Origin of the sequence: Delftia sp. PE138 (assembly GCF_018320755.1) — a bacterium.
Taxonomy (GTDB): Bacteria; Pseudomonadota; Gammaproteobacteria; order Burkholderiales; family Burkholderiaceae_C; genus Comamonas; species Comamonas tsuruhatensis.
The window spans coordinates 1-92,464 of record NZ_JABEPN010000014.1 but is presented as its reverse complement, the minus strand read 5'-3'; the positions used below and the strand labels follow the sequence as shown (position 1 = coordinate 92,464).

The window sequence follows — 92,464 nt, the reverse complement described above, 5'->3', positions numbered from 1 at the left end:
ACCTCTACAACGGGGAGATCGTGGCCTACGAGATGCAGGAGCGCCCTGTGTACTCGCTCGTAGGGAACATGCTCAGGAAGGCGTTGCGCAAGCTGAAGACCCGCGGCGATGCGCCACTCTTGCACTCCGACCAGGGGTGGCAGTACCAAATGTCCCACTATCGAGAGCAGCTCCACGAGCACGGCTTGACGCAAAGCATGTCCCGCAAAGGCAACTGCCTGGACAACGCGGCCATGGAAAGCTTCTTCGGTACGCTGAAATCGGAATTCTTCTACCTGAACAAGTTCGCAAGCGTTCAGAGTTGCAGCGCGGCCTGCGCCGCTACATTCATTACTACAACCACCAACGCATCAAGCTCAAACTAAAAGGCCTGAGCCCGGTGCAGTACCGAACTCAGGCCTTGAGCCGCTAGCTTCCAACCGTCCAACTTCTTGGGGTCAGTTCAGCATGCCGGGCGTTTTCTTTGGTCAGCACGCGGATAACGCGGCAGTCAACGCAGTTGCGCGATGGCCCGTGCGGCCTCTAATACCAGGCAGGGGCCCCGATAGATCAGGCCGCTGTAGATCTGGACCACATCGGCGCCCGCCCGGATCTTGCTGACCGCATCTTCGCCGCTGAGAATGCCTCCCACGCCGATGATGGGGTAGCGGCTTCCCAGCGCAGAGCGCAGTTGGCGGATGACCTGGTTGCTGGCCTCCAGCACCGGCGCGCCGGAAAGGCCGCCCGTTTCTTCGGCGTGGAGCAGGCCCTTGACGGCATCCCGGCTGATCGTGGTGTTGGTGGCAATCACGCCGTCCATGCCGTGGCGCTGCAGCGTGGTGGCGATGACGCCGACCTGCTCCTCATCCAGGTCGGGTGCGATCTTCACGAACACCGGCGCCCGCTTGCCGTGCTGCGTGGCCAGTCGCTCGCGCCGCTCGGCAATCGCTCCCAGCAAGGCATCCAGCGCTTCGTCGCTTTGCAGGGCACGCAGATTCTTGGTGTTGGGCGAGCTGATGTTCACCGTCACGTAGTCGGCATGCGGGTAGACGCCATCGAGCGCCTTGAGGTAGTCGCTGGTGGCTTCTTCGATGGGCGTGCTGGCGTTCTTGCCGATGTTCAGCCCCAGCAGCATGGGCTTGCCCATGGCGCGGGCCTGTGAGCGCTTGACGTTGCTCAGGAAGGCATCGAGGCCTTCGTTGTTGAAGCCCAGTCGGTTGATCAGTGCATTGCGTTCGGGGATGCGGAACATGCGCGGCTTGGGGTTGCCGGGCTGCGCGCGCGGAGTCACGGTGCCCACCTCGACGAAGCCGAAGCCCATGGCGGCCAGTGCATCGATACAGCGTGCGTTCTTGTCCAGGCCTGCAGCCATGCCGACGCGATTGGGGAACCTGAGCCCGGCAAGCTCGACGGGATCACTCACCATGGGTTGGGCCCAGGCCTGCTGCAGGAGCGTGTTCTGCCCCTTTGCCATCAGGTTCATCGTGAGATCGTGGGCGGATTCGGGGTCCATGCCGAAGAGAAAGGGACGGGTCAGGGCGTAGGGGATCAAAGACATGGGGATAATCGAAGGATTACCTGGATTTTCCCTCATGACGACATCTGCTGCCTCTTTTTCCCAAGATGAACTCAAAGCCCTGGTCGGGCAAGCCGCTCTGGCCTACGTAGTGCCCGGCGAAATCATCGGCGTCGGCACGGGCTCGACGGTCAACAAGTTCATCGATGCGCTGGCCACCATCAAGGACCAGATTCCTGGGGCCGTGTCCAGCTCCGTGGCCAGCACCGAGCGCCTGAAGGCGCTGGGCATCAAGGTGCTGGATGCCAACGAGGTGGACCGCCTGTCGGTATACATCGATGGCGCCGACGAGATCGACGGTCGGGGCTACATGGTCAAGGGCGGGGGCGCGGCACTGACGCGCGAGAAAATCGTTGCGGCGCTGGCCGAGCGCTTTGTCTGCATCGCCGATGCCTCCAAGCGCGTCGAGGTGCTGGGAGACTTTCCGCTGCCGGTGGAGGTGATTCCCATGGCTGCTGCCCAGATTGCCCGGCGTTTCGAGGCCAGGGGTGGCCGGGCCGAGATCCGCATGAAGGGCGGCGCTCCTTTGGTGACGGACAACGGCCAGCACATTCTTGATGTGCGCGGCCTGAAGATTGCTGAGCCGCTGGCCTTTGAGTCCGAGGTCAACCAGTGGCCCGGCGTGGTCACCGTGGGCGTTTTTGCGCACCAGAAGGCATCGGTCTGCCTGCTGGGCACGCCTGAAGGCGTGCAGACGCTCGACTACTGAGGCAGGAAGCCGGTCCTGGCCTCTCGGCTGCTAGCCGATGCTCTCGAACACCGCAGCGCCTGCGGTCCAGACGAGCAGGGCCATGCCACCGAGACACAGCGCGCGCAATGAAGCTTGCGTGCGCTGTTTTTTGATGCGCTGAATGAGCCAGGTGACGGCCGCCAGCCCGGCGTAGATGGCAAAGAAGCCAGCCGTCGTCATGTAGTAGGCCAGGCGGTTGAGACCGTTGCCCAGGCCTCCGTCATGCATGAACCACAGTGTGATCAGGCAGGGCACCAGCACCAGGCAGGTTAGCCGCAACGGCTCTCGCCACGAAGGCCTTGCCACCAGTACCCACCCGATGAGCGCAGGCAGGCCCACAAGAATGCCCAGCCTGGCCAAGGTCCAGGCCACGTCGGACAGCATGGAATCCACGGCCGGGCTCCTGACGGCGGCAGTGTCTGCCTAGAAGCTCAGACCTGCGGGGTTGTCGCTGGTGCGTGCACCAGGCGCGGGGGCGGGTATGGGGGCGCGCCTGTTTGCCTGCTCCTCGGCGGTGGGTGCTGCGGCTGGCGCTGATGCGGCCGGTGCGGCAGGCTTGGGTGTGGTCAGGGGCTGCGCGGGTGGCCGCTTGTACTGGGCTGGCAGCTGGGAGCTTGCGGGGTAGCCTGCGGCATCCAGGTACTGCGTCCATTCGCTGGAGGAGAAGCCGGTCAGAAACTGCTTGCCGATGGTGGCAAACGGCAGTCCGGTCTGCCCGCTGAGCTTGTTCAGGGCTGCCGCGTCCGCTTCGGTCTGCACCAGGCGCTCGGCATAGGGGATGCCCCGGGACTGCAGCAACTGACGAGCGCTATCGCAGGGCGTGCAATCGGACGAGGAGTACAGCGTCACTGGAAAGCGGCTCGCAATCTGGCGCAGCGCATAGGGCAGGCCTGCGTTGCTGTCCGAGGCGCCCGCCACTGCCTGGGCGGCGGGCGCTGCCTGCTGCTGTGCGCTTTGGGCGGGGCGGTCCGAGAAGGTGACTTTTCCATCCGGCCCGACGATACGGTAGACCTGCTGTGCGGCGGCTGGCAGCGCGGCGGCAAGGCAGGCGAGGGCGAGGCATGGCATCAGGTGGCGCAGGGCGCCGTGGCCAAGGCTGGGAGAAGACTGCATGGACGATCTCGGTTTCGGAAGAAGGGTTTCGTGCCGGGGCGGCGACCACTCGCCGGATGGATGCCCGCACAGGAGTGCCTGCAAGCATAGCGTGCCATTCATCCTGGGCCATCTTCTGGAGTCGCAGGATGTGGCTGCGCGCATCCGGTGGAGTTGCCGGGCCAGGAAAAAGCGCCCCATCGGGGCGCTGCAGACCGGGTTGCCAGGCTCAGGCCTCGGCCATGCCCTGGTGGCGCAATAGCGCGTCCAGCTGGGGTTCGCGGCCACGGAAGGCCTTGAACGACTCCATCGCCGGGCGGGATCCGCCGGCTTCAAGAATGGCCTCGCGGTAGCGGCGGCCTGTCTCGGGGTTGGGGGTTCCATCGGCCAGCATGGTTTCCTCGAAGGCCGCATAGGCATCCGCCGAGAGGACTTCGGCCCACTTGTAGCTGTAGTAGCCCGCTGCGTAGCCGCCTGCAAAGATGTGGCTGAAGGTATGGGCCGAGCGGCTGTAGGCGGGCGAGGGCAGCACGGCCACTTCGGCGCGAACCTGGGCCAGCAGCGGCATGATGTCGGCCTTCGGATCGTGCTCGGTGTGCAGCAGCATGTCGAACAGCGAGAACTCGATCTGGCGCAGCGTCTGCATGCCCGACTGAAAGTTCTTGGCCGCGATCATCTTGTCGTACAGTGCGCGCGGCAGTGGCTCGCCCGTGTCCACGTGGGCGGTCATGTGCTTGAGCACTTCCCACTCCCAGCAGAAGTTTTCCATGAACTGGCTCGGCAGTTCCACCGCGTCCCATTCCACGCCCGCGATGCCCGAGACATCGCGCTCGTTGACCTGGGTCAGCATGTGGTGCAGGCCATGGCCTGTCTCGTGGAACAGCGTGATCACGTCATCGTGCGTGAGCAGGGCCGGCTTGCCGTCAACGCCGGTGGCAAAGTTGCAGACCAGGTGCGCGACCGGCGTCTGCAGCTTGTGGCTGTCGGGGCGCAGCCAGCGGGTGCGTACATCGTCCATCCAGGCGCCGCCGCGCTTGCCCGAACGTGCGGGCTGGTCCAGGTAGAACTGGCCGACCAGTTGGGGGCCTTGCGGCGTGCTGCGCTCGATGCGATAGAACTCGACAGCGGGATGCCACACCGGCGCTACGTCGCGGCGGATGGCCACGTCGAACAGCGTCTCCACGATCTTGAACAGTCCGGCCAGTACCTTGGGGGCGGGGAAGTATTGCTTGACCTCTTGCTCGCTGAAGGCATAGCGCGCTTCCTTGAGCTTTTCGGAGATATAGGCCCAGTCCCAGGGCTGGGGATCGGCCAGGCCCAGTTCCTTGCGTGCGAAGCTGCGCAGGTCGGCGACATCCTTTTCGGCATAGGGGCGGGCGCGGTGCGCGAGGTCACGCAGGAAGTCGATCACCTGCTGCGGAGAATGCGCCATCTTGGGAACCAGCGAGATCTCGCCGAAGTTGCGGTAGCCCAGCAGCTGCGCCTCTTCCTTGCGCAGGGCAAGTATTTCGGAAATGTTGGCCGTGTTGTCGAAGCGGCGGGCATCGCCCTCTGCCTGGTCGGAGGCGCGTGTCACATAGGCGCGGTAGAGCTTCTCGCGCAGCGCGCTGCTGGTGGCGAACTGCATCAAGGGCAGGTAGCAGGGCATCTTCAACGTGAGCTTGAAGCCTTGCTTGCCTTCGGCTTCGGCGGCGGCACGGGCTGCCTGGCACACGTCCTGGGGCACACCGTCCAACTCATCGGCCGTGGCGTAGTAGGCAAAGGCATCGGTGGCATCCAGCGCGTTCTCGCTGAACTTCTGCGTGAGTTCGGCCGAGCGTTCCTGAATCTTGGCAAAGCGCAGCTTGGCTTCACCCTGCAGCTCCGCGCCAGACAGCACGAAATTGCGCATGGCATGGTCCCAGGCGGCGCGCTGCTCCACGTTGAGCGTGGCAGGGTCGATGGCCTTGTACTTGGCGTACAGCCGCTCGTCGGCGCCCAGGCGCGTCCAGAACTCGGTGACCTTGGGCAGGGATTCGTTGTAGGCAGCGCGCAGCTCGGGTGTATCGGCCACGCTGTTGAGGTGGCTGACGGCGCCCCAGGCGGTCCCCAGCTTCTCGGTGGCGACATCGAGCACGGCGGAGATCGAATCCCAGCGCGCGGGGAAGTCAGGTGCCGTGACGGTCTCCAGGGCCTCGCAGGCCCCGGTCAGAAGATGGTCGATGGCCGGGCCGACGTCGGCGGGGCGGATGCGATCGAACAGGGGCAGGTCGGAGGATTCGAGGAGGGGATTGCTCATGCGTGTCAGATGCCGTCGGGTGCATTGAAATCAAGCGGCTCCCCGGGGAGCCGCCCGATGCTTGTCAGCTCCTGGTCAGCCGGCGGCGCGCTCGGCCGCCTCCATGGTGTTGACCAGCAGCATGGTAATCGTCATGGGGCCGACGCCGCCCGGCACGGGGGTGATGAAGCCGGCCACTTCCTTGACGCCGTCAAAGTCCACGTCGCCGCAGAGCTTGCCTTCGTCGTTGCGGTTCATGCCCACGTCGATGACCACGGCGCCAGGCTTGCACATGTCTGCGGTCAGCACATTGCGCTTGCCCACGGCGGCGACCACGATGTCGGCCTGGCGCGTCATGGCGGCCAGGTCCGCCGTGCCGCTGTGGCAGATGGTGACGGTGGCATTGGCGGCCAGCAGCATCATGGCCATGGGCTTGCCGACGATGTTGGAGCGGCCGATGACCACGGCGTGCTTGCCGCGCAGGTCCTTCATGCCGATGGATTCGAGCATCTTCATGCAGCCATAGGGCGTGCAGGCCTTGAAGCCGACTTCACCCACCATCAGCGCGCCGGCGCTGGCCACGTGAAAGCCATCCACATCCTTGAGCGGCGAGATGGTCTCGATGACCTTGTGGTCGTCGATATGGGCGGGCAGCGGCAGCTGGACCAGGATGCCGTGGATGCGGGGGTCGTTGTTCAGCGCCTCGACGCGGGCCAGCAGTTCGGCTTCTGTCATCGAGGCGTCGTACTTCTCCAGCACGGAATGAAAGCCTGCGTCCTCGCAGGCCTTGACCTTGTTGCGCACATAGACCTGGGAGGCAGGGTTGTCGCCGACCAGGACCACGGCCAGGCCGGGCGTGGTCCCTCGGGCCTTCAGGGCAGTGGCGCGCTGTGCGACTTCGGCACGCAGTTGGCGGGAGAGGGCGTTGCCGTCGATGAGTTGGGCTGTCATTGCAGTGGATACCAAAATAAAAATGCTGCTAGGGCTTGTTGGTCAAGCGCTAGCAGCCCTTTGAAAAAAGCAGGGGAGGCGTCGGTGCTTATCCTGCGACGGCCGCCTTGGCCGCCGCAGCGGTCTGGCCCTGGCCCAGGGCGATCTTGAGCAGGTCGGCCACGGTGTTGGCGTTGAGCTTTTCCATGATGTTGGCGCGGTGCGCCTCCACGGTCTTGATGCTGATGCCCAGATCGTCGGCGATCTGCTTGTTCAGGCGGCCGGCGACGATGCGCTCGAGCACCTGGGCTTCGCGGCTGGTCAGCTTGGCCAGCAGGGCGTCGCGGCTGGCGGCCTGCTGGTGGCCGGCAAAGGCTTCGCGGGCATGGTCCAGCATGCGCTCGACCAGGTTCAGCAGTTCTTCCTCGTTGAACGGCTTCTGGATGAAGTCCAGTGCGCCCTTCTTCATGGTGTTCACCGCCATGGGCACGTCGCCGTGGCCGGTGATGAAGACGATGGGCAGGGGAGACTTGCGTTCGATCAGTCGGTCCTGCAGTTCCAGGCCGGTCATGCCGCCCATGCGGATGTCGACTATGAGGCAGGCGATTTCGCGTGGGTCGTAGCGCGAGAGGAAGGTCTCGGCCGAGTCGAAGCAGCGCACACGATAGTCCTTGCCCTCCAACAACCATTGCAGCGAATCACGAACCGCTTCGTCGTCATCAACTACGTACACAGTGCCTTTTTTGGGGATCAAGCTCATGCAATCGTCCTTGTTGTGGGTTCAATGGTCGCTGCCGGCGTTGTCGCGTCGCCCGGCGGGGCCAGCGGCAGCCAGAATGAAAATCGGCAGCCGACAACCTCGGAACCATTGTAGAGGTTCTCGGCACGCATACGGCCCTGGTGGGACTCGACAATGCTGCGGCACAGATTCAGGCCCATACCCATGCCTTCGCTCTTGGTGGTGAAGAAGGCCTCGAAGAGGCGCTCCAGCACCTCGGGCGGCAAGCCCTTGCCGGTGTCCTGCACGTTGAATTCGATGACGCGCTGGTCCTCGATGGTGCGCGGCACCACGCGCAGTTCCACGTTGCGCTGGTGGCTGGGTCGGCCCGATTGCTCGATGGATTCGGCGCCGTTCTTCATGAGGTTGACCAGCACCTGCTCGATGAGGATGGTGTCGGCCATGATGGCCGGCATGCGCTCGGCCACGTGATAGGTCAGCTGTACATTGCGGCGGCGCAGCTCGATGCCGGCCAGCTCCACCGCCTCGCTGACCATGTCGGTGACCTGGGCCAGGGTGCGGTTGGGTTCGCTGCGCTTGACGAAGGAGCGTATGCGCAAAATGATCTGGCCCGCGCGCTGCGCCTGGTGGGCGGTCTTCTCCAGCGCGAACTTCATCTGCTCCTCGGTCAGCGTGCCTTTTTCGAGGCGCGTGAGCATGCCGCTGCAGTAGTTGCTGATGGCGGTCAGCGGCTGGTTGAGTTCGTGGGCCACGCTGGAGGCCATCTCGCCCATGGTGATCAGGCGGCTGACGGACTGGGCGTGCTCGGCCTGTCGATCGGCCTGCTCCTCGGCCAGGCGGCGCGGCGTGATGTCGGTGGCGATCACCATCTGCGCCAGGCGTCCGTCCACCCAGCTCAGGTAGCGCGAGCGCACTTCCAGCCACTTGCCCAGTTCGGGCAGATAGATCTCGGCGTTCTCGCTGCGTGCGCTGGTCAGCGAGTCGGTGGGCAGGCCCATCAGGCCATCCTCATCGTCCATGCCCTGCGGCTGAGAGCGCACGGGCAGCACGCCGGCCTGGGCGACGAGCTGCAGATGGCCATCGGTCTGCGAGCCGAACCATTGCCGGTACAGCTTGTTGGCGAACAGCAGCTCGGCGCTGCCAAGCGGGGCGACGGACACCGAGGCGTCCAGCGCCTCCAGCACGATGGTGAAGCGCTCGTAGGAGGCCGACAACTGCTCGCGGATGCGGTTGGGCTCGGTGATGTCGGTCATGGACGACATCCAGCCCGTGTGCTGGCCGTGGGCGTCGATCAGCGGCGAGACATACAGGCGCGCGTCGAACTGCGTGCCGTTCTTGCGCTGCACGCGCACCTGAAAGCCCCCGACGATGGTCTTGCCCGACAGCTCCTCGCGCAGCTTGGAGTGCAGGTTGTCGTAGTCGTTGTCGGGCCAGTAGGAATAGGGCGGCATCTGGCCGACGAGTTCGGATTCGCTCCATCCCGTCATCTGGCAGAAGGCGGCGTTCACGTAGGTGATGCGGCCTTGCAGGTCCAGCGCGCGCATGCCGGTGAGCACCGAGTTCTCCATGGCGCGGCGGAAATTGGTTTCGGCAACCAGGGCTTCCTGCGCGCGCTGGCGGCGTCGCGTGTGGCGCCAGGTGGCCAGCAGCAGCCATGCCGTCATCGCGCTGAGCGTGCCCACCAGCCAGAACAGGCCGCTGCCCACCACGCCCAGCGAGGTGCGGTAGGCCTGTGCGCGCAGCACCAGACTGTTGCCCACGGGGGCGACCGGAGCCTCGTCCTCATTGGCCACCGTGCGCCAGCGCAGCAGGTCGGTGGCATTTTGCTTGCGCGGCGTCAGCGGTGTGCCGGCCAGAACCTGGCCCCGGCTGTCGAGCATGGTCATGGCATAGCGGGCCATGATTTCGGTGGGCGTGCCGTAGCGCAGCAGGCTGTCCACGGAATACTCGCCCAGCAGCTCGCCGATGTAGCGGCCGTCCTGCGCCAGCGGCACATGCAGCTGCAGCAGCGGCGCGGCCTCGCCCTTGTGGGCCAGGCCTTGCACATAGATGGGCTGCTGCATCTCGCGCGCGAGCTGGTAGGCCTCCAGGGCGTCACCGGCGCGCAGTACCTCGCGGGGGATACGCAACTGGTCGCTGCTCACGGTGGGGGCGGACTGGCTGGCCAGAATGCGGCGTTGGGAGTCGATCCAGGTGATGGACTGCAGTTCGGGATACTGGCTGATGAGCGCTTCCGCGCGGCTGGCGAAATCGGACTCGGCCAGATCGTGGTTGCTGATGTCGCGCGCCATGCGCATCAGTTGCTCCTGGCGCTCCAGCAGGCGCAGGCGCACGCGCTGCTGGGCATATTCCACGTCGCGGTGCAACGCTTCCTTCTCGCGGTCGATCTCCTCCATGCGCAGATACCAGAACGACGCGACGATGGCGGCCATGAACATCAGTACGGCGGCCAGCGGGGCGAGTGCCGCAAAGCGGTCCTGGCGCGTGGGGGAAAGACTGCGCCACCAGCTGCGCCACCAGCGCACTGGCGCGGCCACGCCTGCCATGGGGGCAGGGCTGTGCGTGCCGTGCTCGGAAGGGGAGGATTGCATGCGCCCAGTGTAGGGGAGAGTCTGACTGTTTTTAAGGAGTATTGGAGTCGCCACGCAGGCGCTTCGGCGACGTTCTTTGGGGTCTTCACTGTATGTGCGTTTGCAGCAAAATTTCAAATTATGAAATCAAAAAGCACCATTTGAAATTCGAAAAAAGTATGCGACACTCGCCGAGCATTGAGGCAGTGAATCGGTATCTTCAAGTTCGCCAGACAGGGTCTGTGCCGCGCAAGGCGTGGTGAACTACCCGCCTGCGATGGCGCGCTGCGCCGCTCACTGGTTCGACCCCAAGACGCTACCTTCTGCAAGGAGACATTCCCATGACAGCTCAGACTGACCCGCAAGGCAATGCAGGCGTTCCCGCCGGCCTGGACCAACAAGAATCGCGCGAATGGATGGACGCACTGTCGGCCGTCATCGATCGTGAAGGCGCCGAATATGCGCACAAGCTGATCGAGGACCTGCTCGAACATGCACGCCAGAACAGCGTGGACATGCCCTTCTCGGCCAACACCGGCTACGTGAACACCATCGAGGCCTCGCAGGAAGCGCGCTGTCCCGGCAACCTGGAAATCGAAGGCCGCCTGCGCGCCTACATGCGCTGGAACGCCATGGCCATGGTGGTCAAGGCCAACCGCCTGCACCCACCCGAAGGCGGTGACCTGGGTGGCCACATCGGCTCCTTCGCTTCGCTGGCCAACATGTTTGCGGCCGGCTTCAACCATTTCTGGCACGCCGAAAACGAAAACCACGGTGGCGATTGCCTGTACATCCAGGGCCACGTCTCGCCCGGCATCTATGCCCGCGCCTATCTGGAAGGCCGCATCTCCGAAGAGCAGCTGCTGAACTTCCGCCAGGAAGTGGACGGCAAGGGCCTGTCCAGCTACCCGCACCCCAAGCTGATGCCCGAGTTCTGGCAGTTCCCCACGGTGTCCATGGGCCTGGGCCCGCTGATGGCCATCTACCAGGCGCGCTTCCTCAAGTACCTGCACGCCCGCGGCATTGCCGACACCGAAAACCGCAAGGTCTGGGTCTTCTGCGGCGACGGGGAAATGGACGAGGTCGAGTCGCTGGGCGCAATCTCCCTGGCCGCCCGCGAAAAGCTGGACAACCTGATCTTCGTGATCAACTGCAACCTGCAGCGCCTGGACGGTCCGGTGCGCGGCAACGGCAAGATCATCCAGGAACTCGAGGGCGAGTTCCGCGGCTCTGGCTGGAACGTCATCAAGCTGCTGTGGGGCAAGGGCTGGGACGAGCTGCTGGCCAAGGACAAGGACGGCGTGCTCAAGAAGATCATGGCCGAGTGCAACGACGGCGACTACCAGTCGTTCAAGGCCAATGACGGCGCCTACGTGCGCAAGAACTTCTTCGGCCGCGATCCGCGCGCGCTGAAGATGGTCGAGCACATGAGCGACGACGAGATCTGGAACCTGCGCCGCGGCGGCCACGATTCGCAGAAGGTCTATGCGGCCTTCCATGCGGCCAACTCGCACAAGGGCCAGCCCACCGTGCTGCTGGTCAAGACCGTCAAGGGCTTCGGCATGGGCAAGATCGGTGAAGGCAAGAACACCGTTCACCAGACCAAGAAGCTGGGCGACGAGGACATCAAGGCCTTCCGCGACCGCTTCAACATCCCGATTCCCGACAGCCAGATCGCCGACCTGCCTTTCTACAAGCCGGCCGACGACACGCCGGAAATGCGCTACCTGCACGAGCGCCGCAAGGCCCTGGGCGGCTACCTGCCGCACCGCCGCGTCAAGGCCAGCGAGCAGTTCACGGCGCCTGCGCTGGACACCTTCAAGGCCATCCTCGAAGCCACGCCCGAAGGCCGTGAGATCTCGACCACGCAGGCCTATGTGCGTTTCCTGACGCAGCTGCTGCGCGACAAGGAAATCGGCCCGCGTGTCGTGCCCATCCTGGTGGACGAGGCACGTACCTTCGGCATGGAAGGCCTGTTCCGCCAGATCGGCATCTACAACCCCGCTGGCCAGCAGTACACCCCGGTCGACAAGGACCAGGTGATGTACTACCGCGAGGACAAGGCCGGCCAGATCCTGCAGGAAGGCATCAACGAAGCCGGCGGCATGAGCAGCTGGATCGCGGCAGCCACGAGCTACAGCACGAGCAACCGGATCATGATCCCGTTCTACGTGTACTACTCGATGTTCGGCTTCCAGCGCATTGGTGACCTGGCCTGGGCGGCCGGCGACATGCAGGCGCGCGGTTTCCTGCTGGGCGGCACCTCGGGCCGCACCACGCTGAACGGCGAAGGACTGCAGCACGAAGACGGCCACAGCCACATCCTGGCCAACACCATTCCCAACTGCGTGAGCTACGACCCGACCTTCGCCCACGAAGTCGCCGTGATCATGCAGGACGGCCTGCGCCGCATGGTGCAGGAGCAGGAAAACGTCTTCTACTACATCACGCTGCTCAACGAGAACTACGCCATGCCCGGCCTCACGCCCGGCACCGAGCAGCAGATCATCAAGGGCATGTACCTGTGCAAGCCCGGCCAGAAGGTGCCGGAAAGCGGCCTGCGCGTGCAGCTGCTGGGATCGGGCACCATCCTGCGCGAATCCTTCTTCGCCCAGGAACTGCTGCTGGCCGACTGGGGCATTGCCGCCGACGTGTGGAGCTGCCCCAGCTTCAACGAACTGACCCGCGACGGCCAGGAAGCCGACCGCTGGAACCTGCTGCATCCGCTGGAAACGCAGAAGGTGCCCTTCGTCACGCAGCAGCTGCAGTCGCACAATGGCCCGGTGATCGCATCCACCGACTACATGAAGGCCTACGCCGAGCAGATCCGCCCCTACATGCCCAAGGGCCGCACCTACAAGGTGCTGGGCACCGACGGCTTCGGCCGTTCGGACTTCCGCCGCAAGCTGCGCGAGCACTTCGAGGTGGACCGCCACTACATCGTGGTCGCCGCACTGCGCGCGCTGGCCGAAGAAGGCAAGATCAACGCCACCACCGTGGCCGAGGCGATCGCCAAGTACGGCATCAAGGCCGACAAGATCAACCCGCTGCACGCCTGAGTAAGAACGGGAGACACCTATGGCATTGGTAGACATTCAAGTTCCGGACATCGGCGATTTCGATGAAGTCGGTGTGATCGAAGTGCTGGTCAAGGCCGGCGACCAGATCAAGGCCGAGCAATCGCTGATCACCGTTGAGTCCGACAAGGCATCGATGGAGATTCCGTCCAGCCACGCCGGCGTGCTCAAGGAGCTGCGCGTGAACCTGGGCGACAAGGTCAAGCAAGGCAGCATCATTGCCGTGATCGAGACCGCAGACGCTGCGGCACCGGCACCGGCACCCGCAGCTGCTGCCCCGACTCCCGCGGCTGCACCTGCATCTGCTGCGCCTGCGCCGGCCCCTGCTCCCGCTGCCGCACCTGCGGCCTCGGGCGCCGCCACGCAGATCGACATCAAGATTCCCGACATCGGCGACTTCAAGGACGTGGCCGTGATCGAGATGCTGGTCAAGGTCGGCGACACCGTGACGGCAGAGCAATCGCTGTTCACCGTCGAATCCGACAAGGCCTCGATGGAAATCCCCTCGCCCGCAGCGGGCACCATCACGGCGCTGACGCTCAAGATCGGCGACACGGTCAATGTGGGCGACGTGGTCGGCCAGATGAGCGTGCAGGGCGCTGCCGCGCCTGCAGCCCAGGCTGCGGCCCCGGCACCTGCTGCTGCAGCCTCTGCACCGGCAACTGCTGCCCCGGCCGCTGCAGCTCCGGTGGCTGCCGCTGCAGCATCGGCTCCTGCCGCTGCACCTGCACACAACCCCACCGTGGCGCCCACGGGCAAGCTGCCCCATGCATCGCCCTCGGTACGCAAGTTCGCCCGCGAACTGGGTGTGCCGCTGGACGAGGTCAAGGGCTCGGGCAACAAGGGCCGCATCACGGCCGACGACATCCAGGCTTTCACCAAGTCCGTCATGGCCGGTGCCGTGCAGACCAAGGCCCAGGCTGCGGCGGCTCCCAAGGGCGGCTCCGGCGGCGGCGCCGGCCTGGACCTGCTGCCCTGGCCCAAGGTGGACTTCGCCAAGTTCGGCCCGGTCGAGCGCAAGGACCTGTCGCGCATCAAGAAGATCAGCGGCGCCAACCTGTCGCGCAACTGGGTCATGATCCCCCACGTCACCAACAACGACGAGGCCGACATCACCGACCTGGAAGCTTTCCGCGTCTCCACCAACAAGGAGAACGAGAAGAGCGGCGTCAAGGTGACCATGCTGGCCTTCGTGATCAAGGCGGTGGTCGCGGCGCTCAAGAAGTTCCCGGAGTTCAACGCCTCGCTGGACGGCGACACCCTTGTCTACAAGCAGTACTTCCACATCGGCTTCGCGGCAGACACGCCCAATGGCCTGGTGGTGCCCGTGCTGCGCGATGCCGACAAGAAGGGCATCCTGCAGATCAGCCAGGAAATGGGCGAGCTGGCCAAGAAGGCCCGCGATGGCAAGCTTGGCGCTGCCGACATGCAGGGCGGCTGCTTCTCGATCTCGTCGCTGGGCGGCATCGGCGGCACGAACTTCACCCCCATCATCAACGCCCCGGAAGTGGCCATCCTCGGCCTGTCCAAGGGCCAGATGAAGCCCGTGTGGGACGGCAAGCAGTTCGTGCCGCGCCTGACGCTGCCGCTGTCGCTGTCCTATGACCATCGCGTCATCGACGGTGCCTCGGCCGCGCGCTTCAACGCCTACCTGGGTCAGGTGCTGGCGGACTACCGCCGCATCCTGCTGTAAACGGAGGCCCGACACATGGCAATCATCGACATCAAGGTGCCCGACATCGGCGACTTCGCCGAAGTGGGCGTGATCGAACTGCTGGTCCAGCCCGGTGACACCGTGGCCAAGGACCAGTCCCTGATCACCGTGGAGTCCGACAAGGCCTCCATGGAGATCCCCTCCAGCCATGCCGGCGTGGTCAAGGAACTCAAGGTCAAGATCGGCGACAAGGTCGCCGAGGGCTCCGTGGTCCTGACGCTGGAGGCTGCCGGCGAGGCGGCCACTGCGCCCCAGGCTGCCGCTGCGGCTCCTGCAGCCGCCAGCGCCGCGGCACCTGCCGTGCCGGCTCCAGCGGCCCCGGTCCCCGCTCCTGCGGCAGCAAGCTACGCTGGTGGCGCGGCCGACTATGACTGCGACGTGGTCGTGCTCGGCGGTGGCCCTGGCGGCTACTCTGCCGCCTTCCGCGCAGCCGACCTGGGCCTGAACGTGGTCATCGTCGAGCGCTACAAGACCCTCGGCGGCGTCTGCCTGAACGTGGGCTGCATTCCCTCGAAGGCGCTGCTGCACGTGGCGGCCGTCGTGGACGAGGTCAAGCATCTGGAAGTGGCAGGCGTCAAGTTCGGCGCGCCCGAGGTCAACATCGACCAGCTGCGCGGCCACAAGGACAAGGTCATCGGCAAGCTGACCGGCGGCCTGGGCCAGATGGCCAAGATGCGCAAGGTCACCGTGGTGCGCGGCTACGGCAATTTCGTCGGCGCCAACCACCTGGAAGTGGAAGAGACCACGGGCGATGGCCAGGAAAAGACCGGCAGCAAGAAGATCGTGCAGTTCAAGCGCGCCATCATTGCCGCCGGCAGCCAGGCCGTGCACCTGCCCTTCATGCCCAAGGACCCGCGCGTGGTGGACTCCACCGGCGCGCTGGACCTGGCCAGCGTGCCCAAACGCATGCTGATCCTGGGTGGCGGCATCATCGGCCTGGAAATGGGCACCGTCTACTCCACGCTGGGCGCACGCCTGGACGTGGTGGAGATGATGGACGGCCTCATGCAGGGCGCCGACCGCGACCTGGTCAAGGTCTGGCAGAAGATGAACGCGCCGCGCTTCGACAACATCATGGTCAACACCAAGACCGTGGGTGCCGAAGCCACGCCCGAAGGCATCAAGGTCAGCTTCGCGCCCGCCAAGGACGGCATCACCGTGCCCGAGCCTCAGGTCTACGACCTGGTGCTGCAGGCCGTGGGCCGCACGCCCAACGGCAAGAAGATCGCCGCCGAGAAGGCCGGCGTGGCCGTCACGGACCGCGGTTTCATCGAAGTCGACATCCAGATGCGCACCAACGTGCCCCACATCTTCGCCATCGGCGACGTGGTGGGCCAGCCCATGCTGGCGCACAAGGCCGTGCACGAGGCCCATGTGGCCGCCGAAGTCATCGCCGGTGAACTGCAGGGCAACAAGGAGCTGGCCGCCAGCGCCTTCAATGCCCGCGTGATCCCCAGCGTGGCCTACACCGACCCGGAAGTGGCGTGGGTGGGCCTGACCGAGGACCAGGCCAAGGCCCAGGGCATCAAGGTCAAGAAGGGGGTCTTCCCCTGGACGGCATCGGGCCGCGCCATTGCCAATGGCCGCGACGAAGGCGTCACCAAGCTGCTGTTCGACGACAGCCCCGAGGCGCATGGCCATGGCCGCATCCTGGGCGGTGGCATCGTCGGCACGCATGCGGGCGACATGATCGGCGAGATCGCGCTGGCCATTGAAATGGGTGCCGACGCCGTGGACATCGGCAAGACCATCCATCCTCACCCCACGCTGGGCGAGAGCCTGGGCATGGCGGCCGAGGTGGCGCACGGCTCCTGCACGGACCTGCCGCCGCAGCGCAAGTAAGCGCAACGCCCGGCCTTCGGAACGGGCAAGGACACAAAGGCAGCTTCGGCTGCCTTTGTGCTTTGGGGGGTAGTACGGGTCGCAGGCCGGCTCAGGCCTGGGAGCGCAGCCACTGCAGTAACTGCGCGTGCACGCCATTCGGTGCAGGCGGGGCAGGGGACAGCAGGCAATAGCGCGATCCATCCTCCACAAAGCCCATGGGCGCCGCCAGCACGCCGCTGGCAATGTCGTCGCGCACCAGTTGCCAGGGGCCTATGGCCACGCCCATTCCGGCCACGGCAGCCTGGAGCGTGAAATAGAAATGTTCGAACTGCAGCTGCGGTCCCGAGGGCTGGGGCTGGCCGCTGCACTCGGCCCAGGTGGCCCAGGCGCCAGGGCGCGTGCGGCTTTGCAGCAAGGGCGCATCGGCGCGCAGCCTGGGCGTGTGCTCTTGCGCGGGGCGGTCGCACCATTGCGCCAGGCGATCTGGCCGGCAGACCGGGCCTATGCGCTCTGCGAACAGCGTTTCGGCATGGCAGCCTGCGGGCAGGGCGAAATCGTCGCGCCGTATGGCCAGGTCGATCCCGTCCGCAAACGAGAACGGGCCGCCGCCGGCCACCAGGTGCAGTTGCAGCTCGGGATGCATTTGCTGGAACTGTGGCCAGCGTGGAATCAGCCAGCGCATCAGCAAGGTGGGTTCGCAGGACAGCACCCAGCGGCGCGCATGCCGCGCGCGTGCGCGCAACTCCTGCGTCGCCTGGCGCATGCGCTCCAGGCCTTCATGCACGGCCTGTGCGAGATGGCGCCCAGCGTCGGTCAGGAAGACGCGGCGGCTGCGGCGGTCAAACAGGGTCACGCCCAGATCGTCTTCCAGCAGGCGCACGGCCCGGCTGATGGCGCCGTGGGTCAGATGCAACTCTTCAGCCGCCTTGCTGAAGTTCTCCCGTCGGGCGGCTGCTTCGAAGCAGCGCAGGGCCTGCAACGACGGCAGCCGCTTGCTGGGAGTCTGTGAATTGAGTTCACTAACTGTGTCAGAAAACATCGTTATGTATTTTCATGGAAGGCCAATACTATCCCGCGTTGCACTGAGTCGAACGGAGAATGCATGACCGAATGGATAGCTGTAGTCACCATTACCTTGCTGGCCGTGATCAGCCCCGGGGCGGATTTCGCCATGGTCACGCGCAACAGCCTGCTGCGCTCGCGCCGCGCGGGCATGCTCACGGCGCTGGGCATAGGCCTGGGCGTGCTGGTCCATGTCAGCTATACCTTGCTTGGTGTGGGGTTGCTGATGCAGCAGGCCACCTGGCTGTTCGATGTGGTCAAGCTGCTGGGTGCAGCCTATCTGATCTATCTGGGCGTGACCATGCTGCGCAGCCGGCCGGACGGAGAAATGGCCAGCCAGCCGGCTGCCGTACTGTCCGACATGGCGGCGCTGCGCACGGGCTTTCTGACGAATGCGCTCAATCCCAAGACCACGGTGTTTGTGGTGAGCCTGTTCCTGCAGATCGTGGGGCAGGACACATCTCTGGCCACGCAACTGGCGTACGGCGGGTTCATCTCGCTGGCCCATGTGGGTTGGTTTTGCATCGTGGCGCTGTGCTTTTCCGCGCAGCGGGTTCGTGCCCGGCTGCTGGCCTTACGGCACTGGATAGACCGGGCCTTTGGCGGCATGTTGGTGGGCTTCGGTGTGTTGCTGGCCAGTGCCAAGCTGAGGCTGTGATGCCATGAAGGCCTGACAGGAATCGGTGGGGGAGGACGGGCAAAAGGCCGCAGCGCATGCGGCCGCTGCCCGGCATGCAAGGCCTGCGAGGTGCCATGGGGTGCCTCGCAGGCCAAGCTGTTTTTGGGGCAGCGGAAATGCCTGGCCGCGCAGCTGGAGCGCCTCACCTGGGCGTTCCAGTGCCACGGGCTATGTCGAATGCGCTGCCGATGCCCGCTGCCGCAAGCCGGTTGGTGGGCAGATGCCAGGGGCGCTGCTTGCGGGCGCCGCTTGGCCTATGCTTTCGATACTTCACACATCACCCACAGGGCGCACGGCATGTGCCCCCAGGAAACCGCATCCAATGGAAACAACAAGGCAGGGGGTGCATCCCTCATGGATCGTCGTGATGGCCGGCGTCAGCGCGGCCCTGCATGTAGGCAAGCTGCCGCCGGCCGTGCCGGTGCTGCAGCAGCAGCTGGGCGTGTCCCTGCTGCAGGCCGGCTTTCTGCTTTCCACCGTGCAGGTGGCCGGCATGCTGCTGGGCTTGGTGGTGGGCCTGGGGGCTGATCGCTGGGGACTGCGGCGCAGCATGCTGGCGGGCCTGCTGTTGATGGCGGGTGCCAGCGCCCTGGGCGCCATCGCCACGGGTTTTGCACCGTTGCTGGCCCTGCGCGCCGTGGAAGGACTGGGCTTTCTGCTGGTCGCCATGCCGGGGCCAGGGCTGATTCGCCGCTGCGTGGCGCCGCACGATCTGAGCGCGCGCATGGGCTGGTGGGGCACCTACATGCCGCTGGGCAGTGCCATCGGCTTGCTGCTGGGTCCCTGGGTGATGGCCTGGGCTTCCTGGCCGCTGTGGTGGCTGCTTCTGGGGCTGGTCTCTGCCCTGGCTTGCGCCGCCGTGTGGTACGGCGTGCCGGCAGACGGCCCGAAGGCACCCGTTGGCACGTCGGCGGCTGGCGGGGGGTGGCGTCCGCGCCTGGCGCTGACTTTGCGCAGCCCTGGCCCCTGGTGCGTGGCGCTGGGCTTTGCCGTGTATTCGGGACAGTGGATGGCCGTCATCGGCTTTCTTCCCACGGTCTATGCCGAGGCGGGCCTGGGAGCGGCGTTGTCGGGCACGCTGACGGCCGTGGTGGCGCTGGCCAACATGGTGGGCAATGTGGCATCGGGCCGTCTGCTGCAAGGCGGCTGGAGCGCATCGCGGGCGCTGCGCCTGGGCTTCGGCTGCATGGCTTTGTGCGCGCTGCTGGCCTATGTGCAATGGCAAGGCCAGCCGTTGGCACCTTTGTGGCTGCGCTTTGCTGCGGTAGTTGTGTTCTCGGCAGCGGGGGGACTGATTCCGGGCACGCTGTTTTCCATGGCCGTGCGGCTTGCCCCCGATGAGTCCACTGTTTCGACCACGGTGGGCTTCATGCAGCAATGGTCCAGCGTGGGCCAGTTTGCAGGGCCGCCTCTGGTGGCGGCCGTGGCAGTGCAGGCGGGCGGATGGCAGTGGACCTGGGTGGTGACGGCGGCCATGTGCGCCATCGGCTGGTGGCTGGCCGGCGCCATTGCCCGCATCAGCGCGGCGCCTGCAAGGCAGCGCGAACGCGCTGCCGCCTGATCACGCGTCGCGCGAACCTGTGAGCGCCTTCAGGGCCTCTTCCATCTGTCGTGCGTGGTCCAGCGCGGGCAGCCAGGCCTCAGGCAGCGGTTGGGTGGGCGCCTGGGGGGCCGAGGCGGCCAACCTGGCCAGGGCGTCGTCGGGCTGCAGGGCCACCGCGTTGCCATTGGCGGCCAGTTGCCGGCAGGCTTCGATCAGCCATTCACAGTGCAGGACGATGGCGCGCGGCATGAGGCCGCTGTCATGCGACATTCCGCGCACCAGGCTTTCGCCCAGCAGCAGCGCGCTGGCGTACAGGCGCACGGCATGGCGGTCGTAGCGCGCCGTGACGGTCTGCAGTGCCGCGCCACCCAGGCGTCCGCGCACGGACCAGCGGCTGGCGCTTTGCGCCTCCGCCATGGCGGTGCGCAGCGCGCTCAGCGCATCGCTGCTGCGCGTGAGCTGGCCCAGTGCCACGGTGGCGTCGGGTGTGTCGTGGGTGGCGGTGGCACGCAGCGTGGCGTCCAGCCCGTCGGCCAGCTGGCCCAGCAACGCGCTTGCCGAACGTGATACGGCACGCAGCGGATTGGCCGTGAAGATGACCTGGCTGAACATCAGGCCCACGCCTGCGCCGACCAGCACGTCGACCAGCCGGGTTTCGCCCGCCGCGCTGGGCCCCATGCTGAGGACCAGCACCACGGAAACGCCGGCCTGTATCGGAACCACAGGCGGCTGCCCCAGCATGGCGGCCAGCGACAGCGCGACCAGCGAGGCCAGGCTCAGCCGCAGCAGGGGAATGGTGTCGGGCAGCAGCCAGGCCAGTTCGCCGACGATGATGCCGATGGCGCAGCCCAGCACCAGGCCCCAGGTTTGCTTGAGATGGCTGGGCAGGCCGGGCGCCAGGCAGACCAGGGCGGTGACGGCGGCAAAGACGGGTCTGGGGTGGCCCAGCAGGTAGTGGGACAGTTCCCAGGCCAGCATGGCGCCCAGCGAGGCGGCGATGGCATCGCGCAGCGCCAGCCGCAGGCGGCCTGGCGCCGCGGCCATGCCGCTCTTGAGTGGTCCAGTGGTTGTTTTTGCTTTTGATTTTCGCCAGCGCACGAAGATGGTCCCTCCAGCTTGCGAAATCCAGGTTCGCAAATGCCCAAAAGCATAGCGGCCGATGCAGGGCAGGAGTGCAGGAAAGAGGCTTCTTGCTTGTAAGAAAGCAGCCCGTGCGAGGCGTGTTCAGCCGTGCCTGAGCAGGCCTTCGATGAAGCTCCATTCTTCGGGCGTGACCGGCGTGATCGACAGCCGATTGCCCTTTTGCAGCACACGCATCTGCGCCAGTTCAGGATGCGCGCGCAGCTCGGCAATCTGCAGCGTGCGTGTCTTGCGCAGCGCCTGCACGTCCAGCGTGAGCCAGCGCGGCTTGTCGGGAGAAGACTTGGGGTCGTAGTACGGGCTGGCCGGGTCGAACTGCGAGGCGTCGGTGCGCAGATTGCCGGCAATGCGGGCGATGCCGTAGATGCCGGGCTCGGCGCAGCTGGAATGCCAGTACAGCACCCCGTCGCCGACCTGCATGGCATCACGCATGAAGTTGCGCGCCTGGTAGTTGCGCACCCCGTCCCAGGCAATGGTGGCCTGCGGCGCGGCCAGCGCATGGTCTATGGAGTATTCGTCGGGCTCGTTCTTCATGAGCCAGAACTGGCGGGCGGAGGGTGTGGGGGCTGCAGTCATGCAACGATTGTGGCAAATCCCCGGACGCCGTGGCGGCGTTCTGCGCGCGGCGGCAGGAGTGTGTCAGGGGCTGGACAATGGCCTTCAGCCGGGCGCCTTTCCCATGCCCGCGAACCACAGGAATCCTGCATGTCCGACCGCTCCACCTATGTCCCGCCCGCCGTATGGCAGCCTGCGCCCTCGGGCGGCACCTTCGCCAACATCAACCGCCCGGTCGCCGGGCCGACCCACGACAAGACACTGCCGGTGGGGCAGCAGCCTCTGCAGCTGTATTCGCTGGCCACGCCCAACGGCGTGAAGGTCACCATCATGCTGGAGGAGCTGCTGGCGCTGGGCCATGGCGGCGCCGAGTACGACGCCTGGCTGATCCGCATCAGCGATGGCGACCAGTTCTCCAGCGGCTTTGTCGAGGTCAACCCCAATTCCAAGATTCCCGCGCTGGTGGACCGCAGCGTGGAGCCGCCGGTGCGCGTGTTCGAGTCGGGCTCCATCCTGCTGTACCTGGCCGAGAAGTTTGGCGCGCTGCTGCCTGCCGAGCCCGCTGCACGCACCGAGACGCTGAACTGGCTGTTCTGGCAGATGGGATCGGCGCCTTACCTGGGCGGCGGCTTCGGTCATTTCTATGCCTATGCTCCCGAAAAGTTCGAGTACCCGATCAACCGGTTCACCATGGAAACCAAGCGCCAGCTGGACGTGCTCAATCGCCAGCTGGCCGAGCACGCCTTCATTGCGGGAGAGCACTACAGCATTGCCGACATCGCCATCTGGCCCTGGTATGGCGCACTGGTGCTCAACGAGGTGTACGGCGCGGCCGAGTTCCTGGCGGCCCATGAGTACACGCATGTGATGCGCTGGGCCCGCGAGATTGCCCAACGGCCGGCGGTGGTGCGCGGCCGCCGCGTCAATCGCACCTGGGGAGACGAGGCCACCCAGGTGCCGGAGCGCCACCGCGCCTCGGACCTGGGCTGATCGCCATTTACTGGGAGCGGCCCCAGGGGCCGCGGTCCGGCTGGCGCCAAAAGCGCGGGCGCTTGCCGGATGGCTCGGCCCCGGGCTCGCCCTCGCCCTTGCCTTTGCCGTGCTCATGCAATTGCTTGCCGGCCTGCTCGACCTTGCGGGCCGTGCGTTCCAGCTGCGTGGGCAGATGCGAGGGAATGTCGAGCTCCGCCTGCTCGACCACGCGAATGCAGTCCTGGATGTGGCGCTCTCCCAGGTAGCGCAGCGTGGCGTAACCCAGCGCGGCCGCTGCAGCCTGGCCGGCCAGCGGCACGTACTTTGCCGCTTGGGTCGCCGTCATGCGCATGCCGGCAGCGCGTGCCAGGCGCACCACCATGTCGCGCGTGATCAGCTTGCCGATCAGTACCGAGCCGACCATGGCCACGGCCTTTTGCACCTGCTCGCGCTTGCCGGGGTCCAGCCTGTCCAGCTGTTCGGGCGTGAGGCCGAACTCACGGTTGATGCGCGGCAGCAGGCGCGCCAGCAGGGCTGCGTCAACCAGCCAGTCCAGCCCCGGGATGGGCAGGCTGCTGGCTGCGGCTCCCACCAGCGCACGCCGGTGCAGCAGCTTGCGCGCGCTCTCTGCGGCCTGCGCCACATCGTGGCGCGGTGGTGGAGGGGGAGGGGTCTTGTCCGATGTGCGAAAGATCATGCGTGCCAGTGGGTCCGGGGCAGATGTCGATCAGGAGAATGCGCCAGCCGGAGGAGGCGGCTGGCGCCGGTGCGGTCAGCGTGCGCTCTTGCTGCGCACCAGGCTGTAGATGAAGAGGATGACGATGGCGCCAACGATGGAGGCGATCCAGCCAGCGGGCTGCCCGGCTTCATACCAGCCCATGGCGACACCGACATAGCTGGCAAGAAACGATCCTGCCACACCAAGCAGGATGGTCATGATCCAGCCAAGGCTGTCGTCGCCGGGTTTGAGTGCGCGCGCCAGCAGGCCAACGACCAGGCCAACGATGAGGGTGCCAATCAAGGACATCATGCTTTTCTCCGAACTGAAGCTTCCATGCCGCGACTCTAGGGCCCGGCGCATGCCGGCCCTGTCGGACAGCGTCTCAACCTGGGACGAAGGCAGTGCAGTGCCCTGAAAAACAAAACGCCTGCATCTGCAGGCGTCTGGACTGGGGGAGGGCAGACAGCCCGCCGTGGTTACTGCAGCTGGCTTGCCTGCATCTGCATGGCCAAGGCAGCCTTGCTGGCATCCAGGCCCAGGCCGTCGGAGTCCTGCACGCGACGGGCGCCATCGAAGCGGCGGGCCCAGTAGGCGCTTTGCATGCTTTCCACGCGCACCTGTGCACCGGTGCGGGGGGCATGAATGAAGTTGCCGTCGCCGACATAGATGCCGACGTGGCTGAAGGCGCGGCGCATGGTGTTGAAGAACACCAGATCGCCGGGCTTGAGTTCGTTCTTGTCGATTTTTTCCGTGGCCTGTGCCTGCTGGTCAGCGCGACGCGGCAGGACCTTGCCCAGGGTCTCGGAGTAGATGGCACGGACAAAGCCGCTGCAGTCGAAGCCGGTCTCGGCACTGTTGCCGCCGCGACGGTAGGGAACGCCGATGAAGCCCATGGCGGTCACGACTAGGTCGGAGGTCTTTTCGGCGACGCTCTGTCGTGCTTCCTTGACGAAGTCGGAAGTGCGCTCCGCCATGTGGTGGCGGGCTTCGCGCAGCTGCGAGATGAGGCTGCGGTTGACCAGCAGCTGGTTCATATCGTCGTCACGCAGCTCGGGCGGAGCCGCGTGTGCAGTGGCGCTGACGAACAGGAGTGCGATAAGCCATCGGGACATGGGGCGCGAGATTACCACGCAAAAACGTAGGACAAATTCGATAAGACCCCCGAAGGCCCGGGTTTTTGAGCCACCTCAGGAATCGCCGGCGCCCGGCGGTGATGGCCCCCAAGCTGCGACAATAGCGGGCTGTCCTGTTTTCCGATAAGAAGGGCGGCCCGCGCCGCCTCGTATTCCAAGAAAGATCCGCCATGCTGCTTGAAGCCTCCGACTCCCAGCTTGTACTCGTCGATTACCAGGAGCGCCTGATGCCGGCCATCTTCGAGGGCCCGGCAGTCCTGGCCAATGCCGTGAAACTGGCTCGTCTGGCGCATCTGGTGGAAGTGCCGGTGTTCGGCACCGAACAGAACCCCTCGCGCCTGGGTGCCAACGATGCCCAACTGCGCGCGCTGTGCGACAGGACACTGTCCAAGATGCATTTCAGCGCCGTGTCCGAAGGACTGGGCGAGTGGCTGCGTCCGCCTGCACGTCCCCAGGGCGGCAATGCGCGCAGCCTGCCCAAGCACCTGCAAAAGCCCCAGCAGCAGGCGCCCGAGCGCAGCATGGTGGTGATTGCCGGCTGCGAAGCCCATGTCTGCCTGCTGCAGACGGCGCTGGAACTGCTGGAGGACGAGTTCGACGTCTGGGTCGTCACCGATGCCTGCAGCTCGCGCACCGAGCGCAACCGCGATGCTGCCTTCGATCGCCTGGCCGGCGCGGGTGCCGAACTGGTGACCACGGAGATGGTGGCCTTCGAGTGGCTGCGCAGCTGCGAGCACCCGGCCTTCAAAGATCTGCTGGCCCTGGTCAAGTAAGCCACTGAAGCGATGGTTTTCGTCGAGGCGCCTGCACGGCGCCTTTTTTTACGCCCGTCGCAAGGCGGGGCCATGAAAGACGAATGGGACGGAGGGGGCCGGCCCGGGTCGCTGTGCAGGATTTGTCAGCTTTGGGCAAGCGCATTATGAATAATTATGAATTCAGAAGCCGCCAATCCATGACAACGACAGGAGACAGACAATGGCCCCGCGTTTCGACGATTTCCACCGCCGCTCCATCCAGGAGCGCGATGCCTTCTGGGCCGAGCAGGCCGGCCGCATCGACTGGCATGTGCCGCCCCAGCGCATCTGCGACTATGACAACCCGCCGTTCGCCAGGTGGTTCGTGGGCGGCCAGACCAATCTTTGCCACAACGCCGTGGACCGGCACCTGGCCGAGCGCGCCGACCAGAATGCGCTGATCGCCATCTCCACCGAGACCGGCACCGAGAAGGTCTATACCTACCGCGAACTGCATGCCGAGGTGCAGCGCATGGCCGCCGCGCTGCAGTCGCTGGGCGTGCAAAAGGGCGACCGCGTCCAGATCTACATGCCCATGATTGCCGAGGCGGCCTTTGCCATGCTGGCCTGTGCGCGGCTGGGTGCCATCCATTCGGTGGTGTTCGGCGGCTTTGCGTCGGCGGCGCTGGCCTCGCGCATCGACGATGCCGAGCCCAAGGTCATCATCAGTGCCGACGCGGGCTCGCGCGGCGGGCGCGTCGTGGCCTACAAGCCTTTGCTGGACGAGGCCCTGCAACTGGCCAGCCACAAGCCAGCGGCCGTGCTCATCGTGGACCGTGGCCTGGCGCCTGCGCCCATGCGCGCCGGCCGCGACCACGACTGGACCAGCCTGCGTGCGCTGCACGCCGACGCCCAGGTCGCCTGCACCTGGGTGGAATCCACCGACCCCAGCTACACGCTCTACACCAGCGGCACCACGGGGCGCCCCAAGGGCGTGCAGCGCGACACGGGCGGCTACACGGTGGCGCTGGCCGCCAGCATGCCGCTGATCTTCGGGGCCGAGGCGGGCCAGACCTTTTTCTGCACCAGCGACATCGGCTGGGTCGTGGGGCACAGCTACATCATCTATGGGCCCCTGATCGCGGGCATGGCCACCGTGCTCTACGAGGGCCTGCCCATACGCCCCGACGCGGGCATCTGGTGGAGCATCGTGGAGAAGTACCGGGTCACCCACATGTTCTCGGCGCCCACGGCCATCCGCGTGCTCAAGAAGCACGATGCCGAGTACCTGCACCGCCACGATATCTCCAGCCTCAAGGCGCTGTGGCTGGCCGGCGAGCCGCTGGACGAGCCCACGGCGCAGTGGATCAGCCAGGCCCTGGGCAAGCCCATCATCGACAACTACTGGCAGACCGAGACCGGCTGGCCCATCCTCACGCTGTGCAACGGCGTGGAGCAGCAGACCACGCGCTTCGGCAGTCCCGGCAAGGCCGTCTATGGCTATGACGTGAAACTGATCGACGAGGCCACGGGCGAGGAGCTGCTCGGCGCCGGGCAAAAGGGCGTGCTGGCCATCGAGGGACCGCTGCCGCCGGGCTGCATGCAGACCGTCTGGCGTGACGATCAGCGCTTCGTCAACACCTACTGGAAGAGCATTCCGGGCCGCATGGTCTACAGCACCTTCGATTGGGGCATTCGCGACGAGGACGGCTACTTCTTCATCCTGGGCCGCACGGACGACGTGATCAACGTGGCCGGCCACCGCCTTGGCACGCGCGAGATCGAGGAATGCATCTCCGCCCACCCCCAGGTGGCCGAAGTCGCCGTGGTCGGCGTGGCCGATACGCTCAAGGGCCAGGTGGCGCTGGCCTTTGCCGTGCCCCGGACGGCGCTGGAGGGCGAGGCCGAGCGCGCGGCTCTGCAGGCCGATGTGATGAAGCTGGTCGATGCGCGGCTGGGCGCCGTGGCCCGGCCCTCGCGCGTGGTCTTCGTCAGTGCGTTGCCCAAGACGCGCAGCGGCAAGCTGCTGCGCCGTGCCATGCAGGCCGTGGCCGAGGGGCGCGACCCGGGCGACCTCAGCACCATGGAAGATCCGGCTGCGCTGGCCCAGGTGCAGCAGCAGCTGTGAGGCAGGGCACGCGCCACAACCGCTTGCAGCCGGGGTGATGTGCGGCGGCGCCCCTGCCTGCCGCGCCTACAAGCCTGCCGCGCCTACAATCGCGCCTTGGGCCGCAGCCGGGCCAGGTCCCCAGGCTGCGGCGCCCTGTTTTCAACCGACGAGAAAGCGTTTTCGACGTGCAGGTCGCATCTTCCATCTTCAAAGCCTATGACATCCGCGGCATCGTGCCGTCCACGCTCAACGAGGAGGTGGCGCTCGGCGTGGGCCGCGCCTTCGGCATGGCGGCCCTGGCGGCCGGCGAGACCGTGGTGGCCGTGGGACGCGATGGCCGCCTGTCGGGACCCTCGCTGTCCGCGGCGCTGATCGCCGGGCTGACCGAGGTCGGCATCGAGGTGATCGACATCGGCCTGGCCACCACGCCCATGCTGTACTACGCAGCCAGCACGCTGGCGCGCTCGGGCATCCAGGTCACGGGCAGCCACAATCCCAAGGACTACAACGGTTTCAAGATGGTGCTGGCCGGCCGCGCCATCTACGGCGAGGAAATCCAGGCGCTGCGCCGCCGCGTCGAAAGCGATGACTGGACAATCACGGGCACCGGCAGCGTGCGCCGCGCCGATGTGCAGGCCGACTACCAGGCGCGCATCGTGGGTGATGTGAAGCTGGCGCGCCCCATCAAGATCGTGGTGGACTGCGGCAACGGCGTGGCCGGGGCCTCGGCGCCCGGCATCTTCCGCGCCCTGGGCTGCGAGGTGATCGAACTGTTCTCCGAAGTGGACGGTGAATTCCCCAACCACCATCCCGATCCCAGCAAGCCCGAGAACCTGCGCGACGTGATCGAGGCGCTGCGCACCTCGGACGCCGAACTGGGCCTGGCCTTCGACGGTGACGGCGACCGCCTGGGCATCGTCACCAAGGAAGGCCAGAACATCTTCCCCGACCGCCAGATGATGCTGTTCGCCAAGGACGTGCTCTCGCGCGTGCCGGGCGGCAGCATCGTCTACGACGTCAAATGCACGCAGCGCCTGGCGCCCGCCATCCGCGAGGCCGGGGGCGAGCCCGTGATGTTCAAGACCGGGCACTCCCTGGTCAAGGCCCGCATGAAGGAGCTGGACGCGCCGCTGGGCGGCGAGATGAGCGGCCACATCTTCTTCAAGGAGCGCTGGTATGGCTTCGATGACGGCACCTACGCGGGCTGCCGCCTGCTGGAGATCGTCAGCCGCGAGGCCGACCCCAGTGCCTTGCTCAACGCGCTGCCCACCAGCTTTTCCACCCCTGAACTGAATGTGGCCTGCGCCGAGGGCGAGCCCCATCGCCTGGCCGCCGAACTGCAGGCCCTGGCCGCCGAGACCTTTGCCGCACCGGCCCAGGTCAGCACCATCGACGGCCTGCGCGTGGACTGGGCCGACGGCTTCGGCCTGATCCGCGCCAGCAACACCACGCCCGTGCTGGTGCTGCGCTTCGAGGGCCAGACCCAGGAGGCGCTGTCGCGCATCGAGACGCAGATGCTGGCGCTGCTGGAGCGCGTCAAGCCCGGCGCGCAGGTTGGCGGTGCCGCGCACTGATTTGCGCGCCAGGCGATGACTTCCCGCTCTCCCACGTCCTGGGCGCGCGCGCTGTACAGCGCTGTGACCTGGGCGGCGCAGCCGCTGCTGCGACGCAAGCTGCTGCGCCGCGCCGAGGCCGAGCCCGTCTATGCCGAGCACATTCCCGAGCGCTTTGGCCGCTACCAGCCGGCCACGCTGGGGCAGGACGGACGCGGCCTGTGGATCTGGATTCATGCCGTATCGCTGGGTGAGACGCGCGCTGCCGCCATCTTGCTGACCGCGCTGCGCGAGCGCCTGCCCGGCATGCGCCTGCTGCTGACCCATGGCACGGCCACAGGCCGCACAGAAGGCCGCCGGCTGCTGCAGTCCGGCGACCTGCAGGTCTGGCAGCCCTGGGATACGCCGGCGGCCGTGCGCCGCTTCGTGCAGCAGTTCAGGCCCGCAGTCGGCGTGCTCATGGAAACCGAGGTCTGGCCCAACCTGGTCGCCATCTGCCGCGAAGAGGGCGTGCCGCTGGCGCTGGCCAATGCGCGGCTCAGCGACAAATCGCTGGGCCAGGCACTGCGCGCGGCGCCGCTGGCGCGGCCCACCTATGCCGCCCTGGCCGCCGCCTGGGCGCAGACCGAGGACGATGCGCAGCGCCTGCGCCTGCTGGGTGCGCCCGTGCGCGGCGTGCTCGGCAACCTGAAATTCGATGCGCGTCCGGACGCGGCGCTGCTGGAGCGCGCCCGGCAATGGAAGTCCGGCCTGTCCCGCCCTGTGGTGCTGCTGGCCAGCAGCCGGGAGGGCGAGGAGGCCATGCTGCTGTCCGCCCTGCGCACGCTGGGGCCTGTGGGCCGGGCCGTGCAATGGCTGGTCGTGCCGCGCCATCCGCAGCGCTTTGACGAAGTGGCGGCGCTGCTGGCTGGCGGCGGCCTGCATGTCTCGCGCCGCAGCCAGTGGGTGGGTGGTCCGCCCTGCGGGGCTGCGGCGGATGACATCGACATCTGGCTGGGTGATTCGCTGGGCGAGATGGCCCTGTACTACGGCCTGGCCGACGCCACGCTCATGGGCGGCAGCTTTGCGCCGCTGGGTGGCCAGAACCTCATCGAGGCCCTGGCCTGCGACTGCCCCGTGGTGCTGGGGCCGCACACCTTCAACTTCAGCGAGGCCTCGGACCTGGCCTGCGAGGCCGGCGCCGCGCTGCGCGCACCCGACCTGGAGCACGGGCTGCGCCTGGCCGTGGACCTGGCCGGGGACCGCCAGTCCCACGCCCATGCCGTGGCCCAGGCGCGCGGCTTTCTGGACCAGCACCGTGGGGCCGCACGGGCCACGGCGCAGGCGGTGGCCGGGCTGGTGCAGCCGCTCTCCTGATCCTCCTGTGCAAGGGGAGCGGGCAGGCAAGACTACGCACCAAAGGGGCTTGTGCCAGTTCAGCGAAAGGGCGACTCAAAAGGGTTGACAAGCGCCACACCAAAATCCGCGAAGTCTCGAATGTTGCGTGTGGCCACGACCAGCCTGTGGCGGATGGCCGTGGCTGCAATCATTGCGTCCTCATACAGCGCATCGGAGCGTCCGTGCATCAGCCGGGCCCAGATCCGAAAGCTCTCGGCATCCATCGGCAGCACGTTGTAGGAGGCGGAGACCAGATCTGCCCAGCGTTCGATTTCCCGGGCCTTCTCAGCATCCTGTTGCCGGGTCAGCTCTATGCCCGCCTGGATTTCGCCCAGGCTGACCGCGGACAGATGGAGTTCCGGCTCAGGCAGGGCTTGAAGCCAGGCCAGGACGGCTCCGTGGGGCCTGGGGCGCCGCAGCTCTGAAATGATGTTGGTGTCCAGCAAATACATTTCTGGCGCACTCAGTTGGCGGGCTCGATGGGCCTGCGGTGCGCCTGGCCGCGCGGCGGGATCAGCAGGTCTGCGCGGCCCGCTTCCGAGAGCAGCAGTTCCTTGAGCGACGCAGGTTCGGCAGCGGGATGCAGACGGCGCCACTCTTGCATAGGAACGAGCACGGCAGTGTCCGCGCCACGCCGGGTCAACACTTGCGGACCATCGGTCAGGCAGGCTTCGAGAAGCTCGTTGAAGTGGTCTTGGGCATCTTGTACAGGCCAGGATTTCATGATTGCACTCCTTCGCTCACGGGTTACAGGCCCAGTCTAGTTCCTGGACTGTTGGCTCTGCAATCCTGGGCCCATGCACGCATCAAGGGCCCGATCCTTCCTGCAGCACGGGCAGGCTGACACTCGCCAGCAGCCCTCCATCCTCCGCACTGAGCAGCTCGATGCTGCCGCCGTGCCGCTCGGTCACGGTCCTGGCGATGGCCAGGCCCAGGCCGCTGCCGCTCTGGCTCTGGTCGGGTACGCGGAAGAAGCGGTCGAAGACACGCTGGCGCCAGGCCTCGGCAATGCCCGGGCCACGGTCGCGCACCTGGAGCACGGCCTGGTCGCCCTGGCGCTGCAGGCGCACGCTGATGGTGGCGTGCGCTGGGCTGTATTTGATGGCGTTGTCCACGAGGTTGTCGATCAGCGAGACCAGGCCTTCGCGTTCGCCCATCACGCTCAGTGGCTCGCTGGCTTCCAGGGCCAGTTCCACCGGGCGGCGGCAGGCCAGGGCGTCGAGTGCGGCGAGCCGGTCTTCCAGCAGCAGGTCCAGGCGCAGCGGCTGCATGGCCATGCCGGGCGCTTCGGTCTCGCTGCGCATGAGCTGCAGCAGCTGGGCCACCATGCGGCTGGCGCGCTGGTTGCTGCGCAGCAGGCTGTCCATGAGTTCCTGCTGGCGCGGTTCGCTGCCAAGGCGCAGCAGGGCCTCGACATTGACGTGCATGGCGGCCAGCGGCGTGCGCAGTTCGTGGGCTGCATCGGCGATGAGGTTGCGCTCGCGCTCGCTGCTGGAGCGCACGCGGGCCAGCAGGGCGTTGATGTCCTGCACCAGCGGCCGCAGCTCGGCGTGTGGCGGCGCATAGGTGAGCGCGCTGAGGTCGTCGGGGCCGCGTGTGGCCAGCTCGTCACCCACGCGGCGCAGCGGGCGCAGTGCCGCGCGTACCGACCACCAGGCCGGAAAGGCCAGGAAGGGCAGGCTGATCAGCAGCGGCAGCAGGTAGTAGCTGCGGGTGTTGAGGGTGATCAGCAGTTCCTTGAAGGACGGCAGCATCAGCGTGACTTCGGTCTGGCCCGAGGCCGAGCGCAGCGTGCTCATGCGCCAGGTCTGCCCTTCGAAATCTATGTCCTCGACCGTGTCCAGCACGCGGTTGCGCAGGGTGGGTGCCGGCGTGGGCGAGCGGTACAGGAGCTGGCCGCGCTGCCAGACCAGCAGCGTGGGCGTGAAGCGGATGTCGTCGTCTCCATCGCTGTATTCATGGCGCAGGGCCGTGTCCAGCGCGGCCAGGCTGTGCTGCTGGCGGTCCGGAAGGTCGGCCAAGTCCTCGGCCACTGCCATGACAAGTTCGTAGACAGGCTTGCTGACCAGCAATTCATTGTGGAAGTGGGCCATGTAGATGGCCGCCACCAGCAACGCGGTCCAGATCGCGGTGAGCACGCCCATCTGGGCCAGCAGCATCCGCCGGCCCAGTGTGGGCCGCAGCCAGCGGCGCCATCTCGGGCTGGCCTGCTGCCCCTGCACGGTCTGCGATGTCATGGTCAGGACAGGGGAGCCATCGGCTGCGAGTCGATGACATAGCCAATGCCGCGCACCGTGCGTATGAAGCCCGGCCCGATCTTGCGGCGCAGGTTGGAGACATGGACCTCCAGCGCATTGCTGCCGTTGGCGCTGCCGCCCGGGATGACTTCCTCCTCGATGCCGCTGCGCGTGACCACGCGGTCCATGCGCCGCAGCAGCAGGGCCAGCAGGTCGAATTCGCAGCGGGACAGCTCGACGTTCTGGCCTGCAACGCTGACACGGCGCGTGGGCTCGTGCAGCGACAGGCCGCGCAGATGCAGCGTTCCGTCGCCCTGCCCATAGCTGCGGCGCGCCAGGGCGCGCACGCGTGACACCAGTTCGGCCAGGGCAAAGGGTTTGACCAGATAGTCATCGGCGCCGCTGTCCAGGCCGTGCAGCCGGTCATGCAGGCTGTCGCGTGCGCTCAGGATCAGCACGGGCAGGCGGCGCCATTCGCGGCGCAGGCGCGTGAGCAGGCTGATGCCGTCGCCATCGGGCAGGCCCAGGTCCAGCAACACCATCTCGAAGCTTTGCTGCTCCAGCGTGCGCAGCGCATCGGACAGGCGGCGCACCCAGACCACGTCCATGGCGTGATCGCCCAATGCGATGCGCACGCCATTGCCCAGATCCAGATCGTCCTCCACCAGCAGCAGTCTCATCGTGTGTTCCCTGTGCCGCTCCCATGCCGCGGACCGGCGCCTGCGGGAGGGCTGCCGCGAGTATCGGTCAAGGCGGGGACGATGCGCTTCAGCATCCCTTCAGGAAAGCCGGAGCAGGTCTTCAGGCGGGTTTGCCACAGTGGCCCGCTCGACAACTCCGAAGAAGGCAAGGCGCGCATGCCAAGACTCTCCCGCTGTTCCTTGCTGAGCCGCCTGGCGGTGCTGTGCGCGCTGGCTGCCTGGATGCTGGTCGTGGCGGGTTTGCGTGCCTCGGCTTTGCCAGAGCACAGGGCTGCGGCGCCAGGCGCGCGGCCCGCGGCGGCCGGGCATCAGCCCGGGGCACTGCCGGCCGTGCGGGCGCTTCAGGGATTCAAGGGGCTGGCGCGCGGAGCGACAGCGCATCGATGGCGCGCAGGTCGTCGTCACTGAGCGTGCCGGCGGCCTGGCGCAGCTTGAGCTGGCCCAGCAGCACCTGGTAGCGCGCCAGGGCCAGGTCGCGCTGGGTCTGGTAGAGCTGGCTCTGTGCGTTGAGCACGTCGATGTTGATGCGCACGCCGACCTCGTAGCCGAGCTTGTTGGCGTCCAGCGCGCTCTGGCTGGACGCCAGCGCGGCCTCCAGCGCCTTGACCTGGGCCTGGCCCGACTGCACGCCGAAGAAGGCCGTGCGCGTGCTCTGCTCCACGTTGCGCTGGGCGTCGTCCAGCTGTGCGCGCGCCTTGTCTTCCAGCGCCAGGGTTTCCTTGATGCGGTTTTGCACGGCAAAGCCGGCGAACAGCGGCAGGTTCATGACCACGCCCACGCTGGCGGCATTGGTGCGGTAGCTGGTGCCGATCTGCGGGGTGACCGAACCGTTGGGATAGCGGTTGACCACGTAGCCGGCCTGCAGGTCCACGGTGGGCTTGTGGCCGGCCTCGGCTTTCTTCGTTTCCAGCTGGGCGATATCCAGCGCCAGGCGGGCCTGGCGCAGCTGGGGCTGGCCTTGCAGTGCGGTGTCCACCCAGGACTGGGCATCGGCGGGCATCAGGGCCGGCAACTGCAGCGGCTGGGCCAGCGGGCGGGGCACGGTGCCCACGGCGCCGACGATCTGGTCCAGCACCAGGCGCTTGACGCGCAGGTCGTTCTCGGCGGCGATTTCCTGGGCACCGGCCAGGTCGAACCGGGCCTGGGCTTCGCGCGAGTCGGTGATGGTGGCCGTGCCGACCTCGAAGTTGCGCTTGGCGAATTCCAGCTGCTGTGCAATGGCTGCCTTCTGTGCCTTGACCACGGCCAGGCTGTCCTGGGCACCGAGGACATCGAAGTAGGCCTGGGCCACGCGAACCAGCAGGTTCTGCTCGCCGCTGTCCAACTGGGCGCGCGCCACGTCCACGCCGCGCTGGCCCTGGTCGTAGGCGATCTTGTTGGCCGGGCGGTACAGCGGCTGCTGGGCGCTGAGCTGCAGGTTCTGCTGGGGCGAGCGAAAGCTCCCCGGCAGCACGCTGACTTCCACATGCGATGTGTTGGCGCCCGCCTGCAGGCCCACGCTGGGCAGAAGGCCCGAGCGCGCCTGCTCGGCACGGCTGGCGGCGGCCTGGGCGTCGGCTTGCTGGGCCTGCCACTGGGCATCGTAGCCGCGTGCCTTGGCGACCAACTCCGACAGGCTCTGGCCCGTGGCCGATGAGGCTGTCACGGCGGGCAAGCCCGAGGCCGGGGCGGCAGGGACGGTGGACTGGGCCAGAGCGGTCCCCATGCCGCAGGCACACAGCAGCAAGGCAATCTGGCGAAGGGGCCAGGCGTGTGGTCGGGGCGGGGCGTAAGCGACAGGGGCAAGGGGCCGAAGCAGGGGCATAGAGGTCCTCGAATCAAAACACAGTCGTCACGAAGCACCGGGGACGGCGGGTTGGCCGTGTCCCGGGCTTCTTTTGCGTCTTGCCGCTCAGTAGCGCGGCACGCCTGGGTCGCGCTCGCGCGACCAGGCATCGATGCCTCCGCTGATATTGGCCACGGTCTCGAAGCCGTTGTTCATCAGGAAGGCAGCGACATGCATGCTGCGTGCGCCGTGATGGCACAGGCAGGCTGTGGGGTGATCCGGATCGAGTTCCTGCAGGCGCGAGGGAATCTCGCCCATGGGGATGCAGCGCAGCTCGAAGCCCTCGGGGCGTACGCTGGCCTGGGCCACTTCCCAGGGCTCGCGCACGTCCAGCACCAGGGGCAGGGCATCGGAGCCGCTGGAGTGCTGGGTCAGCCAATCGTTGAGTTGCGCGGGAGGCACTTGGGGAAGCATCGGAAAGATCCTTGCGGAATGGAATGGGGTTGCGGCAGCGGCCATGGTCCTGCGGGCATCGGCCGCTGCAGCGGGTTTCAGAACGTGAAGCGCGAAGGCTCTTCGAAATTGGCCAGGCGGGCGGTCACCACGTCCCAGGGCTGGCTCGTCTCGAACTGGTGGCCGTTCTTGCGCACCAGCGTGAAACGCATCATGGGCAGCTGGCCGACGATGGCCGCCAGGCGGCCGCCGTCGTTGAGCTGGGCCAGCAGGGCCTGCGGCACCTGGGCGACCGAGCCGCTGAGCACGATGGCGTCGAACTGGCCCAGGGCAGCCGCTGCCGTGGCGCCATCGGCCAGCTTGACCTCGGCATTGGTGATGCCGGCGCCCAGCAGGTTTTCGCGGGCCATCTCGGCCAGCTCGGGCACGATTTCCAGCGTCACGACTTCCTTGGCCTGGGCGGCCAGCAGGGCGGCCATGTAGCCCGAGCCGGCGCCGATTTCCAGCACGCGGTCGGTGGGCTTGATCTTCAGGTCCTGCAGCATGCGCGCCTCGATGCGCGGGGCCAGCATGCACCAGCCCTTGGCGGCGGCTTCCTCGGCCGGGGCGACCAGGGGGATTTCCAGGTCCATGAAGGCCAGGCCGGCATGCTCGGGCGGCACGAAATTCTCGCGGTGCACCTTGCCCAGCAGCGCCAGCACTTCTTCATCAAGCACGTTCCAGGGGCGGATCTGTTGCTCGATCATGTTGTAGCGCGCGTGCGCTTGGGCGCTGTGGTGTTCGGGCAGGCTGTTCAGGGGCAGGCTCATGGGGTATCTCCGGAGAAAGACTTGTCAGGACAAACCTTTGATTCTACGAGTCTCGCGGCAGGGTGGGGGCGCTGGCGGCGCCCTGGCCGGGGGCCGCGTCGTGATGGTTGCCGTTCCACAGACGCCGCAGCCACTGGGAGAAGTCGTCGAGGTAGCAATAGACCACGGGCACGACCACCAGGGTCAGCAGGGAGGAAGTCACCACGCCGCCGATCACCGACTGGCCCATGGGCGCACGCTGCTCGGAGCCCTCGCTGAGCGCGAAGGCCAGGGGCACCATGCCGAAGATCATGGCCAGCGTGGTCATCAGGATGGGGCGCAGCCGCACGCGCGCCGCCAGCAGCAGGGCCTGCTCGCGCGGCAGGCCGTCGCGGATCTGGCCGGTGTCCGGGTCGCTGTGCGGCCCGCGCGCACGGATGGCGAAGTCCACCAGCAAGATGGCGTTCTTGGTGACCAGTCCCATGAGCATGACCACGCCGATGATGGAGAACATGGACAGGGCCGAGCCGAACATCATCAGCGCCAGCACCACACCGATCAGCGTCAGCGGCAGCGAGGTCATCAGCGCCAGCGGCTGCAGGAAGCTCTTGAACTGGCTGGCCAGGATCATGTAGATGAAGATGATGGCCAGCGCCAGGGCGGACACGGCATAGCCGAAGGACTCGTTCATGCTCTTGGTGGCGCCGCTGAACTGCGTGCGGTAGCCGGGCGGCAGGGCGATGTCGGCCAGGGCCTTGCTGATGTCGGCCGAGACCTCGCCGCTGGAGCGCAGGTAGACGTTGCCGCTGAAGGCGACCTCGCGCGTCATGTCGCGGCGGTTGATCTGGCTGGGGCCGGTGCCGGGCGTGACGGTGGCCACCTGGTTCAGCCGCACGATGCGCATGCCGCCGTCGCCCGAGGTGGAGGGCAGGGCGAAGGGCAGGCGCTCCAGGTCCTGGGGCGTGCTGCGCGACTCGGGCGCCAGGCGCACCTTGACGTCATAGGTCTGGTCGTCGCTGGCGCGCCAGTTGCCCACGGTCTGGCCGGCCACCCAGGTGCGCAGCGCCGCTGCCATGGAGCCTACCGACAGGCCCAGGTCGGCGGCCGCATCGCGCCGCACGGTGATGTCGATCACGGGCTTGTCGGGCTTGAGGCTGCTGTCCAGGTCCACCAGTCCGGGAATGCCGCGCAGGCGTTCCATCACCACGCGGTTCAGGCGCTCCAGCTCGCCCAGGTCCGGGCCCTGCAGCGAGAATTCGACCTGTTTTTGCCCGCCCACGGGCTCGCGCTGGCCCACATGGGTGACGGTGATGCCGGGCACGCTTTGCAACTGCTCGCGCAGCACGCCCGACAGTTCGTCACCGCTGCGCTGGCGCAAATGGCGGTCCAGCAGGCGGATGTAGATGCTGGCGTATATCTTGCCCTGGGCCGTGCCGGTGTTGATGGTGGCCAGCGTGTAGCGGACCTCGGGCAGGGCGCGGATGATGGCATCGACCTGGCGTGCCTTGGCCTCGGTGGCCTCGATGGACGAGCCCACGGGCGTGTTGAAGCTCACCGTGGTCTCGGAGAAATCGGCCTTGGGCACGAATTCCGTGCCCAGCAGCGGCACCAGGAAGATGCTGGCCACGAAGATGGCCAGCGCCGCCGCCAGCGTGGCGATCTTGTGGCGCAGCGCCCAGCCCAGCACGTCCTGGTAGAAGTGGGACAGCGAGTCGGTGGCGCGCTCGAACCAAGCCGTGACCCGGCCCAGCGTGCGGTCGTAGAGGCTGCGGCCGCGCTGCTCGCCATGGGCGTGGATGGTCGGGTCGTGCCAGACGCTGGACAGCATGGGGTCCAGCGTGAAGCTCACGAACATGGAGATCATCACGGCCGCCACGATGGTGATGCCGAATTCGTGGAAGAACTTGCCGATGATGCCGCCCATGAAGCCGATGGGCAGGAACACCGCCACGATGGACAGCGTGGTGGCCAGCACGGCCAGGCCGATCTCCTGCGTGCCGTCGAGCGCGGCGGCATGCGCGTCCTTGCCCATCTGCACATGGCGCACGATGTTCTCGCGCACCACGATGGCGTCGTCGATCAGCAGGCCCACGCACAGCGACAGCGCCATCAGCGTGATCATGTTGATCGAGAAGCCGAACCAGTACATGAACAAAAAGGTGCCGATCAGCGCAATGGGCAGCGTCAGCCCCGTGATCACCGTGGAGCGCCAGGAGTTCAGGAACAGGAAGACGATGAGCACCGTCAGTGCCGCGCCCTCGATCAGCGTCTGGCGCACGTTGTTGACGGCCACGCGGATGGGGCGGGCGCTGTCGGCAATCGGCTCCAGCCGCACGCCGGCCGGCACTTCGGCGGCGATCTCGCGCAGCGTGGCGTTCAGGCCGTCCACGACTTCGATGGTGTTCTCGTCCTGGGCCTTCTGCACGGACAGCAGCAGGGTGCGGCTGCTGTTGTACAGGGCCACGGTTTCCAGTTCGCCCGCGCCGTCCTGCACGCGGGCCAGCTGGCCCAGCCGCACGGGAGCGCCGCCGCGCTGGGCGACGATGATGCGCTCGAAGTCCTGCGGGCGCTTCAAGCGTGCGTCGATCTGCACCACGCGCTCCTGCTCGCGCGAGCGGATGGCGCCCAGCGGCAGGTCCTGGTTCTCGCTGCGCACGGCGTTCACGATCTGGTCGGGCGTGATGGCATAGGCTTCCAGCGCCTCGGGCTGCAGGTAGATGTTGATTTCCCGCGGTGTAGCGCCCACCAGGTTGACGGCGCCCACGCCGCGCACGTTCTCCAGCCGCTTCTTGAGGACCTGGTCGGCCCAGCTGGTCAGCGCGACGGCATCGGGCGCCTTGGCGCCGGCATCGGCCTGGGGCAGCACGGCCACGGACCAGATGGGCGAGCTGGCCGGATCGAAGCGCAGCACGCGCGGCTCCTTGACCTCGTCGCGCAGGGTGGGGCGCACCGAGGCCACCTTCTCGCGCACGTCTTCGGCAGCGCGGCGGCCATCGACATGCAGCTGGAATTCGATGATGACGACGCTGGTGCTTTCATAGCTGCGCGAGGTCAGCGCGTTGATGCCGGCAATGGAGTTGACGCCTTCCTCGATCTTCTTGGTGACCTCGGACTCCACGATCTCGGGCGAGGCGCCCGGATAGTCCACCGTGACCACGACCACGGGGAAGTCCACATTCGGGAACTGGTCCACCTTGAGTCGCTGGTAGGAAAACACACCCAGCACCATGAGGGCCAGCATGAGCATGGTGGCGAACACAGGGTTGGCCAGGCTGACGCGCGTGAACCACATGGTCAGCGGGCTCCGGGGGCTGGCGCAGCCTGGGGCTGCGGGGCCTGCTGCATTTGCTGCATCTGCACCGCCGTGCCTGCGCGCAGGCCGCCCACACTGCCGGCCAGCACCCTGTCACCGGCCTGCAGGCCGGTGGACACGGCAATCCAGGTGGCCCCATCCTGCGCGCTCTGGCTGCCCAGCGTGACCGGGCGGTGCTGCACGCGCAGCAGGCTCTTGTCCGCTTCGGACTCGTCCGCAGGCTGCAGCAGCTGCACATAGGGTTGGGGCTGGTCGGTGCGCACGGCGGTCAGGGGCACGGCCAGCTGTTCGGTCTGCCCCGTGACGATGCTGCCCTGCAGGTACAGGCCCGGGCGCACGATGGGGATGGATCTGCCGGCGGCGCCTGCGTTGACCGGTGCAGCCTGCACACGCAGATAGACGGCCACGCTGCGCGAACCTGCCTGGGCGCTGGGGTTGATGCGTACCACGCGCGCGGGCACGGCGGCCACATCGTCGCCCGCGCCCTGGACCTGCAACAGGGCCTGCTGGCCGACCTGCACACGCACCGAATCGGCGGGCGCGAGCTGGGCCACCACCTCGAGCTCGGAGGGATCGACGATCTCCAGCACCCGCGTTTCCACGCCCACGCGCTCGCCGTCCTGCACCAGACGCTGGGCGACCTGCCCGTCCATGGGGCTGCGCAGCACGCTGTCGGTCACGCTCTTGCGTGCCACATCGGCGGCGGCCTGGGCGGCGGCCAGGTTGGCGCGGGCGGCGTCAAGATTGGATTGGGACGTGGCCAGTGCCGTGGTCGAGATGAAGCCCTGGGTGACCAGGGCCTGGTTGTTGTCGTGCTGGCGCTGGGCCAGCTGCAGCTGCGCCTGGGCCGCGTCGGCCTGCTGGCGGGCCTGCCGCCAGCGGGCCTCGACCTCGGTGGCGTCCACGCGGGCCAGTTCCTGGCCCTTGCGCACGCTGTCGCCCTCGCGCACCTGCAGGCCGCGCAGCTCGCCGGCCACATAGGCCTTGACCACGGCGCTGCGCACGGCCTGCACCACGCCGCTGACAGGCACGGTCAATTGCAACTGGCGCGGCTGCAGCTGCACCACCTCCTGCGGGCCCACGCGCACGGGCATCTCGCGCGGCTGGGTGGCCGCGGCAATGGCGGCTTGCTTGCTGTGCCGGGTGGATGCGGCGCGCCATGCGCTGGCGCCGATGGCGATCAGTAAGGCCAGGCCGATCAGCCAGCCGGTGCGACGCTTCATGGTGTGGGCGGGGAGGTGGGTGGTGTGGTGGCTGCAAGGGGCTGGCACATGCCATGCAGCAGGTAGTCGATCTGGGATTCCAGAAACCGCTCGGGATCGAAGTCGCCGTGCGGCAGGCAGCCGCCCAGCGAATGCTTCCAGATCATCAGGAACATCATCGGGGCGACCACGCAGTGCACGGACAGGTCCAGATCCATGGGCCGGAACTCGCCACGCTCCACGCCGCGCTGCAGGATGCGCCGGATCAGTTCATGGCCTGGAAGAACCACTTCCTGGTGATAGAACTGCGACAGCTCGGGAAAATTGCCCGCCTCGCTGAGCATGAGCTTGGTGATGCCCGACGCCTTGGTGCTGCCGATGCGTTCCCACCAGGACTTGAAGCAGTAGCGCAGCAGATCGGTGGACGGTGCGCAGTAGTTGTCGAGTTCCTCGCTCCACTCGCCGAAGCGGCCCGCGATGCTGTGGCGCACCACGGCCTTGAAAAGCTCCTGCTTGCTCGCGAAATAGAGGAACAGCGTGCCCTTGGAAACCCCGGCCCGGGCGGCGACCTCTTCGACGCGGGTGGCGGCGTAGCCCTTTTCCACGAAGAGGTCGAGCGCGGCTTCCAGCAGCTCGCCCGGACGCTCGTGCTTGCGGCGGCTGCGCTTTCCGGAAGGCTCGGCGGGGGCGGGTGAAGAGGCGGGGGAGTCGGTCACGGAAAATTAATGACTGATGGGTTAGTTATCGTAACCGCAGAACCGTTCGTCGTCACCTGGCTTGTGCATGGGCTAACCTGTAGGCACAACGGCCTGCATGCATTGCGTGTGGTCATTTTTTCGATTTCTCACAGAAAAGGCGCATATGACGACTGAAACCATTTATCTGGGCGGCGGCTGTTTCTGGTGCACCGAAGCCGTTTTCGACCGCGTGCGCGGCGTGAGCGACGTGCAAAGCGGCTACGCCAACGGCGATCTGGACGATCCCAGCTACGAAGACATCTGCACCGGGCAGACCGGCCATGCCGAGGTCATCCGCGTGCAGTTCGACCCTGCTGTGATTCCGCTGCGCGACCTGTTGACCGTGTTCTTCGGCACGCACGATCCGACCACGCTCAACCGCCAGGGCAACGACGTGGGCACGCAGTACCGCAGCGCGATCTACACCACGAATGACCATCAGGCGGAGGTCGCACGTACGCTGATCTCCGAGCTGGCCCAGGCGGGCGCGTATGACGCTCCCATCGTGACCGAGGTCCAGCCCCTGGCCAGCTACTGGCCCGCAGAGGACTATCACCAGGACTACTTCCTGAACCATCCCAGCCAGGGCTACTGCGCCTTCGTGGTGGGGCCCAAGGTGCAGAAATTCCGGGGTGCCTTTGCGCGCTGGGTCAAGCAATGAGCCCAGGTGGGCGGGTTGTGTAAGCGGTTGTGATTTGCGGGCATAATGCAACCCGGTTGCGATAACGGTGTCTTGTCGCGCTCTGCAGCCCGCTCTTGCATTGCCCATGTCATCGCCGACTCCCTCCCCCTTGCTCTTGCCTTGCGGCATGCGTTCGACCCGCGCCACGCGGGCCGTGCTGGCGCTGTGGGAGGCGCGCGCCGATGCGCTGTTGAGCGAGGCGGATGTGGAAGCCGCCCTGCATGCCCAGGGCGTGCAGGTCAACCGCGTCACCGTCTACCGGCTGCTGGACCGGCTGGCCGCAGCCGGCGTGTTGCGCCGCAGCGTGGATGCGGCACGCGTGGCCCGGTACGGCAGGCCCCTTCAGGGCGCGGCCTGCGAAGGCGACGCCGCTGCGCACTTCGAGTGTGCGGATTGCCACAGCGCCTTTCGTCTGGGCGGCGAGGCAGGCGGGGGCGGTGAGCAACTGCAGGCCGCCTTGCTGCAATTGCGGCAGGCGCTGGCAGCCAGCGGCCTGCAGGGCCAGGCCATCGATGTGTCGGTGACGGGGCGGTGCCAGGTCTGCAGCGGCACCGGGCACTCCCGGAATGATCCGTCCGTGTGAGGTGGCCGCCTTTCCCTTTTTCTCTTGCATAGCCCTTCAGGATCTCGCATGACTTTTTCCCCCTTCCGTTCCGTTTCCCTGATCCTGGCCGCTGTCTTTCTGGCCGCTGCGGCCCAGGCGCACGATCACGGCCAAGACCAAGACCATGACCATGCCAAGACCCCGGCGGACGCCAAGGCACAGGGTGGCCCGGTGCAACTGGATGCCCATGCCCGTGCCGACATGGAGCGCCACCGCTCGATGGCCAAGGCCCACGAGGCCGCCGCACAGTGTCTGGCGGCAGGGCGTGACCATGCGCAATGCCACAAGCAGCTGCAGGCCGACTGCAAGGGCCTGGCGCTGGGCAAGTTCTGCGGCATGCGCCATGCGCATTGAGCGCGGCATTGCCCGCCGTGCACTGCTGTGAGCAGTCGCCCGTCTTTGTGACGGGATGCTGGAACCTGCCCCGCCAATTGGCGCATACACTCTGCGCTGCCTGATCCGCTCCTGATTCATCCATGCCCTTCAAACTCCCGAGTCGCCACTCGCCTGCGCCCGCCTCACGGCTTGCGTTGCGCGGTGCCGTGCCGAATCGGGGTTGGCTTTTGGCCTGGTTGCTGGTCTGGTCCATCGCACTGGCGCCGTTGCTGGGCCAGATGCACCGTGTGGTGCATGCTGGCGGCCTGGCCTCGGCCACGGCCCATGGCCCGGTCGAGGTGGTGGCCACCTCCTGCGCTGCACCCGTCGACTGGGTGCACGCGCTGTTCTCGGGCCACGGCCCGGCGGACTGCCAACTGCTGGACCAGTTGCACGAAGGCATGGCGGGGCCACCGCCCGCCGTGGCGCTGCCGCCTTTCTGGGGCGAGCAGGCCGAGCCCGCCCAGCCGCCCATCGTGCGCGATGGCCGCGTGCTGGCGGCTTTCTTCGATGCGCGTGGTCCCCCGCATCCCATCACTGCCCGCCTGGCGGCTTGAACCTTGGGCGGCGGCGCTGCATGCGCCCTCCCATTGAAGCTGTTTGCGCGCGCCTTCCTGCATTGCACGCAAGAGGCGCTGTGCCCAGGTTGGACAGATCCTGAATGCATATCCGATCGGATGGCTGCGTGCGCCTGCATGGCGCACCCCGGTTGTCCGTTTCCGACGCCATTTTTTGCAGCGCCCGCATTCCCACGTCCCCGGAGCCGTGGCCGGCCGCTGCCGGGAAGACCAGTGATGAGAGTGACAACAAAGCAATACCACCAGGACGCCAAGGTGCAGGGGGAGAGGATGAAGCTGCGCCCGCTGCTGCAGCAACTGCTGCTGGCGGGCGTGCTCGGCCCCGCGATGGCAGGGCTGGCCATGGCAGCAGAGCCTGCGGAGGCTGGAGTCGCCGCCGCGCCCGGAACTGCCACCGGCGCCCAGGCGGATGCCCCGCGCAGCGACACGCCTGTGCTCAATGAGGTGACGGTCAAGGCCAGCGGCCTGGGCCTGACCTCGGCCGATATGTCCACGCCAGCCACGGTGCTGGAAGGCGATGTGCTGACGCTGCGCCAGGCCGCCACGCTGGGCGAGACGCTGGACGGCGAGCCCGGCATCCACGCCAGCCATTTCGGTGCGGGCGCAAGCCGCCCCATCATCCGCGGCATGGACGGCCCGCGCGTGCAGATCCTCAGCGATGGCTCGGAGCTGCATGACGCCTCCACCATCAGCCCCGACCATGCCGTGGCCAGCGAGCCCATGCTGGCCACGCAGATCGAAGTGCTGCGCGGCCCTTCGGCGCTGATCTACGGCGGCGGCGGCGCCATGGGCGGCGTGGTCAACATCCTGGACGACAAGATCCCCACGTCCATTCCCAAGAACGGCATCACGGGCTCGGCCCAGCTGCGCGGCAGCACGGGCGCGGGCGAGACGGCCGGCGCGTTCTCGCTGACGGGCGGCGCGGGCCAGTTGGCCATCCATGCCGAGGGCATGGCGCGCGATGCCGGCGACTACCGCGTGGGCAGCGGCTGGGCGCCCAACGGCCAGTCGCAGGGGCGCGTGGGCGGCAGCTTCAACCGCACGGATACGGGCAGCCTGGGCCTGTCCTGGATCGGCACGCAAGGCTACCTGGGCCTGGCCTACACGCGCCAGACCGCGCGCTATGGCCTGCCGGGCCACAACCACAGCTTCGAGGGCTGCCACACCCATGGCGACCATCTGCACTGCGGCGGCCATGACCACGGCGACGAGGACGGACATGACCATGGCGACGAAGAACACGATCACGACCATGGCAGCGTGCCGGTGGTCGACCTCAATAGCGAGCGCTGGGATCTGCGCGGCGAATGGCGCAATCCGACGGCAGGCATTGCGGCGTTGCGCGTGCGCGGCGGCTGGACCGACTACCGCCATGACGAGATCGAGGACGGCCAGGTCTCGACCACCTTCAAGAACCGCGCCCATGACCTGCGCGTGGAGGCCGAGCTGGAGCCCATCGCCGGCTGGCGCGGCGTCATCGGCCTGCAGACCGTGCAGCGCAAATTCAGTGCCGAGGGTGAGGAGGCCTATGTGCAGCCCACCGAAACCCGCCGCAACAGCATCTACCTGCTGGAGGAATACCGCTGGCAGGACTGGCGCTGGCAGGCTGCGCTGCGCCATGAGCGCCAGACCGTGGACGCCCAGCAAAGCGCCATCTCTCGCAGCCACAGCGGCACATCGTTCTCGCTGGGCTCGGTGTGGAAGTTCACCCCGGGCTACAGCCTGTCGGCCTCGCTGACGCAGGGCAACCGCCTGCCCACGGCCGAGGAGCTGTATGCCAATGGCCTGCACATGGCCACATCCACCTATGAGCGCGGCAATCCCGACCTCAAGCGTGAACGCTCCCAGGCACTGGACATAGGCCTGCGCAAGACCTCGGGGGACACCACGTTCAGCGTCAATGCCTTCCACCATCGCGTCAAGGGCTACATCTACGGAGCCACGCTGGACGAGCATGACGGCCTGCAACTGCTGCAATACACCCAGGCCGATGCGCGCTTCACCGGCGTGGAGGGCCAGGTGCGCCAGAAGCTGTCGCGCCAGTGGGGCGTGACCCTGTTCGGTGACGCCGTGCGTGCGCGGCTGGAAGACGGCTCCGCCTTGCCGCGCATTCCCGCGGCGCGCGTAGGCCTGCGCGTGGACACCTTCTACAAGGGCTGGGATGCCCAGGCCGAGTGGGTGCAGGTGCTGCGCCAGAACCGCGTCACCGCCTACGAGACCGAGACGGACGGCTACGGCATGCTCAACCTCTCGGCCAGCTACACGCTGCGCACCTCGGGTGGCACGCCCTGGCAGTTCTTCATCAAGGGCAACAACCTGACCAACCGCCTGGCCTTCGCCCACACATCGTTCATCAAGAACGCTGCGCCGCTGATGGGGCGCAATATCACCGTGGGCGTCAAGGTGTCGTTCTAAGGCGGGTTGCCCGCGCTGCGCTCCCGCGCCGTCTGCTACAGGTAATGCTGCAGATGGCGCAGGGCGCGTGCGCTGTCGACGCCTATCCACTGCACCACTTCGGTCTCGGCACGGCCCGCGCGCAACCACTGCACGATGGCCGTGTTGCGCAGCACCTGCGGCCCGACCCGGTGCAGCGGCGCCTTCTGGGCAGAAGCGGGCTGGGCCGCATGGGCACGCTGTATCAGCTGCGAGGCCACATGGAACAGCACGCGCACCGACAGCGGCTGCCCCTCACGCGAATAAAAGACCGTGGCATCGGGTTGAACGGCCTCCGGCCCGCGCTGGCCGGCGCTGAAGCCTTTCCAGTCCTGCAGCGCCTTCACCACCGTTTCCGACAGCTCCAGCGTGCGCTGCTGCGCGGCGCGCGCGCCATCGATATGCAATTGACAGGGGAGGCCATCGCCTGGTCCTGCGCATTGCACATCGCGCCAGCACAGGCCGCGCACCTCCTCGGGTGCCAGCGCCAGTTCGTACAGCAGCAGCAAGATGGCGCGGTCGCGCGCCGACTGAAAGCCATCTGCCACCGGAATGTGGCGGGGCAGGGCATTCCACAGCGGAGCGGGAAGGCAATGGCCCTGGCCGTCTTCGGCAGGGGGGCGTTCCTGTGGCGCCAGCCCTGCGGCGGGATTGGCGCTGACCCAGCCGTGGTCCAGCGCATGGTCGTAGATGCGTTCCAGCAGGCGCCAGTAGCGCCTGCGCGTGACCTCGCTGATGCGGCGGCCGGGCTGGTGGCCCGACAACTGGCCTTCGCGCGGGCGCAGGAAATTCTGGACATCCACGGCGGTGGCCTGCTGCCAGGCGCGGGCCTTTGCGTTGACTTTGCCTTTCGGTGTGGTGGGGGAGAGGGAACTTTCTCTGGCGGGCATGCCCGCATCGCCCAGGCTGCGCAGCCAGGCACGCCATACCTTTTCGTAGCCGCTGTCGGGCGCCGTGTCCAGGGCATCCCAGCCCTTGGCGCCCTCGGTTTCCAGCCAATGCCGGAACAGGGCCAGTCCGTCGGGGACAGTGGACGGCGGCTTGCCGGCAGCGGGTGCCTGGGATGGTGATGAAGTCATGGGCGTCGAGAGCAAAACGAATCAACCAATAGGGATGTTCAATGTAACTTACATGAAATTGAGTGGCAACCTTGTTATCGACTGATGAATGTCAGTGGCGACAAGTCGCCAGAAAAGGGGGCTGTTCGGCATGAATCTGAGCCTTGGCACGTCCGTGGAGGCTGGCCGGGCCTTCGAGGCCCGGGACGACGCCTGAACGAGGCAGGGCCGGGTCTGCGGCGCATAATCTGCGCGCGCCGCAAGCCTGCGCAGGCGCAGCTTCCCGGTCCTGCTTCAGTGAACTCTCCCGTCTTTGCCTCCCTCATCCCTGTCATTCTTTGCATAGGCGCAGGCTTTCTTGCCGCCCGGCTGGCCTGGGTGCGTGCCACCGCCATCAAGGATTTGTCCAACCTTGTGTTTCTGGTGCTTACGCCGGCGCTGTTGTTTCGCACCATGGGTGCGGTGCGGGTACAGGAGCTGGACTTTCAGCCCGTGGCCCTGTATTTCCTGGCGACTGCTCTGATCTTCGTGGTGTCCATGGTGCTGGGCGGCTTTTCCACGCGCTCGGCCGCGCGGGGGCTGGCCAATATGTTCAGCAACACCGTCATGATCGGCGTGCCGCTGGTGGGGCTGGTCTACGGGGAGGAAGGGCTTGTCACGTTGTTCACCCTGGTCTCGCTGCATGCGCTGATCCTGCTGACCGCAGCCACCATCGTGTTCGAGCTGGCCGAGGCCCACGAACGCCAGCGCTGCGGCCAAAGCGCACCGCGCCCCATGTGGCGCACGGTGCTGCAGGCCGTGCGCAACGGCATCGTGCATCCTGTGCCGCTGCCCATACTCGCTGGCTTGCTGTTCGCTCAGACTGGGCTGGTGCTGCCCGAAGTGGTGGACCGGTCCCTGCAGGTCCTGGGCCAGGCGCTGGGCCCCATGGCGCTGCTGTTGGTCGGCGTGACACTGGCCTACACCAGGGTGGGCCAGAACTTGCGAGAGGCTGCTGGCATCGCGCTGGTCAAGAACCTGGTGCATCCGCTGCTGCTGCTTGCGCTGGCCTGGGCCTTCGGTCTGGGCGGCCTGCCGGTGGTCGTGATGTTCACGGCGGCTGCATTGCCCGTGGGGGCCAACGTGTTCCTGTTCACGCAGCGCTATGGCGTGATGCAGGAGGAGGTGTCCGCCAGCATCGCGGTGTCCACTGCGCTGGCCTTGCTTACCGTGCCGCTGATGCTGTGGCTGGCCCAGCGCCTGCCGGGCTGATGGGTTTCAGCAGCGCCAGCAATCCGGGGGATCAGGGCGCCAGGCGCTGGCGCAGCCAGGTTCCAGCTTCAAGCTGGTAGCAAAGGCGGTCGTGCAACCGGCTCTTGCGGCCTTGCCAGAATTCCCAGCGCTCGGGTACCAGCCTGAATCCGCCCCAATGTGGCGGGCGTGGCGGGTTCAGCAGGAACTGCGCGCCGTACTTGGCCGCATTGGCCACCAGTACGCTGCGCCCGCTGATGACCTGGCTTTGCGGGCTGGCCCAGGCGCCAATGCGAGAGTCCAGCGGGCGGCTGTTGAAGTAGGCGTCGCTTTCGGCCTCGCTGACTTTTTCCACGCGGCCCTCGATGCGCACCACGCGCTCAAGCTCCACCCAGTGGAACTGCAGCGCGGCAAAGGGGTTGCCCGCCAGTTGCTGGCCCTTGCGGCTGTCGTAGTTCGTGTACCAGACCAGGCCGCGCTCGTCATAGCCCTTGATGAGCACGATGCGTGTGCTGGGCCGCAGGTCGCCGCCCACGGTGGCCAGCGTCATGGCATTGGGCTCGGGCACCTGGGCGCTCAGGGCTTCCTGCAGCCATTGGTCAAACTGCTGCAGCGGATCGGCCAGGGAGGCCGATTCGCTGAGTTCCGCGCGCTCGTAGCTTTTGCGCAGATCGGCGATCGAGGTGGAAATGCTGCTCATGGCCTGCATTGTGCCTGCGCCCGACCTCCCATTTGCTGCGCTAGAGTTGCGCATGCTCAGAGACTTCAAAGGCCGGCCTTGCGTGCTCATCCTCGCCTCGGGCCGTGGCGAGCGTTTCCGCGCGTCGGGCGGCGCCATGCACAAGCTCGCCGCGCCGCTGGGCGGCAGCACCGTGCTGGAACACACACTGGCCGCCGTCCGCGCCAGCGGCCTGCCCTGGCATCTGGAAGATGCGGGCCACCCCGGAATGGGCGATTCGCTGTCTGCGGCCGTGCGTGCCACAGCCGATGCGCCAGGCTGGCTGGTCTTGCCGGCCGATCTGCCGCTGGTGAGTCCACAGACCTTGCTGAAAGTGGCCGATGCATTGCATGCGGGGGCCCGAGCCGCCCAGCCTGTCCATCAAGGCGAGCGTGGACATCCCGTGGGTTTCGGCGCCGCATGCGGCGCGGCGCTCATGGCGTTGAGCGGAGAGAAGGGCGGGGCGCCTGTGCTGAAGGCGCTGCGCGAAGCCGGACATGTGGTTCAGGTCGATGTGGACGACGCTGGTGTGCTCACCGACATCGATACGCTGGACGATCTGGCGCGCGCTGAGGTGTTGCTGCAGAACCGGCCTGAAGTGGGCTGAATTCAGGCTTCGCCGTCTGCCGTAGCGGGGTCGCCTTCGGTCGCTGGGTCGGCTTGGCTGCCTTGGCAATAACCGCGCAGTTTGAGCAAGGCCCGATACATCACCTCCCGTTCCTCCTGCGTCAGCGCCAGCAGAGCAGCGGCCTGGTGTTGCCGGGCCACGGGCATCACCTCGTCATGCAACTGCCGGCCCGCAGGCGTGATGGAGCACAGGATCTTCTTGCGTGGAGTGGAGCCTTGCGCCAGCAGGGCCACCAGGCCGCGTTCCTCGAGCAGCCGCAGCGCCCGGCTCACCAGGGCCTTGTCCGAAGTGGATTGCACCACCAGCGCGCTGAACGGCAACTCGCCTGCATGCGCGACAAGGGCCAACAGCCGCCACTCCGAAACCGTCAAGCCCGCCGTATCGGCATAGGGCACGGTGATGGTGCGCCGCAGCGCATTGCCCACCTGGCTCATCAGCGTGGTCAGAAAGGCATCGACGGTCAGGCTGCTGCCTGCCTCGTCAAGGTGGGTCCAGGGATTGCCTGCGGGCGTGCTGGGCACAGGGAGAGGAGAAGGTGGGATGGACATGTTCCCATCAATTGTTTCACAGGCTGCCTGACGTTTGTCTTGTGGAATTTCTTTGGAGAAATCAATAGAGGTCAATCGGTGTTTTCAGTAAGTTGATTCATCAACTTGCCGGAGAAAATCGTCATTGATTCTTTTGAGGATCAATGTTTCATGGATGAATCGTATGAATTCATCCCATAGCCAGCCCCAGCTGCCATGCCCGTATCTGACCGATGCATGTCCGCGCTTTCAAAGGAGCCAGTGATGACCCCCCATCGTCGGCAAGGCCTGACCATTGCAGCATTGGCTTTTGCCACCGCTGTCTGTGGTCCGGCATTTGCACAGGACTACCCCGCCAGGCCGATCACCGTGGTGGTCGCCTATCCCGCAGGTGGTGACACGGACGCCATGGCGCGCCTGTTCGCCGAAAAGCTCACGGTGCGTCTGCGCCAGCCCGTGGTGGTGGACAACCGGCCCGGGGCGGGCGGCACCGTGGGCAACAACCTGGTTGCGCGGGCCGTGCCCGATGGCTACACGCTGCTGTTCACGCCCAACCCCTTCACCATCGCCCCCATGGTGATGAGGCTCCCTACTGCCGCGACCTATGACCCCTTGAGAGGTTTCACCCCCGTGGTGCAGACCGCCAGCCAGGCCGTGCTGCTCGTGGCCCATCCCTCCACGGGATTCAAAAGCGTGGCCGACATGGTGGCTGCGGCCAAGGCCGGCAAGACGCTCAGCTACGCCAGTCCCGGCGCAGGCTCGCCCATGCACATAGGTGCCGAGTGGCTGAACCGCGCTGCCGGAGTGAGCATTCAGCATGTGCCCTATCGCGGCGTGGCACCGGCCGTCAACGATGTGGCAGCGGGCCATGTAGGACTGGCCTACGTCACGCTGGGGCCGGTGGCCCAGTACATCCAGGCGGGCAAGCTGCGCGCGCTGGCCGTGACCGACCCGAAGCGTTCGCCCCTGCTGCCCGATGTGCCTTCGCTGGCGGAACTGGGCTACAGGGACATCGCCGCGGGTGCCTGGAATGGCTTCTTCGCGCCCAAGGGCACGCCGGCCGCCGTGGTGCAGACCTTGAACACCCATCTCAACGAGATCCTCAGGATGCCGGAGGTGGCGGCAAAGATGGCCACCTTCGGTGCCGTGCCCGTGGGCGGGTCGCCGCAGGTGCTGGCCGATGTCAACGCTGCCGACTACGAGCGCCTGGGCAGGGTGATCCGCGAACTCGGCATCACCGCTGAATGACATGAATACCTCGAATTCCACGCTGGGCCGCGAGACGGCCCAGGTCACGGCGCTGTCCAAGGTACTAGGTCGTGCCCAGTACGCGGGCGACCTCAAGCTGCCGGGCATGCTGCATGCCAAGCTGTTGCGCAGCCCCTATCCGCATGCGCGCATCGTGCGCATCGACATTGCTGCAGCGCGTGCGCTGCCCGGTGTGAAAGCCGTGCTGACCGGGGCAGATGCACCGCGCACGCCCTGGGGCGTGAGCCACAAGGAGCGGCGCATCCTGGCCGACGGCCTGGTGCGCTTTGCGGGGGAAGAGGTGGCAGCCGTGGCTGCCGCCACAGAAGAGATCGCCCGCGATGCGCTGGACCTGATCGAGGTCGAGTACGAAGAACTGCCCGCCATCCTGTCGCCCGAGGAAGCCCTGGATGAAGAAGCGCCCGGCGTTCATCCGGGCCGGGGCAACATCGCCCACGAGATCCGCTTCGAGCGCGGCGATGCCGATGCCGGATTCGCCGCAGCTGATCTGGTTCACGAAGCCACGTACACCACGCATGCGCAGTACCCGGGCTACCTGGAACCCATGGCCACCCTGGCCTCCATCGACGCCGATGGCCGCCTGTTGGTACAGACCTCCACGCAGTCGGTTTTCCTGGCGCGTGCCCGGCTGGCGGCGGCGCTGGAGCTGCCGGTGTCCGCCATCCGCGTGGTGCAGGCCACCACGGGCGGCGGCTTTGGCGGCAAGATCGTCGAGGACGACAACCAGCTCGTGGCGGGCCTGCTGGCCCTGCGCACCGGGCGGCCCGTGCGCCTGGTCAACAACCGGCTGGAGGACTTCCTGGCCTGCTGCTCCAGCGTCCCCGAGCGCATCACGCTCAAGCTGGGCATGGCGCGCGATGGCCGCATCCTCGCCAAGCAGGTGCACATCGTTGCCGAGTGCGGTGCCTATGCGGGTCTGTCGGCCGAGGTCATGCACGTCAGTGCCATGCGCAGCGACAACATGCACAGGCAGGGCAACGTCCGATCGCACGCCACCCTGGTCTATACCAACAACCCGCCGCACGGCGCGTTCCGCGGCTTTGGCGGTACGCAGATGCTGTTCGCGCTCAACAGCCACATTCACATCATGGCCGAGCAGCTGGGGCTGGATCCGGCCGAAGTCCACAAGCTCAATGCAGTGCAAGCCGGCGACGTGACAGTGCATGGCTGGAAGATCGGCAGCGCCGGCCTCAAGGAGTGCATAGACCAGGCCACCGATGCCATCGACTGGCGCGGCAAGCGCGCCCGCCCCCGCCAGGCCCTTGGCGCCCGCCGCAGGGGCGTGGGCATGGCCGCGGCCATGCATGTCAGCGGCAACCGCACCATGGGCAACTGGGACGGCTCCACCGTGGTGGTGCGCATCCATGAGGATGGCCAGGTGCTTGTGCTCAGTGGCGAGTGCGACATGGGCCAGGGCGCGGCCACCATGCTCAGCCAGATCGTCGCCCATGAACTCACGCTGCCGTTGTCGCAGGTCCGCGTGGCCGCACCCGACACGGACAGCACGCCCTTCGCCATAGGCTCGCTGGCCTCGCGCGTGACCATGGCTGCAGGCAATGCCGCCATAGGTGCCGCGCAGGCGGTCCGCAGCAAGCTGCTGGCCCTGGCCGCCGTCGTGCTGGAGGCGCAGGTCGACGACCTGGAGCTGGCCGATGGTCAGGTGCGCGTGCGCGGCACCGACCGTGCGGCAGGCATGGCCGAGCTCGCACGCCAGCACATCTGGCGCCATGGCGGCGAGGGCATACAGGTCAGCCACACCTGGGATGCCCAGACGCAGATGCACGACGCCCAGTTGCACGGCAACATCGCGCCGGCCTATTCCTTCGCGGCCCAGGCAGTGGAGGTCGAGGTCGATACGGAAACCGGCCAGGTCCGGGTGCTTGACAGCTATGTGGCCGACGACTGCGGCAAGGCGCTGAACCCCGTCGCCATCCATGGGCAGACCAACGGGGCCACCGTCCAGGCCATGGGCTGGGCCCTTTACGAGCAACTGCACCTGGAAGGCGGGCGCCTGGCCAACGGCAACTTCGCCGACTACACCATGCCAACGGCCGACGCCGTGCCCTTGCTGCGCGGCGGCTTTGTCGAGTCCAACGACCCCAACGGCCCCTATGGCGCCAAAGGGGCCAGCGAAACCGCCATCCTGCCGGGAGCGCCTGCCATCGCCAACGCCGTGTACGACGCCATCGGCGTGCGCATATGCGATCTGCCGATCACGCCCGAAAAAATCCTGGCGGCGCTGCACGCACGCGCCGAGGAGGGCCGTCATGCATGACTTCGACTTCCTGGAGCCCACCTCGGTGGCGGAGGCCAGCCGGTTGCTGGCCGAACTGGGCGAGGACTGCCGCGTGATCGCCGGCGGCACGGCCTTGATGCTGGGCATGCGCCAGCGCATGCTCGCGCCCACGCACCTGGTCTCGCTGGCTGGCATCGATGCGTTGCGCGGCCTGGACTTCGACCCGGTGCGTGGCCTGCGTATCGGCGCCCTGGTGCGCCATGCCGAACTGGCGGCCTCGCCGCTGGTGTCGCATCACTATCCTGTCCTGGCCGGCATGGCGCAGCGCATGGCCAACCCGCAGGTGCGCAATCAGGGCACGGTGGGTGGCAATCTCTGCTATGCCGACCCCTCCACCGACCCGCCCGGCTGCCTGATGGCATTGGGCGCCCAGATCGTGCTGGCCAGCGCAAGAGGCGAGCGCCTGTTGGACATCGAGGACTTCCTGGTCGACTACTACGCCACGGCGCTGGAAGGCGACGAGATCGTCAGCGAGATCCGCGTGCCGCCCATGGGGCAAGGAGACGACCGGCGCAGCGGTGTGTACACGCGCTTTCTGCGCACAGCGGCCGAACACCGGCCGCTGGCCAGCGTGGCCCTGGTGGCGCACACCGCCGGGGGCATCTGCCGCGACGCGCGTCTCGTCGTGGGCGCCTCTACGCCCATACCCGTGCGCCAGCGGCGCGCCGAGGGCTTTCTTGAAGGCCGTGCCCTCACCTGGGCCTTGGCGGCCGAGGCGGGTGACATCGTCGCGGCCGACATCACACCGGTTTCGGACCTGCGCGGCTCGGCGGATTTCCGCCGAGAAATGGTGCGCGTCAACGTGCGGCGCACCGTGGCCGAACTGTTTGGCCTGGACCTGGCACTGGAACAAGGAGAGCTGGCATGAGCCGACATCGCATCGAATGCACCGTCAACGGCGAGCCCTGCAGCGTGGACGTGCCTGCGCGCCGGCTGCTGTCGGATTTTCTGCGTGATGACCTGCACCTGACGGGCACCAAGCGCGGCTGCGAGACGGGCGTGTGCGGCGCCTGCTCGGTGCTGCTGGATGGCGAAGTGGTGAAGTCCTGCCTGCTGCTGGCCGTGCAGGTCCAGGGCCGCGCGCTCACCACCATCGAAGGCCTGGCCGACCGTATTGCTGGGGATGCGGGCGCAGACCCCTCACAACGCCTGCACCCGCTGCAGCAAAGCTTCATGCAATGCGGCGGCCTGCAGTGCGGCTACTGCACACCGGGCTTCATCATGGCCGCCTGCGATCTGCTGGGGCGCAACCCCCTTCCCGGCGCGGACGAAGTTCGCCATGGCCTCAACGGCAACCTGTGCCGTTGCACGGGCTACACCCAGATCGTGGAATCGGTCCTTGTGGCCGCGGAGAAAATGCATGGAAATTGAGAAAACCCTGACTGTTTCGGCCTCGCGAGAGCGGGTATGGGCCTTGTTGCTCGATCCCCAGGTCATGGGAGGTGCCGTGCCGGGCATGCAGTCCATCGAAGTGGTCAGCCCCACCGAATACGTGGCGGTGATGCACCAGAAGATCTCCTTCATCAGCGCCAGATTCAAGCTGCGCACACGCATCGTCGAGCAACGCGCTCCCGAGTATCTGCGCGTGGAAGGAACGGGAGAAGACACCTCGGTGGCCAGCTCGCTCAAGCAGCGCAGTGAAATCTTCCTGAGCGCCACGCCGGACGGAGGCACCGAGCTGCGCATCAAGATCGACGTGGACCTGCTGGGCCGTCTGGGCGCCTTCGGCCTGAGCGTGATGAAGACCAAGGCCGACCGAATATGGGAGGAGTTTGGTAACAATCTGGCCGCGCGGCTCGAAGGCGGGGGAGGGGAGCCCGCTGCGGGCAAGGCGACCATGCAGGCGCCTGCACCTGTCGCGCCCGCGCCGGCCTCCGAGCCAGCCGGGGAAACGGTGGTGCAAGCCCGGAATTCGCCAGCACCAGCGCCAGCTTCGGAGCTCTCCTCCACGGCCCAAGACCTGCGGGGCCGTGGCTGGTGGGGGCGGCTAATCGGCAGCTTGAGCGGAGAGGGCAGCGCGGGCGCTGCCGACACCATTCATGTCGAGCTGCGCCGTGGCGATACCACGGTCAGCGTCCAATGGCCGGGCGCGCGCGCCGAGCAGTGCGCGGCGTGGCTGCGCGACTGCCTGCGCTGAACGCAGACCCGGCCGAGCACATCATCCGCGCGTGATCACCGCACAGGCCAGGCGCGCCCCGGAATTGCCGGTGGGCTGCGTGGTGTAGTCGTCAGGGTCCTTGTGCACGATCAGGCCGCGGCCCACCACGCTGTTGGGACTCTGATCCAGTGCCAGGCCGCGCGAAACGAAATCTATGCTGGCCATGCCTTGCGCATCTGACCGCAGACTGGGCAGATCCCCTGCGTGGTGGACAGCGGAATCGAAGCGGCCATGGGCGTGGCCGGTGGGGTTGAAATGGCCGCCCGCGCTCAGGCCATCAGGGCTGGAGCAATCGCCTTTCTCATGGACATGAAAGCCATGCTCGCTGTTGGGCGCCAGCCCCTGAACCGAGCCCTGAACGCGCACGCTGCCATCGGCCTGGGCAGTGAACTGCAGGCTGCCGCTGACCTTGCTGCCTTGCGTGGGCTGCAGCTGGGCCATGGCCACGTTGCGGGCGGCAGGGGCTGCGGTGACGGCTGCCGGGGTGGACGCCGCGGCTGTGGCAGGAGGCTTGGCCTGGCTGCCGCAGGCCCCAAGGGCCAGCACCATCCCGGCTGCCATCAGCAGCTTCACGGCGGTGGACGGGGTGGATGGGGAAGCGTTCAAACGCATGGTGGCAATCTCCTGGTTGATATCCGTGCTGGAAAAGTTGTGAGGCGCATTGCGCGCAGCCGCCATCTTGCAGCGTGCAATACGGTGGATATGTCGGAGAGGGCAGCGTTGTGCGCCTGCGCGCATCAGCGTATCAATCGCATCAAAGCGTCAGCGCGAGGCTTGCGCACCCGCTTCAGGCTGGCCCGCGTAGCTGAGCAGGCGCTGCAAGGCGCGGTCCCGGATGCCGAGGCGCTTTAGTTCATCGAAGGTTGCGCGCGCATAGTCATGCGTGCTGCCATAGATGCCCTTGGCCTCGCTGAAGATGCGGCGATAGTCTTCGGGCGCCAGCTCGCCCGTGTGATTGGGGCTTTGCCGGGACAGCGTGAACGCCAGGGCCTGGACCGTGCCCTGGCCGGTGCGGCAGGGCAGCCAGCGGGGGTCATAGACGGCATTGGCCATCTCGCGCTGCCACAGCTTTCTCATGACGTCATGGCCGTGGTGCCGGGGAATGCGGAACACCATGCCCTGGCAACTGCCGCCGGACAGCATGCCAAAGACCAATCCAGGATTCTGGGGCGTGCCGCGGTTGATGGTGCTCCACATCTTCAGCGCCCGGTGCCAGCCAAAGACACGGGCCGTGCGGCGTTCGCAGAAATCGAAATCCGGCCGCCAGATCAGCGAGCCGTAGCCAAAGATCCAGAGGTCGTCGCTTCCGCCCCATCGGTGCAGCGCCTCGTCCAGCATGGGCTGGGACTCTCGGCGGGCAAATGAGAATTCTGGCAGGGCGGACATGGGCGCTGTGGCGTGAAGGAACAATGACGTTTTAACGCCTGTCGGCCCAAACGGTGCACAAGCGCCTGCGTTGCACTTGCACGGCCGGTCTTTTGTCTCTGCGGCGCCACAGTTCGTGCCGGGTGGCATCACGGGGCTTGGGCGGTGCGCAGGGCCGTTGGCGGCGGCCCTCTACAATCGGCCGGTTTTTCGCAGTCTTTCTGGTTTCCTTCAACAGTTCATTCACGGAGAGTGCTTCATGTCCTTCAGTCAATCCGACGACGACAGCCAACAACGTTTTGCCCTGGGCTTTTTGTTTGCGCTGATTGCGCTCGTCGTCTCCACGGTCGTGGGTGTCGTGGTCTACCAGCGCGGTATTGCGCATGGTCCTGCAAAGACGACAACCGGCGCCACACCTGTGCCGGCGATGGCGCCTGTGGTCCTGGAGGAAGACGTGGCGCGTGTCGTTGTTGAAAACGGCGTGGTCAAGTTCTACTTCGCATCGGCCAAGGCCGAGCTGGCGGCTGGCGCCAATGAAGCGCTGGCCGATGTGGTGGCTGGTGTGCAGGGCGGCAAGCGCGCCGTGATCTCTGGATACCACGACGCCACCGGCAGCGCCGAACTCAACGCCGAACTGGCCAAGAAGCGCGCCCTGGCAGTCCAGGCTGCCCTGTCGGCACTGGGCGTGGCCGAGGAAAAGGTCGAACTCAAGAAGCCCGAACAACTGCAGGCCGATGGCAGCAATGCCCAGGCCCGCCGGGTGGAAGTGATCCTGGTGGATTGAACCGGATCAGCAGCGCGGCTGGCAGCAGCCGCAGCTAAAAACAAAGGCCCGGAGCGATGAACGCTCCGGGCCTTTGTTTTTGGGGCTGCGTGGATCAGGAATTGCGCAGGGGATCGAACTTCTCGCCGCCAGCTGGCTGCACGCCGGCATGGGCGCGTGAGTTCTCCTGTATGAGTTCTATCTTGTAGCCGTCCGGATCCGTCACAAAGGCAATCACCGTGGTGCCGCCCTTGACGGGGCCGGCCTCGCGCGTCACGTTGCCGCCGGACGCCTTGATCTTCTCGCAGGCGGCATAGGCATCAGGCACGCCAATGGCGATATGGCCGTAGGCCGTGCCCATGTCGTAGGACTCCGTACCCCAGTTGTAGGTCAGCTCGATCTCGGCCTGGCCAGGGTTGCCGCCCTCGAAGCCCAGGAAGGCCAGCGAGTACTTGTACTCGGGGTTCTCTGAGGTTCGCAGCAGCTGCATGCCAAGAACCTGTGTGTAGAAATCGATGGAACGCTGGAAATTGCCAACGCGCAGCATGGTGTGAAGGATTCGCATCCACGGATTGTGCCGGGATTTGGCGGTCTCTTCACGCGCTCGGCCATGGGGTGAGGTCGCTTCAGCCCCACCGCGGCATCGGTCGCGGGCTCCTGCCCGGGCGCGTGCATCTCATCCACAGACTCCCGCGTGGTCCGGATGCTTGGCCTGCAACGCATTCAACCACCGATTCAACTATCTGTTGAATTCTAGGAGTGCTACCTAGGACTGACGCCCGAATTCGCAGCAATTGGGCCAAAAAATCAGACAAATCTTAGATTTTGAAGTGGAAAAATCAGATTAATCCAATTAAATCCTAGTGCGCCACTGCCTAGAATAGGAATGTTCTTCTTGCTAATTTTTTGAGTCATGAAAAATTTCGTCTTGCGGATACTGATTGCCGATGACCATCCGGCAGTTCTGGCAGGCATAGAAAGTGTTTTGGAGGAAAAAAATGAGATAGAGATTGTGGGTCGAGCGAAAAACTCCACGGAAATCATCAATTTTCTCAGGCAGAACGAATGCGATGTGCTGGTGACTGATTATTCAATGCCCGGCGGAACCTATGGCGACGGCCTGGTCATGCTGAATGTCATCCGGCGACGATTTCCCGGCGTCAAGATCGTGATGCTGACAATGATTGAGAATATTGGGATCATCAAGTCGCTTGCCAATCAGGGGATCTACAGGATAGTCCATAAAACAGATTCTTTGGGGAGCCTGGTGCCGGCGATCTATGCGGCATACACAGATGGTCAATTCATTTCGCCGAGCGCAAGCAAACTGCTTGGCGGCGAATGGCTCGGGGCGGTACGAACATCGATAGAACTGTCAAAGCGTGAAGAGGAAGTTCTGCTGCTTTTCATTTCTGGAATGACAGTGTCTGAAATAGCGAAAAAACTCTATCGCAGCATCAAGACGGTCAGTACGCACAAGGTGGCGGTCATGAATAAACTGGGCATCCGCAAGGACATTGACCTCATTCGCTATGGAATAGAGATGGGATGGATTGATGCCAGAAAATAGTCCCGGTCATGGCAAAAGAATGATCGTTGGCACAAACGATCCGATGGCCCCATATTGGATACAGCAATGTTGCAAACAGCAAGGAATTTTTCACGGCATTCAATGGATCAGCAATACGGATGAGCTTCTGGCGGAACTGAAGAAATCCAATGCGGATGCGGCCTTTGTGGATATGGATTTCATCGGCGAAAAGCTGATGAGGTTCCTCAATGATCTGGCACTGTCTGAAGTGGATGTCCCCATCATCCTTGTCAGCAGCTGCGAACCAAGAATATTCCATGCGGTCGCTGACTATGCCCGGAGCCTGGCACTCAACATCGTCTGTGCAATATCTCGCTCCAGAATGGCAAGAGAGGTGCCGGTCAACGGGGATTTCCTGCTGCGTATCCTGGGGCGGACCAAGACGGAGGGTCAGCCCAGGACGATCTTGCGGATCCCGAGAGCAAGGTTGATGAACGCTTTGCACAGCGGCGAAATCGTTGCCCATTTTCAACCCTTGCATCATGCAGGCTCGGGCAGGATCATCGGGGCGGAAGCCTTGGCCCGGTGGCCTATTTCGGCCACGGAACTGTTGCCACCTGCTGCGTTCATGAAGGCCATCGGAGACCATGGATTGATGCATGAGCTCACTCTCCAAATGCTCCTGCAGTCCATCTCTTTCATCAAATCGGCAGCACCTTCAGGGCAGTTCATCTGCAGCATCAATGTATCCGCCTCCCTGGCGGCATCCTGGGAGTGGATGGATTCGGCATTGCGCGTGATCAGGGATGCAGGTGTCTCCCCTGAAAATATCGGTTTTGAGGTGACGGAAGATGGGGCGGATGATCTCGACAAGTCCCTGGGCGGTGTCATTGCGAATTTACGAATGAGTGGCTTTCAGTGCGCAATGGATGACTTTGGCGTGGGCGGCTCGACCCTAGGGCGCCTGCTTAGCGTTCCTTTCAACCAGATCAAGATTGACAAGGCTTTGCTGCATGCTGCAAGAAACCAGGCCCATGCAAAGAGAGTGCTGAGCAAAGCGGTGTCGCTTGCGAAAGATGTTCGGGCACAGGTGGTTGTTGAGGGAGTGGAGGACGTTGATGATCTGGGAATGATCAGGAGGATGGATGCCGATGTCGCCCAGGGATTCTTGTATTCCAGAGCACTTTCCTGCAAAGATTTTATCGACTACATGAGGCGATCATTGGCCTGAGCAATGGCTGTATATCGATGTCCAGATGGAAATCCATAAAAAAGAAATTGCAGAAAAGGAAGATCTTCTGCTTCTGGCCAGATATAACAAGAGACTGCTTTTTGGTGGGGGGCTGATCTTTTCTTTCCTTGTGATCATTGTCGCGTTATTTGCGGCATCGTTCGAGTTCAATGATTTCATGGAGGAAAGAAGGTCAATTTTTCAGAACAAGAGAACTAGAATTCTGGTGGAGATAGAAACAAAGCAGGTCATCATGATGCGTGGAATAATCGCATCAGAATTGCTTTGGGGGCAAGCGCATATATCGCAACCGGCGGGAGTTGGCAGGCCGGGCGCTATGATCACGGGTGTGAGTCCGGTGGTTTTGCTCGAGGATAAGGGCGACAAGCCTGCATGCAGGCGATACAGGGATATGCTGGAGGAGCTTGCATACCTGGCAAACTCGAGTTTTCTTCAGGATGGAAGAGCCATATCTGTATATGCCTTCAGTCCGGATGGCGGGTTCATCGGTGCTCTCCTGCCTCAGATTCCAGATGAGCCTGAGCGGGAACGGATGCTCTTGGAGCTTCAGCAACAGATTGCCGGGCTGCCGAAAGACAAAGGCGTTCCACTTCATTCCGGACAAGTGCGCCACCCCATTTGGCTTCCCCCGACCAAAAGTATTCTGACGGGTGAAATGTCGTTCCAGGTTGTTGTTTCTGCATTCCATAGGGGTAAGCCATTTCTCACCGTGGTGAGTGACATGCCTACCCAGCATATTGAGAATCTGATGCAGCAAGGTGAGGATAGAAGTTCCTTTCTGATCATGGACTCCCAGGGAAGCGTTGCCCTGGGTGTTGAACCAGAGGGCTACAGCAAAGCGGATTTCTTTGATATTGAATCATCGAAATTCCAAGGCAACCTGGTGAGTCGCTATCTTCTGTTCAAGTATGGTGCTGTATACAAGGATGGTTTTTTTCATTACTACTCCAGGATATCGAATACAAACATGATTCTGCTCCACGTGTTTTCGTGGAAGGATGCGGTTTTTCTAAAGGGAAAATCGTTCGTATATTTGATTCTTTCGTTGATATTCATTGTCTTGTTCTGGTGCTTTTTGATATATTTCTACGAAAAGGTATTTATTCCAATCTATGAAAAGGCAAAGAATGTTTTCGATACCGAGCAGCTGAGTCGAACCATCATTGCCATGGCTCCTTACGGACTTGGTCTTCTTGATTTCAAGGAGAAAAAGATGCTGTTGGAGAACAGCATGATGTTCAAATACAAGGAGAGTGCAGTACTGCGTGGCCCGGTCCCTGGAGAGCTATTGATCGGCTATTTCCACAGAGTTTATGTGGAGAAATATCTTGGTGGCGGGAAAAGTGACTATGTGCCCGTGTCCAGCGAGGTGGTGATTTCCAACGATGGAACCATTGCAGAGCTGTCCATGATCATGGTGAAGGCAAAATACCAAGGTCGGAACGTGCTGTTGTGCGGGTTTGCCGATATCACGGCTCACAAGCAGGTCCAAAGAAGCCTGGAGGATGCAAAGAAGGCTGCGGAAGAGGCAAACCATGAAAAATCATCTTTTCTCGCCGTAATGAGCCACGAGATACGCACTCCACTCAATGCGATACTGGGGAATCTGGAAATACTGGGAAGAAGCATTCTGTCCATGGAGCAGAAAACACGGCTGGACATCATTTCGAATTCCTCACATTCTCTTTTGTCTCTGTTGAATGATGTCCTCGATTTCTCGAAGGTCGAGTCTGGTCAGATGAGTGTCGAGATGGCCGGATTCGATCTCAAGTCTGTGATCAGGCAGGTGGCATCCATCTATAAACCCTTGGTGACAGAGGCAAAAATTGAATTTTCCCTGACCATCGATGATTCGCTGAAGTCTGGATATCTTGGCGATGCTGAGCGCATCAAGCAAATACTCAACAATCTTCTCAGCAATGCCTTGAAGTTCACCAAGAGTGGAAAAATAGAGGTATATGCATCCGACAGATCCGGCGAGCTGAACATCAAGGTATCCGATACTGGAATAGGTATTCATCATTCGCAGCATGCGTTCATCTTCGATGCGTTCAAGCAGGCCGGCTCGGAAATCGCCACGAAGTTTGGAGGAACCGGACTTGGGCTGACGCTGTGCCAGCGGATGGCCCACCTCATGGGAGGGGAGATCCGGTTTTCAAGTGTCCTTGGAAAAGGCAGCATTTTCGAGCTGGTGCTGCCCGCATACCATGCGCAGCCCGCATCATCCGCTGTCGCTTGGGAGGATGGCGATGTCCTGCTTTCGGAGGACGAGCGAGAGGATTTCTCGGCAAGGATTCTGGTGGTGGATGACCACCCTGTTAACAGAATGCTGTTGCTGGATCAGCTGAGGATCATTGGGTATGAGGCCGATTCTGCAGAAGGAGGGGAATCTGCCTTGAGCATGCTGGCACAGCTGGCCTATGACCTGGTTCTAACCGACCTGCAGATGCCCGGCATGAACGGTTATGTGCTTGCACAGCACATCCGTAAGGATTACCCCGGGATTAGAGTGGGGGCAATAACGGCAAACGCAGGCAAGCATGAAAGGGATAAATGTGCCAAATTCGGCATATCTGACATCATCGTCAAACCAGCCTCCCTGAAAAGCATCAAGGAATTCATTGATAGAAATATCGGCAAGTCCGGGGTTTGCCAAGTGGATGCATTGCCGGCAAGAACAAGCAAGATTTCTGGCTACCGTGACATTCTTGTCTCAACAACACAAGCATCCTTGATCTCCTTGAAGAAATCCTTGGAAAAAAGAGATCTCGTGGCTGTGCATAGGGAAATTCATGCCATGAAGGGGGCATTTGCAGTGGCAGGGTTCAATGACATAGTCCAGGCGCTTGATATGATTTCTTCTCTTGTCAATGCGCGAGATTTTCGAGCGGTCGATGGGGAGCTCGTGAATTTCATGGACGTTCTGAAAGATTTGTGAGAAAGGTTGAAAGCCGGCTGGTGTCAGGTTATTCATATTTACGCGCCATGGACTATAAAAAATACCTGAAAATATCCGTATTGTTGGCGGACGATCATCCTGGGATAATATCAGGTGTCAGGCATGAATTGTCTGGTGAGTCAGAAATTGCATTGAATGGGAGTGTTTCAAATTCAACCGATCTGATTAAAAAACTGGAAGAGGGAGGTTTTGATGTGCTTGTATCCGATTACTCCATGCCGACCGGGCAATATGGAGATGGACTGCATCTATTCGGATATATATCGAGAAGATTCCCAAAATTGGGTCTGGTGGTCCTGACCATGCTGGATAACTCGGCAATACTGCAGGCTCTGGGTCGTGTCTCGAACATCAGTATTGTCAGCAAGGCCGATCCGGTGCTGCATCTTGTTCCCGCGATCCACGCGGCATTCACTGGCGGAGTTTATTTTTCGCCAGCCATCGCCGAGCGGCTGGAAAGAGGTGGTGCAGGCGGGTTGGGCGGAGTGCAGGGGGAAAGAAGAGTACCTGCTGAGCTGAGCCCCAAGGAGTCCGAGGTAGTCCGGTTGTACGCTGCTGGCCTGCGCATTGATGAAATTGCAGCCAAGCTCAACAGGAGCAAGAAGACCATCAGCACGCAAAAAGTCAAGGCCATGCAAAAGCTCGGCATAGAGCGAGACATAGACCTTATGAAATATGCCTTGGAATGTGGGTGGGTGACATCATCGAGATCTCAATGATGCATGTTCATTCCGCCTTCAGTGCCTGTATGTCCTGGATGACTGCTTCAAGCTGGAGCTCCAGCAGCGAGAGCGAATGTCTGTGATATGCCAGCCCATCATGGCCCATGCGGCTTTCCAGGTCGGCGCACCGTATTGACAACTCGACCAGATCAAAGAATCTCAGTGAGCCAGACAGGTTGTGAAGCTCTCTTTGCACATCTTTGCAGTTTGGGCTGGATTTGATGGTTGCCAGAGAAGAGCGCGCAGATTCCAGGAAGGCATTTCTGATGGGTGGCGCAATTTTCTCGAAATGGACGACTTCGTCAGTCGGCAGGAGGCTGTCGGGGTTGGCATGCGTTGAATGGATCGCCATCGTCAGCGCATCAAAAATCCCCTGCGGTGAATGCCAGGATACCGCGATGATGCGGGCATTGATCACTCTGGGCTGCATGGGATGGCTGGCTTCACATTCGATGATGCGTGCCGCTCCTGCCACCAGGCGGTTTTCGTCCTTGGCATTCCATGAAGTCTTCGGCCCGCACAGCACGACAACGTGGAACTTCTGTAGCCGATCCTGGCGAATCGCGGTGGGATGGCGGCATGCCGTGGTCACCAAACCCCACTCCTTGAGCAAAGGGAGCAGATGGGTATGCTGATCGTCGCATGACGAGATGAACAGAATCTGCTGTCCTGAAAATGGCAGATGGGGCCGCAAGAGTGCATCTGCGACAGGTGTCGTTCCAAAGGCGGTCGGTAGCTTGTCAGGACGGCGTGCGGTGGGGGCACTGTCCGGGGCGGAGATCTGTTTTGTCATGGAAGGCCGAACGTCGGGGGCCGGTCTCTACAGCGAGAAATTTCAAGGTGCAGATCAGGCCGACTGATTGAACCACGGCATCCATCCACAGTGCATGTCTAAGGGCATGTGCGCGTGCTTGCCGCGATTGCACGGGGCCAGGCCTGGGCAATGCCGCCCTGCAGAAGTGCAGGCATGCCAATTCAGGTGCACGTTTCAGGTGGGGCCAGAATGAAAAAAGCCTGCAAGTGGCTGCAGGCTGTTTTCATGGAGGCGTTTATCCAGGGCTTCAGATGGCGAACTGGGCGCGATCCTTGTCCTTGATCCAGGCGGGCGGCTTGCCGCGTCCGGTCCAGGTGTCACCTGTCTCTGGATTGCGGAACTTGGGAGCCACGGTGGAGGAGGCGCGGCGTGCCGTGAAAATGTCGTCGGCTGTCAGGCCGTAATCCTGAACCAGACCGCGAATCTTGGCGATCACATCACTGACTTCTTGCTTGCGTGCTGTCTGGATCTGGGCCTCAAGTGCTTCGCGCTGCGCCAGAAGTTCTTTGTATGTGTTGCTCACGGTAGTTTGCCTTTCATGGATTGAAGCGCGAATATTAACTGTTTTTTAAGAACCGGTTTGCATGCTTTCGATTATTTCCCCCTATGACCAGCATTGCCCGTCCCGAATGCGTTCAAACTGTCAGGTAAACCTTGGGTAAAGAGCCGTTGCGCAGTATGGCGCTGTATGTTCTGCGGGTTTTCAAAATCCTGTGCACCCTCGCTTTCGGACTGGGTGGAACTGGATAAGCCGTGACTCCGGGTTCTTGGCCGGCGGTGTTGGGATTGAGCGATGCAAGGGCCGCGCTTTACCCAAACTCCGGTGCGGATTCGGAATCCTTCAAGTCCAGTCTGTACGCTGCTTGCCAGATGAGATGCGAACAAATCAGAGGGTGTGGCCGTCCCGTCGACGTGCCTTGTGCAAGCGTCTGGATTTTTCTGTGCAATGCTGTTTATTTGTACAGTATGATGCAGTCATGAGCATCGATCAGATCGCCTTCGCACTTCCCGCAGCCCTTGCCGTCTGGCTGTCCCAATCCCGTTCCGCCGCGCTTCGGCGATGGGCCTGCCTCTTCGGCCTGGGGGGCATGCCGTACTGGATTTACAGCGCGCTGTCTGCCGGGCGCTGGGGCATGTTGGCCTTGGCCTGCGTGTTTGCGCTGGGGTGGCTTTGGGGACTGTGGGTTCATTGGCTGACTCCCCGGCGGCGTGTGGCCATGGATTCGGGCCTTGGCACGATCCAGATCACACCGGGCACCCGCTGATGCTTGGGGTGGCAGCCAGCAGCCTTGCGTGGTGCCGATCCTGCAGACGAGCATGTGTTTTGCAGGCGTTGCGCATGATGCGTTCGTGAATTTCAAGCGTTCTCACTGGAATTTGATGCAGGTAAAAGCCGAGTGTTTTGCTGGGTTGGTGTGATTTTCGAGCCGACGCGTTGAACGCCTGGACGGGCTGCGATCTCTATGCCCGGCCGTGCATGGCTGAAAGATCCGGACCGGAATTGCTGCAGCGTGTTCTGCCGTCCTGTGCACTGCGGTGGTGCACTCCTTTTCGCTCTTGGTGCAGGCTCACTGATCAGCCTGCTGCGCTGTGCTTTCGTGGATATTTCCGATGGATGAGTTTGGTCTTGTGCATAAAAAGCCACGGAAATCCGCAGTCTGTGCGGGTGCCGGGATGGCGGCCCACTGGCAGCGGCGAGCAAGTGCGAGGCATAGAATCGTTTGCATACAACAGGCAGCCAGCCATCCGACTTGCCTCTAAAAACCACGTGAAATAGCCCACCCCGCCGGCGGTGGGCTTTCTTTTTCGGGCCCTGCTGCGGCGTGCCTGACGCCTGATTTTTCAGTGCGCACCTATGGTTTGCACCTGTTGTCAACCACAAGGTTTGCACACGATGAAATTCACTCTCAACCAACAAGAGGTCGAGATCCAGGGCGTCAGCCCGGAGACGCCGCTGCTTTATGTGCTGCGCAACGACATGCAGCTCAATGGCCCCAAGTTCGGCTGCGGCCTGGGCGAATGCGGCGCATGCGCCGTGCTGATCGACGGCAAGGTGGCCCGCTCCTGCTCCGTTCCCGTGAGCGTGGTCCAGGGCATGAAGGTCACGACGCTGGAAGGCCTGTCCCAGGATGCGACCCAGGCCGAGCACGCCCGCGTGGCGCGTGACTGGGACGCTGCCCATCCGGCCGCCGTGCCGGGAATGCCTGCCGGCAAGCCGTCGGCTGACACGCATGGCAAGACCGTCCACACACTGCACCCCGTGCAGCAGGCGTTCATCGACGAGCAGGCCGCCCAGTGCGGCTACTGCACCAACGGCATGGTCATGGCCCTGGTGGCCTTGTTCGACCACAAGCCCACGGCCACCGACGAGGAAGTCACCCAGGCCCTGTCCGGTCACCTGTGCCGCTGCGGCACGCATGTGGAAATCATGCGGGCCGCCGCCCGCGCCCGCGTGCTGATCGCCCAGGGAGGTGCAGCATGAGTGCATCCAACCCCCTTCAACTGACGCGCCGCAACCTGCTCAAGCTGGGCGGCATGGTCATGGTCAGCTCGGTGGCGGCCGCTGGCCTGGTGGCTGAAAGCACGGGTACGGCGCCCGCCGTGGCCGGCGCCTTCCCCATTCCCCCCATCGATCGGGTGAGCAGCTTCATCGCCATTGGCGCGGACGGCAGCGTCACGGCCTACCACGGCCACGTGGACCTGGGCACGGGCATCCGTACCTCGCTGGCGCAGCTGGTGGCCGATGAGCTCGATGTGGAGTTCGAGCGCATCACCATGGTGCTGGGCCACACGGGCCGCACGCCCAACCAGGGCCCGACCATTGCCAGCAACACCATCCAGGTGGACGCCATCCCCATGCGCAAGGCCGCCGCGCAGGTGCGCCAGCTGCTGCTGGGCCTGGCTGCCGAGAAGCTGCAGCAGCCCGTGTCTGCACTCACCACGTCCAAGGGCGCGGTGGTGGCCAAGGGCGGCCGGCGCATCGGCTACGGCGAACTGGCCCAGGGCCAGGACCTGAACATTGCGCTGGACAAGGAAGTGCCGCTGCGCACCGGCGGCTTCAACTACATCGGCAAGTCCGTGCAGCGCGTGGACATTCCGGCCAAGGTGCTGGGCGCGCTGGCCTATGTGCACGATGTGCGCGTGCCCGGCATGCTGCACGGCCGCGTGGTGCGCCCGCCCTATGGCGGTGCCGATGCGTCTGCGCCGCTGGGCAGCAGCCTGATCTCTGTGAACGAGCAGTCGGTCGCTCATCTGCCGGGCATCGTCAAGGTGGTGGTGCAGGGCGATTTCGTGGGCATCGTGGCCGAGCGCGAAGAGCAGGCCATTGCCGCCATGCGCCAGCTGGAGGTGAAGTGGAAGGACTGGGCCGGCGTGCCCGACCTGTCGCTGAACGCCATGCACGACACCCTGGTCAAGCACGAGAAGACCGACCGCATGCTGCGCGAGGACGCGGGCATTGACGAGGCCTTCTCGGGCGCCAAGAAGGTGATCGAGGCCGACTACGTCTGGCCCTACCACCTGCATGCCTCCATCGGCCCGTCCTGCGCCGTGGCCGAGGTGTCCGCCAGCCAGATCCAGGTCTGGACCGGATCGCAGAACCCGCACGACGTGCGCAAGGACATCGCCACGCTGACCGGCATGGCGGCCGACCAGATCAATGTGACGCGCCTGGAAGCCTCGGGCTGCTACGGCCGCAATTGCGCGGACGACGTGGCATCCGACGCCGTGCTGCTGTCGCAGGCCGTGGGCCGCCCGGTGCGCGTGCAGCTGATGCGCGAGCAGGAAGCCGCCTGGGAGCCCAAGGGCACGGGCCAATTGATCCGCGTGCGCGGCGGCCTGGACGAGAACCATGCCGTGCTGGGCTATGAGCTCAAGACCTGCTACCCGTCCAACGACGCGGCGGCCCTGGCCCTGATCCTGACGGGCAAGGTGCCCAACAAGCCCAAGGTGCTGCAGATGGGCGACCGTACGGCCATCCCGCAGTACGAGTACCCCAAGATGCGCGTGGTCTCGCAGGATGCGGCGCCCATCGTGCGCGCTTCGTGGATGCGCGGCGTCTCGGCCCTGCCCAACGTCTTTGCCCATGAATGCTGGATCGACGAATGCGCCTACCTGGCCGGCGAAGACCCGCTGGCCTACCGCCTGCGCTACCTGAAGGACCCGCGCGCCGTGGCGCTGACGCACGCCGCCCGCAAGCAGGCCGGCTGGCAGGACGGCCCGGCCCACCGCAACCCCGCGCCGGCCGACCAGCGCCTGGTCAAGGGCCGCGGCTTTGCCTACGCCCGCTACTACCACAGCAAGTTCCCCGGCTACGGCGCGGCCTGGGCCACCTGGATCTGCGACGTGACCGTGGACCGCGAGACCGGCGTGATCAAGGTGGACAAGGTCTTCGTGGCCCATGACTGCGGCGAGATGGTCAACCCGGCCGGCGTGCGCCACCAGGTGCACGGCAACATCATCCAGTCCACCAGCCGCGTGCTCAAGGAGTACGTGACCTTCGACAGCAAGGGCGTGACCTCGCTGGACTGGGGCGGCTACCCCATCCTGCGCTTTGACGAGCTGCCCGAGATCGACGTGCAACTGGTCGAGCGCCCCGGCGAAGACCCCATGGGCGCGGGCGAATCGGCCTCCGTGCCCAGCGCCGCCGCTGTCTCCAACGCCGTGTTCGACGCCACCGGCGTGCGCCTGCGCGAAGTGCCGTTCACCCCGGCACGCGTGCTGGCCGCACTCAAGGCAAAGGCTGCCGATGCAGCCCCGGCCGACAAGGCACAGAACTGAGAGCGGAGGACCGGAACATGCACACACTCAAGAAAATCACCCTCGGCGTGGTCGGCCTGGCCGCCGTGGCCGGCGCCGCCTTCTGGCTGGCCACGGGCCGCAGCGAGATCGCGCCCCTGCAGCAGATCCCGGTGCAGGAATTCAGCCAGCAGCAGATCGACCAGGGGCGCCGCCTGGCGCACATGGGCGACTGCGCGGTCTGCCACACGGCACCGGGCGGCCAGCGCAACGCAGGCGGCCTGGCCATGCCCAGCCCCTTCGGCACCATCTACTCGACCAACATCACGCCCGATGCCGAAACCGGCATCGGCCGCTGGTCGTACGAGGCCTTCGAGCGCGCCATGCGCCATGGCGTGGACCGCGAGGGCAACTACCTGTACCCCGCCTTCCCGTACACGGCATTCACCCGCGTGACCGACGAGGACATGAAGGCGCTGTACGCCTTCCTGATGACCGAGCCGGCTGTCTCCAACGAGGCACCCAAGACCGCGCTGAACTTCCCGTTCAACGTGCGCCGTGGCCTGGCCCTGTGGAATGCGCTGTACCTGGAGCCGGGCGAGCAGCCCGCGCCCGCCAACCAGTCGGGCGAGTGGATTCGCGGCGCCTACCTGGTCGAGGGCCTGGGCCACTGCGCCGCCTGCCACTCGCCGCGCAACCAGTTCGGCGCCGAGAAAAAGGGTGCCGACCACCTGGCTGGCGCCTTCATCGACGGCTGGGATGCGCCCGCGCTCAACGACAAGGCCGTGGCCCCGCTGCCCTGGACGCGCGAGGACCTGGTCCGCTACATGCAGACCGGTTTCTCGGAGCGCCACGGCGTGGCTGCCGGCCCCATGGCGCCCGTGATCGAAGGCCTGTCCCACCAGACGGCCGAGGACATCAACGCCATGGCCACCTACCTGATGTCGTACCGCAAGCCTGTGGCAGACGCCGCTGGCGCAGGGGACGCCCAGGCCCTGGTGAAGGAAAAGACCGAGGTTGCCAAGCTGCCGGTCGACGCCCAGGGCTACCGCCTGTACCAGGGCGCCTGCATGGCCTGCCACCGTGCCGATCCCAGCGGCGTGCTGGCCGGCAGCAGCTTCGGGGTGCGTCCCCAGCTGTCGCTGAACACCAACCTGTACAGCGACTCGCCGACCAACGCCATCCATGTGGTGCTCAACGGCATCACGCAACCGGCGCGCCCGCAGCTGGGCACCATGCCCGCCTTCCGCCACAACCTCAGCGACGATCAGATCGCCACGCTGCTCAACACCATGCGCAGCCAGTACGGCCTGCAGCCATGGCCCGGCCTGAGCGACAAGGTCAAGGCCCTGCGCGAGGAAACACGCCCCGGCAAGGTGGCGGCGCACTGAGCTTGCGCCGCGTCATCTGCGCAGCCTGTGTGCTGCGCTAGGATGGCAAGGGACCGCTGTTCCCACAGCGGTCCCTTTTTTTATGGTGACCCGCAAGATGACAAGCCACATACCCGATTTCCCCCTGCTGACCGGCGCCAACCGCCAATGGCTGGATGCACGTGCCCAGGCGCTGGATGCCGGCAACGGCGAGGCCACGGCCGCCGTCGTGCCCTATCTGGCCGAAGCCGGGCTGCTGGGCCACGGCTTGGCTGATGCCTTGGGCGGGCAGGGCGGCAGCGCCGGCGATGCCATCGAGGCGATTGCCCAGGTGGCCACGCACTCCATGTCCGCCGCCTTTGCCTTCTGGGGCCAGCGCGTGCTGATCGAGATGCTGGCGAACACCGGCAATGCGGCCCTGCGCGAGCGCTGGCTGCCCGCGCTGCTGGCGGGCGAGGCGGCCGGTGCCTCGGGGCTGTCCAACATCATGAAATTCCTCAGCGGGCTGGAGGCACTCAACATCCGCGCCACGGCCCGGGAAGGCGGCGGCTGGCTGCTCAACGGCAGCGTGCCCTGGTGCACCAACCTGCGCGGGCCGCGCTTTCTGGCCGCCATTGCCGTGGCGCGTGACGACGGCGCGCCGCCCATGATCGTGGCCCTGCCGTCCGACCGGCCGGGCCTGGAGCGCTCGCCGGATCTGGAGTTGATCGCCCTGCGCGGCACCAACACCGCCGCCTTGCAACTCAAGGACGTGGCCATCACCGAAGACGATCTGCTGGCCGAGCGCGCCGGCGGATTCCTGCCGCGTGTGCGGCCGGCCTTCCTGGGCATGCAATGCGGCCTGTCCATCGGCCTGGCGCGCGCGGCCTGTGCGCAGGCCGCCTCGCGCATGGGGCAGGGCGGGCATGTGCTGCAGCAGCCGCTGGACGATACCCGCAGCCATCTGGAGCAGGCGGTGGCGGCACTCAAGGCCGGTGTCGAGGCCGGCGATTTCGTGGAGGCGCCCGAGCGGCTTTTCGCGCTGCGCCTGGCCCTGCACGACTGCGTGCAGCAGGCCATGCAGCTGGAGCTGCAGACGGCCGGTGGCCGTGCCTACAGCCTGGATGCGGACGATGGCTTTGCCCGCCGCTGGCGTGAATCGGCCTTCATCCCCATCGTCACGCCCAGCGTGATCCAGTTGCGCGCCGAGCTGCAAAAACTGCAAAAGCTCGGCGCCTGACGGCTCAGCCCGCCTTGGCTGCGGGCTGCAGCGCCGGCTCCAGCGCGGTATCCAGCAGCAGCAAGGCGGTCTCCACCGCCGCCAGCAGCCGCTGGCGCGGCACGCCATCGCGGGCCTGCACGGAGATGCCGTGCAGTTGCGTGGCATAGAAATCCCCCAGCGCCTGCACATCGGTGCCTGCGCGCAACTCGCCTTCATCCAGCGCGCGCTGAAGGCGGTCGATCAGGGACTGCGTGCGCTGGCGGCGGTGTTCGGCCAGCCAGGCGGCGAGTGCCTCGTTTTCCTCGGCGCAATTGGTGGCGGCGGTGACCACCATGCAGCCCAGCGGATGGGCATCGTCCGTATAGGTGGCCACGGCATCGCGCAGCACGCGGGCCAGGGCGTCGCGCACACGCGGCTCCTGGGCCATGGCGCGGTCGGCAAAGCCGCCATCACCGGCCTCGTAGCGCTGCACGGCCTCGCGGAACAGGTCCTGCTTGCTGCCGAAGGCCGCATAGATGCGCGCTGACGCAATGCCCAGCGCCTGCACCAGGTCGGCCATGGACGTGCCCTCGTAGCCTCGCCGCCAGAACGCCAGCATGGCGCGCTCCAGCGCCTGGTCTCGGTCAAATTCCCTGGGTCTTCCGGCCATCTTCCTCATCCTTGTCAACAGTCAGGGCGGCATCTTAGCGGCGCCTTGATGCTGTCTTGCATCGGCTTCGCAAAAGCAGCCGCGTTGGCGTGATACTATTCTTTGTCGATCAACAAACAATAGCTCAACGCAAGGAAATCACATGCAGACCATCAAGGGCCCCAGCCTTCATCTGGCGCAATTTGCCGACAACAAGGCACCGTTCAATTCCCTGGAAGACATCGCACGCTGGGCAGCCGGCGTGGGCTTCAAGGGCCTGCAGATTCCCGCCTGGGACCAGCGCCTGTTCGACGTGGCCACGGCCGCCAGCAGCCAGACCTATTGCGACGATGTCAACGGCATGCTGGCCTCGCACGGCCTGGTGGCCAGCGAGCTGACCACGCACATCTTTGGCCAGCTCGTGGCCGTGCACCCGGCCTACGACGCCATGTGCGACAGCTTTGCGCCCGAGGCGCTGCGCGGCAATCCGGCCGCACGCACGGCGTGGGCGCTGGAGCAGCTCAAGCTGTCGGCCCGTGCATCGCGCCGCATGGGGCTGAGCGACATGGGCACGTTCTCGGGCTCGTTCGTCTGGCCCTATCTGTTCCCGTTCCCGCAGCGCCCGGCCGGCCTGATCGAAACCGCCTTCGAGGAGCTGGCGCGCCGCTGGCGCCCCATCCTCGACGCGTGCGACGAGCAGGGCGTGAACCTGTGCTACGAAATCCACCCCAGCGAAGACCTGCACGACGGCACCAGCTTCGAGCGCTTCCATGAACTGGTGGGCCAGCACGCGCGCTGCAAGATCCTGTTCGATCCCAGCCACTTCGTGCTGCAGCAGCTCAACTACCTCGACTACATCGACATCTACCGCGAGCACATCCGCATGTTCCATGTGAAGGATGCGGAGTTCCTGCCCAGCGGGCGCCAGGGCATCTACGGCGGCTATTCCTCGTGGCTGGAGCGGGCAGGGCGCTTCCGTTCGCTGGGCGACGGGCAGGTGGACTTCAAGGCCATCTTCTCCAAGTTCGCCCAGTACGACTACCAGGGCTGGGCCTCGCTGGAATGGGAGTGCTGCCTCAAGGACCAGGAAGACGGTGCGCGCGAGGGCGTGGACTTCATCAACCGCCACATCATCCGCGTCACCGACAAGATCTTTGACGACTTCGCCGGCGCTCCCGTGGACCAGCGCCAGATCAACGCCATGCTCGGCATCGCCTGAGCAAGCCCGCAGCCAGAGAACCTCAAAAAGAAGCAAACAATGAACGCTTTCACATCGAACGCCCTGCGCAAGCAGGAAGACCAGGCCTGCGGGTTCTCGCACGACTACGTGCGCATCGACGGCCGCCGCATCCACTGCATCACGGCCGGGCAGGGCGCGCCCGTGCTGCTGATCCCGGGCTGGCCCCAGACCTGGTATGCCTGGCGCCATGTCATGCAGGCGCTGGCGGCGCAGGGCTTCCAGGCCATTGCCGTCGATCCGCCGGGCACGGGCTTTTCCGACCGGCCCGACACCGGCTACGACACGGGCTCCATCGCGCAGACCCTGCACCGCACCATGCTGGCGCTGGGCCATGAGCGCTACCAGGTCGCCGGCCACGACGTGGGCATGTGGGTGGCCTATGCGCTTGCCAGCGACCAGCCGCAGGCCGTGCAGTCCCTGGCGCTGACCGAGGCCGTGATCCCTGGCCTGGCGCCCGAGCCCAGCATCTTTGCGCCGCCCGAGCAGAACATCTTCCTGTGGCACTTCATGTTCAACCAGCTGGCCGACCTGCCCGAGACCCTGATCGCGGGGCGCGAGCGCGCCTACCTGGAATTCATGTTCAACCGCTGGTCGCTGCGGCGCGACCGCGTGGCCGTGGACGTCTATGTCGATGCCTATGCGGCGCCCGGTGGCCTGCGCGGCGGCTTTGCCTACTACCGCGCCATTCCCGAAACCATCCGCCAGAACCGCGAGCGTGCGCTGCGCCCGCTGGCCATGCCCGTGCTGGCCATTGGCGCCGAGCACGCCACGGCCGATGCGCCGCTGGCCACGCTGCGCGGCCATGCCGATGACCTGTCGGGCGTGATCGTGCCGGGCTGCGGCCACTTCATCATGGAGGAAGCCGCCGAGCCCTTCATCGCCGAGCTGCTGCCCTTCCTGCAAAGGACGCTGTGACCATGGGCCTGGACGCTGACATTGCGCGCTATCTCGCCGAGCTGGCGCAGGCAACCCAGGCCCCGCCCACGCTGGCGGCGCTGCGCGAGGCCACCGACGCCGGGCTGCGTGCCCTGCACGGCCCGGCCGAGGCCATGGCCCGCACCGAAGACTTCACGCTGCCCGCGCGCGACGGTGCGCCGCTGCGCGTGCGCATCTACCGGCCGCTGGCCTCGGACACACCCACGCCCCAGCCCGCCCTGGTCTTCGCCCACGGCGGCGGCTGGTGCCTGGGTTCGCTGGAGGTCTACGACAACCCCTGCCGCGCGCTGGCCATGGCAACGGGCGCCGTCGTGGTCTCGGTGGACTACCGGCTGGCGCCCGAGCACCGCTTTCCCGTGCCGTTGCATGACTTCTGCGATGCCATTGCCTGGACCTTTGAACAGGCCGATGCGCTGGGCCTGGACAACAGGCGCATCGGCGTGGCCGGAGACAGCGCGGGCGGCAACCTCGCGGCCGCTGCCTGCCTGCTGGCGCGGCAGCAAGAAGGCTGGGGAGCGGCGGGCGCACCGGCCATCGCCCACCAGCTGCTGCTGTACCCGGCACTGGACGCGGCCATGGATTGGCAGTCGTTCCAGCAGTTTGGAGAGGGCCACTACCTCACGCGTGCGGCCATGGAGTACTGCTATGGCGCGTACCTGGGCGATGCGGCTCCGGGGCGGCACGAACTCGTCTCTCCGCTGCGCGCGGAACACCTGGCAGGCCTGCCGCCTGCCACGGTGATCAGCTGCGAATACGACCCGCTGCGCGACGAGGCCGAAGCCTATGCGCAGCGGCTGGCGCATGCCGGTGTGGCAGTAAAGGCCGTGCGACTGCCCGGCATGGTGCACGCCTGCATGCACATGCTGGGGCTGGCGCCGGCATCACGCCGCCTGTTTGACGAAGCGGGTGCCGCCGTGCGCCAGGCTTTCGGCACGGCCATCGGCTGAGGGTTGCTGGGTGCAGGTCAGGCCTGTGCCAGGAACACGGCCACCAGCGCATTCGCATGGCCGTGCCCCATCTGGTGCTGGGCCTTGAGCCAGCCCACCAGTTCCATGTGCTTGCGGGTGCCCTGCTGTTGCAGCAGGTCCATCCAGTGCGCAATCGGCTGGCCGTAGGTCTTCTCGATGGAAGGGAAATACGAGGCCGGTCCCTTGACCTTGCTTGTCTCCGTCATGGCGCTTGTCCTTTTTCTGTGATGCGGGTGGCAGATTGTGCCGCCGGCGCTGTCCGGGCCGGCAGGCAGGCAGGCTTCTGTGATGCGGGTGGCAGATTGTGCCGCTGGTGCTGTCCGGGCAGGCAGGCAGGGTCAGGTCAGGAACAGCACATCCTTGTGCTGCGGCGCAGGTGGCAGCACCTCGCCGGTCAGCTCGCGCAGCGTGGCCTCGATCATCTGCGACATGGCGTCCAGCGCCAGATCGTTGGGCGCCGTGCCGAAGGGCTCCTCCAGCTCGGCGCCCAGCGCCTCCAGCGCGAAGAAGGTGTAGGCGATGAAGGCCACGATCACCGGCGTCATGAAGCCGATGGAATCCACCAGGCCGAAGGGCAGCAGCAGGCAGTACAGGTAGATGGTGCGGTGGATGATCACTGCGTAGGTGAAGGGGATGGGCGTGCCCGCAATGCGCTCGCAGCCGCCCAGTGCCTCGCCCAGCTTGCACAGCGGCGCCTCCATGGCGGGCACCAGCACCGGCTGCAGGCTGCCGTCTTGGCGGCGCGCCTGCAGCCATTCGCCGGTCATGAGCAGCAGCACGGCAGGCTTGAAGCGCGCCGTGGCCAGGCGCTCGCAGTCGGCGGCGGGCAGCAGGCGGCGCATCTCGGCCGCGGCATCGGTGCCGCGCAACTGGTGGCGCAGCGCGTGCACAAAGGCCGCCAGCACCATGGCCAGGGCCGGGGCGTGCTGCGGTGCATCGGTCAAGGTCCGGGCCTGGCGCACCAGGGAGCGCGTCTCGTTGAGCAGGGTGCCCCACAGCGTGCGCGCCTCCCAATAGCGCGCGTAGCTGGTGCTGTTGCGAAAGCCCAGGAAGATGGCCAGCGTCAGCCCGATCAGCGAAAACGGCACGAAGTTCAGCGGCACCTTCCAGGCGAACAGCTGGCCATGCAGGGCCGTGACCAGCACGGCGAACAAGGTGGCGGCCATCAGCTGGGGCAGGATGTCGGGCAGCACCGAGCCGCGCAGCACGAAGAGCATGCGCAGCCAGTGGGGGCGGGGCCGGATGATCATGAAAGCTTGTTCCGTGATGGAAAAGAGGGCGCAAGAGGGTGCAAGAGGGCGCAGCAGCCCCGCAACTCTAACCGCCCCGCGCAGTCAGTGCGCCACCTGTGCGCCACCCTGCACGCGCTGGCTGCGGCTTCAAAGATCGCTGCCGTGGCTGCTGTGGCTGTCGTGGTTGCCGTCTGGCTGGAGAAGGGCCTGTGCCGTGACCGCTGCTGCCTGCTCCGCCTGCCATGCCCTGCGCATGGAAGAGGGCGCCACCGTTGCGCGCGGGGATGGCTGGCTGGTGATGGTGCCCAGGCTGATGAAGCCGGCCAGGTGCTCGCCCTCGCGCAAACCCAGCGCTGAATGCAGGGCCGGGTCAAAACAGCGCTCCCCACTGAGCACGATGGCACCAAAGCCCAAATGGTGGGCGGCATTGAGGAAGTTGCCCAGGGCAGCCCCTGCGGCCAGCCATTGCTCGCGCACGGGAACGCGCGAGCGCAGCTATACAGCGAAATGCGTGCGCAGAATGCTTGCCGAACCTCGCCAGGCGTCAGGCCTTGGTCAGTTCCTGAGGTGCTTGGCCCAGCGTCGCAATCAACTGCCCATACATGGCATCCACGGCCGCCGAGCCCTGCGAGGCCTTGCTGCGCAGGGCCGACACTTCCATGGACACCAGCGGCGGCAGCTCGAAGCCGGCCGGCAGGTTCTGCAGCACCTGCAGGTGCGGGGGCACGCTGCAGCGCGTGAACACCGCCACGGCCAGGCCGCTTTCCACGGCGGCCAGCTGGCCGGCAAGGCTGGAGCTGTGATAGACCACGCGGTGCGCGCGCCGCTGGGCCGCCAGGCTGGACAGCGCGGCCGTGCGCGCCAGGCTGGCGGCCTCGTAGACGGCAATCGGCAGGGGATTCTTCCTCCACACCTCGTGCTGCGGCGCGCCCACCCAGACCAGGGGCTCGTGGAACAGCAGGCGCCCGCGCTGGGGCCTGTCGCGTGAGACCAGGGCCAGGTCCAGCGTGCCGCGCACCACCTGCGGGATGAGTGCGGTGGACTGCTCGCAGGTCAGCTCGATCTCCACGCCCTGGTAGCGGCCTGCAAAGCTGCGCAGCACGGGCGTCAGATAGGTGGATGCGTAGTCGTCCGGCACGCCCAGCCGCACGCGCCCGGACAGGTCGGGGCCGAACAGCGCCTGCTGCGCCTGGGCCTGCAGCTCCAGCATGCGCCGGGCATAGCCCAGCAGCTCGGCGCCTGCGGGCGTGAGCTGCAGATGGCGCGGGCCGCGCAGCAGCACGGGCCGGCCCAGGGTGGTCTCCAGCTTCTTGATCTGCATGCTCACGGCGGCCTGTGAACGGTGCAGCAGCGGCGCGGCAGCCGAGAGCGAGCCCGCATCCACCACGGCCACCAGGGCGCGCAGCCAGTCGATCTGCAGGTCGGGGTAGTTCACGGCATGCTCCATGGATTCGAATATCGAATACTAAACCTGCAAACTATTTGCTTTACGAGAATTTGCTGCCACGAGACGATCGTTGCCATGCAAGACAGAACCCATTCGTTACAGGCCGCATCCGTAGCCTCCGCCGCGACCGCACAAGCCGCTCCCACAGCGCAGGAGACACGCGGCCAGTGGCTGATGATCGCGGGCGGCGTGCTGCTGGGCACCGTGGGCGTATTTGTGGAAGAGGCCCGCCAGCACCCGTTGGTCACCGTGCTGTTTCGCTGCGCCTTCGGTGCCCTGGCGCTGCTTGCCTGGGGGCTGGCCACCGGCCGCGTGCGGGAGTTGCGCGTGCGCGGCAGGAGCTGGGCGGTGGTGGTGGCCACGGGCCTCCTCATGGTGCTGAACTGGGCGCTGTTCTTTGCCGCCATACCGCGCACCTCCATTGGCGTGGCCACCATCGTGTTCCACATCCAGCCGGTGTGGATCATGCTGTTCGGCACCCTGGTGCTGCGCGAGGCCGTGGCGCCACGGCAGGCGGTGGCCATGCTGGCGGCGTTGCTGGGACTGGTGTTGACCACGGGGCTGCTGGGTGGCGATGCGGCGGCCTGGGGACCGGACCATGTGTCCGGACTGCTCATGTGCCTGGCCGGCTCGCTGTGCTATGCAGCCGTGACCATCCTGGCCAAGACCGAGAAAGTGGTCACGCCGTTTGCGCTGGCCTGGTGGCAATGCGCGGTCGGCACCGTGCTGCTGCTGTGGGTGCCGCTGGTTCATGGCTGGCCGCAGGCGCCGTCGTCCTGGGCGTGGCTGGCAGGGCTGGGTGTGCTGCACACCGGCCTGGCCTACGCCATTCTCTTTGCGGGCATGGCGCGCCTCACGCTGGGCCGCATCGCCGTGCTGCAGTACGTCTATCCGTTGACGGCCATCGTGCTGGACTGGGCCGTCTACGGGCGTGCGCTGGACGCCGTGCAACTGGCCGGTGTGGGCCTGATGGCCGGGGCGCTGCTGGTGGTCAAGGCCCGACAGCTGCGATGAGCCGTGCGGGCGATGAGCCGTGCGGGCCTTGTGCGCAGGGCCTACTCCTTGCCCAGCGCCTTGTACTGTTCGTACAGCTCGTCGGCCAGCCGGCGCAGGGCGCGGCCTATGGCGGCGTACTCGTACTCGTTGAGGTTGGCCAGCGAGGCGCGGCCCGAGGGGCGGTCGGAGCCGAAGCCCCGGCCCGGCAGCAGCACGATGCCGGTCTCATCGGCCACGCGGAACAGCATGTCGCCCGTGGACGACTGCTGCACGGCCCATTGCGAGAAGGCCTCGCCGTAGAGCCGGCAGGTCACGTTCTGCAGGTCGATCAGCGTGTAGTAGTTGACCGAGTTGGGGTTCTCCAGCGGGGGCATGCCCAGCTCGCGGTACAGCGTGGCCTCGCGGCGGCGGATCAGCTGCTTGAGGGCCTGCTTGTAGGCGTCCGCTTCATCCATGAGCGCAAACAGCGAGAACAGCACCATCTGCACCTGCTGCGGCGTGGACAGGCCGGCCGTGTGGTTCAGCGCCACCACGCGGCTGTCGGCCACCAGGCGGTCGATGAACTTGAGCGAGCGCACATCGGGCAGCAGCGAGCGGTAGCGGTGGTCCAGCGCCTTCTTGGCCGATTCGGGCAACTGCGCCAGCGCATGGTCGAACACGTTGTCCTTGTGCGCCGCGATCACGCCCAGGCGCCAGCCCGTGGCCCCGAAATACTTGGAGAACGAATACACCAGCAGCGTGTTCCGGGGGCAGACCGAGAACAGGGACTGGAATTCATCGGCAAAGGTGCCGTAGACATCGTCGGTGAGGATCAGCAGGTCGGGCCGCTGCTCGGCCACGATGGCGCGTATGCGGTCCAGGCTGCGCTGGTCCATCTTCACGGACGGCGGGTTGCTGGGGTTCACGCAGAAGAAGATCTTGACGTCCGGGTCCTTGAGCTTGTCCAGCTCGGCGTCGGAGTACTGCCAGCCGTTGTCGGGGTCGGCGTGGATGGGCACTTCCTTGAGGTCGTACTGGGCCAGTTCGGGAATCTCGATATACGGCGTGAACACCGGCATGCCGATGGCCACCTTGTCGCCGGCCTTGAGCAGGCCGCTGATGCGCAGGCTCTCGAAGATATAGGCCATGGCGGCAGTACCGCCCTCGACCGCGAACAGGTCCACCGACTCGGGCGGCACGGCGCCGCCTGCCATCTCGCGCACGATGTACTGGCGCACGATCTGCTCGCTCACGGTGAGCATGCGCGGCGGCACGGGGTAGTTGCAGCCCAGGATGCCGTCCACCATCTCGTGCAGGAAGGCGGCGGGGTCCAGCCCCAGCTGGTCGCGCACATAGCTCAGCGACTTGCCCAGGAACTTGACGCCCTCCTGGTCGCGGTGCTCGGCGATGAAGCGCTCGAAGCGGCCCTCGATGCCGTCGAGCTTGGCCAGCCCGCCCACGCCCACCGTCATGTAGGAATACGACAGCTCCGACTCCGCCGCCGCGAACAGCCCCAGCCGGAAGAAGGCCCGGCGCGGCGTGGTCGCCAGGAAGTTGGGATTGCCGCGCCCCGCATTGAGCATGAGGCGGTTGGCCTTGCCCGAGGCCACCTTGATCAGTTCGTCCTTGAGTTCGAACGGGCTCAAATTCGCCAGACTCCGATAATCCTTGCTCATTGCGCAGCTCCTTGTGATGGTCCTTGGTGGTCCTTGGGGATCGGTCAGGGGTGATCAGGGGTGATCAGGCAAAGGCGATGACCAGCGGCCCCAGCAATGTGAGGAACACATTGGCCAGCGCATAGGTGATCGCGAACGGTGCCGTGGGAATCGAGTTGCCGGCCTTGTCCAGAATCTCGCCAAACGCCGGGTTGGCGCTGCGCGCCCCCGACAGCGAGCCCGCGAACACGGCCACGTTGTCATAGCGCAGCACGTACTTGCCGAACAGCATGGCGATCAGCAGCGGCACGATGGTCACCACCACGCCCAGCAGGAACAGCGTCAGGCCCTGCTGCATCACCGTGGTCACGGCCTGCTGGCCCGACTGCAGACCCACCATGGCCACGAAGCCGGCCAGGCCCAGGTCGCGCAGCAGCGTGGAGGCGGCCGTGGGCATGTTGCCGAAGGTGTGCTTGCGGCTGCGCCACCAGCCGAACAGCAGGCCCGCCAGCAGGGCGCCGCCGCCGCTGCCCAGCGTGATGGGAATGGAGCCCAGGCGCAGCACCAGCAGCCCGATCAGCAGGCCCACCGTGATGCCCAGGCCATGGAAGACAAAGTCCGTCTTGTCGCTGGGAACGATGATGGGGCCCACCGACTGCGCGGCCTTTTGCACATCCTGCGGCGTGCCGAACAGCGTCACCACATCGCCCGGCATGACCATGGTGGCCGGCGCAATCGGCACCGGCGTGCCCGCGCGCATCAGCGCCACCGCATACACACCGTGCTTGAACTCCTGCGACAGGCTGTCCAGGATGTCCTTCACGCTGCGGTTCAGGTATTGCCTGTTGGAGATGGCCACATCGCGCCGCACCATCACCACGTCCATGCCCTCGGCGCCCTGCAGCTCCTCGCCCACCGAGGCGCCCAGCGCCACCACGGCCGCGCGCCGGCCCACCAGCAGGATGATGTCGCCGGCTTCCAGCGCCAGGCTGCCGTCCACGCCCACCATCGCGTTTTTGCGCTGTATGCGCTCCACCGTCACCGTGCCGCCGTTGGCGGTGGCGCTGGCCTCCAGCTCCGCCACGGTGCGGCCCGCCTGTCCCACGCGGAAAATGCGCCCCACCAGATCCGGCACGGCCGGTGACTCGCCGGTTCCGTACACGCGCACGCCCTTGAGCAGCTCCTGCTCGGCCTGGATCGCGTCCTCGCGGATCTTGCGGCCCGTCAGCCACTGCAGCACGTTCACGCACATGATGATGGCGCCGAAGGAGCCGAAGATATAGGTCACCGCATAGCCGATGGCCACATTGGCCTGCATGCGCTGCACCTCGTCGGGCGCCAGCCCCAGCTTCTCGATGGCCGAGCCCGCCGTGCCGATGATGGCCGACTGCGTCAGCCCGCCAGCGGCCAGCCCCGCCGCCAGCCCCTTGTCCAGATGGAACACCCGGGCGATCACCACCACCGTGACCAGCCCCGACACGGCCACCACCAGGGCCATCAGGATCTCCTTGACCGACTGCCGCCCCAGTGAACGGAAGAACTGCGGCCCGCTCTCGAAGCCCACGGCATAGATGAACAGCGCGAACAGCACCGCCTTGATGCCCGAATCGATGGTCACCCCCACCTGGCTGATCAGCACCGCTGCCAGCAGCGACCCCGCCACGCCCCCCAGCTGGAACGACCCGAACCTGAACTTGCCCACCCAGTAACCGAGCGCCAAGGCCGCGAACAGCGCGATTTCCGGAGCCTGATGAAAGATGCTTCTGAGAAAGTCCACAGCCACCTCTGCTTCTGGGTTGAGGTCCACGGCGGTGCAAGGCAACGGAAGCGGCTGCCCCAGGAGGGCAGGGGGCATTGCGTGCGCGTGGACTGGGAAACGGCGAGTCGCTATTGGAAATAGCTATCGAAAATACTTCTGCACAAATGATTGTGACCAAGAAATATTCAATCGAATATGGCTATTTCATTGGCTTCTTTGGGTCAATACTTGTTGAGAACAGAGCCACTATTCACGACAAAGACCAACGGCAATGTAGGACTGCGCCGTCAGCAAAAGCGGATACATATACAGGCCTGCCTTGCTTGCAGGCCCAGGATTCCAGTTTTTGGATGAAATCTATTGCCCGCCAGCTGAATTCATCAATTACGCATCTCGCGCCCAGATGAGGTGGAGTTCTCCATCCACAAAACCGGCGCTCACCGCTTGCGACTGGCGCAGCCGAAGGGCTCCTGCCGCTTCCGAGGCCACGTAGGAGCCAAGCAGCTTCCTGGCAGCAGCAAGTCCCTTCTCCCACTCGCTTCCCACGACTTCGTGCGGCAACTCGAAGTGAGGGTCGTCGGACATGAATATGTCATCGCACGCCCAGTCCGGGTCCTGCGGGTCGTAGGTCGGGCAGCCCACAATCTGGAGCTCGTGCGATGTGGGCGAGTCATACAGATTGAAGTGGAATGCTGCGATTCCTTCTGGCAGATCGCCGGACAGTGTTTGGTCGACCCATTGGGAAAATTGCTTTTCAATTGCTTTCATGGTTTCAATATTCTGATGCAATGTGGATCAAAAAATATTTCCATCATATAGGGAAGTTTGAAAGAAAGAATTGATTTGCATGCTTCAAAAAATATCCGGCTCCGGCACAGCCCGCCCAAAGCCCGTCTCCAGAAAATCAAAATCGCATCCCTCATTGGCCTGCAGGATATGGCGGCCGAACAGCCAGCCATAGCCGCGCTCGTAGCGCGCGGGCGGGGGCGTCCATGCGGCGCGGCGGGTGGCGAGTTCTGAGTCGCTGACTTCCAGGTGGATGCGGCGGGCGGGCACGTCCACCGTGATGCGGTCGCCCGTCTTGACCAGGGCCAGCGGCCCGCCCACGGCGGATTCGGGCGAGCAGTGCAGCAGGCAGCCGCCGTAGCTGGTGCCGCTCATGCGGGCGTCGGACAGGCGCAGCATGTCTTTCACGCCTTGCTTGAGAAGCCTGGTGGGAATGGGCAGCATGCCCCATTCGGGCATGCCCGCGCCCTTGGGGCCGGCGTTGCGCAGCACCAGGATGTCTTCGCCGTTCACATCGAGATGGGGGTCGTCCACGGCCTGCTTGAGGCTGGGGTAGTCGTCGAATACCAGGGCGCGGCCCGTGTGGCGCAGCAGGTGCGGGGCGCAGGCGCTGGGCTTGATGACCACACCGTCCGGCGCCAGGTTGCCGCGCAGCACGGCCAGCGCCCCTTCTGCGTAGATGGGGCTGGACAGGGGGCGGATCACGTCGTCCTGGTGGACCTGGCTGCCCGCAATGTTCTCGCCCAGGGTCTTGCCGTTGACCGTCATGGCCCCGGTGTCCAGATGCAGGCGGATGCGTTCCAGCAGGGCGCGCAGGCCGCCTGCATAGAAGAAATCCTCCATCAGATAGCGGTCGCCGCTGGGCCGGATGTTGGCGATCACGGGCACGCGGCGGCTGAAGGCGTCGAAGTCATCGAGGCTGACCGGATGGCCCGCGCGCCGCGACATGGCGATCAGGTGAATGATGGCGTTGGTGGAGCAGCCCATGGCCATGGCGCAGGCAATGCCGTTCTCGAAATGCGCACGCGTGAGCATGCGGGCGGGCGTGAGGTCTTCCCACACCATCTGCACGATGCGGCGGCCGCACTCGGCGCTCATGCGGATGTGGTTGGCGTCGGCGGCCGGAATGGACGAAGCGCCCGGCAGCGCCAGGCCCACGGCCTCGGCAATGCCCATCATGGTGGCCGCCGTGCCCATGGTCATGCAGGTGCCGTGGCTGCGGGCAATGCCGGCTTCCATCTCGCGCCAGGCCTGCTCGTCCAGGCGGCCGGCGCGGCGTTCGTCCCAGAACTTGAAGGCGTCCGAGCCCGAGCCCAGCACCTGCCCCTTCCAGTTGCCGCGCAGCATGGGGCCGGCCGGCAGGTAGATGAAGGGAAGGCCCATGGAAATCGCCCCCATGGTCAGCCCCGGCGTGGTCTTGTCGCAGCCGCCCATGAGCACGGCGCCATCCACCGGGTGGCTGCGCAGCAGCTCCTCCGTCTCCATGGCCAGGAAGTTGCGATAGACCATGGTCGTGGGCTTGACCATGCTTTCCGACAGCGAGATGGCCGGCAGCTCCAGCGGAAATCCTCCGGCCTGCAGCACGCCGCGCTTGACGTCTTCCACGCGCTGCCTGAAGTGGGCATGGCACTGGTTGGCATCGCTCCAGGTGTTGACGATGGCGATCACGGGCTTGCCCATCCAGTCCTCGTAGCCATAGCCCATCTGCAGCACGCGCGAGCGGTGGCCGAAGGAGCGGAAATCATCGGGAGCAAACCAGCGTGCGCTGCGCAGGGATTCGGGGGAACGTGTCATGGTTGTGGGCTCCTCAGTGGCTGCCGGCGGTGGATGCGGGCCCTGGCGGCTTCGCGGCCAGCAGCCCTTTCCTGAAGCGCGCCGCCGCCGCATCCAGCCCATCGCGCAGCAAGAGCGTGTCCAGCGCCACGGCCACGAACTGCGCGCCCAGCTCCAGGCATTCGCGCGCCCGTGCCTCGTCCACCATCAGGATCCCCGGTGCCTTGCCGCAGGCGCGGATGCGGGCGATGGCCTGGTCGATGGCCCGGTTCACCACAGGGTGGCGCGCCTGGCCCGGATAGCCCAGGCTGGCCGACAGGTCGGCGGGGCCGATGAAGATGCCGTCCACGCCATCGACGGCCGCAATCGCCTCGATCTGCTCCAGCGCCTCGGCCGTCTCCACCTGCACCAGCAGGCACAGCTCGTCGGCCGCACGTGCCACATAGTCGGCCGTGCGCCCGAAGTTGGCCGCGCGAGTGGAACCGCCCATGCCGCGCATGCCCTGGGGTGCATAGCGCATGGCGCGCACGGCATCCCGCGCTTGCTGCGCGTTCTGCACAAAGGGCAGCAGCAGGGACTGGGCGCCCAGGTCCAGGTAGCGCTTGATCAGCACTGCATCGTTGCAGGCGGGCCGCACCACGGCATGCACGAGCGGGGCGCCCGGTGTGGGCAGGGCGGCGGCCACGGCCTGCAGCTGGCCCAGCATCAGCGGCACGTCGGTGGGCGTGTGCTCGGTATCGAGCAGCACCCAGTCGTAGCCCGCGCCGCCGATCATCTCGCAGACAAAGGGGGAGGGAATGGTGGACCACAGTCCGATCTGCGGGCGGCCTTCGCGCAGCGCGCGCTTGAACGTATTGGCGGGCAGCATGCTCATGGGGACTCTCCTGAAGCTGTTCACTGGACCTGGATGTTTCCCTTGCGCACCACCTCGCTCCAGCGCGCCACCTCGGCGGCGATGAAGCTGGCGGCCTGGGCGGGCGTGCCCGGCGTGGGCTCGTTGCTCATGGCGGCCAGCCTGGCCACCACCTCGGGCTCGGCCAGGAGGGACTGGCAGGCCTGGTTGAGCCGCTCCACCACATCGGCCGGCATACCCGGCGGCCCCGCCAGGCTGGTCCATGAATAGTTGACGACCTGCGGCTGGCCGGCCTCGGCCATGGTGGGCACATCGGGCAGGGTCGCCAGACGCCGCTCGCCTGCCACGGCCAGCGCACGCAGCTTGCCCGCCTGCGCAAAGTCCACGGCCGAGGTGGCGGGCACGAACAGCAGGTCTGCCTGGCCGCCCATCACATCGGTCATGGCGGGCACATCGCCCTTGTAGGGAACGTTGTTGAAGCTCACGCCGGCCGCCTGGCGCAGCAGCTCCGTCGTCACATGGCTGGACGAGCCAATGCCCGTCAGCGCCACATTCACCGTGCCGGGGCTGGCCCGGGCCAGGGCCACCACATCGGCCACCGAAGCGACCTTCAGCCTGGGCGAGGCCAGCAGCAGCATGGGCACGCGCCCCAGCATGGCAATGTGCGTGAAATCCCGCCGCGCGTCGTACTTCACATTGGAATTGACCAGCTGGTTGATGGCATGCGTGCCCGGCCCGCCAATCACCAGCGTGTAGCCATCGGCCCGCGCGCGCGACACGGCGTCGGAGGCCAGCGAGCCATTCACGCCGGGCCGGTTTTCCACCACCACGGGCTGGCCCAGGCGCTGCGACAGGCGCTCTCCCACCAGCCGGCCCACCACATCGGTCTGGCCACCGGGAGGGAAGGGAATCACCAGCGTGATCGGCCTGATGGGCCAGGCAGCCTGTGCCTGGGCGTGTGCCGGGGCCAGCATCGAGGCCGGAGCCAGGGCCGCAGCCAGCAGCCGCGCCATGGCGCTGCGGCGGTTGGAGAGGGAAGGGCGCATGGTGGTCTCCTCTTGAATGATTGCGCAATCATTTCAAGCAAAGGCAGCGCTCTCCATTCGGACGTACGAGGGGCAACAATCAGACCGTGCTGATGGACATCATCGTTAACATGACCACGCAATCATCCTCAAGCCGCCTCTCCATCGCCATTCCAGGCAAAGGCCTCGCATGACCCTCCGCACCCTGCGCAACGCCAATGCGCCCACGCTCAAGGACCTGGCCCGCATTGCCGGCGTGTCGCCCATCACCGCGTCGCGCGCGCTGCACCGGCCTGAACTGGTGGCCGAGGCCACACGGCTGCGCGTGGCGCAGGCCGTGGAGCAATCGGGCTACGTGCCCAACTCCCTGGCGGGCGGGCTGACCTCGCGCCAGACGCGGCTGGTGGCGGCCATCGTGCCTTCGGTGGGGCACTCGCTGTTTTCCGACATGCTCGATGCGCTCATCCACACCCTGGCCGCGCAGCGCTATGAAACCACGCTGGGCATCTCCAGCTATGACCCGGAGCATGAGGAAACCTGGCTGGCCGCCATGCTCAGCCGCCGCCCGGACGGCATCGTGCTCACCGGCACCGAGCACACGGCCCGCACGCGGCGCCTGCTGGTCAATGCCGACGTGCCCGTGGTCGAACTCTGGGACTACCAGCCCCATCCGCTGGACATGGTGGTCGGCTTCTCGCAGGAAGACGCGGGCCGCGCCGCCTTCCGCCACCTGGCCGCCTGCGGCTACCGGCGCCCGGCCATCCTGCGCGCCGATGACAGCCGCGCCGCCCGCCACGCCCTGGGCTTCACCCGCGCCGCTGCGGAAGCCGGTGCCCCGGTTCCCGCGCAAATCGTCTTCTCGGAAGCCATCCCCCAATCCGGCCGTGGCCGTGATGCCTTGAACGCCCTGCGCGCCCAGGCACCGGAGGTCGATGCCGTCTTCTGCAGCTCCGATGCGCTGGCGCAAGGCGTTCTCTCCCACGCCCACGCGCTGGGCCTGCGCATGCCAGAGGAATTCGGCGTGCTGGGCTTTGGCGACCAGGCCCTGGCGCTGGACGCCTGGCCTGCCCTCTCCACCGTGCGCGTGGACGGCGCCGCCATCGGCCGCCTGGGCGCAGAGGCGCTGATTGCGCGCATGGCCGGTGGCGTGGCGGCGGCAGCGCAGGATGTGGGGTTTGAGGTGGTGGGGAGGGGGAGTACGCGGGGGCACGAAGATGCGCGCTGAACGCCAGCGTGAGCCAATGGCCGGGCAGCGGCAGGAAGACCGGCTTTATCTCAGTATCAGCAAGACGCCGCGCTTGTCCATAACCGGGCCCAGCGCAGGGCCAACAGGCCGGCGCCCAGTACCAGCCAATGCTCGCCGGCAAGGCCGGGCCGGTTCCTGTTCCGCTGCCATGAGCGCGGGCGCCAGGGAGACGGCGGTCCGGCCCGGGCGCCTGCGCCAAGGGTAGGCGTATTACGACGCACAGGAAGGCGTTGGCCCGATGGCTGTACCGAGGGCCACACCGCATCCTGAAGGCGTTACGGACCAAAGCCCCACCATGAACACAGAACTGCTGGACCCCCCACGTACCGAGCTGGCCGCTGGCGCAGGCACGCTTGAGCCTTCTTTCCTGCATGTGCCGCTCTACGAGCGCCTGGCCAACCATCTGCCCACCGAACAGGAGCGCCAGGCTGCTGCGGACTTCCTGCACGGCGTGATCGCCGAGACCTCTGCCGATGCCGATGGCCTGCCGGACAACCCGGAGCACCTGACCGACTGGATGCGTGCCAATGTCGAGAAAGTGCACGCCCAGTACCAGGCCTACCTGGCAGAGCGCAAGGCGGGTGCGGCACGCCGTTACTTCGGCAACCGCGCCCATGCCCTGTACTTCCTGCGCAATGTGGCCCCTACCAAGCTGGTGGACGGTTCCTGGCTTTACGGCCTGTGCGCGCACGCGGGCAACTCACGCATGTCGGACTTGGTCACCACCTATGTGGAAGAACTGGGCGACGGCATGGCCGACAAGAACCACGTCAAGCTCTACCGGGAGCTGCTGGCCAGGTATGGCCTTGATCCCGTGGAGGACCTGCCCGACGAGCTGTACCGGCAGGGGCTGGTACAGCTGGCGCTGGGCTGGAATGCGCAGCAGTTCCTGCCCGAGATCGTCGGATTCAACCTGGGCTATGAGCAATTGCCGCTGCACCTGCTCATCACCGCCTACGAACTCAATGAACTGGGAATAGATCCCTATTACTTCACGCTGCATGTGACCGTGGACAACGCCGACACCGGCCATGCCCGGCGCGCCTGCATTGCCGCCTGGGAGAACGCGCCGCGCATTGACGATGGCGGCGAATACTGGCGCCGCGTACGCGCAGGCGCCCGGCTGGCAGACACGGGCACCAGCACGCTGGACGTGATCAGGTCGTTCGATATCGAAGCTGAGGTGGTGCGCATCCTGGCGCGCAAATCGCCTTCCGGGCATGGCGCGCACTCGGACTTCTGCAAGGTGGCCGGCCGCAGCGTCAATGACTGGCTGTCCCGTCCGCAGGACATGCCTGCCTTCCTGGGCGCGCTGGAGCAGGCACGCTGGATACAACGCAACCGGCCTGCGGAGGAAAGCCGCTTCTGGCAGCTGCTGCAGGGCGAGCGGGCAGAGATGTTCGGTGTTTTCTCTCCCTATGAGCTGCAAGTCATTCATGACTGGCTGCGTGGGCCGGCCAGTGCGGATGGCGCCTCCTTCGAATCCGTGGCCGAGCCCGGCAAACCGGCGCGGCGCATGAGCTTTCGCGTGGCCGAGCGCCTGCGCACATCCCGTGGCGCGCGACCGGACCCGGGTCGCAGCGCGCAGGAACTGGACACCGATCTGATGCTCTTCGAGCAGCGCTACCCCACGCTAGATCCAGCGGCCCAGCATGAGTTGCTGGTACAGGCCATGTCACCGGGCCTGCACTGGACGCCCCTGGGCCTGCGCGCCACCCGCCTGTTCCTGGGCCGGTAGGCCATTCGACCCTCTTTACCTACCCGGGAAAAATCATCTGGTCATTGGGCAAGATGGGCTTGCTCTTTGACCCATTCCCGGCTTTTGCCTCGCACGCACCAGGCGGGATTCTTTACCCAGTCTGTGAAATAAATGGTGGGGTGGTCTTCCAGAATATTGCAGCGTGTATAGCCCAGTTTTGGCATGGCATAGTATTGAAAAGGCGTAATTGCAAAAATACAGAAAAACATAATAAAAACTCCAACGGCTATGGCGGATAAAAAAATACGCGTTGGGATTTTTATAGCGTCTTCTGTACAGGGGACTGATTTTTGTATTGCAATGATAATTCCTGTGATTGAAATTATTGGCACACACAACGCAATTGGATCAAGTGGTGTGATTCTTACAGATGGGGCGAGTTTATTTAAATCATCTACGGTTTCATATAGAGAATAGAAAATACTCCAAATTGACATTGCTAGAAGCAGAAGAAAAAGTGGAATACTCCATATTAGTGATTTTCTGATTTCGGTTAAATTTCTTTTGTCCATTTCAAGACTAATCAATTTTTGCGATTGATAGGGGATAGTAAATTTTTAGGATGGTTCTGGGGTATTTCTTTGATCTCTGTTGTTTCATGATTGCCACTCAACTGTTCTGTGACGAGAGCGTCAGTATTAACGCGGTATATGCCAGAAGGTGTGCTGTTTGTCAAAATTTTTAATGAAGTAATAACATTTTTCTTTATTTCCCAACTTTTATCGATTCCATTTAAAGCTATCCCGGTAAAAAGTACCATTAAGGCCATGGCACCTAAAGAAAAAACAGCAATAGTGGTTAAGCTTGCGACAAAAATTCCCGTGCCTATACCAACCATCGTCGCTAACCCTGCCTTGACCGCCTCCACGCCAATCCCACCCACCAGGTCATGCATGGTCTTCTCGTCGTTGAAGATGAAGTCCAATGTCTCCACGCCGATACCCACAACCAAGCTCAAGATGAAGCCCCCTCTGGCAACGCCCTGAAGTCCGCGCATGCCCAGACCCATCTGGACCATGCGGGGATTGGTGGTGAGAAAGCGCGTGCCCTGCAGCAGATTGCCGCGAAACCCGGCTCGGCCCGTGATGATGATATAGGTGCCCTTGGGAGTCGCCTTGACATAGGTGCGCGCACCGGCAAGGCGCAATGCAATCAGCGTTCTGGTGAACAGGTACGCGTCATTGGCCAGCATGGAGGCGGGGATGGTCCAGGGTTTGCCGGCATTGGGGCTGGCCGTCTGCGTCCAATACCGGCCCAGGGCGCTTTGGGCCAGGATGGCGCGCAGGCTGGCCGTCAGGCGCGGGTCATTGCGTGACCTGTCTTGCAGGACGCCTAGGAACTCTTGCGGCGTAAGACTGGCTAACACCACCGATCCACGAAGCGTGCACAGATGATCGCCGCTGCCAGTTTTAGCAGCGCTTCGTGGATATCCAGTCGTCTTTCAAAGCGGATTCGCAACTTGCCAAAGCCTGCAAACCATCCATGGGTCCGCTCCACCACCCAGCGATGCTTGCCCAGTCGCTCGCTACTCTCAACGCCTCGCCTGGCAATGCGGCTGGCGATGCCCCGTTGTCTCAAGTGCGCACGGCAACGCTTGTAGTCATAGCCCTTGTCGGCATGCAACTTCGATGGTCTTTTGCGGGGGCGCC

86 protein-coding genes are annotated in these 92,464 nt (G+C 65.3%); 41 read left to right on the top strand and 45 right to left on the bottom strand.

What is annotated here, in order from left to right; all coding sequences use genetic code 11:
- A partial coding sequence (locus tag HFGMBDPB_RS28590) for a DDE-type integrase/transposase/recombinase (RefSeq protein WP_502757484.1) occupies positions 1-365 on the top strand: 365 nt, incomplete at its 5' end.
- Positions 326-412 carry an IS3 family transposase gene (locus HFGMBDPB_RS30105; protein WP_502757485.1) on the top strand — a complete coding sequence of 29 codons (87 nt, stop codon included), beginning with the start codon at positions 326-328 and terminating at the stop codon, positions 410-412. The genes HFGMBDPB_RS28590 and HFGMBDPB_RS30105, both read left to right, overlap by 40 nt.
- A gap of 78 nt (positions 413-490) precedes the next feature.
- Here the strand turns inward: HFGMBDPB_RS30105 and HFGMBDPB_RS28585 are convergent, their stop codons facing one another.
- Positions 491-1,537 carry a quinone-dependent dihydroorotate dehydrogenase gene (locus tag HFGMBDPB_RS28585; RefSeq protein WP_212646740.1) on the bottom strand — a complete coding sequence of 349 codons (1,047 nt, stop codon included), beginning with the start codon at positions 1,535-1,537 and terminating at the stop codon, positions 491-493.
- A gap of 34 nt (positions 1,538-1,571) precedes the next feature.
- Between HFGMBDPB_RS28585 and rpiA the strand changes: the two genes are divergently transcribed.
- A complete protein-coding gene (rpiA, locus tag HFGMBDPB_RS28580; protein ID WP_212646739.1) occupies positions 1,572-2,264 on the top strand; it encodes a ribose-5-phosphate isomerase RpiA in 693 nt (230 codons plus the stop codon).
- A gap of 30 nt (positions 2,265-2,294) precedes the next feature.
- Here rpiA and HFGMBDPB_RS28575 read toward each other — a convergent pair whose 3' ends face one another.
- The 6 genes from HFGMBDPB_RS28575 to HFGMBDPB_RS28550 all read right to left on the bottom strand — a co-directional run bounded on the left by HFGMBDPB_RS28575 (position 2,295) and on the right by HFGMBDPB_RS28550 (position 9,894).
- A complete protein-coding gene (locus HFGMBDPB_RS28575; protein WP_223275203.1) occupies positions 2,295-2,669 on the bottom strand; it encodes a hypothetical protein in 375 nt (124 codons plus the stop codon).
- Between the two features lie 39 nt (positions 2,670-2,708).
- On the bottom strand, positions 2,709-3,398 hold the full coding sequence (locus HFGMBDPB_RS28570) for a glutaredoxin family protein (protein WP_209669053.1): 690 nt from the start codon (positions 3,396-3,398) through the stop codon (positions 2,709-2,711).
- A 208-nt stretch (positions 3,399-3,606) separates the two neighbouring features.
- Positions 3,607-5,655, bottom strand: coding sequence for a M3 family metallopeptidase (locus HFGMBDPB_RS28565; RefSeq protein WP_212646738.1), 2,049 nt, complete (start codon positions 5,653-5,655; stop codon positions 3,607-3,609).
- 75 nt (positions 5,656-5,730) lie between these two features.
- Entirely contained in the window at positions 5,731-6,585 is an 855-nt protein-coding gene (folD, locus tag HFGMBDPB_RS28560; protein WP_046239222.1) for a bifunctional methylenetetrahydrofolate dehydrogenase/methenyltetrahydrofolate cyclohydrolase FolD, read from the bottom strand.
- A gap of 88 nt (positions 6,586-6,673) precedes the next feature.
- Positions 6,674-7,324 (bottom strand): response regulator transcription factor, encoded by a 651-nt coding sequence (locus tag HFGMBDPB_RS28555; protein ID WP_012205807.1) that lies wholly within the window; start codon positions 7,322-7,324, stop codon positions 6,674-6,676.
- On the bottom strand, positions 7,321-9,894 hold the full coding sequence (locus HFGMBDPB_RS28550) for a PAS domain-containing sensor histidine kinase (protein ID WP_016447108.1): 2,574 nt from the start codon (positions 9,892-9,894) through the stop codon (positions 7,321-7,323). The genes HFGMBDPB_RS28555 and HFGMBDPB_RS28550 overlap by 4 nt, the downstream gene beginning before the upstream one ends.
- 320 nt (positions 9,895-10,214) lie before the next feature.
- Here HFGMBDPB_RS28550 and aceE point away from each other — a divergent pair, with 320 nt between their 5' ends.
- From aceE to lpdA, 3 genes are read left to right on the top strand one after another with little or no spacing between them, the layout of a single operon-like run.
- Positions 10,215-12,932 (top strand): pyruvate dehydrogenase (acetyl-transferring), homodimeric type, encoded by a 2,718-nt coding sequence (gene aceE / locus HFGMBDPB_RS28545; RefSeq protein WP_016447107.1) that lies wholly within the window; start codon positions 10,215-10,217, stop codon positions 12,930-12,932.
- A 19-nt stretch (positions 12,933-12,951) separates the two neighbouring features.
- A complete protein-coding gene (aceF, locus tag HFGMBDPB_RS28540; RefSeq protein WP_212646737.1) occupies positions 12,952-14,643 on the top strand; it encodes a dihydrolipoyllysine-residue acetyltransferase in 1,692 nt (563 codons plus the stop codon).
- Positions 14,644-14,658: 15 nt separating this feature from the next.
- Positions 14,659-16,506 (top strand): dihydrolipoyl dehydrogenase, encoded by a 1,848-nt coding sequence (lpdA, locus tag HFGMBDPB_RS28535; RefSeq protein ID WP_046987331.1) that lies wholly within the window; start codon positions 14,659-14,661, stop codon positions 16,504-16,506.
- A 91-nt stretch (positions 16,507-16,597) separates the two neighbouring features.
- Here lpdA and HFGMBDPB_RS28530 read toward each other — a convergent pair whose 3' ends face one another.
- Positions 16,598-17,527 (bottom strand): LysR family transcriptional regulator, encoded by a 930-nt coding sequence (locus HFGMBDPB_RS28530; RefSeq protein ID WP_016447104.1) that lies wholly within the window; start codon positions 17,525-17,527, stop codon positions 16,598-16,600.
- Between the two features lie 63 nt (positions 17,528-17,590).
- Between HFGMBDPB_RS28530 and HFGMBDPB_RS28525 the strand changes: the two genes are divergently transcribed.
- Both HFGMBDPB_RS28525 and HFGMBDPB_RS28520 read left to right on the top strand, forming a co-directional pair.
- Positions 17,591-18,208 (top strand): LysE family translocator, encoded by a 618-nt coding sequence (locus tag HFGMBDPB_RS28525; RefSeq protein WP_212646736.1) that lies wholly within the window; start codon positions 17,591-17,593, stop codon positions 18,206-18,208.
- 343 nt (positions 18,209-18,551) lie between these two features.
- Positions 18,552-19,790 (top strand): MFS transporter, encoded by a 1,239-nt coding sequence (locus HFGMBDPB_RS28520; RefSeq protein WP_016447102.1) that lies wholly within the window; start codon positions 18,552-18,554, stop codon positions 19,788-19,790.
- On the opposite strand, the gene HFGMBDPB_RS28515 is transcribed toward HFGMBDPB_RS28520, so the two are convergent.
- Together HFGMBDPB_RS28515 and HFGMBDPB_RS28510 are read right to left on the bottom strand one after the other, a co-directional pair.
- Positions 19,791-20,816, bottom strand: a complete 1,026-nt coding sequence (locus HFGMBDPB_RS28515; RefSeq protein ID WP_212646735.1) for an FUSC family protein — start codon at positions 20,814-20,816, stop codon at positions 19,791-19,793. It lies immediately after the preceding gene.
- Between the two features lie 180 nt (positions 20,817-20,996).
- A complete protein-coding gene (locus HFGMBDPB_RS28510) occupies positions 20,997-21,488 on the bottom strand; it encodes an EVE domain-containing protein (RefSeq protein ID WP_016447100.1) in 492 nt (163 codons plus the stop codon).
- A gap of 129 nt (positions 21,489-21,617) precedes the next feature.
- On the opposite strand from HFGMBDPB_RS28510, the gene yghU reads away from it, so the two are divergent.
- A complete protein-coding gene (gene yghU, locus HFGMBDPB_RS28505; RefSeq protein WP_016447099.1) occupies positions 21,618-22,457 on the top strand; it encodes a glutathione-dependent disulfide-bond oxidoreductase in 840 nt (279 codons plus the stop codon).
- A 7-nt stretch (positions 22,458-22,464) separates the two neighbouring features.
- Here the strand turns inward: yghU and HFGMBDPB_RS28500 are convergent, their stop codons facing one another.
- From HFGMBDPB_RS28500 to HFGMBDPB_RS28490, 3 genes are all read right to left on the bottom strand, one after another.
- Positions 22,465-23,136 (bottom strand): hypothetical protein, encoded by a 672-nt coding sequence (locus HFGMBDPB_RS28500; RefSeq protein ID WP_212646734.1) that lies wholly within the window; start codon positions 23,134-23,136, stop codon positions 22,465-22,467.
- Between the two features lie 75 nt (positions 23,137-23,211).
- Positions 23,212-23,469, bottom strand: a complete 258-nt coding sequence (locus HFGMBDPB_RS28495; protein WP_012205794.1) for a GlsB/YeaQ/YmgE family stress response membrane protein — start codon at positions 23,467-23,469, stop codon at positions 23,212-23,214.
- A gap of 167 nt (positions 23,470-23,636) precedes the next feature.
- A complete protein-coding gene (locus tag HFGMBDPB_RS28490; RefSeq protein ID WP_016447097.1) occupies positions 23,637-24,272 on the bottom strand; it encodes a C40 family peptidase in 636 nt (211 codons plus the stop codon).
- A 191-nt stretch (positions 24,273-24,463) separates the two neighbouring features.
- On the opposite strand from HFGMBDPB_RS28490, the gene HFGMBDPB_RS28485 reads away from it, so the two are divergent.
- The 4 genes from HFGMBDPB_RS28485 (at position 24,464) to HFGMBDPB_RS28470 (ending at position 30,046) form a co-directional block, all read left to right on the top strand.
- Positions 24,464-25,066: an isochorismatase family protein gene (locus tag HFGMBDPB_RS28485; RefSeq protein WP_016447096.1), complete on the top strand. Its 603-nt coding sequence runs from the start codon at positions 24,464-24,466 to the stop codon at positions 25,064-25,066.
- A gap of 202 nt (positions 25,067-25,268) precedes the next feature.
- Entirely contained in the window at positions 25,269-27,155 is a 1,887-nt protein-coding gene (locus HFGMBDPB_RS28480) for a propionate--CoA ligase (RefSeq protein ID WP_061287923.1), read from the top strand.
- A 167-nt stretch (positions 27,156-27,322) separates the two neighbouring features.
- The gene (locus HFGMBDPB_RS28475) at positions 27,323-28,711 is read left to right on the top strand and encodes a phosphomannomutase/phosphoglucomutase (RefSeq protein ID WP_061287922.1); all 1,389 of its coding nucleotides are present in this window, start codon (positions 27,323-27,325) and stop codon (positions 28,709-28,711) included.
- Positions 28,712-28,726: 15 nt separating this feature from the next.
- On the top strand, positions 28,727-30,046 hold the full coding sequence (locus tag HFGMBDPB_RS28470; protein WP_212646733.1) for a 3-deoxy-D-manno-octulosonic acid transferase: 1,320 nt from the start codon (positions 28,727-28,729) through the stop codon (positions 30,044-30,046).
- A 59-nt stretch (positions 30,047-30,105) separates the two neighbouring features.
- Here the strand turns inward: HFGMBDPB_RS28470 and HFGMBDPB_RS28465 are convergent, their stop codons facing one another.
- From HFGMBDPB_RS28465 to HFGMBDPB_RS28420, 10 genes are all read right to left on the bottom strand, one after another.
- Positions 30,106-30,519, bottom strand: coding sequence for a type II toxin-antitoxin system VapC family toxin (locus tag HFGMBDPB_RS28465; RefSeq protein ID WP_043790155.1), 414 nt, complete (start codon positions 30,517-30,519; stop codon positions 30,106-30,108).
- An 11-nt stretch (positions 30,520-30,530) separates the two neighbouring features.
- Positions 30,531-30,791, bottom strand: coding sequence for a type II toxin-antitoxin system Phd/YefM family antitoxin (locus tag HFGMBDPB_RS28460; protein ID WP_016451713.1), 261 nt, complete (start codon positions 30,789-30,791; stop codon positions 30,531-30,533).
- A gap of 82 nt (positions 30,792-30,873) precedes the next feature.
- Entirely contained in the window at positions 30,874-32,304 is a 1,431-nt protein-coding gene (locus tag HFGMBDPB_RS28455; RefSeq protein WP_047474044.1) for a sensor histidine kinase, read from the bottom strand.
- 2 nt (positions 32,305-32,306) lie between these two features.
- Positions 32,307-32,984, bottom strand: coding sequence for a response regulator (locus tag HFGMBDPB_RS28450; RefSeq protein WP_013802240.1), 678 nt, complete (start codon positions 32,982-32,984; stop codon positions 32,307-32,309).
- 370 nt (positions 32,985-33,354) lie between these two features.
- On the bottom strand, positions 33,355-34,809 hold the full coding sequence (locus HFGMBDPB_RS28445) for a TolC family outer membrane protein (RefSeq protein ID WP_203400931.1): 1,455 nt from the start codon (positions 34,807-34,809) through the stop codon (positions 33,355-33,357).
- 87 nt (positions 34,810-34,896) lie between these two features.
- Positions 34,897-35,244, bottom strand: a complete 348-nt coding sequence (locus HFGMBDPB_RS28440; protein ID WP_016447089.1) for a rhodanese-like domain-containing protein — start codon at positions 35,242-35,244, stop codon at positions 34,897-34,899.
- Positions 35,245-35,321: 77 nt separating this feature from the next.
- Positions 35,322-36,032, bottom strand: a complete 711-nt coding sequence (locus HFGMBDPB_RS28435; RefSeq protein ID WP_016447088.1) for a protein-L-isoaspartate O-methyltransferase family protein — start codon at positions 36,030-36,032, stop codon at positions 35,322-35,324.
- A 43-nt stretch (positions 36,033-36,075) separates the two neighbouring features.
- Positions 36,076-39,303: an efflux RND transporter permease subunit gene (locus HFGMBDPB_RS28430; protein ID WP_212646732.1), complete on the bottom strand. Its 3,228-nt coding sequence runs from the start codon at positions 39,301-39,303 to the stop codon at positions 36,076-36,078.
- A 2-nt stretch (positions 39,304-39,305) separates the two neighbouring features.
- Positions 39,306-40,547: an efflux RND transporter periplasmic adaptor subunit gene (locus tag HFGMBDPB_RS28425; protein ID WP_212646731.1), complete on the bottom strand. Its 1,242-nt coding sequence runs from the start codon at positions 40,545-40,547 to the stop codon at positions 39,306-39,308.
- On the bottom strand, positions 40,544-41,242 hold the full coding sequence (locus HFGMBDPB_RS28420; RefSeq protein ID WP_047473219.1) for a TetR/AcrR family transcriptional regulator: 699 nt from the start codon (positions 41,240-41,242) through the stop codon (positions 40,544-40,546). Before HFGMBDPB_RS28420 ends, HFGMBDPB_RS28425 begins: the two co-directional genes overlap by 4 nt.
- Positions 41,243-41,387: 145 nt before the next feature.
- Between HFGMBDPB_RS28420 and msrA the strand changes: the two genes are divergently transcribed.
- From msrA to HFGMBDPB_RS28395, 5 genes are all read left to right on the top strand, one after another.
- Entirely contained in the window at positions 41,388-41,924 is a 537-nt protein-coding gene (msrA, locus tag HFGMBDPB_RS28415) for a peptide-methionine (S)-S-oxide reductase MsrA (protein WP_016447084.1), read from the top strand.
- 148 nt (positions 41,925-42,072) lie between these two features.
- Positions 42,073-42,528, top strand: a complete 456-nt coding sequence (locus HFGMBDPB_RS28410; protein WP_016447083.1) for a transcriptional repressor — start codon at positions 42,073-42,075, stop codon at positions 42,526-42,528.
- Between the two features lie 48 nt (positions 42,529-42,576).
- Positions 42,577-42,903, top strand: a complete 327-nt coding sequence (locus tag HFGMBDPB_RS28405) for a hypothetical protein (protein ID WP_212646730.1) — start codon at positions 42,577-42,579, stop codon at positions 42,901-42,903.
- Positions 42,904-43,112: 209 nt separating this feature from the next.
- Positions 43,113-43,481 carry a hypothetical protein gene (locus HFGMBDPB_RS28400; protein WP_223275282.1) on the top strand — a complete coding sequence of 123 codons (369 nt, stop codon included), beginning with the start codon at positions 43,113-43,115 and terminating at the stop codon, positions 43,479-43,481.
- Between the two features lie 237 nt (positions 43,482-43,718).
- Entirely contained in the window at positions 43,719-45,917 is a 2,199-nt protein-coding gene (locus HFGMBDPB_RS28395) for a TonB-dependent receptor domain-containing protein (protein WP_026062337.1), read from the top strand.
- A 35-nt stretch (positions 45,918-45,952) separates the two neighbouring features.
- On the opposite strand, the gene HFGMBDPB_RS28390 is transcribed toward HFGMBDPB_RS28395, so the two are convergent.
- Entirely contained in the window at positions 45,953-47,014 is a 1,062-nt protein-coding gene (locus tag HFGMBDPB_RS28390; protein WP_212646729.1) for a tyrosine-type recombinase/integrase, read from the bottom strand.
- Positions 47,015-47,290: 276 nt separating this feature from the next.
- Between HFGMBDPB_RS28390 and HFGMBDPB_RS28385 the strand changes: the two genes are divergently transcribed.
- Positions 47,291-48,244 (top strand): AEC family transporter, encoded by a 954-nt coding sequence (locus HFGMBDPB_RS28385; RefSeq protein WP_047327331.1) that lies wholly within the window; start codon positions 47,291-47,293, stop codon positions 48,242-48,244.
- Between the two features lie 31 nt (positions 48,245-48,275).
- Here HFGMBDPB_RS28385 and pdxH read toward each other — a convergent pair whose 3' ends face one another.
- Positions 48,276-48,923, bottom strand: a complete 648-nt coding sequence (gene pdxH / locus HFGMBDPB_RS28380) for a pyridoxamine 5'-phosphate oxidase (protein ID WP_017405177.1) — start codon at positions 48,921-48,923, stop codon at positions 48,276-48,278.
- Positions 48,924-48,975: 52 nt separating this feature from the next.
- Between pdxH and HFGMBDPB_RS28375 the strand changes: the two genes are divergently transcribed.
- Positions 48,976-49,548, top strand: a complete 573-nt coding sequence (locus HFGMBDPB_RS28375; protein ID WP_034369173.1) for a nucleotidyltransferase family protein — start codon at positions 48,976-48,978, stop codon at positions 49,546-49,548.
- Between the two features lie 2 nt (positions 49,549-49,550).
- Here HFGMBDPB_RS28375 and HFGMBDPB_RS28370 read toward each other — a convergent pair whose 3' ends face one another.
- Positions 49,551-50,117 (bottom strand): MarR family winged helix-turn-helix transcriptional regulator, encoded by a 567-nt coding sequence (locus HFGMBDPB_RS28370; protein WP_212646728.1) that lies wholly within the window; start codon positions 50,115-50,117, stop codon positions 49,551-49,553.
- A 243-nt stretch (positions 50,118-50,360) separates the two neighbouring features.
- On the opposite strand from HFGMBDPB_RS28370, the gene HFGMBDPB_RS28365 reads away from it, so the two are divergent.
- From HFGMBDPB_RS28365 to HFGMBDPB_RS28345, 5 genes are read left to right on the top strand one after another with little or no spacing between them, the layout of a single operon-like run.
- Positions 50,361-51,344, top strand: a complete 984-nt coding sequence (locus HFGMBDPB_RS28365; protein ID WP_212646727.1) for a Bug family tripartite tricarboxylate transporter substrate binding protein — start codon at positions 50,361-50,363, stop codon at positions 51,342-51,344.
- Between the two features lies 1 nt (position 51,345).
- A complete protein-coding gene (locus HFGMBDPB_RS28360) occupies positions 51,346-53,640 on the top strand; it encodes a xanthine dehydrogenase family protein molybdopterin-binding subunit (RefSeq protein WP_126311409.1) in 2,295 nt (764 codons plus the stop codon).
- A complete protein-coding gene (locus HFGMBDPB_RS28355) occupies positions 53,633-54,529 on the top strand; it encodes an FAD binding domain-containing protein (RefSeq protein ID WP_016447072.1) in 897 nt (298 codons plus the stop codon). Before HFGMBDPB_RS28360 ends, HFGMBDPB_RS28355 begins: the two co-directional genes overlap by 8 nt.
- Positions 54,526-55,032 (top strand): (2Fe-2S)-binding protein, encoded by a 507-nt coding sequence (locus HFGMBDPB_RS28350; protein ID WP_046985490.1) that lies wholly within the window; start codon positions 54,526-54,528, stop codon positions 55,030-55,032. Before HFGMBDPB_RS28355 ends, HFGMBDPB_RS28350 begins: the two co-directional genes overlap by 4 nt.
- Positions 55,022-55,798, top strand: a complete 777-nt coding sequence (locus HFGMBDPB_RS28345; RefSeq protein ID WP_151019512.1) for an SRPBCC family protein — start codon at positions 55,022-55,024, stop codon at positions 55,796-55,798. The genes HFGMBDPB_RS28350 and HFGMBDPB_RS28345 overlap by 11 nt, the downstream gene beginning before the upstream one ends.
- A gap of 21 nt (positions 55,799-55,819) precedes the next feature.
- On the opposite strand, the gene HFGMBDPB_RS28340 is transcribed toward HFGMBDPB_RS28345, so the two are convergent.
- Together HFGMBDPB_RS28340 and HFGMBDPB_RS28335 are read right to left on the bottom strand one after the other, a co-directional pair.
- Entirely contained in the window at positions 55,820-56,431 is a 612-nt protein-coding gene (locus tag HFGMBDPB_RS28340; RefSeq protein ID WP_046240174.1) for a superoxide dismutase family protein, read from the bottom strand.
- Between the two features lie 150 nt (positions 56,432-56,581).
- Complete coding sequence (locus tag HFGMBDPB_RS28335; protein ID WP_034348165.1) at positions 56,582-57,205, bottom strand: gamma-glutamylcyclotransferase; 624 nt, start codon at positions 57,203-57,205, stop codon at positions 56,582-56,584.
- Positions 57,206-57,443: 238 nt separating this feature from the next.
- Here HFGMBDPB_RS28335 and HFGMBDPB_RS28330 point away from each other — a divergent pair, with 238 nt between their 5' ends.
- Positions 57,444-57,968: an OmpA family protein gene (locus HFGMBDPB_RS28330; protein WP_016447067.1), complete on the top strand. Its 525-nt coding sequence runs from the start codon at positions 57,444-57,446 to the stop codon at positions 57,966-57,968.
- 94 nt (positions 57,969-58,062) lie between these two features.
- On the opposite strand, the gene gloA is transcribed toward HFGMBDPB_RS28330, so the two are convergent.
- Positions 58,063-58,512: a lactoylglutathione lyase gene (gloA, locus tag HFGMBDPB_RS28325; protein WP_026062330.1), complete on the bottom strand. Its 450-nt coding sequence runs from the start codon at positions 58,510-58,512 to the stop codon at positions 58,063-58,065.
- A gap of 348 nt (positions 58,513-58,860) precedes the next feature.
- Here gloA and HFGMBDPB_RS28320 point away from each other — a divergent pair, with 348 nt between their 5' ends.
- Genes HFGMBDPB_RS28320 through HFGMBDPB_RS28305 form a run of 4 tightly spaced genes read left to right on the top strand, consistent with a single transcriptional unit; the run spans position 58,861 to position 64,408 of the window.
- Positions 58,861-59,517, top strand: a complete 657-nt coding sequence (locus HFGMBDPB_RS28320; protein WP_016447065.1) for a response regulator — start codon at positions 58,861-58,863, stop codon at positions 59,515-59,517.
- 19 nt (positions 59,518-59,536) lie between these two features.
- Positions 59,537-60,709, top strand: coding sequence for an EAL domain-containing protein (locus HFGMBDPB_RS28315; protein WP_212646726.1), 1,173 nt, complete (start codon positions 59,537-59,539; stop codon positions 60,707-60,709).
- 25 nt (positions 60,710-60,734) lie between these two features.
- Positions 60,735-63,668 carry an ATP-binding protein gene (locus HFGMBDPB_RS28310; RefSeq protein WP_212646725.1) on the top strand — a complete coding sequence of 978 codons (2,934 nt, stop codon included), beginning with the start codon at positions 60,735-60,737 and terminating at the stop codon, positions 63,666-63,668.
- 47 nt (positions 63,669-63,715) lie between these two features.
- Positions 63,716-64,408, top strand: coding sequence for a response regulator (locus HFGMBDPB_RS28305; RefSeq protein WP_016447062.1), 693 nt, complete (start codon positions 63,716-63,718; stop codon positions 64,406-64,408).
- A gap of 7 nt (positions 64,409-64,415) precedes the next feature.
- Here the strand turns inward: HFGMBDPB_RS28305 and HFGMBDPB_RS28300 are convergent, their stop codons facing one another.
- Together HFGMBDPB_RS28300 and HFGMBDPB_RS28295 are read right to left on the bottom strand one after the other, a co-directional pair.
- A complete protein-coding gene (locus tag HFGMBDPB_RS28300; protein WP_249343764.1) occupies positions 64,416-65,204 on the bottom strand; it encodes an Hpt domain-containing protein in 789 nt (262 codons plus the stop codon).
- Positions 65,205-65,472: 268 nt separating this feature from the next.
- The gene (locus tag HFGMBDPB_RS28295; protein WP_016447060.1) at positions 65,473-65,748 is read right to left on the bottom strand and encodes an H-NS histone family protein; all 276 of its coding nucleotides are present in this window, start codon (positions 65,746-65,748) and stop codon (positions 65,473-65,475) included.
- 454 nt (positions 65,749-66,202) lie between these two features.
- Between HFGMBDPB_RS28295 and HFGMBDPB_RS28290 the strand changes: the two genes are divergently transcribed.
- From HFGMBDPB_RS28290 to HFGMBDPB_RS28270, 5 genes are all read left to right on the top strand, one after another.
- On the top strand, positions 66,203-66,490 hold the full coding sequence (locus HFGMBDPB_RS28290) for a hypothetical protein (protein ID WP_016447059.1): 288 nt from the start codon (positions 66,203-66,205) through the stop codon (positions 66,488-66,490).
- Positions 66,491-67,119: 629 nt separating this feature from the next.
- Positions 67,120-67,707, top strand: a complete 588-nt coding sequence (locus HFGMBDPB_RS28285; protein WP_212646724.1) for a (2Fe-2S)-binding protein — start codon at positions 67,120-67,122, stop codon at positions 67,705-67,707.
- Complete coding sequence (locus HFGMBDPB_RS28280; protein ID WP_203400941.1) at positions 67,704-70,004, top strand: xanthine dehydrogenase family protein molybdopterin-binding subunit; 2,301 nt, start codon at positions 67,704-67,706, stop codon at positions 70,002-70,004. Before HFGMBDPB_RS28285 ends, HFGMBDPB_RS28280 begins: the two co-directional genes overlap by 4 nt.
- A 17-nt stretch (positions 70,005-70,021) precedes the next feature.
- Complete coding sequence (locus HFGMBDPB_RS28275; RefSeq protein ID WP_212646723.1) at positions 70,022-71,353, top strand: c-type cytochrome; 1,332 nt, start codon at positions 70,022-70,024, stop codon at positions 71,351-71,353.
- Between the two features lie 82 nt (positions 71,354-71,435).
- Entirely contained in the window at positions 71,436-72,551 is a 1,116-nt protein-coding gene (locus tag HFGMBDPB_RS28270) for an acyl-CoA dehydrogenase family protein (RefSeq protein ID WP_096916410.1), read from the top strand.
- 4 nt (positions 72,552-72,555) lie between these two features.
- On the opposite strand, the gene HFGMBDPB_RS28265 is transcribed toward HFGMBDPB_RS28270, so the two are convergent.
- Entirely contained in the window at positions 72,556-73,182 is a 627-nt protein-coding gene (locus tag HFGMBDPB_RS28265) for a TetR/AcrR family transcriptional regulator (RefSeq protein ID WP_212646722.1), read from the bottom strand.
- Positions 73,183-73,324: 142 nt separating this feature from the next.
- Between HFGMBDPB_RS28265 and HFGMBDPB_RS28260 the strand changes: the two genes are divergently transcribed.
- From HFGMBDPB_RS28260 to HFGMBDPB_RS28250, 3 genes are read left to right on the top strand one after another with little or no spacing between them, the layout of a single operon-like run.
- Positions 73,325-74,380 (top strand): sugar phosphate isomerase/epimerase family protein, encoded by a 1,056-nt coding sequence (locus tag HFGMBDPB_RS28260; protein WP_046240172.1) that lies wholly within the window; start codon positions 73,325-73,327, stop codon positions 74,378-74,380.
- Between the two features lie 39 nt (positions 74,381-74,419).
- Positions 74,420-75,316: an alpha/beta fold hydrolase gene (locus HFGMBDPB_RS28255; protein WP_047327318.1), complete on the top strand. Its 897-nt coding sequence runs from the start codon at positions 74,420-74,422 to the stop codon at positions 75,314-75,316.
- Between the two features lie 2 nt (positions 75,317-75,318).
- Positions 75,319-76,284 (top strand): alpha/beta hydrolase, encoded by a 966-nt coding sequence (locus tag HFGMBDPB_RS28250; RefSeq protein ID WP_212646721.1) that lies wholly within the window; start codon positions 75,319-75,321, stop codon positions 76,282-76,284.
- Between the two features lie 17 nt (positions 76,285-76,301).
- On the opposite strand, the gene HFGMBDPB_RS28245 is transcribed toward HFGMBDPB_RS28250, so the two are convergent.
- The 4 genes from HFGMBDPB_RS28245 to HFGMBDPB_RS28230 all read right to left on the bottom strand — a co-directional run bounded on the left by HFGMBDPB_RS28245 (position 76,302) and on the right by HFGMBDPB_RS28230 (position 78,984).
- Positions 76,302-76,511: a DUF4287 domain-containing protein gene (locus tag HFGMBDPB_RS28245; RefSeq protein WP_099753120.1), complete on the bottom strand. Its 210-nt coding sequence runs from the start codon at positions 76,509-76,511 to the stop codon at positions 76,302-76,304.
- A gap of 132 nt (positions 76,512-76,643) precedes the next feature.
- Positions 76,644-77,555 carry a bestrophin family protein gene (locus tag HFGMBDPB_RS28240; protein ID WP_212646720.1) on the bottom strand — a complete coding sequence of 304 codons (912 nt, stop codon included), beginning with the start codon at positions 77,553-77,555 and terminating at the stop codon, positions 76,644-76,646.
- Between the two features lie 129 nt (positions 77,556-77,684).
- Positions 77,685-78,014, bottom strand: coding sequence for a nitroreductase family protein (locus HFGMBDPB_RS28235; protein WP_212646719.1), 330 nt, complete (start codon positions 78,012-78,014; stop codon positions 77,685-77,687).
- Positions 78,015-78,081: 67 nt separating this feature from the next.
- Complete coding sequence (locus HFGMBDPB_RS28230; RefSeq protein ID WP_212646718.1) at positions 78,082-78,984, bottom strand: LysR family transcriptional regulator; 903 nt, start codon at positions 78,982-78,984, stop codon at positions 78,082-78,084.
- Between the two features lie 75 nt (positions 78,985-79,059).
- Here HFGMBDPB_RS28230 and HFGMBDPB_RS28225 point away from each other — a divergent pair, with 75 nt between their 5' ends.
- Entirely contained in the window at positions 79,060-79,998 is a 939-nt protein-coding gene (locus HFGMBDPB_RS28225; RefSeq protein WP_212646717.1) for a DMT family transporter, read from the top strand.
- 41 nt (positions 79,999-80,039) lie between these two features.
- Here HFGMBDPB_RS28225 and HFGMBDPB_RS28220 read toward each other — a convergent pair whose 3' ends face one another.
- The 6 genes from HFGMBDPB_RS28220 to HFGMBDPB_RS28195 form a co-directional block, all read right to left on the bottom strand.
- Complete coding sequence (locus tag HFGMBDPB_RS28220; protein WP_046985505.1) at positions 80,040-81,635, bottom strand: bifunctional aspartate transaminase/aspartate 4-decarboxylase; 1,596 nt, start codon at positions 81,633-81,635, stop codon at positions 80,040-80,042.
- A 64-nt stretch (positions 81,636-81,699) separates the two neighbouring features.
- Positions 81,700-83,391 (bottom strand): aspartate-alanine antiporter, encoded by a 1,692-nt coding sequence (aspT, locus tag HFGMBDPB_RS28215; protein ID WP_209801788.1) that lies wholly within the window; start codon positions 83,389-83,391, stop codon positions 81,700-81,702.
- Between the two features lie 366 nt (positions 83,392-83,757).
- Positions 83,758-84,141, bottom strand: a complete 384-nt coding sequence (locus HFGMBDPB_RS28210) for a hypothetical protein (protein ID WP_212646716.1) — start codon at positions 84,139-84,141, stop codon at positions 83,758-83,760.
- A gap of 84 nt (positions 84,142-84,225) precedes the next feature.
- Entirely contained in the window at positions 84,226-85,953 is a 1,728-nt protein-coding gene (araD, locus tag HFGMBDPB_RS28205) for an L-arabinonate dehydratase (RefSeq protein ID WP_212646715.1), read from the bottom strand.
- 13 nt (positions 85,954-85,966) lie between these two features.
- On the bottom strand, positions 85,967-86,806 hold the full coding sequence (locus HFGMBDPB_RS28200) for an HpcH/HpaI aldolase family protein (protein WP_212646714.1): 840 nt from the start codon (positions 86,804-86,806) through the stop codon (positions 85,967-85,969).
- Positions 86,807-86,826: 20 nt separating this feature from the next.
- The gene (locus tag HFGMBDPB_RS28195) at positions 86,827-87,831 is read right to left on the bottom strand and encodes a Bug family tripartite tricarboxylate transporter substrate binding protein (RefSeq protein WP_212646713.1); all 1,005 of its coding nucleotides are present in this window, start codon (positions 87,829-87,831) and stop codon (positions 86,827-86,829) included.
- A gap of 169 nt (positions 87,832-88,000) precedes the next feature.
- Here HFGMBDPB_RS28195 and HFGMBDPB_RS28190 point away from each other — a divergent pair, with 169 nt between their 5' ends.
- The gene (locus HFGMBDPB_RS28190) at positions 88,001-89,035 is read left to right on the top strand and encodes a LacI family DNA-binding transcriptional regulator (protein ID WP_212646712.1); all 1,035 of its coding nucleotides are present in this window, start codon (positions 88,001-88,003) and stop codon (positions 89,033-89,035) included.
- Positions 89,036-89,351: 316 nt separating this feature from the next.
- On the top strand, positions 89,352-90,794 hold the full coding sequence (locus HFGMBDPB_RS28185; protein WP_212646711.1) for an iron-containing redox enzyme family protein: 1,443 nt from the start codon (positions 89,352-89,354) through the stop codon (positions 90,792-90,794).
- A 41-nt stretch (positions 90,795-90,835) separates the two neighbouring features.
- Here the strand turns inward: HFGMBDPB_RS28185 and HFGMBDPB_RS28180 are convergent, their stop codons facing one another.
- The 3 genes from HFGMBDPB_RS28180 to HFGMBDPB_RS28170 all read right to left on the bottom strand — a co-directional run.
- Positions 90,836-91,327, bottom strand: a complete 492-nt coding sequence (locus HFGMBDPB_RS28180) for a hypothetical protein (protein WP_212646710.1) — start codon at positions 91,325-91,327, stop codon at positions 90,836-90,838.
- Positions 91,328-91,338: 11 nt separating this feature from the next.
- On the bottom strand, positions 91,339-92,181 hold the full coding sequence (locus tag HFGMBDPB_RS28175; RefSeq protein ID WP_349305398.1) for a hypothetical protein: 843 nt from the start codon (positions 92,179-92,181) through the stop codon (positions 91,339-91,341).
- Positions 92,175-92,464, bottom strand: a 290-nt coding sequence (locus tag HFGMBDPB_RS28170; RefSeq protein WP_160854899.1) for a transposase, incomplete at its 5' end; no start/stop codon positions are given. The genes HFGMBDPB_RS28170 and HFGMBDPB_RS28175, both read right to left, overlap by 7 nt.

What these genes read in the sequence shown, in the direction of transcription:
- HFGMBDPB_RS28425 (WP_212646731.1), bottom strand. Translation starts at nt 40,547, where the DNA reads ATGAAGCGTCGCACCGGCTGGCTGATCGGCCTGGCCTTACTGATCGCC.
- HFGMBDPB_RS28345 (WP_151019512.1), top strand. Translation starts at nt 55,022, where the DNA reads ATGGAAATTGAGAAAACCCTGACTGTTTCGGCCTCGCGAGAGCGGGTA.
- HFGMBDPB_RS28220 (WP_046985505.1), bottom strand. Translation starts at nt 81,635, where the DNA reads ATGAGCAAGGATTATCGGAGTCTGGCGAATTTGAGCCCGTTCGAACTC.
- HFGMBDPB_RS28525 (WP_212646736.1), top strand. Translation starts at nt 17,591, where the DNA reads ATGACCGAATGGATAGCTGTAGTCACCATTACCTTGCTGGCCGTGATC.
- HFGMBDPB_RS28515 (WP_212646735.1), bottom strand. Translation starts at nt 20,816, where the DNA reads ATGGCCGCGGCGCCAGGCCGCCTGCGGCTGGCGCTGCGCGATGCCATC.
- HFGMBDPB_RS28405 (WP_212646730.1), top strand. Translation starts at nt 42,577, where the DNA reads ATGACTTTTTCCCCCTTCCGTTCCGTTTCCCTGATCCTGGCCGCTGTC.
- HFGMBDPB_RS28250 (WP_212646721.1), top strand. Translation starts at nt 75,319, where the DNA reads ATGGGCCTGGACGCTGACATTGCGCGCTATCTCGCCGAGCTGGCGCAG.
- HFGMBDPB_RS28315 (WP_212646726.1), top strand. Translation starts at nt 59,537, where the DNA reads ATGATCGTTGGCACAAACGATCCGATGGCCCCATATTGGATACAGCAA.
- HFGMBDPB_RS28450 (WP_013802240.1), bottom strand. Translation starts at nt 32,984, where the DNA reads ATGAGACTGCTGCTGGTGGAGGACGATCTGGATCTGGGCAATGGCGTG.
- HFGMBDPB_RS28575 (WP_223275203.1), bottom strand. Translation starts at nt 2,669, where the DNA reads ATGCTGTCCGACGTGGCCTGGACCTTGGCCAGGCTGGGCATTCTTGTG.
- HFGMBDPB_RS28355 (WP_016447072.1), top strand. Translation starts at nt 53,633, where the DNA reads ATGCATGACTTCGACTTCCTGGAGCCCACCTCGGTGGCGGAGGCCAGC.
- HFGMBDPB_RS28290 (WP_016447059.1), top strand. Translation starts at nt 66,203, where the DNA reads ATGAGCATCGATCAGATCGCCTTCGCACTTCCCGCAGCCCTTGCCGTC.
- HFGMBDPB_RS28300 (WP_249343764.1), bottom strand. Translation starts at nt 65,204, where the DNA reads ATGACAAAACAGATCTCCGCCCCGGACAGTGCCCCCACCGCACGCCGT.
- HFGMBDPB_RS28360 (WP_126311409.1), top strand. Translation starts at nt 51,346, where the DNA reads ATGAATACCTCGAATTCCACGCTGGGCCGCGAGACGGCCCAGGTCACG.
- HFGMBDPB_RS28265 (WP_212646722.1), bottom strand. Translation starts at nt 73,182, where the DNA reads ATGGCCGGAAGACCCAGGGAATTTGACCGAGACCAGGCGCTGGAGCGC.
- HFGMBDPB_RS28210 (WP_212646716.1), bottom strand. Translation starts at nt 84,141, where the DNA reads ATGAAAGCAATTGAAAAGCAATTTTCCCAATGGGTCGACCAAACACTG.
- HFGMBDPB_RS28440 (WP_016447089.1), bottom strand. Translation starts at nt 35,244, where the DNA reads ATGCTTCCCCAAGTGCCTCCCGCGCAACTCAACGATTGGCTGACCCAG.
- HFGMBDPB_RS28470 (WP_212646733.1), top strand. Translation starts at nt 28,727, where the DNA reads ATGACTTCCCGCTCTCCCACGTCCTGGGCGCGCGCGCTGTACAGCGCT.
- HFGMBDPB_RS28585 (WP_212646740.1), bottom strand. Translation starts at nt 1,537, where the DNA reads ATGTCTTTGATCCCCTACGCCCTGACCCGTCCCTTTCTCTTCGGCATG.
- rpiA (WP_212646739.1), top strand. Translation starts at nt 1,572, where the DNA reads ATGACGACATCTGCTGCCTCTTTTTCCCAAGATGAACTCAAAGCCCTG.
- HFGMBDPB_RS28500 (WP_212646734.1), bottom strand. Translation starts at nt 23,136, where the DNA reads ATGATCTTTCGCACATCGGACAAGACCCCTCCCCCTCCACCACCGCGC.
- HFGMBDPB_RS28305 (WP_016447062.1), top strand. Translation starts at nt 63,716, where the DNA reads ATGGACTATAAAAAATACCTGAAAATATCCGTATTGTTGGCGGACGAT.
- HFGMBDPB_RS28225 (WP_212646717.1), top strand. Translation starts at nt 79,060, where the DNA reads ATGCAAGACAGAACCCATTCGTTACAGGCCGCATCCGTAGCCTCCGCC.
- HFGMBDPB_RS28240 (WP_212646720.1), bottom strand. Translation starts at nt 77,555, where the DNA reads ATGATCATCCGGCCCCGCCCCCACTGGCTGCGCATGCTCTTCGTGCTG.
- aceE (WP_016447107.1), top strand. Translation starts at nt 10,215, where the DNA reads ATGACAGCTCAGACTGACCCGCAAGGCAATGCAGGCGTTCCCGCCGGC.
- HFGMBDPB_RS28180 (WP_212646710.1), bottom strand. Translation starts at nt 91,327, where the DNA reads ATGGACAAAAGAAATTTAACCGAAATCAGAAAATCACTAATATGGAGT.
- HFGMBDPB_RS28555 (WP_012205807.1), bottom strand. Translation starts at nt 7,324, where the DNA reads ATGAGCTTGATCCCCAAAAAAGGCACTGTGTACGTAGTTGATGACGAC.
- HFGMBDPB_RS28340 (WP_046240174.1), bottom strand. Translation starts at nt 56,431, where the DNA reads ATGCGTTTGAACGCTTCCCCATCCACCCCGTCCACCGCCGTGAAGCTG.
- HFGMBDPB_RS28275 (WP_212646723.1), top strand. Translation starts at nt 70,022, where the DNA reads ATGCACACACTCAAGAAAATCACCCTCGGCGTGGTCGGCCTGGCCGCC.
- HFGMBDPB_RS28230 (WP_212646718.1), bottom strand. Translation starts at nt 78,984, where the DNA reads ATGGAGCATGCCGTGAACTACCCCGACCTGCAGATCGACTGGCTGCGC.
- HFGMBDPB_RS28350 (WP_046985490.1), top strand. Translation starts at nt 54,526, where the DNA reads ATGAGCCGACATCGCATCGAATGCACCGTCAACGGCGAGCCCTGCAGC.
- HFGMBDPB_RS28270 (WP_096916410.1), top strand. Translation starts at nt 71,436, where the DNA reads ATGGTGACCCGCAAGATGACAAGCCACATACCCGATTTCCCCCTGCTG.
- HFGMBDPB_RS28485 (WP_016447096.1), top strand. Translation starts at nt 24,464, where the DNA reads ATGCTGCTTGAAGCCTCCGACTCCCAGCTTGTACTCGTCGATTACCAG.
- HFGMBDPB_RS28395 (WP_026062337.1), top strand. Translation starts at nt 43,719, where the DNA reads ATGAGAGTGACAACAAAGCAATACCACCAGGACGCCAAGGTGCAGGGG.
- pdxH (WP_017405177.1), bottom strand. Translation starts at nt 48,923, where the DNA reads ATGAGCAGCATTTCCACCTCGATCGCCGATCTGCGCAAAAGCTACGAG.
- HFGMBDPB_RS28335 (WP_034348165.1), bottom strand. Translation starts at nt 57,205, where the DNA reads ATGTCCGCCCTGCCAGAATTCTCATTTGCCCGCCGAGAGTCCCAGCCC.
- HFGMBDPB_RS28185 (WP_212646711.1), top strand. Translation starts at nt 89,352, where the DNA reads ATGAACACAGAACTGCTGGACCCCCCACGTACCGAGCTGGCCGCTGGC.
- HFGMBDPB_RS28435 (WP_016447088.1), bottom strand. Translation starts at nt 36,032, where the DNA reads ATGAGCCTGCCCCTGAACAGCCTGCCCGAACACCACAGCGCCCAAGCG.
- HFGMBDPB_RS28520 (WP_016447102.1), top strand. Translation starts at nt 18,552, where the DNA reads ATGGAAACAACAAGGCAGGGGGTGCATCCCTCATGGATCGTCGTGATG.
- gloA (WP_026062330.1), bottom strand. Translation starts at nt 58,512, where the DNA reads ATGCGAATCCTTCACACCATGCTGCGCGTTGGCAATTTCCAGCGTTCC.
- HFGMBDPB_RS28455 (WP_047474044.1), bottom strand. Translation starts at nt 32,304, where the DNA reads ATGACATCGCAGACCGTGCAGGGGCAGCAGGCCAGCCCGAGATGGCGC.
- HFGMBDPB_RS28430 (WP_212646732.1), bottom strand. Translation starts at nt 39,303, where the DNA reads ATGTGGTTCACGCGCGTCAGCCTGGCCAACCCTGTGTTCGCCACCATG.
- HFGMBDPB_RS28510 (WP_016447100.1), bottom strand. Translation starts at nt 21,488, where the DNA reads ATGACTGCAGCCCCCACACCCTCCGCCCGCCAGTTCTGGCTCATGAAG.
- HFGMBDPB_RS28495 (WP_012205794.1), bottom strand. Translation starts at nt 23,469, where the DNA reads ATGATGTCCTTGATTGGCACCCTCATCGTTGGCCTGGTCGTTGGCCTG.
- HFGMBDPB_RS28565 (WP_212646738.1), bottom strand. Translation starts at nt 5,655, where the DNA reads ATGAGCAATCCCCTCCTCGAATCCTCCGACCTGCCCCTGTTCGATCGC.
- lpdA (WP_046987331.1), top strand. Translation starts at nt 14,659, where the DNA reads ATGGCAATCATCGACATCAAGGTGCCCGACATCGGCGACTTCGCCGAA.
- HFGMBDPB_RS28255 (WP_047327318.1), top strand. Translation starts at nt 74,420, where the DNA reads ATGAACGCTTTCACATCGAACGCCCTGCGCAAGCAGGAAGACCAGGCC.
- HFGMBDPB_RS28480 (WP_061287923.1), top strand. Translation starts at nt 25,269, where the DNA reads ATGGCCCCGCGTTTCGACGATTTCCACCGCCGCTCCATCCAGGAGCGC.
- araD (WP_212646715.1), bottom strand. Translation starts at nt 85,953, where the DNA reads ATGACACGTTCCCCCGAATCCCTGCGCAGCGCACGCTGGTTTGCTCCC.
- msrA (WP_016447084.1), top strand. Translation starts at nt 41,388, where the DNA reads ATGACGACTGAAACCATTTATCTGGGCGGCGGCTGTTTCTGGTGCACC.
- HFGMBDPB_RS28330 (WP_016447067.1), top strand. Translation starts at nt 57,444, where the DNA reads ATGTCCTTCAGTCAATCCGACGACGACAGCCAACAACGTTTTGCCCTG.
- HFGMBDPB_RS28370 (WP_212646728.1), bottom strand. Translation starts at nt 50,117, where the DNA reads ATGTCCATCCCACCTTCTCCTCTCCCTGTGCCCAGCACGCCCGCAGGC.
- yghU (WP_016447099.1), top strand. Translation starts at nt 21,618, where the DNA reads ATGTCCGACCGCTCCACCTATGTCCCGCCCGCCGTATGGCAGCCTGCG.
- HFGMBDPB_RS28260 (WP_046240172.1), top strand. Translation starts at nt 73,325, where the DNA reads ATGCAGACCATCAAGGGCCCCAGCCTTCATCTGGCGCAATTTGCCGAC.
- HFGMBDPB_RS28285 (WP_212646724.1), top strand. Translation starts at nt 67,120, where the DNA reads ATGAAATTCACTCTCAACCAACAAGAGGTCGAGATCCAGGGCGTCAGC.
- HFGMBDPB_RS28200 (WP_212646714.1), bottom strand. Translation starts at nt 86,806, where the DNA reads ATGAGCATGCTGCCCGCCAATACGTTCAAGCGCGCGCTGCGCGAAGGC.
- HFGMBDPB_RS28445 (WP_203400931.1), bottom strand. Translation starts at nt 34,809, where the DNA reads ATGCCCCTGCTTCGGCCCCTTGCCCCTGTCGCTTACGCCCCGCCCCGA.
- folD (WP_046239222.1), bottom strand. Translation starts at nt 6,585, where the DNA reads ATGACAGCCCAACTCATCGACGGCAACGCCCTCTCCCGCCAACTGCGT.
- HFGMBDPB_RS28195 (WP_212646713.1), bottom strand. Translation starts at nt 87,831, where the DNA reads ATGCGCCCTTCCCTCTCCAACCGCCGCAGCGCCATGGCGCGGCTGCTG.
- HFGMBDPB_RS28570 (WP_209669053.1), bottom strand. Translation starts at nt 3,398, where the DNA reads ATGCAGTCTTCTCCCAGCCTTGGCCACGGCGCCCTGCGCCACCTGATG.
- HFGMBDPB_RS28390 (WP_212646729.1), bottom strand. Translation starts at nt 47,014, where the DNA reads ATGACTTCATCACCATCCCAGGCACCCGCTGCCGGCAAGCCGCCGTCC.
- HFGMBDPB_RS28280 (WP_203400941.1), top strand. Translation starts at nt 67,704, where the DNA reads ATGAGTGCATCCAACCCCCTTCAACTGACGCGCCGCAACCTGCTCAAG.
- HFGMBDPB_RS28375 (WP_034369173.1), top strand. Translation starts at nt 48,976, where the DNA reads ATGCTCAGAGACTTCAAAGGCCGGCCTTGCGTGCTCATCCTCGCCTCG.
- HFGMBDPB_RS28245 (WP_099753120.1), bottom strand. Translation starts at nt 76,511, where the DNA reads ATGACGGAGACAAGCAAGGTCAAGGGACCGGCCTCGTATTTCCCTTCC.
- HFGMBDPB_RS28465 (WP_043790155.1), bottom strand. Translation starts at nt 30,519, where the DNA reads ATGTATTTGCTGGACACCAACATCATTTCAGAGCTGCGGCGCCCCAGG.
- HFGMBDPB_RS28410 (WP_016447083.1), top strand. Translation starts at nt 42,073, where the DNA reads ATGCGTTCGACCCGCGCCACGCGGGCCGTGCTGGCGCTGTGGGAGGCG.
- HFGMBDPB_RS28365 (WP_212646727.1), top strand. Translation starts at nt 50,361, where the DNA reads ATGACCCCCCATCGTCGGCAAGGCCTGACCATTGCAGCATTGGCTTTT.
- HFGMBDPB_RS28320 (WP_016447065.1), top strand. Translation starts at nt 58,861, where the DNA reads ATGAAAAATTTCGTCTTGCGGATACTGATTGCCGATGACCATCCGGCA.
- HFGMBDPB_RS28530 (WP_016447104.1), bottom strand. Translation starts at nt 17,527, where the DNA reads ATGTTTTCTGACACAGTTAGTGAACTCAATTCACAGACTCCCAGCAAG.
- HFGMBDPB_RS28490 (WP_016447097.1), bottom strand. Translation starts at nt 24,272, where the DNA reads ATGTCCCGATGGCTTATCGCACTCCTGTTCGTCAGCGCCACTGCACAC.
- HFGMBDPB_RS28460 (WP_016451713.1), bottom strand. Translation starts at nt 30,791, where the DNA reads ATGAAATCCTGGCCTGTACAAGATGCCCAAGACCACTTCAACGAGCTT.
- HFGMBDPB_RS28190 (WP_212646712.1), top strand. Translation starts at nt 88,001, where the DNA reads ATGACCCTCCGCACCCTGCGCAACGCCAATGCGCCCACGCTCAAGGAC.
- HFGMBDPB_RS28310 (WP_212646725.1), top strand. Translation starts at nt 60,735, where the DNA reads ATGGAAATCCATAAAAAAGAAATTGCAGAAAAGGAAGATCTTCTGCTT.
- aceF (WP_212646737.1), top strand. Translation starts at nt 12,952, where the DNA reads ATGGCATTGGTAGACATTCAAGTTCCGGACATCGGCGATTTCGATGAA.
- HFGMBDPB_RS28550 (WP_016447108.1), bottom strand. Translation starts at nt 9,894, where the DNA reads ATGCAATCCTCCCCTTCCGAGCACGGCACGCACAGCCCTGCCCCCATG.